Source organism: Acinetobacter sp. JADD-222 (assembly GCF_049310645.1).
The window spans coordinates 230,686-346,028 of the sequence record NZ_JBMOWI010000001.1 but is presented as its reverse complement, the minus strand read 5'-3'; the positions used below and the strand labels follow the sequence as shown (position 1 = coordinate 346,028).

Below are 115,343 nucleotides of genomic sequence, written 5' to 3'. Positions count from 1 at the left end.
ATAATAGAAAGGGTAGTGACCCATTCATTAAGATCTTTAATATTGGCTTCACAAAAGCTTAACCGTTCACGAGAGAGTTCGGTTTGATTGTGAAAAATGTCCGACAGCGCATTATTCATCATCACTTATTATATAACTCAAAAAGTTGTAGCCCCAAAAAGCGGTGTTTTATTCTTTTCGCCCGCAATTTCCCTGACGAGTTTAGGAACCAAATACCCCGGTAGGTTCGCTAACACGTCACGATAGATATCATCTATCTTGGATGATTCTAAATCAAAATGTTGTGCACCTTTTACTTTATCTAAAACATGTAAGTAATAAGGCATAACGCGAGCTTCAAATAAACGATAACTTAAATCAATTAACGTCTGTGCAGAGTCATTGACACCTTTCAGCAATACTGCCTGATTTAGTACAGTAATGTGATGGTCGGATAACTGCAACAATTTTGAACAAGTAAAGTCATCGAGTTCAGAAGCATGGTTTGAGTGTACCACCAGAACTATACGCAGCCTACTGTTTTTTAATAAAGAAATTAGCTCTTCGTCGATCCGGTTTGGAATAACAATTGGGACTCGTGAGTGAATTCTCAGAATCTCGATTTGTTTGAGAGATGATAGGCGTTCTAACCAAAGTGCTAATTTACGGTTAGAAAGCGTAAGCGGGTCACCACCACTTAAAATGATCTCGTTAATGTTCGGGTTTGCTTCAATATAGTTTTTAATATTTAGCCAATCTTCATTTTTTGGCAAATTTTCTTGATAGGGGAAATGGCGACGGAAGCAATAACGGCAATGTACGGCACAGGCACCAGTCAAGGTTAATAAAAAACGTGATTTATATTTATGCAATACACCCGGTAACTGATTTGCTGCTTCTTCGCCTAATGGGTCAGTAACAAACTCAGGATGTTCTTCGAGTTCTAGATGATGAGGTAATACTTGTAGCAAAAGCGGGTCAAGCGGGTTTTTAGCGTTCATTTTTCCGACGAACGCACGAGGAACACGCAATTTAAACTTTTCAGAAGCCAGAATCGCACCCGATAATAGCTGTTCTGAGGATAACTCGAGTAGGCTTAGCAATTCCGAAGGATCAGTAATAAGGTCACTCAGTTGAGATTGCCAGTTTTGCTCTTGGTATAAATAGTTTATCATTTGACACGATTAAGATAATGCAACAACGCATTATATCGCATAGTTGACTTGTTAAGTTTGGAGTGTGCCTTTCATGGCCTATTATTCTACAAATGATTTCAAAGCAGGCCTTAAGGTTATGCTTGATGGTAACCCATGTTCAATCATGGAAAACGAATATGTAAAACCAGGTAAAGGTCAAGCGTTCAACCGTGTAAAATTACGTAACCTTAAAACCGGTAAAGTATTAGAAAAAACTTTCAAATCAGGTGACTCTTTAGAAGCAGCTGACATCGTTGAAGTTGAAATGGAATACCTATACAACGATGGTGAAATGTGGAACTTCATGGATCCTGTATCTTTTGAGCAAATCGCGGCAGACAAAATTGCAATGGGCGATGCTGCTAAATGGTTAAAAGACGATTCAAATGAAAAATGTACAATTATGTTGTTCAACGGCGTACCTTTAACAGTAAGCCCACCGAACTTCGTTGTATTGAAAATTGTTGAAACTGATCCGGGCGTACGTGGTGATACATCTGGCGGTGGCGGTAAACCAGCTAAGCTTGAAACAGGTGCGGTTGTTCGTGTTCCGTTATTTGTTCAGCAAGAAGAAAGCGTTCGTGTAGATACTCGTACTGGCGATTATTTAGAGCGTGCATAATAGTTAAAAAATACACTATTATCGAAGGGATGATGTAAATCATCCCTTTTTTTATGCGAAAGTATAAGAGGAAAAAAGAAAAAGGAGGAGTAGAGTCACAGGGATTAAGAGAAACAGTACATAACAATATAAAAATGCTGTAGTTATTTATTGAGAGGTTAAGAATGGACACAATGCAAGCGAAATCTACGCTTCCCTCCAAGCTGGTCTGGAGCCTAGTGGCAATAATAGGTGCAATTTCTTTTGGGATGCTGGCACTCAGTCGTGGTGAACATGTCAATGCGGTTTGGCTTGTACTGGCTGCAGCATGTGTATATAGCATCGCATATCGATTTTATAGTCTATTTATTGCAACTAAAGTATTTGAATTAAACCCAAGACGTTTAACCCCAGCACATCGCTTGGCCGATGGTCTGGATTATGTTCCCACCAATAAATACGTGCTTTTCGGTCACCACTTTGCTGCAATTGCAGGAGCGGGGCCATTAGTCGGACCAATTTTGGCTGCACAAATGGGCTTTTTACCAGGAACGATCTGGTTATTGGTCGGTGTGGTTTTGGCGGGTGCGGTACAAGACTTTTTAGTTTTATTTATTTCAACACGTCGAGACGGTCGCTCACTTGGTGAAATGGCAAAACAAGAACTCGGTTCTTTTGCCGGTATTGTGGTCATGCTTGGTGCGCTTGGGGTAATGATTATTATCCTTGCTGTACTGGCATTAGTTGTGGTGAAAGCACTTGCCCATAGTCCATGGGGTGTTTTCAGTATTGCAGCGACGATTCCAATTGCATTGTTTATGGGCGTTTACATGCGTTTTATTCGCCCGGGACGTATTGCTGAAGTTTCTATTATCGGCTTCGTTTTAATGATGCTTGCCATTGTTTATGGTGGACAGGTTGCAGCAGATCCTTACTGGGGTGAATTTTTCACCTTAACAGGAACACAGCTTACATGGTGCTTAATCATTTATGGATTTATCGCATCAGTTTTACCAGTCTGGTTATTGTTAGCACCACGTGATTATCTATCAACATTCCTTAAAATTGGTGTCATTCTTGGCTTAGCCGTTGGTATTGTGATTGCATTACCTGAACTAAAAATGCCAGCAGTGACTCATTTTATTGACGGTACTGGTCCTGTATTCTCAGGTAGTTTATTTCCATTCCTATTTATTACTATTGCCTGTGGTGCCATTTCTGGTTTCCATGCGCTTGTATCAAGTGGTACAACACCAAAACTCGTTGATAATGAAGCTGACATTCGTGTGATTGGTTATGGCGGCATGCTCATGGAATCTTTCGTCGGTATTATGGCGATGATCTGTGCAACTGTCTTAGACCCGGGTGTGTACTTTGCGATTAATGCTCCTGCGGCTGTGCTTGGTACAACTGTAGAATCTGCGGCAGAAGCTGTGCGTAATTTAGGCTTTGTTGTTACGCCTGAAATGCTAACCGTATTGGCTCAGGAAGTAGGTGAAAGCTCGATTCTTTCACGTACAGGTGGTGCACCTACCTTTGCGATTGGTATGGCACATATCATTTCGGAAATTTTTAACAGCCGCCAAATGATGGCATTCTGGTATCACTTTGCGATTTTATTCGAAGCATTATTCATTTTAACTGCTGTCGATGCGGGTACTCGTGCTTGTCGTTTCATGGTACAAGACACGGTTGGTATTGTTATTCCTGCGGTTAAATCTTCAAGCTCATTCTTTGGTAATTTGCTAGGTACTGCTGTTGCGGTAGGTGGATGGGGCTTCTTCGTCTATCAAGGTGTGATTGATCCGTTAGGTGGTGTCAATTCACTCTGGCCTTTATTTGGTGTGGGTAACCAGATGTTGGCTTCAATGGCACTCATTTTGGGTACAGTTATTCTGTTTAAAATGAAAAAAGAAAAATATGTATGGGTAACGATTTTCCCAACAATTTTCTTGTTCATTACCTGTATGACTGCGGGCTGGCAAAAGATTTTCCACGAAAATCCAAAGATTGGTTTCTTAGCGCAATCGAATAGATTTTCAGATGCGATTGCGCGTGGCGAAATTCTTAAACCAGCAAAAACACTTGAAGAAATGCAGACGATTGTGATGTCAAATCAAATCAACGCTGCGCTTTGTGGCTTCTTCATGATCGTTGCGATTGTGATGGTAATTGCTGCAATTGGTATTGTGCGCCGTGCGTTAGCAAGCCCGACACCAACTGCTCATGAAGCACCAGCTGTATATGCTGATCCGAAAGTGGTCACCCCACGAGGAGAGTAATGATGAATTTTAAATTTGCAAAAAATGGAACTGTCATTATTGCGAAAATCATCAAAATGACAGTGCTCTCGCAAAAAGAGCTATTACTTTCTCCAAAGAACTGGTCGCGCATTGCAACCTTGTGGCAGCGTTTGCAGCAAAGCTTTCGACTGATGGTTGGGGTTCCAGATTATCAAACTTATCTGGAGCACATGAAAGCTCATCATCCTGATTTAACCCCAATGGATGCGACGACTTTCTACCGTCATTGTGTTGATTCGAGATATCCATCGGCAGGTGGTAATTTAAAGAAATGCCCTTGTTAAGTTGAGATTAATAGTCAGCTAAAGAAACGGTATGTGGTTAAACCATGTACCGTTTTTCTTTTTTGGAAAATGAAAAAGAGTTTGCTTAAAGTCTGCTCATTTGTATTTTTTTCGATGGCAAATCACTTGTTTTGCTTTTGAAAAATGAATATGATGCTTTCCATTCTAGGTGTATAGCTCAGTTGGTTAGAGCGCTACGTTGACATCGTAGAGGTCTCCAGTTCGAGTCTGGATATACCTACCAAGATTATGAATTAGTATGAAGTAATATTACTTTATATTAAATAAAATCCCCAAAATTCAATGTTTTGGGGATTTTTTATTGCTGTTTATAACGATATAACACGCTATACATAACTGGTGAACTTGTATCACTGCATGTATCATTAATAAAAATCGAACTGATGATACAAAATAGATCAAAAGAACAAAAAAAAGGAGAACATATAGATGAAAAGAACAGAAATTAAAAAGAGACCACTCTCTGACACAACTTTAGCTAATCTAGAGCCTGAAAATGGTGATTACAGAGTCAAAGACAGTGGTAGTTTATATTTCTTTGTGAAAAAAGATGGAAGTAAATATTGGCAATATCGTTGTAAGGATGAGTTAGGTAAAGATGGATATAAGGGGTTGGGTAGTTATCGTAATGTTAGTGGGCAGTATGCTAGAAAAAAAGCTAAAGAATTAGAATTGAAGGAAGCAAATGGTGAGGTAGTTAGATTTAGTAAGTATCATAAAAAACATATTGATAGTAAAAAAAACTTAACATTTGAAGTTATTATTATTGATTGGCTTGATACCAAAAAAACTACTTGGAGTGAGAAAACTTTTACTAAAGCTAGAGATTCGATCCAAAAACATGTGATAAAGGAATTTGGTCATAGAGACTGCATATCAATTAAAAAGAAAGAATGGTTTGACTTCTTTCAAAGTTTGAGAACAGTTAATAAAATTAATAATCAAGTTGATAAGCTAATCTCATATTGTACAAATGCCTATGACTTAGCAATTGTAAAGGGACTAATTGACGATAATCCTTTAGTGAGAATTTCCAAACATATAGCTCATTATACTCAAGGAAATATGAGTCATGTTGAATTACATGAATTACCTGAACTTATTAATAAAGTAAGAAATTATCCAAGTAGAACAATGATAATAGGGATTGAACTAGCAATTTTATTAATTCCAAGACCAGGTGAATTACGTTGTGCTAGGTGGGAGCAATTCGATTTTAAGAAGAAATTATGGAATAGACCTGCTGAGGTTATGAAAGGGCGATTAGCACACACAATCCCTTTATCTAAGCAAGCTATTGTACTTTTAAAAGAATTAGAGACGTATAAAACTGAATCGCCATTTCTATTTCCTAGTAGAAGAACTTATTTAGAACCAGTCTCCGATGGTACATTTAATGCTGTATTAAATCGTTGTGGCTATAAAGGTAGACAAACAGTACATGGATTTAGGCATATAGCGAGTACAGCGCTTAATAACCAATTCAGTGACAAAGAACAGGTGATTGAGGCATGTTTAGCACATAAGAAAAAAGGTGTTAAAGCTGTATATGATAAAAGTAACCATCTCGAGGAAAGAAAGTTAGTTATGCAATGGTGGGCAGACTACATAGAGGGCATAGTATAAAATGAAATTACTATCATATTATAAAGATAAGGACTCGAATGAATTTGGATTAAGGGTCTTAAGTCTTAAAGATAGTGCAGAATTAGAAGATCAGATAAATGAGTTTGAACCACAAGTGTTAGTTGCAGAACTAGAATCTGAAAATTTACGAGTTATTAAATTAGCAGAAAAAAATTGGTATGGATTTGGATTGTACCAACCAAAGGATGAAATTATGGGTGATCTGGAAAATTTAAAAGATATACCAAAGGTTATTTGTCTAAGTAAAAATAGCGACTTACAATCCAAGTGGAAGGAGAATGGATGTTTAGTTTTTACTGATGACGAATATTATAAAGAATGCAAAAATATGCTATTTAACTCATTAGTATGAATTTGATTTTTTGGCAATAAAGTGCTATAATAAGATATATTATATATTAAGACCACATTTGTACAAAAGTTAAAAAAATATAACTTATAAATTAAAAAAAATATTTAAATTTTTTTTCATCCAACTATTTTGATGAATTTATTTTTTCATAATCCTAAAAATTATTTTATTTTCTGTTTTTTTTGAAAAATTATTTTTAAAATTTTTACGTAGTTTATTTTGCCTTTTTAATTTCTATTATATAAATGTTTTCTTAAATATTTTTTATTAAAAAATTAACAAAAGGAGAATTTATGCTAGAGAAAAATTTTGAAATCGATATGCTTGAGGTGAATTTATATGTAGATCATGATGCAGAAAAACTTTCAGATGGAACTTATATTTATTCAAAAAATTATTTAAAAAATTTGAATGAATTAAAAAATATTTCAGATAATGATGTTGTGCTTAAAAATAAGCCAAAATGGTTAAGCTCTGAGGATGGAAAAAATATTAAAATCACATCATTAAGTAGTAGTTGTATTAATGTAAGTGGTAATATTTATAAGTGGTTGAAAAATGAGAATATTCTTGGTGAAAGAGACTTAATTAAATTGGTTTATGAGTTTGTACAAGTATTGCAAACTATGAATTTAGTTCATCCTACATCAGCACAAATTCAGAGAATTATTGAAGGTGATTATAGAGTTTATAAAGCTGATGTTAAAAGAGATTTGATATTTGAAAACAAGGATCGTTCATTAAGATACTTAGACCATATTCAACGTATTGGTTACTTTCCAAATAAGGCTAAAGAGAAATATCCAAATGGTGCATATTTTGGTAAAAAAAGTAAAACAAGATGGTCGATGTGCTATTACCATAAAGGGACTGAATTAAAAGACAAATTACAAAGATTTAGCACTGATCCTAAGCTGTTTGAATTAGCTGAAAGAATGATAAGAGCAGAGGCTAGTGTACATAATGATCAACTTAAAGAATGGCATTTATCATACGGATACCAGTGGGGAAACAAATCCTATGTAAATAATTTGTTTAAGGAAAAATTTTCAAAACTACGCTTACCTGATCAAGATAAAAGAGACAAAGTTCTTGATATTATAGATAAAAATGATAGAAAATTTTATACATTATTAATAGAGGGATGTTGTATAGAAGATTATTATAGTAGATCGTCAATACATAATAAAAGAATGAAATTTTATACAGAGTACGGGATAGATATTGATTTAATTAAGAAGTATAAAAATGTCTAAAAAATTCAATAATAAAAACAAACTAGAAAATAAGAATAATTCGACACATGCAGTAATAAAGGAAATGCATTTTATGAAAAATTTAGATATTGGGGAGAATAATAAAAATGAAAAAATTAAGACTAACAAAAAAAGAAGTATGCCATATTTTGTCTATAAAGAGTGATAAACTAGATAAGTTGATTAAAAGTGATATTTTATTTCCTAAGCCATATAAAGAGGGAAATAAAAGGCAGTCACCAGTATATTTTGACGCCGTTGCAATAGAAACATGGTGGAATCAAAAAATAAATTTTAATTAGATATAACATTTCAAAGCGATACTTTATGTATCGCTTTTTTTTGACTTTTTAAAAATTTGTAGACTGTTGAAATTCCACGTCTAATAGCTTTAGCAACGTCCTTTCTTGTTAACCAATCTAGTATTTAGTATCGTTATTCTTTTGTACTTGGCTATCTCTTATGACGTCAATTTTAGTTTTTAGATACCTAATGAGCTGTAAGTTTCATAATAGTCATACTATTTAATATCTGTCATAGAGCTAATAAGATGAATTTCAGGATGATAAGAACTTCTTTTCTAAGCATAGTTTAATGATATAAGATTATTTGTTGACCATAGTATTAGATATACTAAGCTAATATTTATACTATTAAGGTTCCTAATTAAAGTGATTAAATTAATTGCCTTATCTCTATTATTTTTTTCCTTTCAGGTAGTTGCTTTAACTCCTGAAGAGGCAAATATCAAGATGACTCAACAGAATAGCGAAATTGATAACTATTTGCTTGATATGTATAAAGTCCTTGATTATAAAAGAGATTCATTAAGGATTGATCGAAATTTTAATACTCTTCAAGCGAAGATTTCAAAAACTTCTGATAAAAGTGAGCTAACAAGACTATATTGCGTGGAATACCGTAAGCTTCAACAACAGAGTTTAGATACTAATAAGAAGTTCAATATAGCTACTTATAAGACAGATGAAATATATACTGAATCCTTGAATGAGCTAAAAAAACTAGCAGTAGCTTGCCAAAACAATAACATTACTAAGTTTCATACAGAAGCAAATGATAGATACTTGAAATTTGGTAAGTATCTGGTAGCAGGCTTCGATAAACGACAGGCAGAATATAATCAATATAATGCTACAAAAAACTTATTTGAAGATATGCAAATTATTAGAAAACGTATGCTGGAAGAAACTGATGCGGTGGCAGCTCAAGACATACTATGCATTGATTACTTAGGGAAAATGAATGAGTTAAATAATATGTCCTTAGTATGGAATAACTCTCCACTAGTACATCTGAGAACTCAGATAAAAGCTGGCACAGCTAAATTGAAAGTGGAGTGTCAAGAAAGAGGATATTAAAGAATTTCCTTGCTTGGACCAATACTTGCACTTTCATATGCACTACGTCTTTCTGCATATTTTTGTGCTCCTTTACCGCTTGAATCTTCTGGAATGTGAAAAAGGGTCATTGGCATATGCCTAACAGAATAGTCATGTCCAGATGTAGGATGTGTATGATAGGATTTAAGACATGTACTTTTTTGTGGGCATATAAAATGTGATTGATAAGAGGGCTCATGGATCTTCATAAATTCAATCCATTCATTCATGAAGTTATGCTCATTTGTAAATCTGCTATTAGGTTTAATGTAGATTAAAAGTGCTCCATTTGTAGCATTACCTTGACCTTTACTATATCTTGTCAAAAGCTGGGTAAGCCCACTATGAAGATATTCAAAATCTGTTTTAGTATTGTTATTAACAATCTTAGCTTCACCGATCCATAAAAAAGAATTTAATTGAACACTTAAGTCAGCATTTCCATTTTTATCGGAATCAACTTGTACATTGTAGTATCTCATTCTAAGAGCAACACCAATCATTGAACTAATTTGGGGCTCACTCAAGGAAAGGAATACTTCTGTATTATCTAAAAATGAGGAAAACACTTCATCTATATCGTTATAAAGTGTTCTAGTCCAATCTTCATAATCAGTAATAGAGTGTCTTAGAGCATGCATTTGGGCATTGATTGGTAAGTTATTGAGATTCAACTTTATCTCCCAATAACTCATCAGATGCTACAAAATAGGGTTGTACTAGATCAAAATACTCTTTTTTATTTATTTTTTTGCCATTTATGGGGTGAAGGAAATTATTATTAATTATACTTTTTGAAAAAGATTCTGCTGAGTAAGGTTCCCAGTCATCATTTAATTCATTGTGATAATGAAACTTTTGATTGAAGAAATTAACTTGCTCATTAACTAATAGATAAACAGCATTACTGAAGTTTTCTAAATCATCCTCAGTTGCTTTTGAAACTTTAAATAAGAAAGAGAATAAAAACTCTTGATCTTCTAAATTATCTAGAGTTTCAACATAACTAATAATATTAGATGAATATTTTTTAATATTATCGCTAGCTTTAAATTCTAGAAGAGCAAGAACGCTATCAACTCTCTGTATAAAATTCTTCATAATCTATGAGTTATCTAGAAGTTTTTTACAGCAATGTCTCAGATCATTAGCTTCCTGCATATTGTCTAATACAGCTACATAAATAGGGGTTAAGGCGGAGGCTTTATATTCTTTATAAGATAATGCTACAGTCACAGCACAATCTCTTTTTCCTGTATTATAGCGTTTTCTAATTCCATAATAATCTAGAATTTCACCTGTAGAACCTTTTGTAAAAAAGCTATCCTTTCGGACATCTGCTCTTTTTGAGGAAGTCTTACCTAAATGATTGAAAGTTCCGCCTGATGAGCAGAACGCATGTCCAAAAACAACTCCATCTGTTTCATTTTCCATATTTTCAATTGCATTTCTAAAATTTAACCTATTTAGATGAGCAAGACCTTTAATCTTTTTAATCTTATTTTCTAATTGATCTAAAGTTTTAGTAATCATTGATTTAGGAAATACGTATGCTAGGTCAAAGCCAATAACTAAAATTTTTAGCTTCTTGTCTAAAACAACAAAATCAAAAGCAGGAATTGTTACTTTTATTACTTTAATTAACTCCAATACTTCTTGATTTTCATCTAATGGATCTAGTTCGTTATTAAAAGAATCAATAACGTTAGCTGACTCTTCTTTACTACGAAAAACGTAAGAGCGTTGATCGTGATAAACAAAGATACTCATATCCTCATCAGGTTGGAATCGAGCAATGAAATCTTTTTCTACTTTATCTTCATCTTCGATTGAGTAATATTTGTCATCTATAGAGCAATTTGAAGTTAGTGTACTTAAAGATTTTTCCAAATCATTTAACTTCATATCATCAGGTAGCTTATAGATAGAAATAGCTTTATTGGCATATAGGCAGTGCTTAACTAACTCAGGCGTTAAAGCCTTTCGAAAGTTAGTAAGGATTGTTACTACATCACCTTTAGTAATTTGCTGAATTTTTTTTAAGAGTGAGTCATATCCATTTGAGGAAGAAATTCCATTCTGTTCAGCCAAATCATTTATAGGTGTAAAAGCATATTTTCTTTTACGTAAAAGGTTAACTTTTTTCAATAAATCTGCTCTGATCACTTCTAGATCAATAGATTCAACTTTAGAATTCATATTTCCCTCGGGGTTAAAGCAAAATTTATTGAGAATAAGAACTTAACTATTTGTAAAAGTTTGCAAGTTAAAGTTACATGTACTTATGCATCCATAATATTATCTGATGGCTTTTGATTTTCATAGATTTTATTAAAGTGATTTTTGAATTTTAAGATTATTAGCAATAGCTTCCTCTAGTGCTTTCTTTCTTCTGTAATCTAATTCACTTGATTTAATATTTCTTAGGTTGATTGTGATGCTCGGATATAGCTTTTTCAATTTTGGTTCTACATGCTCTAGGAGTTTTTGAGCTAAATTTTTATCTTCAATAAACTCACATTTACTTTTTTTAAGTTTACCGTTTAGACTGATATAGGCATGAGCTTTATCATCATCTTTAATACCATATTTGCCTTGTTCTAGCCCAAAACTAGGTGTCCAATCATCACGCATAGTTTTAGGTAGATCGCCGTGTTTCAAAAAAGCTTCAATGGTATAAAGTTTTCTTAATTCTTCGTCTTTCATCTTTACTCCATGATCATTAGACTGATTCAATGATGTAATCTACGCCTAGTACCATTTGTCCAGACCAATATTCTGCGGTTTCTTTTGCTTCTTCATATTCATCGAATTGCCCTTCAGAAATTGCTTCTTCTCTAGAGGAAGTTGTGACGATTTCTCCTTCATCACCAACAAAATAATTTCCTGATTCTAATAGCTTTACAATGTACCCCATGATTACTTCCTTAAAGTCTAGACTATGATTTTAAATTACAATACTTTAGAAGCTATCACCATCAAAAATTAAGATTTTTAGATTCATATAATTCAATATGATTGAATAAGGAAACACAATGAAGTTAAAAGATGCGTTTGACTATATACTTGATAAAAATAATGCTTTAAGTGATTTCAGTGCATACATGATAGGGGTGGCATATGAAGATAATGATTCTTTCTTATTCGTTAATCTCACCATAGATGATGAAGAAATAGATAATAATACGCTTTACTACCATGCTCATGTTACAAGTGGAAAAATTCGAAGTTCAGAGGGAGAAGAGGATTTTTACAGTGCAGAGAGCATTGAGGACTTGCTTGATCAATTGCCTCTGATTGCTTCTGATTTGAGTTATCATGTCTATAAGTTAGATGAGGATGTGTTAGGGCTAAGTAGTGAATATGCGTTAAAAGCACTATTTCCTAGGTTACATAACCCTGATGTATGTGATCTTCAAGAGTTCAAGAAAGAGGCGATTAAGCTCATTACCATGCTGAATAAGTAATAATAACTGATTTAGGACGTTTTATTTTGTATCACAGTATGTATCATGGAATAAATATTTTTCTATAAATTTAATAAAAACAATATTTTAAATAGAGTTTTGGTAGTGGATATACCTACCAAGATTTAAAGTCATATAACTCGAATAGCTTTACATGACTGAAAAAGCCCTAAATTATAATGGTTTAGGGCTTTTTTTATTGCTTTGTATAAACTTATAAAAACGATTGAGATATAGAAATAAATAAAAACTTATAGTTATAGACATCATTTCAATTGCTTAATTCAATGCTAGCGCTTAGTAATAAAGAACAAGTGGGAGAAGGGGCATAGAAAAAAGGATCATATTCTGAAGAGCATATAGATATGATGTAGTGGAGGGGCGGTGATTAGATTGAAAGACTTTTTTGTACGCCTTAATTTGTCGCTAATAATCACCTTATATGTATTTATATATTTCAATATAATTTATATTTACTTTGCTAGGTCTAGGTTTGCTCCCGAAAGTAAGATACCCAATCTTATTGACCTAGCTACTTTTTTGGGTTGCTGTGGGAGGCATTATGGGACTATTAGAATTAGCAAAGAGAAATTTAGATGAGTATATATCTATTATTGAGACTATTAATTTTTTAGCTATAACAAAAAACACTCCTGTTAAATATGTTGCACTTTTTTTGCTTAGCCAAAGATTTGAAACAGATATATCCACATATGAGGTGGATAAATATTATATAGTTCAATCGAATGATGAATATAATTGGGGTGTATTTAATCAAACTAATAATATTTTAAGAAAAATTGCAGAAATAGATGACCCATTAGATTTATATTATGAAATAAATAAGGAAAGTAATGTCCTTAATTATGATGAATTAGCTCAATATTATTGGAAAAGATCAGATTTATTCAATTATAAGTTAATGAACAGTCTTAGAATAGATTGGTTCTTTCGTTTAAAAGATATCCAAGATTTTGTTGGATATGGAAGTCATTCAATTGATGAATATAACAGATTAGAAATTTTTTCAGATGATGCAGTAAAAAATCTATTAAAAAGTTGTGTACCAAGTTATTTTAATAATAGTAATTATAAACATAATCTAATTGATGAGTTTGTAAATTCAATTCTTGATTTTTTTGATTGTGATTATGAAAGAGGTTATCAAATTGAAAAAGAGGAGTTAAAAGATTTTTTTCGTCAAAAAAATATAATTATTGAAAACTTTAATAATGATTTATTAGTAGAAGATTCAATTACTGAATTTTCAGATAGCTATCCAATTTATCATGAAATTTGCTTGAATGATCAAATGTATACTAATCTAGCTATGAGTGATAATTGGAATGATTTTTTGATTGATCATTCGGAGAATTTAATAAATAGTGAAAATAATATAAAAATTCAATTACCCAAACAAATAGAAATTCTTTCTAAAAATTATTATTTCACAGTTTTTGATGCTGCTTGTCTTATTTCTTTAAATGAACCTGATATCATTTATGATATTAATTATAATGATAATTTTATGTATAGTGAACATAAGCTTGCTGTAAAAGTGATTGAGAATGGGATTAAAGCTAAGAAATTAGAGACTGACGAAGAGGGAATGATTTTAAAATTGTCATTACAGAATTTCTTATTAGAGCAAAATATTTTAATTATTGGATTTAATGACAATTTACCTATTAAACATTCTACAGAAGCAGAACAACTAACAATCTCGAAGTTAAATTTACTTATAAAAAATTTAAATAATGAAATTGCAGGATTAAAAGAAATTATCAATGGGAAGGAGGTTGAAGTTAAACAGTTAATAAAAGATATTGAAAAAGAAAGGGAGATTTCTGTTGTATCTCGGTCTGACCAAAGTCATGCAGAAAATGAAATTCTCAAATTACAAAAGCGTGTCAAACAATTAGAGGCCGATCAAGTATTAGAGCGGACAGAATACAGTGAACTATTATCTTTAATTTTTGATGAATCAGCTACACAAAGATATGCGCCTGATTTAGTGCTTTCAATTAAGTTATGGGAATCAATTTATCTAAAAAATCCTAAAAATGATAGTCACAGTAATAAAGCTAATGGTTGGATTGCTATGAATACTGGTTATGACCTATCTAGACCGTCTGCTACAAAATTAAGAGAAATAACAACTCCTTTTGTCAATTGGTCAACGCATAGAGATAGAAATTATAAAAAATAATTTCATTATAAGCTATTGATTTATATATGCCCTGCCTACCTAAGGTAGGGTATTTTTTTACGCTACCTATCTTACCTGAGGTAATAACTAATTTGATTTTATTACTCCATCAAACCCAACTCTATGGAGTACAAATAATGAAACCAAACCAAGTTACCTACCATCAAGCTAGTGAACTATTAAGTATTAAGCATAATGCTTTGGGTCAGCCTATTTTAAATGATCCAATTTTCACTGAAGGGGATAAAGTGGTGGTAGATATTTCAAATCCTCATGCTTTACGACTTGCACTTTTAGACTATACAGAACAAGTAATTCACCTTAAGGCTCAGAACCAGTGTTTAGAGCGAACGATCGACACCATTACTCAAACTCCTGCAGGAGTGAAGTTTCAGCAAGCATGCAAGATCTTAAATATTAAAAGACAAGTATTAGCTAGCTGGCTGCGAAAAAATGGTTGGGATCGTCATCTTAATAATGTGCGTACTTCAACATATTATAGTCAGGCACGTGGATATTGTGAAACCAAATATGAAAAGGTTACTCGGGTTCGTCCTAACGGTGAACAGTATACTTTCACTATGATAGAGTTTTTTATTCTTCCTAAAGGGATGAAGATTTTGGCTAAATCCTTTGAAAAGTAAGCCTAAGATAAATAGCTTTAGGTTTGTTTGATAAAAAAGAGATATACTGATAAATAGTGGAGTTCTCTTAAAAGGAGATTCCACTAAGGATCAAATAATTAATATAAATATTAGAGTTATTATGCTTACTTTACCAATAAAGGTTCCTACAAAGCGATTAAGAAACCTTTTTTTAATAAGGATAGATGGTTTAGAAGAGTTAAATAATAGTGTATTTAATCCTTAAATTAAGTTTTTATATTATCTATTTAGACCCATTAAAAACTTATCAATTTTATCAAAGAGATAAACATTTGGATCTTCCCCTTTATCTTTTCCCTCTAACAGTTTAATTAGGTCTTCTTCAGATAAAGAAATAATAAGTTTTCCATGTTCCCTCATTGCACCATCAATAACTGTCTGAGCAGAAGAGGAGACTCCTTTTCGAGAAATTATAAAAGCACAATTCCTTAAAGCCATAGGGTATAAATAACGCTCAGTAGTAATAATTTCTCTTTGTGTGATTTTATCTGTATAGTTTTTAAACTCAAATACTACATATCTGCTTCTTAAAGTATGCGAAATAAATTGCCAAACTTCAGTTTGAGAGTCTTTTACACGGCATACAAGGTCTCTTCGTTGTAAACCATCCGTTGTTGAACTTTGTTCCTGCCAACCATTTAAATACTCAGAAAACAAATATTTTAATGCTTCAATACACCAGTCTTCAAACTTTGAAGCATGATTTCTACCTTCAGGAATCAAAGAAATTTGATCAATGATGTGTTTTGCTTCAATCAAATCTTTTTCTGTTTCAACGGATATTTTATAGGAAGGATCAAGTTCAAATAGATCAATTATTTTATTATGAATATCTGGAAAATCTTTAGCTAGACTAAGTATCTTATCTAAATCCCATATTTCTATATTTGGGTAGAGTTTATTATATCGTGCATGATCTAAATTAGTTGAGACAGCTAATATTCCACTTTGGAACTTATTAGAAAGTTCTAAAACTCTTTGAAGTCGTTTAAGGGCCTCATCGATCACACTCATAGAGGGTTTTGATAAAGGACGATAAGCTTTTATTTCAACAACATGTAAGTCATCAAGTTCACCAAAAATAATATCAGCGGAATAATTATCTGCTAGCTTTTTATACTGACTTACATTTTTATATTTAAGTTTTATCAATAAATCTTTCATTAAGTCTTCGAACAAGAAGCCACGTTCTACTTGTTGTCTATAGTTCTTAGCATCATTTATATTATTCATATTTTAGTTCCCCAAATAAGCTTATCATTAAATTATCTTCAAGTATTTCAAAAGGTAATGCCAAATATTCCAATAGCACATGAGGTTTTGCCTGTCCATCGTGAGGTGCATTTATTCTATTCTCATTTCTAACTCCTGAAATTTTATTAGATTTATAAAAATCTATCAGAATGTAATATTTCTAGATATTAAACTTATGACCTTATCTAAGGAAAGTAATTTAAATTCTATCCCCCAAAAACCCACCTTTATAAACCCTTCTTAAACAATAACTATCTCATTATTTATCCTTACTTTTTAATGATCTAATTTAAAGCAAATGTCATTTTGTGTGCTTGACTGCTAAAGGGCAGAGCACTATCCTTTGCCTGCTGGCCACATTGCCAGTCGGTTTTAGCAGACCGTTCCGAAAAGCATTAAAAGTTAATTCTTTTAGTGACGAACCCTCGTGCCCCCTCTACGGTGGAACGGGAGGGGGACACCTTCGGGTGTGCTGGGTTTTTTCGGCCAGTCTGCTAACCCCCTTTCGTTCTGCCACCATAATTCTATAAATGTCTGGCAGAACTCCCAATAAAAAGGAGTTGGCTTTGCATATTCATAATTTCTTGGCAGCCTTTGCCAAAAGCTATAACGACACAACTTAAAAATTTAAAGCAGCTTGATGACCTTTAGGGTTTTCAGGCTTTAAGTCATTACGGCTCAAAAAACTTGCATCAACAATAAAACTTGAGATGTGCCAAGCACAGTCTTACGGCTTTGCTATGCCTTTTTTTCTCCCAAAAAGTATCTCGTTTAGAAACAACAAGAATTTATAACGGTAAAAATATGCCAAATTTAGTTCTCTCAACACGTGCGATCCAAATCATTAATACATCGATTCATTTGTTTCACCATCACGGATTTCACACAGTGGGCATCGACCGAATCGTGAAAGAGTCTCACACTCCAAAAGCAACTTTTTATAACTACTTTCATTCTAAAGAGCGATTTATTGAAATCTGTTTGATCGTGCAAAAAGAACGCTTAAAAGAAAAAGTAGTCTCAATTGTTGAGTACGATCAAAGTACAAACGTTAAGGATAAACTTAAGAAACTTTATTTCTTACATAGTGATGTAGAAGGGCCGTACTATTTATTATTTAAAGCAATTTTTGAAACGAAACTCACCTACCCAAAAGCCTATATCATCGCAGTGAGATATAGAACGTGGCTCATCAATGAAATTTATAGCCAGCTTAGAGCACTTAAAAACGATGCAACTTTTCAGGATGCCAAATTATTTTTATATATGATCGAAGGCGCAATTATTCAGCTTTTAAGCTCGGATGCGGCAATCGAACGGGAAAGGGTGCTGGATTGTTTTTTGGCGGGGTTGGTTTAATGCAACTTTTATTTATCAAAAAAATAACTTGTTTATTAAACATGACTCATATAATAAATGGGAACACAACAAGCATCTCTATAGCTTGATCTAGGAGGTCGTTATTTGAAGTTATTTATTATTATATTCATAGTCATTTTTTCTAGTATTGGGCTCATTTGTTTAATCGCACTACTCAGAAATTTAAAAAATTATTCACCATCTGGTGAGCATGATCATTCACCTGCTTCAACACATCATTTTCACGATAATAGCCCGAGTCATCATCATAGCTCTAGTTATTCAAATGACTGTTCATCATCATCTTCAGATTCAGGCGGATGTGATGGCGGCGGTGGCGGGGGAGATTAAAAAAAGCCCTTTTATGCAAAGGGCTTTTGATGATTTAAGGTAAATCGAACCAGATAAATTGACTGTCTTCAGTTGCCTGAATTGTCGCTTTATCTTCAAAAACTAAAGCATCGCCTGCTTTAACTTCTTGATCGCCAATGCGAACTACACCTGAAATCACGTGCACATAGTTCACTTTTTTAACCGTATCAACAGTTAACTCATGTCCTTTTTCCAATACGGCAGATTTTACTTCTGCATTTTGGCGAATATGCATTGGTGCATTTGCATCAGGACCTGCAATTAAATGCCATTTGTTTGGATCTTTACGCGGGTCAAGATTAATTTGCTGGTAATTTGGCTCTGCATCTCTTTCATCAGGAATAATCCAGATTTGTAGTAAATGTACAGGCGTGTCAGTGTTGTTGATTTCACTGTGGGCAACACCTGTGCCGGCACTCATGAGTTGCCATTCACCTGCTTTAATCTGGCCTTCATTTCCCATCGTATCACGGTGTGAAATTGCACCATCTAGCACACAAGTTAAGATTTCCATGTTGTCATGGGAGTGCGTACCAAAACCATTATGCGCATCAATCTGGTCGTCATTAATTACACGTAGAGCGCTTACACCCATATATTTAGGGTCGTACCAGCTACCAAATGAAAAGCTATGATAAGACTCTAACCAGCCTGCTTTTACATGACCTCGATCTTCACTACGATGTAGATAAGCATTCATGATCTAATCTCCCAAATTTTTATTTATCTCTTGAGAAATATAGTAATGTTCTATGTGGGGCTGAAAAATAGGTTAACTGCAACATGTCGTTGCATAATTGATATGGTCGTATAGCTTTATATTTATAGATGTATATTGACCCATAAAAAAACCTGCCTTGAAGGCAGGTTTTATTCAAATGATGGTTGATCTTAATTTGCTAGATCAAGGTCATCATATTCATTCAACGTCTTACCTTGCTGAATATGCTTTTGATAATGTTGAGCACGGAGTATGTCTAATTCTGAACTTGATACGCCATCTCTCCAATAGCCAGCAATACGCACGTCATTTTTATTAAACTGTTTGTCTTCTAGAAAAAACTGGCGTAAAGCTCTGGCTTCTTTGCGTTCGCAAGCCGCCCAAATCGTAATATTGTCATAAGTTTTTAGTGCAAATGCTGCTTTTAAAAGAAGACCTTTTTGTGGCGTGTGATGTTCTTTATGGAACGAATGAATTTTGACGTGGTCATGACGGGGTAATTGACTAGCAATATCTTTTTCAAAACTTTCAATAAAAATATCCGCACTTACGCCATTTTCCCATTCATTCAGTATCGAATATAACGCGGGTATAGCCGTATCGTCGGCAAACATGACCACATGTTTTTTATGTATGAAATTGGGAATGAAATGAGGGCGGGGGCCAATAAGCCCGATTTTTGTACCCACTTGGGCCGAATTAAGCCATTCCATTGCTGGGCTTAAATCTTCATGTTTAACAAAATCAATTTCGATTTGAGCGTTTACAGGATTGAACGAACGGACCGTATAGACGCGTGAGATGGGTTGACCCTCTGGTGGATTGCTCACAATTAACCGAATTACCAAATTGGGAGCTTGCCAAAGCTCTGGCTGTAATGTGTTGATTTTTCCTTGAATTCTTACAATGGACGGATACGGCGTATGGATCGAGACGATAGTCATCTCAAGCTGTTCCATATCTTGTAAATGGTCTTTTTCTTTTAGTAACTCGCCATATTCTTGTTTCGATTTTTCTGCAATTTTTGTCATACATATAACCCAAGCTTCATGATTACTATAGAGCGTAATAATTGATATAGATGTAGTCTCTCTATTCATTACGATAACCAAGTTAGCTCTAAATGTAAATAATAATCATTATTAATTGTGGTTTTTAGTTCATAAATATAGCCCTCTAAATGATTAGGCCTAAGGTTAAAAATTATCTTATTGTTTTGATATTTATTATTTTTTATAAAGTGCTTTTAAAGGAGGAAAATAGATATTTCTCACAATATTAATTGTAAATGATTATCATTTGTATTATTGTGCTGGGATATCTATTATTCGAACAAACAGCGATAAAGACGACATTTTCATAACTTTGTTTTGAATACTAGGTTGGGTGGTATTGCATAAAGAATAGGGTGAGGACCAAGATAAATGCTAAAAGATTTGAGTCAAAATTTAGGGCAAATGAATGATAAAAATAACAACGTAGAAAATTTCTTAAAGCGAATTTATGAAAATATTTTTGAGCAAAATTCCAATCGAACAGCACTTATTTTTGAAGACCGTAGCATTAGTTATGCTGAGGTAGGGACTCAGGTCGACAAAGTTATGTATGCGCTAAAAAAGCAAGATTTGGCGACAGGGTCTGTGGTTGCAATTTGCCTGAGAAAAAGTCCTGAGCATATTTATACAGCCTTGGCATGTGCGCTCACAGGCATCATTTGGTTACCTGTAGATATGGATTCACCGCCGTCGAGACTGAACTATTTATTGACGAATAGTCGGGCAGATGTTGTGGTGAGTGACTCATCCATTGCTGGTGTTCAAAACCTAAATATTAATGAAATTTTATCGGCTACAACTGAGTATGAACCGAGCTTTAATGCCGAAATCAACCGTCTTCCGGCGTATTATTTATATACTTCGGGAAGTACAGGAACTCCGAAATGTGTGGTCCTAAATAATCAAGCCACAGAAAACACGCTACAACAAACAATCTCGGAATGGAGAATTACTGCGGACGATGTGATTATGGCGGTAACACCGTTTCATCATGATATGTCGGTATTTGATGTTTTTGCTTCAATGGCAGTGGGTGCAACTTTGGTGGTTCCATCCTTTGAGCAAAGTAAAAATGCTGTTGTCTGGGCCAATTTAGTAGATCGTTACAAGGTTACGCTTTGGAGCAGTGTGCCTGCCATTGTCGATATGTTGTTCAGTGTAGCTCAAAAAGAACAACTACAGTCTTTGCGTTTAATTGCCCAAGGCGGCGACTATATCAAACCTTCACTTATAGCAAAGTTAAGAGAACAATTGCCTAACGCTCGTTTATTTTCATTAGGTGGGCCTACCGAGACCACAATTTGGAGTATATGGCATGAAATAAATGAGCAAGATCAGGAAATTATTCCGTATGGAAAAGCTTTAGAAAATAACCGTTATTATATTTTGGATGAAAATCTAAAACCTTGCCAAATGGGCGAGGTCGGTACGATGTATATGACCGGCCTGAATTTATCAAATGGTTATTTACTTGATGGGGAGATTTATTATAAAGATTTCGTTGAAATTCAAGTGAGTGAAAATGAAACTCAAACTGCTTTTCGCATGAGTGATCAAGGATATTTTAGGGAAGATGGAAATATTATTTTTGCTGGACGTGAGGAAGGTTATTTAAAAATAAAAGGCGTGAGAATCTCTGCGGCCGAGGTTGAAAATGCTTTAACGAAGAACCCGTATATTCATAACTGTGTGATAGTAAGTTGTGTACATCCAACGACTGAAACTCAAGAGTTAGTCGCCGTTTATACTCTAGAAAATAAATATAAAACTACTCGCTTAAATAGCCCCGAATTAAAGAACTTTTTAAAAGTGCATTTGCCAAGTTCTCATATTCCTTCGAAATATTTGGCCGTCGAAACCATACCTTTGACCCGAAATGGAAAAATTGATCGTAAAGCTGTGCAAGAAATCGCTCAGGGGAAAATTTATGTATCTTCTACGTTGTCTACAAATTCCACTAAAACACAGTCATCAGTCGCTGGGGTGGGAGATTCGGTGTTATCGGTTTTCCGTGAATGCATCGCTGACAGCCAAGCTGAAAGAATGGATATTTTTTATAGAAGTGAAATATTAGCGATAGGAATTCGTCCGAAACAACTTATGAGTATTGCGCAGAAACTTTCTCAGAAGCTTAATACACAAATTGATTTTTATACACTCATTAGCTGTAAAACAATTCAGGATGTGGTGAATAAAGTAGAGCAGCAAATAAAATAGAAAAATTGAAATGTGCTTAAAAGCAGAGTTGAGTTGTTTGCTTTTAAGCACATGGTTGGTTTTAGGGCAACTAGATTTGAGCTAAGGTTGCCTTAATTTTTTCACAGATACTTTGCACTGTTGCTGTCGGGAAGCGGTGGGCTTGATACGTAATAATCATGCTTAACTGATGTTGTCCATCAATCACATTTTCCATAATTTCAAAATGTAATCCGAACATCGATTCATCACGTTCCGGCAAGACCTGACGATAAGGAAGATCTTGTCCCTGAGGCGTTTTGAGCGCGCCGTTTAAAGCGTTATTTGAATGGATATGAATAAACACATCAAATAACAGTCCTTCAGCTGCACTCATCCCTAATGCATTTTGAATATGGTTGATTGGAATATCTGCATAGGCCATCGAGGTATTAATCATTGTGCTGATATTGTGGAGCAATGATTGGAATGAATCTGAATCGCTAAATTGTGTGCGATGCGCCACCATGGTCGTAAAGTAACCCACCGTATCAAAAAACTCAGGATCAGTTCGTCCAGAAGCAGAAGTACCAATCACAATATCTTTTAAATCGCCTTGTTGCTGTAACGCATTGGCGATTGCAGTATAGAGAACCGCAAAAATAGAAGAGCCGTGTTGTCTCGAAAATGCGAGGAGCTTGTCATGCATTTCCGGTGCAAATTTAAGTTCGAGCCATTGGACTGGAGGTTTTTCCTTTTCAGCATTTAATTCATTTTCTGAAACAGGGAGACTTAGACCTTTGGTTGCTCCTGTTAGCAGGTTAGTCCAATAATTTAGATGGTCTTGGTTGATCCCTTGCTTTTGCTGGAGTAAAGAAAAATCAAGAATAGATTGGGCAGGTGCCTTCCAATTTGGTGCTTGAGCATTTGAGCGAGCAAGATAAGCATGCGCAAGGTCAGCCATAATGGTATTTAAAGACCATTCATCAATCACCATGTGATGAACTAAGAACGATAGAGTTTGGCGACCTTTGGCATTTCGAATTAAACGAATTCTTAATGGAAGTTCACGAGTTAAATCAAATTTATATGAAGCTTCACTTGCAAGCGTTGCATCGTGACTTTCGGCACTGTTCCAAAACCATTTGAATTGTTGAAGTTCAGATGTAGGAACCACCTGTTGATAGGTTTGACCATTGGCGCTATTAAAAATTGTGCGTAAACCTGCATGGCGCTCAACAATATCTGTAAATGCTTGAAAGAAAATATCTTCATTAATTTCTTCAAGGAATTCTACGGCAAATGGCAAGTTATAAATTGGGCTAAAATCGAACGCAGAATAAGCTTGCCATAGGAAATCTTGAGCTAAAGTAAGCGGGGCTTTATTTACACTTTGTAAGGTGGATTTTTCAGTTTTTGCAGATTTAACAAAAGCATATTGTGCTAAATCAGCAGCAGATGGAGATTTAAAGAAATCATTAAATTGAATCTCAATTCCATGTTTATTAAGTAGATTTCCAATAATTCGTGTTGCTAAGAGTGAATGGCCGCCAAAATCAAAAAAGTCATCATGTTGGCTCATTTCTGGTTCAGCGAGCGTATTTCGGAACTCTTCTAAAATAATTTCTGAAACATAAGTTTGGTTATGTTGTTCTGGCACTTTTGCGAAACTTGTATCTAGATGATGTGAGATATCAATTTCAGTCAGTACCAATGGCATATTATTGGGTGAATATTGTTGATATCTATTTTGTATGGCCTGAATGAAATCTGACTTTTGATAGCTTTCATCAAGAATAGGATGGAGCGCTAAAATAAGAAAATAGTCTTGTTCAGTTTCTACGAGACTTGTAAAAAAAGGTGGATGAAATTCTGCATTCCATGATTGCGCTTTTAAGGTAGCTACCTGCTCAAATACTTGTTCTGTATTGCTCTTTTTAAACTCTAGGCAAGCTGAATGGTCATCAAATGGATATTTGTATAAATCGCCTTCGTCACTAAATGTATAACGGACATTTAAGCCAGGTGTAGTTTTAATAATGTCTTGAATTGCTTTAATCAGCAGTTGAATATCTAAACCTTGATTAACTTTCCACAGATTAAAACGTCGATTAACTTGTTCAGGCTGCTGTAATTGCAACATCCAGATATGTTCTTCGTAATCAGTAACCGAAAGGAGAGAGGGCGATTTGGAAAATTGTTCCAACATAAATGAATCCTGGTTTATCAAATGGCTATTTTCATCAATTTTTATTTCGCAAATTTTTTACATTAGATTAAATTTCATATAATTCATAATGTTATAGATTTGCTTGTTTACAAAAATTGACCTTTTTCTAATGAGTTGATGTCCACATGAACTGTACTGATGTAACAGTAGGGTTACATTTTACCTTTAAACATACTATAATTGATTCTCATTTACATCAAGATTATTATTTGCAGGAAGATGGTGCCAATTGAGAATGACGAATTTTTAAAATAGAAAATAAATAATAAGTAATTGATTAATATTTATTTAATTCGAAATTGGTTCGGCAAAAATAATTTAAAGATGAAAAAAACGATCCTCAGAATAGGGCTGTGATTTTGCCTATTCAAAAGGAACTGATTCTGTTGTCTCGATAAAATTGAGGAATTTTCATGAGAATATTCAATCATGAAAGGTTAATAAGCCCATCAAATATTGAACAGATTTTCCCTCGCTTTAGTTTGATGGGACTAAATTTGCGATTTGCATCGGCTTTATTACGCTCAAGTGGGGCACGCCACTGATGCGATTTGGCTTATTCTGTATTTTTATCATTTTATGTATTTGTTCGTTATTGCTCGGGGCTGAGCCAATACAGTGGTCTAACTTATTTTCTTTTTCTCATGAGAGTTGGCTCACTCTTACAGCCAGCCGTATCCCTCGTTTAATCACTATTGTGCTTACCGGTATCGGGTTGGCGGTATGTGGTGTCATCTTGCAGCATATTGTGCGTAACAAGTTTGTTGAACCAGAAACTTCGGGCGGTTTAGATGCTGCCAAGCTAGGAATTTTAGTGTCGTTAACTTTAGTTCCGGTAACCAGCACGTTGAGTAAAATGATATTTGCGATCATTTTTTGTTTTATTGCCAGCTTAATTTATATCGCAATTATCCGCCGGATCCGTTTTAGAAATACGGTTTTAGTACCGGTTATTGGTTTGATGTACGGCAGTGTACTGAGTGCCTTAGCTGAGTTTTATGCCTATCGCTTTAATATTTTACAAAGTATGCAAGGGTGGCTTTTAGGAGATTTTTCAAAAATTGTCCAAGGCCACTATGAAGTTATTTACATTATTTTTCCGATAGTTGTCCTGACTTATCTTTTTGCACACCGCTTTACCGTGATTGGTATGGGTGAAGAGATGGCTTCTAGCTTGGGACTTAGTTATGCAGCTATAGCCGCCATTGGTTTAATACTGGTTGCCATTACAGTTTCAACCACAGTAATTACTGTTGGTGCCATTCCTTTTGTCGGGCTCGTGGTCCCCAATTTGGTCGCACTGAAATACGGAGAAAACTTAGCTAAAACCTTGCCCATTGTGGCTTTGGGTGGGGCATCACTATTACTGGTTTGCGACATTCTTGGTCGCTCGATTATTTACCCATTTGAAGTGCCAATTGGACTTACCGCAGGTGGTGTGGGGGGAATTATTTTCCTCATCCTCATTTTGAGGGAATTCAGATAATGCGTATTACAAAGCTATGGACGATTTATCTAATTGTCATCTGCCTAGCAATAAGTTTTTTATTTTTAAACTCAGGGTTAGATTTTGATTACGTCATTCCTAATCGACTTCTGCGTCTTGCCACGATTGTGATAGCCGGTATTTGTGTTGCTTTTTCCTCGATTGTTTTTCAAACACTGGTCGGTAATCGTATTTTGACCCCTTCCATTATGGGCTATGAAGCGATTTATCTCTTATGGCAAGTTTTGTTGTTGTTTTTTTGGGGAACGCATGGATTAAGCCAGTTAGGGGTAAATGGTAATTTCTTTATCTCAATCGTTTTAATGCTGCTTTATTCGTGGGTAATCCATAAGTGGTTATTGCCATATGGCAGAAATGATGTGTTTCTCCTGTTGCTTTTAGGTTTAGTCCTTACGATGGTCGTCGGGACGGTTACTCAATTTATTCAACTCAAAATTAATCCTGGTGAATTTTCTGTTTTCCAAGGCCTTAGCTATGCTTCGTTTAATCGCTCTCAACCAGAAACTTTATTTTATGCCAGTGTAGCCGTAGTCATTGTTCTATTCCTCGGTAGAAAAGCACTCCCTGTTTTGGATGTTCTGGTTTTAGGGCGTGAGCAAGCCATTTCATTAGGCATTCATCATCACCGTTATGTCAGTTTCTATTTAGCTCTAATCGCTATTTTGGTTGCGGTATCTACCAGTCTCATTGGCCCGACAGTATTTATGGGCGTATTCATTGCCAACATTACTTATGCACTAGCAAGAAGTTATAAGCATAAATTAACGCTGCCCATGGGCTGTGCCATCACGATTGCCATATTTATTGCTGCTCAAATTTTAGTTGAGCACGTTTTTAATTACAAAACGACCGTCAGCATTTTGGTCAATCTGGTATGTGGCATTTATTTCCTTGCGCTGACGGTTCGTACCCGAGGTGTTGCATGATTCATGTCAAGAATATCAATAAGTCATATGGAAATAAGCCAGTACTGACTGACGTAAATGTTGAATTTCCTACAGGTCAGGTGACATCACTCATTGGTCCAAATGGAGCTGGAAAATCGACTTTGCTCATGATGATGGCACGTTTAATTGAGCCAGATAAAGGCGAGATTTTTCTTAATCATCAAAATATTGCGGATATTAAAACCGCTGTTTACGCCAAGCATGTCGCGACTTTACGTCAAGCACCCGGCTTTAATTTGCGCTTAACCGTAGAAGAGCTGGTTTCATTTGGACGCTTTCCCTATAGCCGTGGTGTTTTAACCGAGCAAGATCGTCAGGTGGTTGATGAGGCGATTGAGTTTCTTTCTTTAGAGCCGCTGCGCAAATCTTACATCGATGAAATTAGTGGTGGCCAAAGGCAAATGGCCTTTTTGGCGATGACGATCGCACAGCAAACAGACGTACTTTTATTAGACGAACCCTTAAATAACCTTGATATGAAACATGCCGTTCAAATTATGCGCGCACTCAGGCGCTTATGCGATGAACAAGGGCGCACTGTGATTTTAGTCATTCATGACATCAATTTTGCCACGAATTATTCGGATCATATTGTCGCGCTGAAGAACGGCAAGCTTCATTTCAGTGGGTTAACCGAACAAGTGATTACAGAGGCGCAATTAAATGATCTGTACGAGCTTGATTTTGAAATTACATACAGTGAGCGTGGCTGTATGTGTAATTACTTCAACTCATCTGGAGCTTGAATACATATGAACTGGAAGAAAAAGTATGGGGGAGTCGCCCTCATCATAGCGGCAGCTGTCACTCTACAAGCATGTGATCAAAAAGTTGCAGATACCACTCAAGCTTCTCAGAAGCTCGCAGAACCGATTACGGTAAAACATGCGCTTGGAACTACGGTGATAGATCATCTACCGCAACGCGTTGCGGTACTTGATATGAATGAAGCTGACTTTCTAGATCAACTCAATGTCCCGATTATGGGAATGCCAAAAGATTATGTTCCACACTTTTTGGAAAAATATAAAAAAGATGCGCAAATTCAGGATTTGGGTGCAATTGTACAGCCCAATATGGAACGGATATATGCATTAAAGCCAGACCTGATTTTGATGACGCCATTACACGTTAATCAGTATCAGGAACTGTCCAAAATTGCCCCGACCATTCATTACGATATTAATTTCAACAATAGCGAGAGTAATCATATTGGTCTGGTTAAAGACCATATGATGACCTTGGGAAAAATATTTAATAAAGAAGATTTAGCCCGCCAGAAAGTTTCTGAACTTGATCAACAGGTGAAGCAAGTACAAGCCGTAACGGCCAATCGCCCAGAAAGAGCGTTAGTCGTTCTTCATAACAATGGGGCATTTAGTAATTTTGGTATTCAGTCACGCTATGGCTTTATTTTTAATGCTTTTGGAGTAAAGCCTGCAAGTGGTGTGATGGATACAAGTCTACATGGACAACCAATTTCGAGTGAATTCATCAAAAAAGCGGACCCAGATATTCTCTATATCGTGGACCGAACTGCTGTGATGGAACATCGCTCAAAAATTAATGCCGCCAGTGTTGAAAATCCATTATTACGTCAAACCAAAGCGTGGAAAAACGGTCGTGTCATTTTTGTCGATGCCGATGCGTGGTACACCACGGCTGCAAGCCCAACCTCGCTCAAAATAGTGATGGAAGATGTAAAAAAAGGCTACCAATAAATTTTTGGGCACATCACTTAATCAAATTTTACAGCATAAATTTTCACTATTTTGCTTTGTATTTTAAGCAGATAGTTAATAAAAAATGAATCACAACATTAAAGGTCTTTCAATGAACAACGTTAGCGATAACCGTAATTTTAAAAGTGGGAATGATCAAAGAATTAATCACCGTTCTTTTGTATTAAATGGTATTGCATCTGCACAAATGGCCCTTCGATTAGGCTATGCATTAGGCACGGTATTTGTTCTATGTGCATCAAATACCTATGCTGCTGTTATTGATAATTCAACAAAAACTTTACAACAACAACAAGCTGCTCAAACAAATGTAGCAGCTTTACCAGCAATTACTGTAAAAGCTGAACAAGACGATACTTATGCAGGTGGACAAGTTGCAACATCAAGCAATGTTGGATTTCTCGGTAGTAAAAAATTTCTAGATACGCCATTTAATACGATTAGTTATACCGATAAATATATCGAAGATAAACAGGCAAAAGATATTACAGAAGTGATTGCAGCAACTGATCCATCGATATATACCAACGGTGCAAGTGGTGGTTGGAGTGAAAACTATTATATTCGTGGATATGCTTCGAGCACGAATGATATGTCAATGAACGGACTTTTTGGTATCACACCGTTTTATCGAACTTCTCCGGAAATGTTTAGCCGTGTTGAGGTGTTGAAAGGTCCTTCCGCTTTGTTAAATGGGATGCCGCCAGCAGGATCGGTGGGTGGAACGGTAAATCTGGTGACCAAATATGCGGCTGATGAACCGTTTGCACGATTGACCACAACTTATATGTCGGATGCCCAGTTTGGTGGACATGTCGATGTTGGGAGAAGATTTGGTGAAAATAAAGAATTCGGCGTTCGTATCAATGGGATGTATCGAGATGGTGATGCAGCAGTTAATGATCAGTCGAAAGAAAGTCGTTTATTTTCGCTTGGCTTAGATTGGCAAGGTGAAAAAGCACGTGTTTTTGTTGATGCTTACGATGCCTTAGATCATGTTGATGGTGTAACACGTGGTGTTAACGTCTCTACTGCAGTTGGAATTCCGAAACCACCGAAAGCGGATACCTTACTTAGTCCGGATTGGGGCTCTGTTGAAACCAAAGATAAAGGTGCCATGATTCGTGGCGAATATGATTTTTCTGATCAGTTAATGGCATATGCGGCTTATGGACAAAGTACAACCCAATATAAATATAATGGGGCAAGTGCAGGAACGATTACGAGTAGCACTGGAACACTGAGTTCAACACTTGGACAACTTGCTTTTGACGTCGATAAAAAATCAGCAGATGCTGGTTTTAAAGGTAAGTTTGAGACGGGGCCTGTGAAACATCAATGGGTCGCCAATGCAACCTACTATAATCATGCACAAGATGATTATGGTTATAGAATTATCCCAGGTTTTAGTAAGCCTGTTATTACGAATATTTATGATCCAAATCCAAATTGGGGGCCTAAACCGGAGTTTACACCGCCGTTTCTATTTCATTCGACACTCTCTACCTCTAGCTTTGGTTTAGCCGATACATTGTCGTTTGCTCAAGATAAAGTACAGTTGACTTTAGGACTTCGTCATCAGAATGTAAAAGCAACAAGTTCTGTTAATACATTACCTGAAAATGCTAAATCAGCAACCACGCCTGGTGTCGCCTTACTGATTAAAGCGAATGATAAAATTTCTGTTTATGCAAACTATATTGAAGGTTTGACAAAGGGTGATCAGGCGCCTGCAAATGCATCAAATCCAGGGGAAATATTTCCTCCTCAAAAAACCAAACAACAGGAACTTGGTTTGAAGGTTGATTTGGGGACATTTGCTCATACATTGAGTGCATTTGAAATTACCAAACCAAATAGTTATTTAGATCCTTCAAAGCTTGTGAATAACTTATCTACTTTTGTTTCGGATGGAGAACAACGAAATCGTGGTGTTGAATGGTCATTCTTTGGTTCACCGATTGAACATGTGCGTTTAATGGGTGGCTTTACCTATCTTGATCCTGAACTTACCAAGACTAAGAGTGGAGTAAACGATGGTCATACAGCAGTTGCTGTGCCAAAAAATCAGGCTAAGCTTGGAGCAGAGTGGGATACTCAAGTAGCACAAGGGACTTTAACCTTATCAGGAAATATCAATGCAGTTTCCAAGCAATATATTAATGCAGAAAATACCTTGTCCGTACCTGGGCGTACGCTCTTAGATGTTGGCGCACGCTATAGCACGAAAGTCGAGAACCACCCAGTGACTTTCCGTGCCAATATCTACAACTTAACCAACAAAGCGTATTGGGCACAGCCACAATTGACGAATTTGGCTTTAGGCGCACCAAGAACGTATATGCTATCTGTATCATATGACTTTTAATTTGTTGTAATCTTCAACCGAATAAAAAAACCCGCAATCGCGGGTTTTTTTATAATATTCATATTTTATTTTGGTAAACCATAGTGCTGGAAAGAAGACTGTTTAGGAATTCGATAAGCATTACGCCCCAGTAATTGATTAATAATCACTGAGTTTCGGGTTGCTCCGATTCCTAAGTCAGGAGAACCTACACCTTGCTGAAAAATCTCGGCATTTTGAATGAAAATTCGACCTTGTCCCTGATCACAACGTAAAGCGGTAAAGTCTTCTTGAACAATACAATCATTTTTATCATCAACAGCTAAAATAGAACCCTTCATATTTTGGAACCATTCAGGCCAATCATGAACATAGCCTGTAGCTGCGACAAGGGCATCAGTTTCTAATTCGCAACGTTGATCGAGTTGGGTGTGCAAACAGGTTAAACGCAGAGAACCCGATTCAAGTTCTTCAACCGATTCAACCTCACAGCTTGTGTATAAGCTTAAACCGGATTTCTCACCTGCCACTGAACGCTCATAAAGCACATCATATATATCGCCAATGGTTGAGAAGCTAATCCCTTTATAGATCAGGCCCTGACTAGCAGCAATATCGCGGCGTTTATCTCTAGGCAGGCTTTGGAAATATTGCATATATGCAGGGGTAAAGCACTCTTGTCCAAGTTTAGAATATTCCATCGGGTGAAAGCCGGCAGAACGTGTGATCCAACGAATAGATGCACCTGCTTTTACTTGTTCTGGTGTAAGTGAATTAAATAAAGCAAGCACACATTCTGCTGCACTCTGGCCTGAGCCAATAACCGTGACTTGTTTACATTGTTTGAGTTGTTCCTGAATTTTCGCAAACTCCGCAGAATGTTTTACTAAAGGGTGTTTGCATGTTTCAAGCCACGTAGGAATTCGAGGTTTAGTCCCAATACCAATCGCCAGATTTTGGCTTATATATTTTTGTTTTTCGCCCGAAGCTGATTCACTTTCTATAATAAATTTATCGAGCTTGGCGTCATATTCCACATGACTTACGTTTTCTCCAAATCGACAATCAGGTAATTGTTTTGAAGCCCAACGGCAATAATGGTCGTATTCACGGCGTGGAATTAAAAAACTATCGTAATAATAAAACTGATGTAAGCGATCATGTTGATGTAAATAATTAATATAGCCTAATGGATGGCAGGGATTGGCCATAGTAACCAAGTCGGCAAAGAAAGGGACTTGTAATGTCGTGCCTTGCAATAGCAGCCCTTCATGCCATCGAAATTCTGGTTTGCGTTCTAAAAATACACTTTTGATTTCGGGATGATGAGACAAAAGAGCAGCTAAACCTAAGTTGAATGGCCCAATACCAATTCCGGTAATATCTATTTTTTTCATGTTTATACTTTATCTGTTTCCAAAGTTATGAAAGTTAAAAATACGAATTAATGTGGTGTTAGTAGTTTCTCTACATCAGCAATATTGCGACATTGAATAAGTTGAACAGGTGAGAGCTGAATCGCGTATGTTTCATTGATACGTTTTGAAACGACCTTTAAATGATGTGGACGCAGCCCGAGATGAGTAAAATGAGTTGAGTTGTCCACTTCCTTATTTGGCGTGTGACCTATCACTTCTAAATAAATATCAAGTAGTTGATTTTGCTGTTTAGCATTATTTTCAAGTGGTATAGATGAATGATTGGACTCATTATTCTTAAAATATGGTCGTTTATTTTGAAGCTCACTTAAAAAATTACTGAGATCAAAACTGAATATTTCTGAGTCAATAATTTGCTTGATTGCCAGTTGTAGCGCATCCAAGAAATCGTCAATCATGTGGGGAGGAAATGCTTCTTGGGCATAATCAATATCGAAAATCAAAGCGCCGTCATTTCTTGTGCTAAAGCGAATATCAATTGCAACTTGAGGTGTTTGAGTAAGGCCATCTAGTTGCTGAATAGGATGAGATTCAGATAATACAGGCCATGACAAACCATTTGTAATTACAATCGGTAATACTGGAGCAGTGCCAACTTTTTCAAATAATAGTCGAGCGAGATCAACGCCTGAAAATGAAAGATGCTGTAAACCCTCTAAAACTTCAGTTTGCAAACGGTTTGCTTGTTCAGCAAATTGATCTGAAGTTTTCCACTCAACAGCAATAAACGTAGAACTATTGGAAAATGGTCCGGCATAGAGGGGAAGTGTAGGAACAGCAACACATAGAGATTTGTCAGTGTTCCAATGAGATAGCCCTTCCAAAATAATCGCCATGATGACTGAGTTTTTAAACAGTGAATGTTTCGCTCCAATTTTAGACAACTGTTTAAATTGATCTTTTTCTATAATTAGACTGTTACGTTGGTAAAGTGAAGTCGGTAAATGTTGTAAGGGTGTTTTCCAAGGAAGTGTTGGAATAGACGATAATTTAGAAAATTTTCTTTCCCAGTAAGCCATATCTGTCTGATGAACAGACAAGCTATTTTCCACTTCATTTTCTTCTATTTGTGTTTGGATATCATGTTGTTGTCCGTCGAATAGCTCTAACATAAGTGAAGCTATAGATCGGCCATCTAAAATTAATGCATCAAAGCGGACAAAAATCGTTAGTAGATTATTTTTTAATAAAAAAACCGTGATATTCCAAGGCGGCTGATTTAAATCAAATAGCTCATGCGTATAACTATTTTTATAGGACTCGATGTGGTGAGATGTACGTTCAGGTTCCCATGTAGTTAGGTCTATTTCTTTTAAATTGACACTCACTTGATCGCTTACATATTGTATTAACCTATTTTTATCAATATAGGTTCGTAAGCTGTCATGCCGCCGTACCATTTCTGTCAATCGCTGTTTTAATAAAACAATATCCATTTCGCCGTGATACTGCCTAAACTCTTGCATGGCAACACCACCTAAAGGAAGGGCTTGAGTTCGGCCTAATAGGTAGGCTTGCTGTAACGCGTTTAATGATTTTTGAGACGTACGATCTGATGAGGTATTTTGGGCTGGGCTTATAATTTGTGTATTAAGTTGTTCAGGGTGCGCTGCAAGATTTTTAAGTAAATGAATGAAAGATTTAAATAAATTCGTGATCCATTCTTTGGGTAGAGCATCTAAACGGATGTCCCAGTTAACTAAAATACCGTCATCTACATGAGCAACTTGTGCATCAAGTGCAACTTGTGGCCCTTGTGAAATGACCCAATTCATTGAGCCAAAAACACGGCGGACACGTTCGGAAAGTAAATTATCATTTTCTAAGTCAAGTGCTGCTGTAAATACCACAGGAGCAATCTGTGCACTACCATGATAACGAGACAGGTCACGTAGAACATTCACACCCGAATAATGTGAATGCTCTAATAACTCAAGCATTTGATTTGCTATTTGTTTGCAGAATGCGGCTAAGGTTGTTGTCCCTTTCATATCGACATCAAGGATGACTAAATTAGCAAAATCGCCAATAGTGCCTTCGACATTTTTTAAAACCGGCTCACGCCAAAAAGTAGGAATATTTAATCGGAAGCTGTGATCTTTGGTTGCATGACCAAGCGTATAGGCAAATAAACCTAATATCAGGTTGGTCACGGTAATGTGTTGTTCTCTAGCAAGTTGTTGTAATGTTTTTCGTTCTTTTGGCGATAACCAAATACTTAAACGATCACTTTTTGCTGTTTTGAATTCTTGATGAATGAAAGGTAGAGACGGAGCAGGGCTAATATGAGGCAGACGTTGTTTCCACCATAAGCGGTCTCGTTGGTTTAATTTTTTTAGGTCAGGGTCTGTCCGTATTTTTTGATACCAGTCAAAAAAATTAGGCGGACGGGAGAATGATATTTCTGGGTCTTCATAAAACAAAGAAAGATCTTCCATCAAGTTCAAAAAACTGGACGGATCTATAGCAATCATGTCCGTATCTATATGAAAACGAAAAATATTATTTTTAAGAACACTTACAGAAAATCTTGCAGTCTGGCCCTGACTTAAATCAAGTTTTTGATGGGTCCATTGCTCACGTTTCTGCATGAGCATTTGCTCAATTTGATGATCGCTAAGGTTTGAAAAATCATCGACTTCTAATATCTGTTGAGCCTTCTCAGACATGATGTTTGCGATGCCATCGGCGCTCAAACTTAATCTCAAAATAGTGTGTTCTTTATAAAGTCGTTGAAGTGCTAAATGTAATTTTTGTAGATCAATAAATTGACCGTCAAATTCTGCATAGAGGTGGGCAGCAACCCCACCTAAAGTTGCGTTGCCAGAGCGACCAAACCAGCAGGCCGCTTGCATCGAAGTTAATTCACACATTGAACGATAACTCGGTTGACAAATTAATCTTGTTTCAGCATCATACAAACAAATGAAAATGATTACCAGTTGCATTTGTTAATCATTTCCAATTTTGCTGTGAATATATAGCTTGTCCGTCTTAAGAGTTTTCTTTTGTCGGTATTCAAATTAAATATTTATGCCGAGAAGTAAGAAAATTTACGAAGAATCAATAGCTTGATAACCATTAAATTAAATTGAATATTTAGAATGTCATGAAAAATCAGTTGATTGAGTTTGTTCGCTGGTCTCCCGAGAGAGCGCAACACTATCGAAATAAAGGTTATTGGAGTGACCAACCTTTGACGCGCATTTTAACGGTAGGGGTTCAATCGCATCCGCATTCGCCAGCAATTATTTGTGGTGAGCGTCAGTTGAGTTATATCGAGCTGGACCGGCTATCAACAAATTTAGCTACTCGACTAGCTGAAAAAGGCTTGGGCAAGGGTGATACTGCTTTAGTACAACTTCCCAATGTTGCGGAGTTTTATATTGTCTTTTTTGCCTTGCTTAAAGCAGGCGTGGTTGTGCTCAATGCGCTATATAGCCATCGCCAATATGAACTAAATGCCTTTATTAAACAGATTAAACCTAAGCTTTTAATTGGTTCGCGTCAGCATGAAGTCTTTAGCAATAATCAATTTATTGACTCACTTCATGAAGTAAATTTAAGTCCTGAAATTATTTTGATGCTCAATCATCAAGCTACCGATTTCGGACTATTAGACTGGATTGAAACACCAGCAAAGACCTTAGTCGATTTTTCATCTACACCTGCTGATGAAGTTGCTTTCTTTCAGTTGTCAGGTGGAAGTACGGGAACACCAAAACTTATTCCACGCACGCATAATGACTATGACTATAGTGTGCGGGCCAGTGCCGAGATTTGCGGTTTAAACTCAAATACCCGGTTATTGTGCGCTCTACCAGCTCCTCATAACTTTATGTTGAGTTCACCTGGTGCATTAGGTGTTTTACATGCAGGTGGATGTGTTGTGATGGCACCAAATCCTGAACCGCTCAATTGCTTCTCTATTATTCAAAGACATCAAATCAATATGGCATCTTTAGTGCCGAGTGCTGTCATTATGTGGCTAGAAAAAGCCGCGCAATATAAAGATCAAATCCAGTCTTTAGAGTTGCTTCAAGTGGGGGGAGCAAGTTTCCCTGAATCTTTAGCCCGTCAAGTTCCTGAAATCCTCAATTGTAAATTACAACAAGTATTTGGAATGGCCGAAGGCTTGGTCAATTACACCAGACTCGATGACTCCGACGAGCAAATCTTTACGACCCAAGGGCGTCCTATCAGTTCTGATGATGAAATCAAAATTGTGGATGAACAGTATAAAGAAGTTCCGGAAGGTGAAATAGGAATGCTTGCGACTCGTGGTCCTTATACCTTCTGTGGTTATTACCAAAGCCCTGAACATAATTCACAGGTCTTTGATGAGGACAACTATTACTATTCAGGCGATCTCGTGCAGCGTACTTCGGATGGTAATTTACGTGTAGTAGGAAGAATTAAAGACCAGATTAACCGTGGTGGTGAAAAGATTGCTTCGGAAGAAATAGAAAAACTTATTCTTCTACATCCGGAAGTTATGCACGCAGCTTTGGTCGCAATTGTTGATGAACAATTTGGTGAAAAGAGTTGTGCCTTTATTGTTTCTCGAAATCCTGAACTTAAAGCTGTTGTGCTCAGACGCCATCTCATGGAGTTAGGCATTGCACAATACAAACTTCCAGACCAGATCAAATTAATCGAAAGTTTGCCACTGACCGCAGTCGGTAAGGTGGACAAAAAACAACTTCGCAGCATTTTAAATACATCTACAACATCTTAATAAATATTGAGCAGCATATGGCTATTTCAAAAATTTCTACTTATCTCATGCCCGAAAGAGAGAGTTATCCAAATAATAAAACAGACTGGCAGTTAGATCCTTCTCGAGCAGTTTTATTAATTCATGATATGCAGCGCTACTTTTTAAATTTTTACGATGCTGAAAGTGAATTAATTAAAACGGTTGTTAATCATTTAGTTCAACTAAGAACTTGGGCACATCAGAACAATGTTCCTGTTGTCTATACAGCACAGCCTTATGAACAGCCAGCGGCAGATCGAGCATTACTGAATGCGATGTGGGGACCGGGTTTGCCAGCCTCAACAATCGATCAGCAAAAAATTATTGATCAACTTTCTCCTGCTGAACATGACATTGTTTTAACGAAATGGCGTTATAGCGCGTTTAAACGTTCGGATTTGCTTGAAAGAATGCAAAACTGGAATCGTGATCAGCTCATTATTGGCGGTGTCTATGCCCATATCGGTTGTATGGTTACGGCAATTGAAGCTTTTATGAGTGACATACAACCCTTTCTTGTTGGAGATGCAGTTGCCGATTTTTCAGAAGAAGAACACCGCTTAGCTTTGAAATATGTATCTTCACGTTGCGGTCAAGTCGTGGATACCGAATCTGTAGTGGGACAGGTGGCAACAGGCATTACACGACCTTGGCTAGAGCAAAAGGTCCAGCAGCTTATTGAAGAAGATGAATTAGATCCAGAAGAAAACCTGATTCTTTATGGATTGGACTCATTACGAATTATGCAGTTTTCTTCGGAACTCAAAGCACAGGGAATCAATATTAGTTTTGAAGAATTAGGACGCACACCCACTTTATCAAATTGGTGGTCATTGGTTGATGCACGGCAAAGGATTGCAGGGTAGAGGGTTGCCATCATAAGGCATACGACAAATCCTGGTCGCTAAATTTATACATAAAATTTATATCTTTGATAGCGACTCCTTAGACGACTTGTAATCGTCATATTAACGGAGCAAAAAATGATTTTATCGCCTGCTGATCAAGAGAGAATAGAGACATTCTGGAATTACTGTTTAAAACATCAATACTTCAATATTGGATATCCTGAATCTGCAGATTTTGATTATTCCGCTTTATTCCGTTTTTTCAAATTCTCTATTAATAATTGTGGTGATTGGAAAGACTATAGCAATTACGCATTGAATTCTTTTGATTTTGAAAAAGATGTGATGGCGTATTTTGCTGAAATTTTTCAAATTCCCTTTGAAGAAAGCTGGGGATACGTAACCAATGGTGGCACAGAAGGTAATATGTTTGGCTGCTATCTGGCGCGTGAGCTATTTCCTGATTCCACATTATATTACTCAAAAGATACGCATTATTCGGTGGGAAAAATCGCCAAATTATTGCAGATGAAATCTTGTGTGATCGAATCATTGGATAATGGTGAAATCGACTATGATGATTTAATCCGTAAAATAAAAACCAATAAAGAAAGTCATCCCATTATTTTTGCAAATATTGGTACGACCATGACCGGCGCAATTGATGATATTGAAATAATTCAAGAGCGCTTAGCGCAAATCGGAATCATGCGCCGAGATTATTATATTCATGCCGATGCTGCCTTGAGTGGCATGATTTTACCTTTTGTTGATCATCCTCAAGCGTTTTCCTTTGCTCATGGCATCGACTCGATCTGTGTGTCTGGTCATAAAATGATTGGTTCACCGATTCCGTGTGGCATTGTTGTGGCCAAACGCCAAAATGTAGAGCGTATATCGGTAGATGTTGACTATATCTCTACACGTGATCAAACCATTAGTGGTTCTCGCAATGGCCATACTGTCTTGTTGATGTGGGCGGCAATACGTAGCCAAACCAATTTACAAAGACGGCAGAGAATTCAACATTGTCTAAAAATGGCCCAGTACGCAGTTGATCGCTTTCAAGCAGTGGGCATTCCTGCTTGGCGGAATCCGAATTCAATCACTGTGGTATTTCCGTGTCCTTCAGAGCACATCTGGAAAAAGCATTATCTGGCAACCTCTGGAAATATGGCTCATTTAATTACTACGGCACATCACCGAGATACACGTCAGATTGATAACTTAATTGATGACGTTATTTTTGATCTACAAGGTGCCTCTAAACGTACAGTTGGTTTTTAGTCATATCAACCAGAATGATTTAGACAAATCCATATTAATTTTTACAGTCTAGAAAATGATCTAAAAATATTTTGATAGGGTGGTTAGGAATTTTTTGATGCAATTAAAGTTTTTAAAAAAATACTTTTTATATGATTTTCTTATTCATGCTTTTTTAAAGCCGAAAATAGCAATTCTTGCCGGTCAATTGAAGCGAGATTTTATTTTAAGTACCGCTTTTTCTATGAATATAAAGAGAGATAAGCATGTCTGATTTAAAGTTATCTCATCTGATGACAGACTCTTCCTTGGCACCTGCACTCAAGCCAGCATTTCCTAAATTATTTGCAGGAACGCTTGCTGCCGTATTTTCAGGTTTAGCTATTTTAACTGCCCTGTGGGGCATGATTCAGTTGATTGGTTATTTATCTTCTTATTGGGTGATCTTTTCAGCGGTTTTTTGGATAGTTGGGGCAGCATTGGCAGCACTAGCTTCATGGTTAGTGCATGATGCAGAGGCTGGATTTTCGGCACGATTACGTCGTCAAATTGCTCATCATTTAATTCGGTTACCGACCACAACCCTATCAAAACAGGGTGACCAAAGCTTAAAACGATTGGTTTCCGACGATATCGCAACCTTACACCATATGGTGGCGCATTTACCGTCGGAAATTGCGATTTTTGCTGTAATCCCTTTAGTTTCTATTGTTTTATTAGTTGTGTTGGTTGGCCCGATGGCCCTTTGGGTATTATTACCTGGTGCAATAGCTTCACTCTATTATTTAATTATTGTTCCCCATGTATCAAAACGGGATGGCGCTGCGCGTATGCAGGTCATGTTAGATATTATTGGTTCTGCTGATGACTATGCGCGCGGCATTCGTGATAACCGAATATATGGGCAACAATCTGGCGCTTTAACAGCCTATACTCAAGCAGCACAAAATTTCACTCAAAATATGGTGTCTTGGGTGAGTAAAGTGGCAACACTTGCTGCTGTTGCCACTGCATTACTACAAGCTGTTGCAACCTTTGCCATAGCCTATTTTGTAGCTTATCAATACGACAGCATGACCTTGGCTGCAACACTTTTCTTTAGTTTGGCCATCGTGACACCTTCACTACGTTTAGGGCATGGTCTTGATTATGTCGCTGCTGGGCGAGCTGCAGCTAGTCGTTTATCTGCATTCTTAAAAGAGCCAGTACTCTCATCGGGCAATCTACAACAGATTGAGCAAGATGTAACACTTGAAATAGTGAATGCAAGCTTTGCAATTGAAAATCAAAAAGTATTGGATCGATTAAGTTATTCATTTCCAAAAAATTCAATGACTGCAATTACAGGGCCAAGTGGAGTTGGAAAAACAACCTTACTGCGAGCACTTGCTGGGTTCGCTGTATTGCAAGAAGGTGTCGTTCAATTAGCAAAAACAGATATTTTGCAATTACATGAAAAACTAAGACATGAAAAGGTTTTGTTTATTCCACAAGGTGGAGATGTATTACCGACCACAGTAAGAGAAAACTTGTCCTTATCTGCCGTTAATGCAAATGATGAACAACTTGAGCAGGCATTACTCAAGGCCCAATTAAAAGTAGATTTAAATGCAGATGCAACTTTACTTTCAGGCGGTGAAAAACAGCGCCTAGGAATAGCGCGTGCGTTTTTATCTTCAGCTCCTATTATTTTATTAGACGAGCCAACGAGCGCACTCGACCAGACCAATGCGACAAAAATAATATTGGAATTAAGCGACTTAGCTAAAAACCAGAATAAAACTATCGTCATGGTCACTCATGATCTTGTCTTAGCTGCTCATGCCGACAGCAGGTTAGTGCTTAACGGCCCAACTGACTCAGGGAAATCTTTATGAATACTGCTGCTAAATTAAATAAAGATCAGATTTTTTCGATGCTTCCTCGTGCAGCAAAACAAAAATTAATTATTGTTGGTATCGGATGGATCATTGTTGCAGCAATTGAAGCAATCGCATATACAGTATTGGCATTTGCAATTGTCAATCAATGGTCACCAAGCTGGGTTCTCATCAGTGCAATTGTAGCAATATTAGTGACAGTTATAGTCACTCGTGCTGGCTTCCTCACGGGTGTGCGTTTAGCAGGGGACCTATTTGCTGAGTTAGGCAAATCTTTAGCTCGTGCTAAGCTCTCTTGGTTTACCAATGAACAGCGTGCTCAGATTAAGACGATTGCTGGACAGGGAATTCCTGGGTTTATGAGTATTCCTGCTCATCAATTGCAAACCTTTTTACATGCGCCTTTTATGCCTTTGTTTCTCACAATAGGAATAGGCATGCTTGCCGGAGCAGGCGTAGCATTTGTCGCTTTAGGCTTACTTTTACTCTCTTTATTTGCTCAATTCCTAGCACAACGTGCACTCATGCATATTGATAAAAAACGTAATACTGCCGATTTAGCTGCTTCACAAGCAACGTTGGAATTGGTTGATCATGTTGAGTTATTACGCACAGCCGCGGGACCAGAACGTGCGGTCCAAAGGCTAGAACATCGTTGGGAAGAGCAAGAAGAGACATTAGTACGGATCAACCGTGCTGCTGCATTTGCAAGTTTTGTTGCAACCTTGGCAAGTGTTTTACCCATTGCAGGGATGGCAACATATCTGGTGATCGTTGGAGTCAATCATGCTGCTTTGGTATTGGCATTACTCGTCTTAATTGGACGTTCAGCAGCGCCGTTAGGTGAACTTGCTACCGCAGGGTTGCATATCAATGATTTGTTTGCCGCACTGCGCAATTTTAATCAGATCACCCATCCACCTGAGTTGCCTGAGCCATTATACCCTCAAATTCCTACTGGCCATCATATTTCGATACAAGACGTTAGCTATGCGCCAGCAATTGAAAATATATCTCTCGACATCGCATCGGGGAGCAGAGTATGGGTTACCGGACCAAGCGGTAGTGGTAAGAGTACTTTACTTGAATTGCTTACAAGGTTTGATGATCCACAAAGAGGAAAAATTACCCTGGGTGGCATAGCTCTTAATCAAATGAAATATGAAGATTTTGTCTCGAATATCGCTTATGTCACGCAAGAACCTATTTTGTTCACAGGTACACTCGCTGAAAATATCCGTTTAGGAAAATCTGATGTAACTGATGATGAGATAGAAAAGGCTGCAAGAGATGCCGCACTAGGGGCAATAATTGACCGCAGTTCAGAAGGAATTAATCAATCGGTGGGTAAACAAGGCACCGCATTGTCCGGTGGTGAACGTCAGCGGGTCGCAATTGCGCGAGCATTACTCAAAAATGCGCCAATTTTAATACTTGATGAAGCAACCTCTGCTTTGGATGAAGAGACTGAGCAGGAAATTGTTGCAACGATACGTGCTCTTTCTTCTACGGTTATTTTTGTGACACATCGTGACTCAGCTATTTGGCAACCGACTCAAACTATCAATTTAGCTTCAACTTCTGTTTAAAAAAATAGCGCAGAAATCTGATTTAAGCATTTTTTATAAAAGAAAAATGCTTAATATTTGGAGAATTCTTAAGTGAATAAACATCAATATAATATGTTCTGTTTACCGCCTGCGGGGAGTAGTGCGAGTATTTATCATCCATGGAAAAAGCAGATCTCTGACAATATTCGTATTATTCCTATTGAATATTCGGGTCATGGTATAAAAATAAATGAACCATTAATTGATGATCCTGATCTATTGGCTATGCAAATTGCCAATGAAATACAAGCTTATTCAGACACACCGTTTATTTTATTTGGACATAGTGTAGGAGGTGGCTTGATTTGGAAAGTACTCAATTATTTGAATGAAAAACCCATAATTGATCAGTTGAGATTAATCGTTATAAGTAGCCGACCTGAGCATTACTATATTCAACATATGCGGTACAAGCATGAGCTAACTGATGAAAAAATTATTGATGAATTAAAACGATACAATAATTTTCCTGATGAAATTGTAAATAATCAGGATGCACTCACATTCTTTCTCAAAATCATTCGTAACGACTTCTATCTTAGCGATCAATTACTAAGGGAGAACATACACAAGACTGAGGTTCCGATTGTTGCATTTTATGGCAAACAGGACCCTGATATTCCTAACAAAAGAATGATGGATGCATGGCAACAACACACAGAAAAGTGGTTAGGAAGTATTGAGTTTGAAGGGGACCATTTCTACTTTCTCAATCCCGAGACTCGAGTAAAGATGCTTGAAAACATTGCTGCCATCGTTGAAACATTGACCGTGAATATTGAATAAAGTGCAGGCTATGAATACGGAGAAGCCAGTAAATAGAGGGGCTAATTCATGTCTGGATGAAATAAATATTCAATATGAAAAGCTAACAGCTTTCGGGCTAGATATACATAAAGTCCAGCTCAGTGAAATCAAAGAAATACCTCAGCTTGATCATATCTATCAGGAGCTGAATATATTTCTTCCACCGAATATAAAAAGCTCACGCTTCATTCGTCAATTAGAGTTCTTGACGGGACGCTTAGCAGCAAAATATGCATTACAAAGCCTCAATTTACAACATTTTATTGTCTATCAAGGTAGACATGGGGAACCGCTATGGCCCGAAGGAGTGATAGGTGGGATTAGCCATGTTGGATCAAAAAAATCATGTCATGCCATCGCATATGCTAGAAATACCACGGTTCAAGAAAAAATATTTGGGATCGATATAGAGTCTCAAAAACATCATATTTTTTTTCAAAAGAAAGATGAATTTTATGATGTTTTTCTAAATAAAAACGAACAAGCAGAAATTGAAAAGCTGCAAAAAAAACAAGCATATTTATATTTGGTAATATTCTCTGCTAAAGAAAGTATCATTAAAGCAATTTATTTAAAATATAAGCAAATTATTGATTTTAAAAATATAAATTTTAAACAATTAGATGGCGAGTTTCTTTATTTTTACCTTAGTCAAGAAAGTTCAATCGAGATAAATCTAGAGATTAAAGTTCAATTTTTTTTTACAAATAACGAGATAATTACAATTTCTTGCATTGAAAACTAATTTTATTATTGATAATAATAATCATTTGCATTAATGTGTGTTTCAGTATTTTTATACTCCTATATTTAAAAAGAAGTACTACAGAATTTGCTTGAAAAAAAATCAATGTGAGAGGTGATATACAGATGATGCAGACTCAAATATCAGTAGAGCAAAATTTAGATCATATCGGTCAAAAGAAATTTTCATGTTTCTCTACGAAAAATTATTATCTCGAAGTGAACGAATTCGTTAAAACGCTAAATACACCTGCAGCAAATACCGCACTATTTAATGATGAGATTGCAAAATGTTTTGAAGAAATTAAAAAGCAAGGCCATCAAAATCCAGTTTTAATTGGTGCTATACCTTTTGATATTACAAAGAAAAGTAGCTTAAATTTTTATGCTGATCATAAAAAAATAACACAAGCATCTTCTACGATTAACTCATTAAAAAAACGTAATAACATTGAGGTAATTAATAAATCATTACTCATTCAACGCCAAAAATTTGAAGGTACAGTACAGTTAGCTTTAGATGCTTTTGAAAAAAAGAAGGTAGAAAAAGTTGTTCTTTCTCAGGCTGTTGAATATGAGTTTAACCATCATCAAGAGCCAGAAAATTTATTGGCTGCTTTATTAAAACAAAATCCAAATGCTTATAATTTTGTGATTCCAGTAGAACATAATAATTATATTCTAGGCGCAAGCCCAGAACTGCTTTTATCAAAACAAGGTCGTATTGTAACCAGTAATCCTTTGGCCGGTTCTAGGCCCAAATCACCGATTTCTGAAAAAAATTTCGTCAGCCAACAAGAATTAAATCATTCTGAGAAAGACCAACATGAACATCGAATTGTGGTTGAAAATATTATTAGAAATTTAGCCACTCATTGTGTAGAGCTTAAGGTTTCTGAATTTCCAGATATTTTAGAAACATCAACAATGCTGCATTTATCATCAGAATTCCAAGGTATGCTCAAACAACAGGCACCGAATGCATTAAACCTTGCATTAGAATTACATCCAACACCAGCGGTTTGTGGTTCACCAACTCATGTTGCTAAGCAGTTTATTTTAGATCATGAAGGTTATGACCGACATTATTACACGGGGTTAGTAGGCTGGATGGATGCCGAGGGTAATGGAGAATGGGTAGTGACGATTCGATGTGGTCTACTCAGTGAAAATAAAATGCGCTTATATGCTGGTGCGGGGATTGTGGAAGGATCAGATGCTGAAGCTGAATGGTTAGAAACAGAAGCTAAAATGCAAACCATGTTGAATATTCTAAATACAAAAATTGCTGTGTAATTAGTAAACCTAGGCTGGTTTTATTTTTATAATCAAAACAATAACTAAGTATTCTAGTGAGATATAGTAAAAATTTAATAAAAAAGCCTGCGTAAAGCAGGCTTTCTTTTTAGATGGATTACTCAAGGAATTTAACAGTTACGCCTGAACGTACTTTATTACCTAAATCATTAGCATCCCAGTTCGTTAAACGGATACAACCGTGAGAAGCTGTTTTAGAAATTAAAGACGGGTTTGGTGTCCCGTGAATACCAAAAGATTTTTTACTTAAACCAATCCAGATATTACCTACAGGTGCATTTGGACCAGGTGGTAAAGAAAGAGGTTTCAAGTTTTTACCTTGAATAAAGTTTGATGGTGAGTAGCTATACCAAGGATTACGAGCCACACCAACTACCTTGTAAGTACCGGTCGGAGAAGGCGTATCAGTACTGCCAATTGTTGCAGGAAATGACGCAATCATTTGGTTACGGCTATTGAAGAGATACAATTGTTTTGCACCTTTATGCGCAATAATCAAATGAATGTCTTCTGGTAAATCATTGCGTACGTTTGGAACAATGATTTTTTCACCCGCTTTTTTGAATGTTGCTGTTGGATTGATTGTTTTTAAGAAAGCTTCATCGATATGAAACTTTTCGCCCAACATTTCGCTAACACGAGTGTAATACAAACCTTTCATTTTAGCCTGTAAAGCATAATCAGAAGGAATTGATTGTGCATATGGGCCTTTTAAATCAGCATCAGTAATGGTGTATTCAATAAATGAAGGTTTTGTTTGCTTAGCAACTAATGCATCCCAAGTTTCTTTAGTCAGTTCACCAGTAGGTGATAAACCATTCATTTGCTGGAATGAAGAGATTGCTTTTAAAGTGTTTTTGCCACTCATACCGTCAATTGCACCTGGTGATGCATGTGCATTATTTAGCATGACGTGAGCACGAGCGTAAACTGGAAACTGGCCTTTACCAATATTTTCATACCATTCAGCCGAATTTAAGCTATCTAATGTCCAAGAAACTGCTGGAGCTGAAGTCTTTGCAGTTGTTGTGGTCGTTTTAGCTACGGCTACCGGTGCTGAAGCGGCAATACCTGAATCAGCATTTTGGTCTTCAGTTTTTTGCAAATTTTGTAATGTTGTTGACGCTCGATTTAAGTCACTTTGTTCTTGAGCGGTAATTTGTGTCGAAGCTTGAGCTTTTACAGTTGAAGCTGCATCTACTGCTAAAGGATCAATCGGATCTTCTACAGGAGCTGATACCTTTTTAGGGTTCAGGGGTTGCTCAGTTGTTGAAGCAGCAAAAGCAACATTAGCAATAATACAACTTAAACTCATAGCGAGTAATGAGCGAACAAACATGTAATTCAACCTTAAGAATTTTCATATAAGCAATAGGGGCATGATCTAATCTAAAATTGCATAAAATTACCAATAACTCATCTCTATGAGCCCAAGATTGGCAATTTAGTGGTTAAAAGAATATCAATAGACCCGATGTAACATGTTGCAAGTATTGCAGAAAACCTTGCTGCTTGCAGTAGACTTTTGTGTAAATATGCATTTTTTAGTAGATTGACGAGTTTTTTGTGTGAAATTGAAATTATAAAAATCTTTATGTTTTTGATATGATGCTGCCACATAAAGAATATAGAGATTGGTAATGACGACTTTGAAAAATGATCGTTTCCTACGAGCTTTGTTACGCGAACCTGTAGATACCACACCGGTATGGATGATGCGTCAAGCAGGACGTTATTTGCCTGAATATCGTGAAACACGTTCAAAAGCAGGCGACTTTCTATCTCTATGTAAAAATACAGAATTTGCTTGTGAAGTGACTTTGCAGCCTTTACGCCGTTACGATTTAGACGCAGCAATTTTATTTTCAGATATTTTAACAATTCCTGATGCATTAGGCTTAGGGCTTTATTTTGAAACGGGTGAAGGCCCTAAGTTTCAAAAAACTGTTCGTACTGAACAAGATGTCGCGAATTTACCCAAGCTAAATGCAAAGTCAGACCTTGATTATGTGATGAATGCAGTAAGCACAATTCGCTCTGCTTTAGGTGGCCAAGTTCCACTGATTGGTTTTTCTGGTAGTCCTTGGACATTAGCAACGTATATGGTTGAAGGTGGTTCAAGTAAAGAGTTCCGTTTTACCAAGCAGATGATGTACGCGCAACCAGAAATTTTGCATGCTTTACTTGATCATCTAGCAGATTCAGTTACTGACTATTTAAATGCTCAAATTGATGCAGGTGCTCAGGCTATCCAGATCTTTGATAGCTGGGGTGGGGCATTAGCACATCGTGAATATGTCGAATTCTCTTTAAACTACATGAATAAAATCATTGCTGGTTTGCAACGTGAGAAAGATGGTCGCCGTATTCCTGTTATTGTTTTCACTAAAGGTGGCGGTCAATGGTTAGAGCCAATGATTACGACTGGTGCAGATGCATTAGGTTTAGATTGGACTACTCCACTTAATACAGCTCGTAATATTGTGTCGGGACGTGTAGCGCTACAAGGTAATCTTGACCCTGCTGTTTTATATGGCTCGGCTGCTTCAATTGAAAAAGCTGTAAAAGCAATGTTAGACGATGCTTATGCAAACGGTGAAAAAACAGGTTACGTTGCTAACTTAGGCCACGGTATTACCCAGTGGGTAGACCCTGCGCAACCAAAAATCTTTGTAGATACAGTACATGAGTATAGTGCTAAATATCTAGGATAGTTTTTTGTGCGCCATCTGATTTTACCCATTCATTTTATCGGCAAGGCTGTTTCGGCAGCCTTGTTTGGTATTCTACTTTTAATTGCTTTTGCTTTAACAGCACCGATGGGAAGCCATGAATATATGGGTTTTTATCGTTATGATTATTTACTCATCTATGCAGTGCTGATTCAGATCTGTCTTTTATATTTAAAACTTGAATCATGGGCAGAAGCTAAAGTTATTGCTTTATTTCATGTCATGGCGATGGTCATGGAAATATTTTTAACGCATCCTGCGATTGCATCATGGCAATATCCTCAGCCTGCGGTATTTAAAATTTTAACTGTGCCTTTATTTGCAGGCTTTATGTATTCGGCTGTAGGTAGTTTTTTTGCGCGATCACTCCGATTATTTAAGGTTTCTTTTGAAAAACTTCCAAGTTTTGGAACGATGCTTTTACTCGCATTTTTCTCATATATAAACTTTATGAGTAAATTTTTTGTACCTGATATTCGCTATATTTTATTTGCGATCAGTATTTTTATTTTTTGGAAGACCAAACTTTATTTTCAGCTAAATGAATATAAATTTAAAATCCCGATGTTACCTGTATTGTTGACCCTCGCTTTTCTAATCTGGATTGCTGAAAATATTAGTACTTTTTATAAAATCTGGCTCTATCCAAGTCAGGTAGATGCTTGGCATATGGTAGGTTGGGGTAAACTGGGGTCATGGTATTTATTATTACTTTTAAGTTTGGTTCTCGTGCTTAAAATATTAGGTCATCGAGATAATCAAGGTAACTGGAATCTAAGGTAAATTTTTTCGTTAGCACTTTTCATCATATTATTTATTTTTTAATTGCTAAATCACAGCCTTCTCGCTATCTTTAATATCGTGTAATAAGAATTACACATAACAATACATAAGAAACAATCAATAATGATTTTGGAGATATACATCTATGTTAAAAAAATTAGCTTTAGCTGCTTTGTTAGCAGCTGGTTCAAGTGTTGCTATGGCTGATAACGATGTAGGTTGTGGTGTGGGTACGCAAGTATGGGCTGGCCAAAAAGGAGTGGTGCCTAAAATTCTTGCTGCAACAACAAATGGTATTTTTACTAACCAATTACTAGGGATTACTTTTGGTACTTTAGGCTGCCGTCAAGGCGGAACAGTAACTGCGCAAGTGGTTACATTCACAAATGAAAATGCTGAAGCTTTAGCACGTGATATGGCAGTAGGCCAAGGTGAAAGCCTGAACGTACTTGCTGAGTTAATGCAAATCAAACCTCAAGACAAAGATCGTTTCTTTAAAGTTTCAAAAGCAAACTTTGGTGAAATCTATTCTGCAAATAATCAAAATACGCTTCAAGTTTTAGCATCATTACAAACAGTAATGGCTAAAGATGACGTTTTAAAAGCTTACGTATAAGTTTGAAACTGAAAACCCTGTCGTATGGCAGGGTTTTTCTTATATTTAATGATAAAAATTGATGAGCTTAATGAAGTCAGTTGTTTTAGTTTTTGCCTCTCTGGCAGTGAATATTGCTTATTCAGCAGATATAAATCCATCTATTCAAAAATATTGGTCAATTGCAGAACAACAAAATCTAGATCAAGACATTACATGGCAAAGGCTGATGTATGCCAATAAAAATCAGAAAAGTGAGGTTACTTATTCTGGCTATTTCTTATCAGAAAATGGAAAAAATAACTTAAAAGAAGAACTAAAAGCTGACATTTCAGCATTATTTGTGCCTGCTCAAGATAATCAGTCTATTCGTTGTAAGTTTCCGGCACGTAGTCAATGGCTCATGCAAAAAGTCGGCATTCAAGAAAATGAATTGCCTCAAGTAAAGTGTACCGAATTTGAAAACTGGATTGGGCAGATTAAGCCTCATAAAGCGACCTTAATTTATGCGACCGATTTTATGGGCAATCCTAGCTCAATGTTTGGTCATACGTTATTGCGTTTGGACCCAAAAGATCAACAGCAGTTAAACCTTGTCTCTTACGCCGTAAACTATGCAGCAACTGTGGCAGGCAACGACAACTGGTCATATGCATGGAAAGGTTTAACGGGGCAGTATCCAGGCGAATATTCATTGATGCCTTATTATCGTAAGGTAAAAGAGTATGGTGATTTTGAAAGCCGCGATTTGTGGGAATATGAGTTAAATCTATCACCTGAAGAAACTCGGTTTTTAGTAAGCCATATTTGGGAAATGCAACATGTGAGCTTTCCTTATTATTTTGTGAGTGATAACTGTGCCTATCGATTGTTGGGGTTAGTGGATTTAGTAAAACCTGAATCTAACTTGCAAGAGAAATTCACCTATGCATCGATTCCAATGGAAACCATTAAATCGATGCAGCAGCAGGGGCTCACCAAAGCTCCTGTATATCGACCTGCTTTAGAAACCCAATTATTGGCCCAAGCTCATCAGCATGGCGCCTCACTGGCGAAGGTGGCTCATCAAATTGCGATGCTGCCTATACAGCAGTCTTCTCAGATTTTAAAATCATTTACTGAGCAGGATCAGGCTAAAATCCTCGAGATGGCTTACGATGATTTATATCTACAGTTTATTGGTCGTAAAGTTGAAGAAAGCATTGCTCAGCCGCAGTTACGTCAGCTTTTAGCACTCAGAAGTCAGATTGATTTAGATAAGCAACGTCAAGAACCAAAAAGACCAACAAAGGAGCCGACTCAAGGCCATAACGCACGTAATCTTTCATTAAAAGCTGGTGAGGTTCAAGGCGATAAGTTTATCGAACTTGGTCATCGCCAAGCCTATCATGATTTAATAGATCCTCAAGGAGGCTATCGTGCAGGTACTCAATTACTATTTTTAAATGGTAATGCACAGTGGCGAGATGACCATTTAAAACTAGAACGTCTTGATCTGTTAGAAGTGAACTCTTATAACCCGATTCAACCATTTAAAACACCACTGAGTTGGGGTTTTAACTTAGGTTGGCGTCAAGAAGCTATTCATGATGGAAGCTTTAGTGAAGACAAACAACACGGCGTAGCAAGCTTTAATGCTCAGGTCGGTTACAGTCTTGCAGACTATGGGCGAAAGCATATTTGCTATGGACAAGTACAGACCTACGTACAAACAGGTTCAAATCTAGATAAAGGGTGGCGCGTAGGTATGGGGCCAACTTTAGGTTGTATCAATCAATGGTTTGAGCGTTTCAACTCTGTGGTGCAAATTGAATTGCCATATTGGAAAGATCAAAACCAATGGAATTTGAGAGTAAATACTCAGTGGCAATATGTGATTAATCGCAATAATGCTGTTCGATTGAATTGGGACTATGAGCAACAAAACCATCAAGACTGGATGAAATCAAGTCTAGGATATGTTTGGTTCTTTTAAAGAATAAATGTATAAAAAAAGAGAAATGAGTTTATTCATTTCTCTTTTTTTGTTTTTAAACAAGACGATTATTTCTTTATTGCATTTAATACTGCATACGCTGCCTTAATGCGTTCTTCATTTGGAATACGTTTATTGGTTAACATGACTAAACCAATATTTTCTTTTGGAATAAACACCACATAAGATCCAAAGCCATTTGTTGAGCCAGTTTTGTGGAACATCTTAACTGAAGGTTCTTTGGAAATGGCAGTCACTTTATTAGGCTTCATCACGATTTGCTCTGAATTACTGTCTAATAAAGTTTGTAAAGGTGCTGGATAAGAAAATTCTTCCCAACCCAATGCTTGATACATCGTACCGACTTGATAGAAACCTTGATGTGTTTCACTAATTGCACGTTGAATATCTTTCGGATATTTCTGTGGGTTGAGGTTGGCATTAATAAAAGTCAGCATATCTGGTAGTGTCGATTTAACGCCGTATGCAGGGGCATCTAGCGGGCCAGGGTTAACTCGGATCGGCTGATTTTCTTGGTTATAGCCATATGCATAATTTTGCATTTGAGTTTTGGGTACATTTACATAGCTATTTTTTAAATGGAGAGGTGGAAAAATTGTTTTTTCTAAGACTTGGTCAAAAGGTTTATTCATAGACAAAGCCACAACTTTTCCAAATAAGCCAATACTTGGATTTGAATATTGTCTGTATTCACCGATTGCGTTTTTAGTTTTCCAATCTTTGAAAAAAGTTAAAACTTGTTGGTCTGTTTGAACTTCATCTGGAAATTGTAAGGCGAGATTGCCACTTGTATACGTCGCAAGTTGAAGAAGATTAACTTGGTCAATCGGTGTATTTTTTAGTTCTTTCCAATATTTTCCGGGTGTGTCATCAAAAGAGATTTTTCCTTTTGCTTTTGCATATCCACCAGCTGTAGCGGTAAATAATTTACTGACCGAACCTAGTTCAAAAATGGTACTGCTATTTACGGCTTTTTTATCCTGAACGGATTGTAGGCCATAATATATTTCATATTTTTTATTATTTTGAATGACCCCCACGGCCATACCAGGCACATCATATTTATCTAATAAAGGCTTAAAATTTTGATCTACCAGTTTTTTAACTTCTTGTTCTTTTGGTGTATTACCCGCATAAATTGAGGTACTAAAAATAAAAAGAGGCGGTAAAAGTAAGCAAGAAATTTTTTTAAATCGCATGATGAACTCATAAATTATTTAAAAAGAAAGATGCGTACTTTTATAACAAAAATCACTTAATTTAATTGTTATGTTTTATAGATTAAGTGCTTTAACTAGATATAAAAAAGCCCAACGTCGTCGGGCTCTTATTTTTGCATTAAAACCAGATTAATAACTTTCTGGTACTGCGCTTAAAAATTCACGGCGTGCTTCTTTATCGGTTTTAAAATCGCCGACAAATGAAACTGTACGAGTTGTAGATTCTTGTTTACCTACACCACGCATCATCATACACATATGTGCTGAATCGATAACTACAGCAACACCACGAGCGCCAGTCACTTCAGCAACGGCTTCTGCGATTTGTTGAGTCAGATTTTCCTGAATTTGCAAACGGCGAGCAAACATCTCAGTAATACGTGCAAATTTAGATAAACCGAGAACTTTGCCTTCCGGTAAATAGGCTACATGAACACGGCCGTAGAATGGGAGGAGATGATGTTCGCAAAGCGAATAGAATTCAATATTCTTCACCAATACCATTTCATGGTTATCTGATGGGAAAACAGCATTATTGGTGACTTCTTCTAAAGTTTTACTATAGCCAGAAGTTAAATATGAAAAAGCTTTAGCCGCACGCACAGGCGTATCTTTAAGGCCGGGACGATCAAGATCTTCACCGACGGCAGTCAGGATATTTGCGTACGATTGCTGCATTGACATAAGACGTATAAGTTTACTCTATTAGACAAGCTCGGCATTGTATCAGAAACATGACCTGATGTTCATAACTCCTCGCACTATATTTATTCTGGTTTTACGTGTGTTTAATAAAAGATGAATAAATTTCATGTTTTTTATCGTTAATAGTCAAGAGTTTGAACGTCAAATGTGTATTTAATGTTGATAGGTTCTAAATGATCGCCTAATGGCATCATATTTGCACAGATGCAGTGTTATAGAGCATAAGGATAAAACATGTCAGAACGTCCAATCACCTTCTTTTTCCGTGGTAGCCAGCAGCAAGTTGAAAATGTAACACCCACAATGACAGTTTTACAATTTCTGCGAGAGTATATCCAAACTGGTAAGACCAGGCAGACCGCCACAAAAGAGGGCTGTGCTGAGGGCGATTGTGGTGCATGTACGGTAGTGATTGGTGAGCTGGTCAATGACAACCTGCAATTACGCAGTGTGAATGCTTGCATTCAGTTTTTACCCACTTTAGATGGTAAGGCTTTATTTACAGTAGAAGATCTTTGTACATTATTGCCTAAAAAGGATGGGGCACTTCATCCGGTTCAACAGGCGATGGTCGATATGCATGGTTCACAATGCGGGTTTTGTACTCCCGGTTTTATCATGTCTTTATGGGCAATGTATGAAAATGAGCAACACTGTCCAAGCAAAGATCAAGTCAGTAATTATCTTTCTGGAAATTTGTGTCGTTGTACAGGCTATCGCCCTATTTTTGATGCAGCACAAAAAGCATATGACTATCCACGTATTTTATTAAAACGTCAAAAAGTAATTGAAGTATTAAAAGAGATCAAAGCATTACCTGCATTGCATTTAAATGATCATGGTCAGCAATTTTTTGCACCAAAGACTTTGCAGGATTTTGCCGCTTTACGGTTACAGTTGCCGCAGGCACGTATTGTTGCTGGTAGCACAGATGTTGGTTTGTGGGTCACAAAGCAAGGCCGTAATTTAGGAGATATGCTTTATATCGGTCAGGTTGAAGAACTCAAAAAAATTGTAGTCACAGATCATGCTTTAACGATTGGGGCAAATGTAAGTTTGAGTGATGCACTCATCAAAATTTCAGATGTTTATCCTGACTTTCAAGAATTACAGCGCCGTTTTGCTTCCATGCCTATTAAAAATGCAGGAACACTAGGTGGAAATATTGCTAATGGTTCGCCTATTGGTGACTCAATGCCAGCATTAATTACGCTAGGTACACGATTGATTTTGCGAGCAGGTGAACAGACTCGTGAAATTGCTTTGGAAGACTTTTATATAGATTATCAAAAAACAGCATTACAACTTGGTGAGTTTGTTGAGGCGATTGTTATTCCGCTTCGTGAAGGGCAGACGAGTTTTAAATTTGCCAGCTATAAAATTGCCAAACGTTTTGAGCAAGATATTTCTGCGGTATGTGCAGCCATTTCATGCGATTTAGATAATGATGATGTCGCTCACAATGTAAGAATTGCTTTTGGTGGTATGGCAGCTATTCCTAAACGTGCAAAATATGCAGAAGCCATATTGGAAGGTCAGCAACTTACAGCAGAATTGATCGTTCTGGCACAAGAGGCCTTGTCAAAAGACTATCAGCCTTTAGATGATGGACGTGCTAGCTCGGCATATCGTTTACACGTCGCGAAAAACTGTTTACAGCGTTTTTATGTAGAAAAAATCCTGTCTCAAACGATCACTTGTGTGAATGACTTGATCGCTATGATGGAGATCTAAAATGAATCAAACCATTGACTTAAATATTTCTAAAAAATCAGCTAAAGCAGGCGACTCGATTGCACACGAAAGTGCACATTTACATGTGACTGGGCAGGCAACTTATATTGATGATTTACCCGAGCTTGAAAATACCATGCATTTGGCAGTTGGATTTTCAAATTGTGCCAAAGGCAAAATCAGTAAGTTTGATTTGGATGCCGTACGTCAGGCTGAAGGTGTTTATGCAGTTTTTTCGGCAAAGGATATTGAGGTTGAAAATAATTGGGGGCCAATTGTTAAAGATGACCCAATTTTTGCAGAAGAGCAGGTCGAATTTTATGGACAAGCCTTATTTGTGGTCGTGGCCGAGAGTTATCAACAAGCCCGTCAGGCAATTCGCTTAGCAAAAATTGAGTATATGCCCGAAACTCCAATTTTAACGATTCAAGATGCAATTAAAAAAGAATCGTGGGTGTTGCCGCCTGTTGAATTTAGCCATGGTGAAGTTGAACAGGCATTTCAAAACGCAGCTCATCAACTTTCAGGTGCTATTGAGCTGGGTGGGCAAGAGCATTTTTATCTTGAAGGGCAAATTTCCTATGCGATTCCACAAGAAAATCAGAGTTTAAAAGTCTATTGCTCGACACAACATCCAACCGAAATGCAGTTACTGATTTGTCATGCATTAGGCATGAATATGCATCAGGTGAGTGTGGAAAGTCGCCGTATGGGTGGCGGTTTTGGTGGTAAAGAGTCACAGTCAGCCCAGTGGGCATGCATTGCCTCTTTGGCAGCACAAAAAACGGGCCGTCCGTGTAAATTACGCTTAGATCGTGATGATGACATGAGTGCTACAGGCAAACGTCATGGTTTTGCTTATGAGTGGTCTGTGGCTTTTGATGACACTGGTATTTTGCAAGGCCTAAAGGTACAACTGGCTTCAAATTGTGGTTTTTCGGCTGATCTTTCTGGGCCAGTAAATGAACGTGCGATTTGCCATATTGGCAACGCTTATTATTTAAATGCAGTTGAGCTACGTAACTTACGTTGTAAAACCAATACTGTTTCTAATACCGCATACCGTGGTTTTGGTGGACCGCAAGGCATGTTTGTCATCGAAAATATTATTGATGACATTGCTCGTTATTTAGGTTGTGACCCTGTTGAAATTCGTCAACGTAATTTCTTTGCCGAACAGCCCGGTGCTGGACGTGACCGTATGCACTATGGGGCGGAAGTCCGTGATAATGTTGCGCCAAAATTGGTAGCTGAATTATTGCAGACTAGCGATTATGCGAAACGCAAACAGGCTATTCAGGCCTTTAATCAGAACAATGACATCATTAAGCGTGGTATTGCGTTAACCCCATTAATGTTTGGTATTTCGTTTAACGCCGTGCATTACAATCAGGCAGGTGCACTGGTCTATGTCTACATGGATGGCACTGTCGCGATTACGCACGGTGGTACAGAAATGGGACAAGGGCTATATACCAAAGTACGGCAGGTCGCTGCACATGAGTTGGGTTTACCCATCGATAGCGTTCGTTTAATTGCAACCGATACTTCTCGTGTACCAAATACTTCGGCAACTGCAGCATCAAGTGGCGCAGATCTAAACGGTAAAGCTGTTCAAAATGCCTGTATTAAAATTCGTGAGCGTCTGGCTAAACTTGCAGCCGAAATAAGTCAAAGTGAAGCTGAACAAGTCCAGTTTGAAGATAGTATGGTTTCAACAGCGAATGGTCATTCATGGACTTTTCCTGATTTGGTTCAACGGGCATATATGGCACGTGTACAACTATGGGACAGCGGTTTTTATAAAACGCCAGAAATTCACTATGATCAGGTCAACCATTTAGGGCGTCCATTTTTCTATTATGCCTATGGTGCAGCGGTTAGTGAGGTCGCAATAGATACGCTAACTGGGGAAATGAAAGTATTACGTGCCGACATTTTGCATGATGTCGGGCAGTCAATTAACCCTGCAATTGATATTGGACAAATTGAAGGTGGTTTTGTTCAAGGGATGGGATGGCTTACGACAGAAGAGCTGTATTGGCAGCCGCATGGACCACACGCAGGGCGTTTGTTTACCCATGCACCTTCAACTTACAAAATCCCGACCAGTGTAGATATTCCTCATATTTTTAATGTTAAATTGTTTAATAATCAAAATCAGGCAGACACCATTTACCGCTCCAAAGCTGTAGGTGAACCGCCATTTATGTTGGCATTATCTGTTTTCTCTGCAATTCGTCAGGCGGTACAGGCGGCTATTCCCGAAAAAACTCCGCTCGTACTCAATGCTCCAGCAACTGCCGAAGAAATTTTACGTGCAATTGCGATTGGACGGGGACAAGCTTTGGCTGCTCGCCCACAGGCTAAAATGTAGAAGATTATGCAACATTTACAATGGTGGACTGATTTTGTAGCGTGGCAAGTCGATGCTCTACCTATGGTATTGGTCACAGTAGTCCGCGCTGATGGTTCTACACCGCGAGAGGTTGGTGCAACTATGTTGTTGCGGTTTAATTTGCAACAGCAATGGCAGCAGTCAGATACGATCGGCGGTGGGCATTTAGAGTTTCAGGCGATTGATATTGCTAAAGCAATGTTAAAAGAAACGGAAACTAGTATGAGGCGTATTGAACGCTTTAACCTCAGTGCTCGGTTAGGGCAGTGTTGTGGCGGAGTAATGTGGTTATTGTTTGAAAAAATATCACCCGCTACGGTCACATCGGATTTATCCGTGAGTTTGCAAGCATGCCGAGTTGGAAAGCGTATATCGCGTACCGTCTCACATCAATATGCATCCACTTGGCAGACTATGGATATAGAACAACAACCAAGTTTCGAGTTTCATCCTACCAATAGTGAAGAATGGCAATTTGGCCAGCAGATTCAACCATATGCTATGCAAGTTCTGATTTGTGGTGCGGGGCATGTGGGTGAAGCAATTGTCCGTTGTTTATTACCTATTGGTGTTCGGGTGAAATGGATTGATCCACGTGATGATATTTTCCCATCCGATTTACTGCAACAGGTGCAATGCTTAACGACTGATACCTTAGAAGCCGAGATCGAGCATTTTGACCGTTCAGGCGCAATTTTAATATTAACTCATGATCATCAATTGGATTTGCAATTGTGCTTTACAGCCTTAAAACCTACGGCAAAACCATTTGCTTATGTTGGGATGATTGGCTCAAAAAGTAAAAGGGCTGTTTTTGAAAAGCGTATGCAAATACGTGGCTATACTCAGGAAACATTACAACGTTTGGTTTGCCCGATCGGGATAGAAGGGATTTCATCGAAACAACCTGCAATGATCGCCATTGCAGTAGTTGCTCAATTATTACAGGTATTTGATGTAAAAAAATGATCCCAAAGGATCATTTTTTTTGTTCGAACTTAGGATTTTTTTCTGCACGTTTAAGCAGTACGAGAACGGCACCTGTACCACCTTGATTTTCAGGGGCACTTACAAAGGCTAAAACATCACGATGCTGACGTAACCATCCGTTGACATAGGTTTTTAAGACTGCTTCTGGGCCTTTACCATGCACAATTTTGATGACATTTTGATTTTCATCTTTTGCCATCTGGATAATTTGTAAAACTGCGTCACGTGCTTGCTCAATCGTGCAGCCGTGTAAATCTACAGCTTCAAACCAACGCATCTTGCCTGCTTTTAAATCTTCAAAAACTTTATGTTGAAGAGTCGCAATGCGATAGCTTAGTGTTGCTTGGCTTGCGACCGGATTTAAAGCAGCTTGCGTATCTGATAACTCGGCATGTTCGGTATCACGACCACCTTCGGCAGCTGCACGTTTCGCTAGCGTTTGTGCGTCGACTTTTCTGGCACGAGGTGTTTTTACATCGGCATTATTGCTATTGTTGATGCGTTTTACACCTGCAACAGCCTGTTGAAACAGATGGGTATCTTCCAATTCTTCAGACTCAGCCTGAGATTTTTTAGTCTCAGGCTGATTTGTGATTTTGCTTGAATGAGGATTGGAGATTTGCTTTTTAAATTGCTTCAATAACTTCTGTTGCTCTTTAGAAAGCGATGAATCTTTATTACTCATATATCTTCATTAAACCGTTTGAGGTTGTCCAAAAAGGGCAGTAAAAGCTTGATCTGGACGAGGTTGTTTCATAAAACTTTCGCCCACCAAGAAGCTGTGAATATCATGCTCTTGCATCATATGTACATCATCTGGTGTAGCAATACCGCTTTCAGTAATTAATAAACGTGAGGCCGGAAGTAATTTTTTCAAACGGATAGACGTATTTAAATCCACATCAAACGTTTTTAAATTACGGTTATTCACACCTAATAAACATTGCTCAGAAAGCTTTAAAGCGCGTTCCATTTCTTCTTCGTCATGAACTTCAACTAATACATCGAGTTGATGTTCAAACGCAGTTTTTGACATTTCTTCGAGTTGCTGGTCAGATAAACAAGCAACAATTAATAAAATACAGTCAGCATGTAAAGCGCGAGCTTCAACTACATTATATGGATCGATCAGAAAGTCTTTACGTAAAGCAGGTAAGGCACAATGATTGCGAGCAATCGCAATATTTTCATCTGCTCCCTGAAAGAAATCAACATCAGTTAAAACAGACAAACACGCAGCTCCAGCTTTTTCATATTGCTGGGCAATTTCAGCAGGATTAAAGTCTGCGCGAATAATTCCTTTTGATGGAGACGCTTTTTTAATTTCAGCAATCACACCCGGAAGTTTATGTTTTAAAGCATTTGCAAAGCCACGTACTGGAGTCGCAGCTTTTGCTAGTTCTTCAAGATCTTGCAAATTACGTTGTTTTAAACGCGCAGCAAGTTCCTCATGTTTACGGTCAACAATTTTACCTAAAATGGTATTTTGAATATTAATCATGAGAAATCCTTAATCTGCCTGAGATTGCTTTAATGTTTTGGTAAATTCAGCCAAAACACTCATTTTTTCTAAAGCCTGTCCGCCATAGATAATATCTTGAGCGAATGTAACAGCCTGAGCATAAGTTTTGGTAATGCCCGCAACATAGATGCCTGCGCCTGCATTAAGCGCAATCATGTTTGCTGCTTTTTCACCAATATCGGATTTATTTTTGCTTAAAGCATCTTTAATTAACTTTAGACTTGCTGTTGCATCAGCGACAACCAAACCACTTAATGTTTGCGACTCAATTCCCACATCTTCAGGATTAAGGGTCCATTCCGTAATTTCACCGTCTTTAAGCTCAGCAATAGCAGTAGGAGCGGCAAGGCTGATTTCATCAAGACCATCTTTTGAATGAACCACCATGACATGTTCGGCACCAAGTTGTTTCATCACTTCGGCAATTGGGCGACAAAGTTCATCTGAAAACACACCAATGACAAAGCGTTTTACCCCAGCTGGATTGGTCAGTGGGCCAAGTAAATTAAAAATACTTCGAATGCCAAGTTCACGACGTGGGCCAGCAGCATATTTCATGGCTTTGTGATGGTTTGGTGCAAACAAGAAACCTACACCCATTTCACGGATACAGCGCTCGGTTTGTTGCATATCTAAATCAAGATGAATACCTGCTTGTTCAAGTAGGTCTGATGAACCTGATTTACTTGAAACGCCACGGTTACCATGTTTTGCAATGGTTGCGCCTGCTGCTGCAATGACAAAGCTTGACGCTGTAGAGACGTTAAATAAATTTTGGCCATCACCACCAGTACCCACAATATCAACTAAATGTTTGATATCACTAACATCGATCTTGATCGCAAATTCTCGCATGACACGTGCAGCAGCTGTCATTTCGTCAATGCTTTCACCTTTCATGCGTAGGCCCATCATCAAAGCACCAATTTGTGCTTCGGTTGCCTCACCTTGCATGATGCTGCGCATAATTTCTTCCATTTGAGGCTGAGTCAAATGAATGTTCTTGGTAATGTGGTTGAGCGCCTGTTGGATATTCATAGTCATGATTTACAGCATTAATGATTAAAATTTTTAGGTGAAGTTGATCAAGAGTGGGATGTTCAGCTTGTTGCGTTCCATGTTTCACTAGCTACGGGGAGCTATGTTAGCAGAAAATAACCAAAGATTTTTGTTGTTCGATACGAGTTTTAAAAAATTTGCTGGTTTATTACTTTAGTTTGATTAATAAACAGAATTTATTCATTGAAAAAGGTTTTAGTTTGTTGTGAGTTTTTATGATAAATAATTAAACATTTGGTATATCTTAAACATAAATATATCTAGGAAAAATGCGTATAAATCAGTCAAATAAAAGTAGATATAGTAGGGCGATCTTTATTTTGTCTATTAATAAATATGTATTTAAATAACTTGAAATATGTAGGAGCTTTAAAAAATAAGCGCTCATTTATTTTTGTATTTGTTGCACTGTTTCATCCACTGGAAAGCTATGCGCAAGAAGCTATAGAGCAACCACAAAAGCAAGCTAAAACAGATAAAGTAGTCCGTGTTGCTGTGACAGGGTCTCGGATTTCAAAAGCACAAAAAGATGGCCCGACGAGTGTGACCGTCATTACCGCAGCCGATATTGAAAAACAAGGGTTTAGTAATGCATTTGATGCGCTTAATAACCTGACGCAGAACACGGGTTTTGTACAAGGCGCCGATTATGGAAATACTTTTACGCCTGCGGCTAATGCTATTAGTTTACGGGGCTTAGGACCGAATCATACTTTGACTTTGATTAATGGGCATCGGGTTGCAGACTATCCTGTACCGTACGACGGTTCTGTCAATTTCGTAAATTTAGCCAATATTCCAACTGCTATTATTGACCGTATTGAAATATTAAACGGTGGCGCTTCTGCAATTTATGGTTCAGATGCAATTGCAGGTGTGGTGAATATTATTCTGAAAAAGAAAACAGACGGTACTCAATTTAATATTAAGGCAGGCGGAACAAAAGAAGGTGGTGAAAACTTACGTTTACAACTGAGTGGTAGTAAAACTTTAGACAAGCTCAGCCTTGTTTATGGGGTTGAACTCAGTGGCCGTGAACCGATTTGGGCAGCCGATCGAGATTTTATGTCGAGCCGAACTCGTTTGGGAGAAAAACCAGATACGGTTGTAGGTCGTAAAAATGCCAATACTGGAAAATATCTTTCCATTGGTGGGTGTCAGGCCTTTAATGGTTTATTCAAAGGTTCAGTCAGTAATATAGGACAAGCTGGTGCAGACAATTGTGCTAGTGGTTTGGCACGACCAACCTATTGGACGGTCCAAACCCAAAACCGCAGTCAAAATGGTTATCTCGGTTTAGACTATGAGTTAAATGATAAAACTCAATTGTTTGCCGATTTTTTAATTGGCGCCAATCAAATTGAAAACAATACGCGTGGTCCGACATGGACATCTTTAGGTGGATCAAGTGGTTATTTCCTCAATCAAGATTCGGGAAATTATGAAATTTGGAATCGTCGTTTTGCACCTGAAGAATTAGGTGGGGTAGAGCGCGTAAATAAAAAGTGGAAAGAACTTTCTTCGAACTTAAACTTCGGAATTCGAGGCGATATTGGAGAAACGAGCTGGAGTTATGAAGCAGCCTATAATGGTTCCATTTATACCAGTCAGCTACGCCGCCAAGGCTTATTACGTTCGAGTGTTGATGAATATTTCTTAGGTCAGCAACTTGGCACAGATGCAGATGGTATTCCTATTTATTCACCTCGTTTAGATCGTTTAAGTCGACCACTGACAGCAAACGAATTTGAGAGTATTTCGGGCACAACAAAAGAAAAAGATAAGTCATGGGCACAAAGTTTGACCTTAAGCGCGAATGGTGACGTATTTAAGTTACCTGCAGGAACTGCCAAACTTGCGGCTGTGGCTGAAATTGGACGTCAAGGTTTTTCGATTAAGCCGGATCAGGCACTTGAAAATGGTGAGTTTTATAATGCGAGTTCTAGTGGCGAATATAGTGGCACTCGTACACGCCAAGCACTTGGTGCAGAATTATTCTTGCCTTTAGCGAAACCATTAAATTTAACCTTGTCTGGACGTTATGACCGTTATGCTTTGTCAGATAACAGCATTGATAAGCTAACTTTCGGTTCAGGCCTTGAGTTTAGGCCACATCCGACTTTATTGGTGCGCGGTAACTATGCAACTAGTTTTCGTGCACCAGATATGAACTATCTGTTCTTAAATAAGCAAAAAGGTTATTTCGCAAGTACGACTGACTATTTACGTTGTAGCCAAACGGGACAACCTTTAGATAAATGTAGCTTTAAAGATTACTCGCCTGGGGCAAACTATACTTTAACCGGAAACAAAGAATTGAAACCTGAAGAGGGTAAATCTTATGGTGCAGGTTTTGTTTGGTCGCCAACCAATAAATTTGATATTAGCGTCGATTACTGGGATATCAAAATTGATAATCTTGTGACCAATCTAAGTGAAGATAAAATTCTACGATTAGAAGCAGATTGTCGTTTAGGCAATCAAGATATTAACTCTGCGGCTTGTATTGATGCATTGGCACGTGTAGAGCGTAACCCTGCAAATGCAGTTGTCGATCCAAATGTGATTAAGAATATTAATATTGTTCCGATTAATGCTGCATCAGACCATACCCGCGGGATTGATTTCACTAGCAGATGGCGCTGGAAAACAGACAGCTTTGGTAACTTTCTCTGGACGGTAAATTATAGCCGTGTACTAGAACATGAATATCAACAATCAAAAGATGGCGAGAAAGATGATTACCTAAAAGATTTAACTATTCAGGATTGGCGTGACCGTTTTAATACCAGTCTCAGCTGGAGCTTTGGTGATTGGGCATCAACAGTATTAGTTAATCGTTATGGCAAAATTCCAAACGGCGACCAGACTGCCTATCTAAGCCCAACGTATTTAGTGAACTGGAGCGGTACTTATCAAATCTCTCCAAAAGCGTCTGCTTCAATCATTATTAATAACCTGTTTGACAAAGTGAAACGAGATGATATGGGTGGTTGGCCGTATTATCCGGTAGGATCATATTCACCATTTGGCCGTCAAGGTTGGTTGGAGTTTAACTATAAATTCTAAGAATGATGTATGGATGCAGCGAAGTGGTACAGCATTTGCTGCATCTTTTTATTTAAAACTACAGAGGATAAAACCCCTTATGCTGGTCAAGCCTTCATTTAAAAAAAGATTGCTACTTACAACATTATTATCTTTATCTGCGACACAGATTTTTGCATCGAATAACAGTGAACAAATCCCGATTGGTAAATTACCTGAATGGGTTGTACCCGAATCTTATGATTTAGATTTTAAGATTGATCCCGCACAAAAAGGCTATACCGGTAAAACCACTATTCATTTAAAGCTGGCTCAAGCTACAGATCACATCTGGATTCATGGTAAATCTTTGACGGTGAAAGATGTGAGTATCACATCGGCTGAGGGTGCTAAAACCAAAGCAAAATATGAGCAAGCCTCCGAGGTTGATGGGGTTAGTAAAATTAAATTTGCCAAGACTTTGCCAGCAGGACAGTATCAACTCGTTCTAGATTTTAATGCGGCGTACGACCAGCAGCTCGACGGTATTTATAAAATCGAGTTTGAGGGTAAACCTTATGTGATGACTCAAATGGAAGCAATTAGTGCACGCCAGTCATTCCCATCATTTGATGAGCCACGTTTTAAAACGCCGTTTAATATTCGTTTGACGATTCCAAGCAAATATTCAGGGTTTGCCAATACCCAACAAACATCTGAGCAAGCAGAGAAGTCAGGTTGGAAAACACTCAGTTTTGCACAGACCAAACCACTACCAACGTATTTACTTGCATTGGCTGTTGGACCGTGGCAATTACAAAAAGGACCTGATATTGGAGCAACTTCATGGCGTAAGCAGCCTATCCAGTTACGTGGTATTGCACCCGATGCTAAAGCTGAAAAAATGCAGCATGCTTTATCTGAAACGCCAGCCATTTTAAAAACTTTAGAAGATTATTTTGCCTTTGGTTATCCATTTGACAAGCTAGATTTACTAGCAGCACCAGACTTTGCCGCTGGTGCAATGGAAAACCCAGGGCTAATTACTTTTAGAGATTACTTGATGTTGCTAGATAAGGACTCGCCAGTCTCTTTTGTACAGAATTCATTTAATGTCAATGCACATGAGCTGGCGCATCAATGGTTTGGTGATGTCGTCACGATGCCGTGGTGGGATGATTTATGGCTAAATGAATCTTTTGCGACATGGATGCAAAGTAAAATCACTCAAAAATTACATCCCGAATTTAATGCTGACCTAGAACGTATTGCAGATACTGCCGATGCGATGAAAAGTGATAGTTTGGTGAGTGTACGCCGTATTCGCCAGCCTATTTTAAGCAATGCCGATATTCAAACTGCTTTTGATGGCATCACTTACCAAAAAGGTGCGGCTGTTTTAAATATGTTTGAAAGCTATTTGGGCGAAGAAAAATTCAAACAAGGTGTGCGCAATTATATTAATAAGCACCAATATGGTAATGCGACAGCCAATGATTTAATTAGCGTTTTAGCAGAGCAGTCTGGACAAGGTGAGCGTTTTGCCAGAGCGATGAAAAGTTTCCTTGATCAACCAGGTGTGCCTTTAGTTAACACCGCATTACAGCAAGAAGGCAATAAAGTCTTTTTAAATGTGAAGCAAAGCCGTTACTTACCTGTGGGTTCAAAAGGTGATGCAAGAAGCCTGTGGGGTGTACCATTATGTGTACGTTATGAAGTTCCAAATGCAACCAGTAAGGTCCAGTGTGAATTGGTAGATCAAGCAGAAGCCAAGATTGAACTCAAAGGTGCTAGCCTTGGCAGTTGGTATATTCCAAATGCAGATGCGGCAGGATATTACCAATTTAGTTTGCCTCAAAAAGAGTTTACTCGTCTGACTGCTGCTACAGAAAAGCTTTCTAATACTGAACAGTTGGCCTACGCCTATGCGATTTCAGCGGCATTTAACCACGGTGATATTAATTTATTGGCTGTCGTAGATGCTGCGAAGAAATTTGCCAATTCAAATAGCCGACAAATTAGTACAGCGCTGTTTTCCCAGTTAAGTACGATTTATCGTCATGTATTGAAAACAGAAGCTGAACGTGAACATTTTAGAAAAGTCTTAGCTAATTTATATTTACCTAAATTAAATCAGTTGGGTTATGTCAGCAAAAAAGGTGAACCAGCTGAAGACAGTTTATGGCGTAGTGAGTTGGTTAGATTTCTTGCTTTAGATATTCAAATTTCAGAAGTTCGTACACAACTGTTAAAACAGTCAGATGCTCTCTTTGCTCAAAAGCAGCTTAACTTTGCTCAAGTAACACCTGAATTATTGCCAACTATTTTAGCTGTACGTGTACAAGAAAAAGGCCAACCTGCTTTTGATCGTTTATCTGGAGAGCTACAACGCGTGACTCAACCGACACAACGTCTTGCAATTCTTACAGCCCTAGGTTCAGCAAATCAAGAAGCAACACGCCAACAAGCACGTCAGTTGATTTTGAACCCTCGTGTTAAAGTCGGTGAAGTTCGTACCGTGGTCAACTCAATCAATAATTATGGAGATGAACAAGGTGGCTTATGGTCTTGGTTTAAAGTAAATCATGACGCCGTGTTTGATCGTTTAGGTAAATCTTCGGCTGGGCGTTTCCCTGCTATGTTTAGTGGGGGAGCTTGTACCCAACAACAAGCGGCACAGTTAAATGACTTTTTTGCACCACGAACTAAAGAATTGGTTGGGGTTGAAAGAGGATTGAAACAGACCAAAGAGCGTATTCAACTCTGCGAATCTTTAGTGGCTAAACAAGATGGATCACTTGTGCAACAATTAAAGTTGTAATTGTTCCAGCCATGAAAAAAGCCAACTGATCTTAGTTGGCTTTTTTATTCAGGTTACTTATCAAATCCAGTCATTTTTAAAATGACTTATTCGAAGCTGAATTATGCATAAATATCTAAAAAGTTTTTAAAGATTTGATGGCCATGCTGACTCAAAATTGATTCAGGATGGAACTGCACACCTTCGACAGGCAATGTCTTATGTTTAATACCCATAATTTCTTCCATTGAGCCATCTGCTTCGTTGGTCCAGCACGTTACTTCAAGGCAATCAGGCAGAGTTTGCTGATCAATCACCAATGAATGATAACGAGTTGCCGAGAATGGGCTAGGGAGATTACTGAAAATACCTTTATTGCTATGGTACATATCAGATAAACGTCCGTGCATCACTGTTTTGGCTCTTACAATTTTTCCGCCAAAAGCTTGCCCAATACTTTGATGCCCTAAACACACGCCAAGCAAAGGAATTTTTCCGGCAAAGTGATTAATTGCAGGAATTGAAATACCTGCTTCACTTGGAGAGCAAGGGCCAGGACCAATCACAAGATATTTTGGTTGCCATCGTTCAATATCCTCTAATGTAACTTGATCATTGCGAACTACTTTTACTTCCTGATTCAACTCGCCAAAGTATTGGACGATGTTGTAGGTAAAAGAGTCGTAATTGTCGATCATTAGAAGCATGATGAACTTAACCTCATGATAATTAATATATATTTAATAAGTGACTAGAGTTTTACTCAAAATGTTACTCACTTTTTAAAAAGTACCTTTATTTGATCAAATAAAAAGCCGCTTTCTAAGCGGCTAATGTACCAGAATTTCCTTGTCTTGTAATAACTTCATGCTTTTTTACTGGCAAAAGCATATTAATAATTATAAGTCCATGTGTTTCTTAAACTAAAAAGAGTCGTGCAAGTTGGTAGTTTAATTTGAAGATGTCTCTGTATTATTGGGCAAAAGTTGCCACACAAAATTTTCTTGATTCAGTGGAGTAAACCCTATTTTTTGATAGAGCCACGAAGCTGTACTGGTAAGTAACATAATTCTGCGAAGTTTAAGAGTTTCCAAGTGTTCTAAGCAGCATTCCATCAGCCATCGCCCTAAACCTAACTTTTGAAACTCATCGATGACAAAAACATCTTTTACATAAGCAAAGGTTGCATAGTCTGTAATGATACGAGCAAGACCAATTTGTTGGTTGTTCGGATCATATAATCCAAAGCATAAACTATGTTGTATAGCGGTTTGCATTGTTTCTAAATCAATCCCTTTTGCCCATTTTGAATGGTATAAAAAAGAATGAATCACCTCTATGTCGAGTTTAGAGGGATCTGTAGAAACAGTATAATTATCATCACGTGTAACTGCGAAATTGGATACCTGCATAGGGAAACCCTTTAATTCAAAGAAACATTGAATACGTTTAAAAATAGCATATTGCTTACAAAGTTCTCTTCAAAATTACTTCTTTATAGTTACGTTTATGTTTCCTAATTCCTAATAAAAATTGTTTGATGGCTAATAGTTATGGAGTTATCAATGAATAAGGATCTTTTACTTTATTAATTTAGAAAGAGAGTTAACTAAAATTAAGGCAGAATAAGCTTTTCTTAGAGATAAAAAATTATTCTGCCTTATTCACACAAGAAGATTAAATTTTACGTGTGTTATAAATCAGCCAATCTAAAACATCGCCAGACAAGTGTTCAGCTAGTCTTTCTTGAACAGTTTGATGGTAACCATTTAACCAGTCTTTCTCTGCATTCGTTAGCATATCAACAACGATACAATCTAAATGAATCGGGCAAAGGGTCAGCGTTTCAAACTCCAAAAATTCACCGTAAGTTTTTTCAAATCCAGAGTGAAGTTTGTTTGCAACCAGATTTTCAATGCGAATTCCATATTGTCCCTCATGGTATAAGCCCGGCTCGTTAGAAATAATCATTCCTTCACGCAACTTACTATAGGCATGTATAGGCGCGTAATAAGAAAGCACTTGCGGACCTTCATGAACGTTAAGTGCAAAGCCTACGCCGTGGCCTGTTCCATGTCGATAATCTAAACCATGTTGCCATAAAGTATTACGACAAATTGAATCGAGTAGCGGTGCAGCTAAACCTTCTGGATAAATCGTTTTTGCCAAAGCAATGTGACATTTTAAAACCAGAGTATAGTCATGTTTTTGTTGCCCTGTTGGCATGCCTACAGGAACAACACGAGTAATATCGGTTGTTCCATCTACATATTGCCCACCTGAGTCAATGAGTAATAGACCATCACCTTCAATAAATGAATAGTGCTCTTCAGTTGCACGGTAGTGGGGTAGAGCACCATTAGCATTAAAGCCAGCAATCGTTGAAAAACTCGGCCCTATAAATCCATCTTGCTGCGCACGGAAAGCTGTAATCTTTTCATCAATGGTGAGTTCTGAAATGCTTTCACCATGATGAAGCGTTTTTTCTAACCAGTGAAAAAAGTGGCAAAGCGCGACTCCATCTTTAACCATTGCATGACGGATATGAGCAATTTCGCTTTCATGTTTACGCGATTTAAAAAGTGTACTCGGGTTGATGTCATATACAACCCGAATATCTTTTGCGATGACTTGTTCATGAAAAATTGAGACTTTGGCTGGATCTAAAAGTACTGAGGCATCAGAAATATTCGATAAAAACTTAGCTGTATCTTCGTAGTTACGAATTTCAATACCATCGGCTGCCAAAGCTTGCTGAATGCTTACATCCACTTTTTCAGCATCAATAAAAAGAATACTTTGTTTTGCACTGATATATAAATGTGAAAGGAACACAGGGTTATATTCTACATCTTGCCCACGTGCATTTAGGACCCATGCAATATCGTCTAAAGATGAAATGAAATGACTCGCAATATTCTTGCTAGCTAATGTCTCACGAATAGCCTGAATTTTCTCTTTACGAGATAGGGCATTTAACCCTTCAGGCATGAGATGAATTTTCTTTGATGGAAGTTCTGGGCGGTTTAACCAAATTTCTCCGACTAAATCTTGCTGGGTTTCGAGTTTATAATTATTAACTCGTGCAGTATGTTCGAGTGCTTTAAATTGCTGAATTGATAAAGTATGCCCATTTACCACAATGACTGATTCTGGTTTTAGATTTTTCTCAATCCAAGCGAGATGTGTTGAAGATTCATCACTTGTTAATTTTTGAAGATCAAAGCCAGTTCCAACAAGTTGTTGCTCGGCTTGTACCCAATAGCGACCATCTGCCCAGAGGCCAGCAAAGTTTTGAGTCACGACGAGTGTACCAACCGAACCACTAAAACCGCTTAACCACTGCCTTGCTTTCCAGTAGTCTGGTAAATATTCTGACATATGCGGATCAGCACTCATCACAATCAAAGCATCAACATGTTGATTACGCATGAGTTCACGAAGTTTCTCAAGTTTTTCTGGAACAGTTAAAACGCTCATATAGTTTCCAACTCAGGTTGAACTTTACTGGTACTTTTGTTCATTAATCTATTGATAGGTTTCTTTAATAAAAATAACACGATTGCGCCAATCACTAACGCTAAAACACATCGCATAAATAAGGTAGGTAAATGATTAATGCCATCTGCCGATACATGCCCGCCAATTAAACCAGCGATAAGATTACCCAAAGCTGAACCTGTAAACCATAGCCCCATAATTTGACCACGTATAACATCAGGTGCAAGTTTAGTCATGGTTGATAGCCCAATTGGGCTTAAACACAGTTCTCCTATGGTAAGTAAAAATAAAGTTCCTACTAACCAAAATGGTGAAACTAGCCCGCCAGCAATTGCGAAACGACTAGCAAAAGACATAACAAGAAAGCCACCTGCTGCGAATAACAATGCAATAATAAATTTGCTGATATAGCTTGGGTCTTTATTTGATTTACCTAGTCTTGCCCAAAGCCATGCTGCAACTGGGGCAAAAATAATAATAAATAGGGCATTAATTGATTCAAACCATACAGTTGGAATCTCAAATCCAAAAAACATACGATCTGTATAGTCTTGTGCAAATAAAGTAAAAGTTGTGGGCTTTTGTTCAAAAGCTGACCAGAATAGGGCAGAGGCTGCTAATAAAACAAAACAAATAATAATTTTAAATTTGTCATGCTGCTCTAAATTCAGGAAAAGCAGTAAATATGCAAAATAAGCAATAATCCCAATACCAATCCCAACTGTTAAATAAGTTGCTACCTCGACCGGATTGATATGAATGACACCAAATAAGGTAAGAACAATAACGACTGCAACAGATAGTAAGAAGGAGAAAGCAATCTTTGGTGCATTTTTGTTTTGTACGACAGGTTTATTCCAGTTGTCATTTTCTTGACGTAACTCATTAAAAGTTTGTAGCTGAGGAACAGCCAATACACGAAAAATAAGTAATGCAACTAACATCCCAAGGCCACCGATTCCAAAACCTAAGTGCCAGTTATGATCACGTGCTAATAAGCCTGTTAGAAGAGGAGCAATAAAAGAACCTAAATTAATTCCCATATAAAAAATGGAGAAACCAGCATCTCGTCTACTATCTTGAGCTTTGTATAATGTTCCGACAATCACTGAAATACATGTTTTAAATAATCCGGTACCTAAAACAATCAATACTAAACCGAAATAAAAAAAGAATTGATCAAAAATAGTAGTGAGGGCAATAGATAAATGACCTAGTGCAATAATAATAGAACCATACCAGACCGATCGTGCCTGACCTAACCAGTTATCGGCAATCCAGCCACCAAAAACGGTCATTAAATACATAGATCCAGCGAATAACCCAACAATTGCGGCTGCAGTTGGACGGTCAAGACCTAAACCACCGTCATTAACCATTGCAATCATATAAAGAACGAGTAAAGGCCGAATACCATAATAAGAAAATCTTTCCCAAAGCTCTGTAAAAAATAAAGTTTTTAATGGTTTTGGATGGCCGAAAAAAGCTCTGTCATATTGTTCGAGTTCATGCTTCATTTCAAATCCTTTGAACATATTTGTAGTTTAGATAAAACAAAACTTTTAGTTTGTTTAATTATAAAAAAAAGTTATGTTTTATTTTTTAGATTTTTTAAAATGAAAAAGCAAGTTGGTCATGTATAAAAAAGGTATATAACAAATGGTAAAAAAATTAGAAAGTTGAAATTATCAGTCGAAAAGATTCCTCTTGCTGCACCAAAGCTGACCAGACCAGCCCAAGCGTAAAACTACGATAAGAAAAATTAAATTAACACTTTAAAACCTCAACCTTTCTATGGATGGGCAGTGAAGAGTGGTAATTGATGTTATTTAAAAAAATTGTGTAGAGTTACTTAGAAATCGTATTTATGTTCAAACTTTTTTGGCAAAGGCATATTGTAGATACCATGGTCTAATTTAGAAATTAACAGTTCCATCGGGAATAGATTATTATTTTTAAGCATTACAGTAAGAAAGTCAGATTTCTATATAAGAAAGTATTATGATCACAAATTACTGTTAGATATTGATGCGGTGATTCATATTAGCGCAACAATTTTGCACTAAATTAGGGCGATTGCGAGCTATTCTTGTATGCCATAATTTGAAAATGTCTGAATATGGTGCATTTAACTATGCAAACAGTATAATGGGTTCAAGACAAGGGGCCTAAATCATGGATAGTTATAAGCAATTCAATGTTTTAGGTAAGTCTTATAAAGTTGGTATGAGAATTGCTATATAAATACCAGCAACTAACACGCACTTAACAAGTGCAACAAAATTTCATTGGAGCAAAATGAGCATGGCGAACAAGGTCCTTCAACTCATACAAGAAAGTGGCGCAAAATGGGTCGATTTTCGCTTTACTGATACTAAGGGTAAAGAACAGCACGTAACTTACCCAGCTGATTCTATTGATGAAGATACTTTTGAAGACGGTAAAATGTTTGATGGTTCTTCGATCGCTGGTTGGAAAGGCATTGAAGCATCTGACATGATTTTACGTCCAGATGCGGAAACTGGTTTTATCGACCCGTTCTTTGCTGAACCAACTGTAGTTGTGACTTGTGACGTTATTGAACCTTCAACTGGTCAAGGTTATGAGCGTGACCCACGTTCGATTGCTCGCCGTGCAGAAGAATACTTAAAATCTACAGGTATCGGTGATACTGCATTCTTTGGTCCAGAACCAGAATTCTTTGTATTTGACGAAGTGAAGTGGGACATCGATATGTCTGGCGCTCGTCATACATTAATCGCTGAAGAAGCTGCTTGGTCTACGGGTAAAGACTACGAGTCTGGTAACTCTGGTCACCGTCCACGTGTTAAAGGCGGTTACTTCCCAGTTCCTCCAGTTGATTCTTCACAAGATATGCGTGCAGAAATGTGTGCAAAAATCGAAGACATCATGGGTCCAGGTCGTGTAGAAGTACATCACCACGAAGTTGCTTCTTGCCAGTTAGAAATTGGTGTGAGCTTCAATACTCTTGTTCGTAAAGCTGACGAAGTTCAACAGTTCAAATATGCTGTTTGGAACGTGGCACATCAATATGCAAAAACTGCAACCTTTATGCCTAAACCAATGGTAGGTGATAACGGTTCTGGTATGCACGTTCACATGTCTATCTCTAAAGATGGCAAGAACTTGTTTGCTGGTGATGAATATGCAGGCCTTTCAGAAATGGCGTTGTACTTCATCGGTGGTATCATCAAGCACGCTCGTGCATTGAATGCAATCACAAACCCATCTACAAACTCATACAAGCGTTTGGTTCCTCACTTCGAAGCACCAATTATGCTTGCTTACTCAGCGCGTAACCGTTCTGCTTCTATCCGTATTCCATACGTTTCTAGCCCTAAAGGTAAGCGTATCGAAGCTCGTTTCCCAGACCCAATGATGAACCCGTACTTAGGTTTCGCTGCATTGTTAATGGCTGGTATCGACGGTATCCAAAACAAGATCCATCCGGGCGAAGCTGCTGATAAGAACTTGTATGATCTTCCTCCAGAAGAAGAAGCAAAAATCCCAACAGTTGCTCATAGCTTAGATATGGCTCTTGAAGCACTTCAAGCAGATCACGAATTCTTGTTAAAAGGCGGCGTGTTCACTAAAGAAATGCTTGATGCATACATCGAACTTAAAACTGAAGATGTACGTCGTCTTAACACGACTACTCATCCAGTTGAATTCGATATGTACTACAGCTTGTAATACGTATTTCGTAAAAAAGCCTGCATATGCAGGCTTTTTTATTGCCTGGAATGTTGATTGAATTCTCTACGTTTTTTATCAAAAAATTGGAGTAAACTAAGTGCGAGTTTTCATGTGAGCAGATTATGCGTAAACGACAACCAGTACTTAAACAGGAAAAGGCTTTAAATCCTGAGTTGAAAACATGGTTGTATGCTTCTGGTTCTCTGACTCAACAATTAACTGAGCTCGGTGGCGGCCAGTTTAGTGTGAGGCCCTTTAAAGAACACTTTCAGCGTTTAACGTTTGTAGATAGCCAATGGATGAACATGTCTCATGCTCATACTTCATGGGTAAGGGAAACCTACTTATATGGCTGTGAAGCAGAGCCGTGGGTGAAAGCAAAAAGTATTTTTCCAATTCAAAGTTTACAAAAAAAAGCGCGTATATTTCAGCACATCGGTTCTAAACCGATTGGCTTTTTTCTATTTCAAAGAACAACTCCGCTTTGTGACCGTCGTGTCATTCGTTTGCCAGAAGGCTGGACGCGACAAAGTTGCTATACTTGGCATGGATGTAAATTTATCGTCCAAGAAACATTCTTACCGGCTTTTGAAGCTTTTTTAAATCAGCAGCACGACAAGGAATTACTATGACGACTGCAACAGGTACAACATGGCGTCAGCGTTTAGAAGCTTATTATTATCTATGTCGATTTGATAAGCCTGTTGGAACAGAACTGGTGTTTTGGCCAACCATGTGGGCACTTTGGATTGCAGCAGAGGGAATGCCACCTCTACATATTCTTTTGGCGATGGTATTCGGTACAATTTTTATGCGTGCCGCTGGCTGTGCGATTAATGATTTTGCTGATCGTAAAGTAGATGGACATGTAGAGCGTACAAAAACGCGCCCTTTGGCAACAGGGGTAATTAGTCCAAGAGAAGCGGTATATGTATTTTTAGCATTAGTATTTGCCAGTGCTTGTACGCTGTTCTTTTTACCTATCGCGACGTTCTACTGTGCATTAGGGGGCTTGGCGTTAGCATTTATATATCCTTTTATGAAACGTTATACCCATTTACCGCAAGTAGTGTTAGGTATGGCATTTTCTTGGGGGATTCCAATGTCATTTACTGCAATGGGTAAGCCTTTAGATATAACGTGTTGGCTAATTTATTTTGGTAATTTGGCATGGACAGTGGCTTTTGACACTCAATATGCAATTACAGATCGTGAATATGATTTAAAGATTGGCGTGAAATCTACAGCTATTCTTTTTGGCCGATATGACATCCAGATTATTGCTCTTTTACAAGCAACTAGTCTTGTTTTGATTGGTACTGCACTATATTTAGAAAATATTTTATTCCCCTGGGCAATTATTGCTTTAGTTGTAGTGGCCTTTGATTTTGTATATCAAACAGTTAAAACCAAAGACCGCAACCCTCAAGTTTGTTTTTGGGCATTTCGTCACAATCGTTGGGTGGGATTAATCATTTTTCTAGGAATATTTTTAAATTTCATATAGTAAAAATGACCGTGAGGTTGAAAAGTGTTCTATGCAGAGCACTTTTTTTATGTCTTAATATTTGTGCATAAAAATATGCGGAATAAATAACACATAAAAAGGATATTCTATGAAACGGTCAAAAATTGCTTTAGCTATAACATTATCAACTTCAGCACTATTTCTTACAGCGTGTAATGACGATGATGATGACTATATTGGTGTAAATCCTGATAAAACTTATGTTTCTGAAAAATCCTATTCTAAGGATACCTTAAGTGGTGCTTCATCTATAAAAGTGATGACATATAACATGGTGAATGTACAAGGGAAAACAGCTGAAGCAACTGCTTTGGTAATGTTCCCTAAAGTTGCTCAACCGAAAGATGGTTATCGCGTAGTGGTATGGGAGCACGGCACAGTAGGTGTAGGGGATAGTTGTGCACCAAGCAACAATACGATTAATCCACGTTTTAAAATTCTAGCGGATACTTTATTAGCTGCTGGTTATGTGATTGTGGCACCTGACTATGAAGGTTTAGGTACTAGAGGCATGCATCCATACCTTAATTTAGGAAGTGAGGCTAAATCTGCAATTGCAGCAGTTAAAGCTGCTAAAGATCATTACGGTAGTCAGTTAAATAGTTCATGGATGTCAATTGGGCAGTCTCAAGGAGGCCATGCTTCATTAGGAACAGCTGAATTTGCTAATAACGACACTAACTACAAAGGAGCTGTTGCAACAGCACCAGCTTCTAGCCTTGGCGATATTATTTCTAAAATTGCTCCGCAAGCAATTAGAGACATTCTTCAGAAAGAGCAGGCTGGTACCGCACCTGTTGGTACGGCTGTGGAAGTGTATGCCGAGCTACTTGCATATGCTGCATATACCACAGTGGGTATTACTGCTTATGAACCTAAATTTAATTATCGTGCAATCTTTCAACAACGTTCTCAAAGTATAGCTGAGTTTGCAGAAGGCACTACGGGTGAAAATGGAGTCTGTTTAACTGATTTGCATAATAAATTTGCAGATGATATTCGAGATTTTCTTGCGACTAATACTGGTAAAACAGTTCTAGATTATCCAGGCCTAGCTGGTAATTTCCAGGAGAATCCAACGGTACAAAAATTCTTGGTAGATAATCAACCTGCTACCAAAAAAATTAATTCACCAGTCATGATTGTTCAAGGTACTGCGGATATGGCTGTACCATATCCTGTTACTAATGCCTTACAAGAGGGACTTAAAAAAATGGGAACTGATGTGACATTTGTACCTGTTGTTGGAGCTGCCCATACTCAGGCGATTGTATGTAGAAATGCTGAAATTTATCAATTTGTTCAATCTAAGATGCCAGCTAAAACAAATATAGTGCTTGATCCATCAGTAATAGATGCTAGTAAGAATGTTGAATGTACTGGAATAGCACAATAATTTTTTGTATTTAAAATCTTCAAATTAAAAAGGTCCTGAAAAGGGCCTTTTTTGTTATATTGTTACACAGTTTGATTTGATACTATTTGAGTTTGAAGAACTTATGAGCCAGCAACCTGTTGAAAAAAAATCTGTTCCTTGGTTATTAATGGGATTAGGTTTACTTATTCCTTTTCTAATTATTGGAATACTTTTCTTGGCTGCAAAAAGCGATGCTAAGAATAAAAAACAATATGAACAACAGCGTTTAGAGATGGCAAAAAGAATAGCTGAGAAAGAAGCTGCAAATTCTGAATCGAAATAGCTTGTTAATGAATATCCTTTTGTAATTGGCGTACAGTAGGAATATTTGTGTAACGCTTTACAAGGTAGCCTGCTTCAGTAAGCATTTGATCACGAATACGGTCTTCTTCTACTTTTTCAAGATGGGTAGGGTCATCTAGTTCAATGATGGCCATGACTTCCATCTTGTCGTTGAGCACAACAAAGTCAGTAACTTTACGATTGAACTGACTACGAATTTTATAGTCATTACTGGTAATTAATGCGCTAAACGCCACTTGTGCTAACACATGATAATTTGGAAAACTTTGTTTTAAACGTATAAACATTTGAGTTTCAAAGTTTGTAATGACAGGGCGAGCAAAGAATTTTTGTTTTGGAAATAAATAAGGGCGTAAACAAACAAGAAGAAAAATACAGGTGCTTACGCAACCTAAAACAATAAAAAATAAGTGACTCGATTCGAACATGTGAAGGCATCATACAAATAAAAACCCACTCATGATGAGTGGGTTTTTAAGAATCTTGGCTCTCCCACCTGGGCTCGAACCAGGGACCTGCGGATTAACAGTCCGTCGCTCTACCGACTGAGCTATGGGAGAATCTGGAAAAGGATTTTAGGCAGGAAAGAGGGCTGGGTCAAGCCTTAATAACAGAATTAGAGTGAATATCTAATCGTTTGGTTTAAAAATACTCGAAACATTGATTTTATTCAAAATAATGAAAAATTATTAAATCATTAGAAAAGAAAAAACCCGCAATAAATGCGGGCTTTTAGAATCTTGGCTCTCCCACCTGGGCTCGAACCAGGGACCTGCGGATTAACAGTCCGTCGCTCTACCGACTGAGCTATGGGAGATTAGTAGATGGCTCTCCAACCTGGGCTCGAACCAGGGACCTGCGGATTAACAGTCCGTCGCTCTACCGACTGAGCTATTGGAGAATCTGATGCGCATTTTATGGATGAAATCTAAAAGCGTCAATAAGAATATTAAAGAAAATGAATCGTTTGCTTGATTAATATGCTTTTGCTGTATTAAAAATAAAAAAACCACCCCAAATAGGGTGGTTTTTCATAAAGAAATAAAATTATTTCTCTACACCAGCTGGTTGACCTGCAAGTTTTGCATTTGCATAGTCCCAGTTCACAAGGCTTTCTAGGAAAGTTGCGATGTATTTAGGACGTAAGTTACGGAAATCGATGTAGTAAGCATGTTCCCATACGTCAATTGTTAATACAGCAATTTGGCCATGTGCAAGTGGAGTGTCTGCATTAGAAGTTTTAGTAATAGATAATTTACCGTTTACTTCATCAGCAACTAACCAAGCCCAACCTGAACCGAATTGAGTTGTTGCAGCAGCAGTAAATTCTTCTGCAAACTTTTCGTAGCTACCAAAAGCTTCGTCAATTTTAGCAGCGATTGCGCCAGTAGGCTTACCACCACCATTTGGCTTCATGCTGTTCCAGTAGAAAGTGTGGTTCCAAACTTGAGCAGCATTGTTGAAAATACCAGCTTTAGATGCATCACCAGCAGTCGCTTTAATGATTTCTTCTAAAGTTTTACCTTCAAGGTCAGTCCCTTTGATTAAGTTGTTTAAGTTAACAACATAGGTATTGTGGTGTTTATCGTGATGGTATTCTAAAGTTTCTTTACTAATATGTGGCGCTAAATCATCATAGCCATATGGAAGTGCAGGTAAAGTAATGGTTGTCATGTTCCTATTCCTTGCATTTGCTGGGTTATACAATTAAGTGGCTCTATTGTAAATGATTCAGGTAACAATAGGGCATCGTTTTAAAGAACTATACACAATAAAGATCTAATTAATACGCATAACACAGATTGAAAAAAAGACTTAATTAAATCGGATTATTCAATTCAAAATATTCAGCTTCAATTGAAAACTGTTTTGAGATCGCTTGTGCCAAACGCTGAACTCCATAACGCTCAGTAGCATGGTGACCACAGGCGAAATAGTGAACCCCTAGCTCTTTTGCTTCATAAAAAGTTCGTTCACTGACTTCACCTGAAATGTAAGCATCACAATTTTGCAAAGCAGCTTTAGCAATAAAATCTTGAGCGCCGCCCGTACAGAAGCCTACTTTTTGAATGCTTTGCTTTTCTGCTGGCAAATGAATCACTTTAAAATCAAAACTGTTTTGAAGCTGTGCTTTAAACTCATCTACAGAAACTGCTTGCTCTAAATAACCAATATTACCAATCGGATGTTTCTCGGTTAAATCGAGTGGTTCTAAATTCTTCAAGTTTAGTTTTTCTGCAATCGCTACATTGTTGCCCAAAGTTTGGTGTGCATCTAAAGGTAGATGATAAGCGACTAATGAAATATTATTTTGAATGAGTTTTTTAATGCGGTTGCCTCGCATTCCAGTAATTGGATACGGTTCACCCTTCCAAAAATAACCATGATGTACGAGTAATAAATCTGCATTTTGAGCAATTGCTGCATCAATCGCATCTTCGGAAGCAGTAACCGCACAAACGATACGTTTTACTTCAGTTGAACCTTCAATTTGCAGGCCATTTGGTGCGTAATCTTTAAATTCTGCCGCTTTTAAGGTTTGGTCGCACCACTGAATAATTTCATGCAAATTTGCCATGATATTTCCTGAATTGAGTAGTAAATAATTGCTAAAGCTATAGAAACATATTTTGTTGTGTAACTAAAGCTAGACAAATCTTTTTTGACTTTTTTATGTATATCGACATATTTAATTTAAAATGCTTAACTGAAAACTCTTTTTGTTCAATATATTAATTTAATTAAAAACTTCTTTGCGTAGAGGATATGAACGTGCGCCGCACCTTTACATGGTTACCTTGGGTGTTACTTATTATTGTAATTGCCAGTTTTATTGCATGGCAAAAATACCATCAGCCGAAACCAACTGTTGCAGTTGATGGGGTGCAAATGCCTGCTGAGAAAGTTGAACCACTCGTTTATACTTCGCGAGCGGGCGGGGTGGTATCTTATAGCGCTGCAGTAAAAGTTGCAGCGCCAGCAGTTGTTAATATTTTTACGACCCAGAAAGTTAAACAAAATCATCCTTTATTAAGTGATCCGGTCTTCCGTGAGTTTTTTGGAAATCAGGTTCCAGAACAACAACAGCAAAATGAAAATAGCTTAGGCTCTGGGGTTATTGTACGAGCTGATGGTTATATTCTGACCAATAATCATGTGATTGCTCAAGCTGATCAGATAGTAGTTGCATTACATGACGGCCGTCGTGCAGAAGCAACCATTGTTGGAACAGACCCTGATACTGATTTAGCTGTAATTAAAATCGATTTAGATAAATTACCCGTATTGCCATTTAAGTTGAGTGGTAATGAAGTAGGTGATGTGGTCTTAGCAATTGGTAACCCATTTGGCGTAGGCCAAACGGTAACTCAAGGTATTATTTCTGCGACTGAACGCTCTGATTTAGGCATTAATACCTATGAAGACTTTATTCAAACAGATGCCGCAATTAACCCAGGTAACTCTGGTGGAGCATTAATTGATGTGGCTGGGAATTTAATCGGGGTAAATACTGCTATTTTCTCTCAGTCAGGTGGTTCTTTAGGAATTGGTTTTGCAATTCCCGCTAAAGTTTGCCAACAAGTTTTAAACTCAATTTTGAAAGATGGCCGTGTAGTCCGTGGATGGTTAGGGATTAGTTTAGTACCGCCTACACAAGAAGATGTATTAGCACCTAAACAGCAAATCGGTGTTGTGGTTGCAGATGTCTTGAAAAATGGTCCAGCTGCATCAGCAGGTATTAAGATTGGTGATAAAATTATTCAGGTGAATAATCAACAAATCACTTCAGCATCTCATTTGATTAATTATGTTGCATTACAAGCGCCTAACAGCGAAATTAATGTAATAGTCGAGCGAGATGGGAAGCAACAAAACTTTGTGGTGACAGTAGGGGAAAGAAAAAACCAAAATACTCAATCACAATTTATACCGCTGCCTAAACAGTAAAGATAAAAAAGCCTCGTAATGAGGCTTTTTTCTTGGTGTTAATTAAGTATGAGACAGTGCTTGATGCTGATGTTTGAACTCAGTTAAAGCATCAATACGGTACTGAATGAGCATTTCACCAATCTCAGCACCTTTAATGTTTTCAGGTAAATCCTGAACTTTAATAGAGCGAACGATTTGCATCGCATTTAACATGTACTGAGCTTGTGGATAAGGTCGGTCTTCTAAACCTAATCTTCCTTTAGCGTCACATTCACATGCTTGTACAAAAGCTTCCACTCTCTCAGGGCGACGTAGTACGTCTAGACGCTGTAATAGACGCCATACTGTTCCTGGTTTTAACGACATAATCTGATGACATTTTAGATGTTCTTTACACACTGATAATGCCAACTGTCGAGTTTGAGTTGGAACTTTTAAACGTTCACATAATTCGGTAACAGGTTTTACTCCACGTTCTTCATGCATGATATGGCGAGGAAGTTCATTAGCTGGAGTCAATGCTTTACCCAAATCATGTACTAAAACAGCAAATCGAACATCAAGTGAATAGTTTGATTTACAAGCTTGCTGTAACGACATTAAGGTATGTATGCCGCAGTCCACTTCTGGATGATATTCAGGGCGCTGTGGTATACCAAATAATGCGTCAATTTCAGGGAAAAGATGTTTCAACGCCCCACAGTCACGTAATGTTTGAAAATAAACATCCGCATGATCTTCTAAAAGTGCGCGAGAAGTCTCTTTCCATACACGTTCTGGTGTTAAGGCATCAAGCTCACCTGATTCGGCCATGGTTTGCATAAGCTGCATTGTCTCTGGTGCAATCTGAAAACCATATGAAGAATAACGAGCCGCAAAGCGTGCAACACGTAAAACACGTAAAGGATCTTCAGCAAAAGCTTCTGAAACATGACGCAAAGTTTTATTTTCTAAATCTGTTTGACCGCCATATGGGTCGTATAGTTTGCCATCTTGATCCATTGCAATGGCATTGATGGTTAAATCACGGCGGATTAAATCTTCTTCTAAACTTACTGTGGTATCGGTAAAAAATTGAAAGCCGTGGTAGCCTTTACCAGATTTTCTTTCAGTACGTGCAAGTGCATATTCTTCTTTCGTTTCGGGATGAAGAAACACAGGAAAATCTTTGCCTACAGGTTGAAAACCTTGGGCGAGCATGTGTTCCGGCGTTGCACCGACAACAACATAATCTTTTTCTTGATAGGGATGCCCAAGTAAAAAATCACGGACGGCACCGCCTACTAAATACACTTGCATGAAAAAACCTCTATTCTTCAAGCAATCATGCTACAGAATAGAGGTTTTCTCAAGTCATTAGAGATGCTTTTCGTAAAAAGCAGTTTCTAAATTACTTTTCTTGTTGTTGGATTTCAGCAACAGTTAAAGCAGTCATATTGATAAGACGACGAGTCGTTGCTGTCGGCGTTAAAATATGAACAGGTTTTGCTGCCCCAAGTAAAATTGGACCAATAGTAACGTTGTTACCAGAAGTCGCTTTCAACAAGTTAAACGAAATATTTGCTGCATCTAGGTTTGGCATAATGAGCAAGTTTGCCGAACCTTTGAAACGTGAGCCAGGGAATGCAAATTGACGAATGTTTTCGTCTAATGCTGCATCACCGTGCATTTCACCTTCAACTTCAAGCTCAGGAGCTTGCTCAGATAAAATACGATAAACTTCACGCATTTTTTGAGCACTAGAGTCAGTCTGGTCACTACCAAAACTTGAATGAGAAAGTAGAGCTACACGCGGAGTAATACCAAAACGACGTACTTCTTCAGCTGCTAAAATAGTCATTTCAGCAAGTTGTTCAGCAGTCGGGTTTGTATTTACGTACGTATCAGCAATAAACAAGTTACGATCTTCAAGCATCAATGCATTTAGCGTGAAGAAGTTGTTCATACCTTCTTTTAGACCGATGACATTGCGTACAAAGTCAAGGTGAATGTTATAGCTACTGTAAGTACCACATAACATACCGTCTGCTTTACCGAATTTAACCAGTAGAGATGCAATTAATGTTGAACGGCGACGTGCTTCACGTTGAGCATATTCAACAGTAATACCTTTGCGTTGCATTGTTTGATAGTAGTCTTTCCAAAACTCTTCATACATCGGGTTTTGTTCTTGATCTACAATCTCAATGTTTACGCCATGTTGTAAACGTAAGCCTAATTTTTTGATATTAGCTTCAATTACAGCAGTACGACCTACTAAAATTGGTTTAGCTAAATCTTCATCAACTGCGATTTGCACTGCACGTAATACGCGCTCATCTTCACCTTCAGCATATGCGATGCGTTTAGGATCAGTTTTTGCTTGAGCAAAAATCGGTTTCATCAAGAATGCAGAGTTATAAACAAACTCAGATAATTTTTGACGGTATGCAGAGAAATCTTCGATCGGACGAGTTGCAACACCTGAATCCATTGCAGCTTTAGCAACAGCAGGGGCAATTTCTAAAATTAAACGTTGATCAAGTGGACGTGGAATTAAGTAGTCACGGCCAAATGAAGCAGATTTTTCGCCATAAGTTGCTGCATCTGCTTCTACGTGTGCCATACGTGCAATTGCATGTACACATGCAATTTTCATGTCTTCATTAATCGTTGTTGCACCAACGTCAAGCGCACCACGGAAAATGTAAGGGAAACATAATGCGTTGTTTACTTGGTTTGGATAGTCAGAACGACCAGTTGCCATGATTACATCAGGACGTACTTCATGTGCATGTTCAGGTAAAATTTCTGGATCTGGGTTTGCCAAAGCAAAAATAATAGGGTTCTCAGCCATCTGTTTCACCATTTCTTTGGTGAGAATACCAGCAGCAGAAAGACCCAAGAACATATCAGCACCAGCCATTACTTCATGTAACTGAGTTGCTTTAATGTCTTGAACATAACGTTTTTTCGATTCATCCAAGCCTTCACGTGAAGTAGTGAGTAGACCGCGAGAATCGGCAACAATGATATTTTCTTTATTTACGCCTAAAGCACAAAGTAAATCTAAACAAGAAAGGGCAGCAGCACCTGCGCCTGAAGCTACAATTTTGATTTCATCAATTTTCTTATTTACAAGTTGCAATGCATTGAGCAAAGCTGAACCTACAATGATACTTGTACCGTGTTGATCGTCATGGAATACAGGAATTTTCATGCGTTCGCGAAGTTTCTTTTCGATATAGAAACATTCTGGCGCTTTAATATCTTCGAGGTTGATACCACCGAAAGTTGGCTCAAGAGAGGCAACAATATCTACAATTTTATCTGGATCGTTTTCTGCAATTTCGATGTCAAATACGTCAACACCAGCAAACTTCTTGAAAAGTACGCCTTTACCTTCCATTACAGGTTTAGACGCTAATGGTCCAATATTACCTAAACCAAGAACAGCTGTACCGTTACTGACTACGGCAACCAAGTTTCCGCGAGCTGTATATTTAGCAGCAGCAGATGGATCACGCTCAATCTCTAAACATGGCACAGCAACTCCTGGTGAGTAGGCTAGAGCCAAATCTCGTTGGTTGACAAGTTGCTTACTTGGGGTGACGCTGATTTTCCCTGGGTTTGGATATTCATGGTAATTTAAAGCGGCCTGTTTTAAAGATTGATCGTCCATCTGAGTCTCTATTTGATACAAAAAAGCAAACTAGTCAAATTGCTCATTTAGGGAGAGGCAACTCACTTCTTTAACTACGCTTTAATTTTTACCAATTAAGAGAATAGTAGACGAATTGCCAATAGCCCCGTGGTGAGCTAAATGCTAAAGAATATAACACTACTTCTTTATTTCTCACAGTCAAAAACGCTCATTTTTGGAAAAAGCAGCATAGGTAAAATAGATGATTGGAACAATTAAGAAATATGCGGATTTGTTTGTAGATAAGGAATAATCTGCTCGGCAGGAATAGGGCGACTAAAGAAATAGCCTTGTAAAAAATCACATTGCTGTTTTTGTAGATAGGTGACTTGTTCTTTTGTTTCTACACCCTCAGCAACCAGTTTAAGTCCCATGCTTTTACCCATCGCGATCATTGCATTTACAATTGCTTCTTGTTTGTGATCACCAATTTTCGAAATGAAAGCACGATCAATTTTTAATACGTCAATTGGGTACTCTGTAAGATAGGCTAAAGATGAATAACCCGTACCAAAGTCATCTAAGGCAATGGAGATATCTCGTTGTTTTATCGCATGTAATAGCGTTTTTACATTGGCAGTATTGTCTAAAAGGGCTGACTCTGTAATTTCAAGTTCGAGATCTGAACCTTGAATATTATATTTTTGCAAAACCTCATCTAAGTCGTTGAGTAATAAGCCTCGATGTATTTGTTGAGCGACAATATTTACAGAGACTTGAATATTGATATAACCAGCATTTTTCCACTCTTGGAGTTGCTTTCCAACTTTATCTAAAACAACTTTCCCAATATCTGAAATCAGGCTACTACGCTCAGCAAATGGTATGAACATATTTGGCAGGATTAATCCTTTTTCAGGATGCTGCCAACGAATGAGTGCTTCAAAACCAATAATTGATTGATCGTGTAGATTAATTTTGGGCTGGTAATAAATGACAAATTCATCATTTTGAATGGCTTTACGTAGCTCTTGCTCTAAATCGGCAGCTTTATATGAGTGATTTGTTTTATTGCAGTAATAGCAAATTGTATTACCACCTAAACGTTTTGCCTCGGAAAGCGCTTGCTCTGCATGATTGTTGAGATGATCAATTTGTCTGCCATGTTCAGGAAAACATGCAACACCGATAGATGCGGTAATAAAATATTCGTGATTATCAATGTGAAAAGGCGCATTGAGTGCTTGTAAAATGTTTTGGCAATATTGCTCAACATTTGGATGAATTGGCGAAATCTCATAAATGATTGCAAAATCATCACTATTTAAATAGGCGACTAAAATCGCATTGATATTGATTAAGCGTAATCTTTGTGCGAACTGTTTAAGTAACTCATCACCACTATCATTATTTAAAAATTCATTGAAAGCTCGGAAGCGGTCAATATTTACCCGTATTAATGCTAGATTTTTAATGTTATATGAAGGGTTTACAAGATATTGATGTAATTGATTGTAGTAGTAAAGACGATTAGGCAGATGGGTGAGGCTATCGTAGTTTTTTAAGTAAGATAGGTGCTGCTCTTGGCGCTTTTGCTCAGTGAGGTCGCGTGCAAATCCAATATAATTGGTAATTTGATTGAATTCATCTTTGACCACATTGATATGCAACCATAAATATACGCTTTTACCAGAACTAAACTTTTCGTCAAACTGACCCATATATTCTCCTGTCTCCAAGAGCTGTTGGGTTATTGATGTATGAAACTGTTGTTGTAATTCTTTTTGATTAATTGTAATGCTAAATAGTTCTTTACTCAGAAGCTCTGACTTGGAAAATCCGGTTAATTTTTCATAGTAGGGATTTACATCAATATAGTTTAGGTGCTCATCTAAAATAAATATTCCTTCCGCAGCTTGCTCGAGCACAATTGCAGATAGCCTTAGATGTTCTTGATCCTTTTTCTCTTGATGTATATCACGGGTCATTCCCACCATACGAAGCGCTTTTTGTGTCTTTGGATCTCTGGTGATGACACGGCCTACATCATGAATCCATCTCCAAGAACCATCTCGACGTAAAATTCGAAAGGTGATATTAAAATGATCTGTAACGCCTTCCAAATGTTGTTTTAAACGTTCATCAAAAAGTTTTTTATCGCTTGGGTGTATACGATCTAATATCGTGTTGAGATGAATAACGGCGGTTTGAGTTTGTTTTTGTTGATCGAAAAATGTAATTTCCAATCTTTGACTTTCAATATCCCAATCCCAAGGCCGAATACCCGCTGTTTCATGTGCAAAAGCTAAATTATAGTGATGGCTTTCGAGTTGCTCATTCATTTTAGTGAGGTCATAGGTACGTTCACGTACTTTTTGCTCAAGTAAATGGTTATTAAATTGGAGCTGGGCTTCAATATCTTTGGACTTATTCACTTCTTGTTGGAGTTGTACACATAATTCTTCAGCCCATTGGGTGTGCTGGTCTGAAATTTGAACGAGCTGTTTATTTTTTAATAATAATTGAGAGGTCTTTTGGTAATTACGTTGAGTTGCATATGCACAAAGCACAGTTGCGACAAAGGTGAGGTTATAGGCTAAATAAAAAGGTAACTGAGTAATTGGATTATGTGTGAATTGAGCAATTAGTAGAGGGACAGTGCTAGGAATAAATAATAGATAAAAATATCGGGGTTGTTGGGTTAAAAAAGTAAGGCCAATGATATGAGCCGAAGTAATAAATAAAGCAATTAAAATATGAGCATCTGGTAGTGCAATTAATTCAGGAGGTAGATAAAAATGAATAATTGTGACATTTATTCCAATTAAAATTCCTGAGAATAAACAAATACTTTGTAAGATACGATCAGCTTTTTTTGTAAAATCAATCGTGCGATAGTGAGTTAAGATGTTGGGAATAAATAATAAGCAGACAAGAGCGACGACGGTAAGGCCAATAGACCAGCTAAATATTGTTATTGTAGATGAAAAATAGTAAGAAAAAATACCATATGAAATGAGGCACAGTAATATCAGGCTAATTAAATACCAGCGGATATATTGAATTGAAAGTTTCAGCTGTTCAATTTTTGTTTGATGCTGTAGATATTCTTCCTGAAGCCCAGACATAAGATTTTTCTATCCTATTTTTTTACATATATACAGAAAGAATCTGATTTATCAGTGAAAAAGAATTTGAAATTTTATTCATACAATAAAAGTAAGTTAACTTTAAATAATGATTTAATCAATGTGCAGAGAACTTAGGTGGATAAAAATCGATAATTTAAAATAGACAAGGCAACAACAGGGGCAGTTTCTGTACGCAAAACTCGGTCACCAATGCACCAGTTCATAAATCCAGCTTGATTGGCTTGGGTAATTTCATTTTCACTTAGGCCACCTTCTGGGCCAATCAATAAGGCAAGTTCAGGCTGTATTCCCGCCAATACATCTTTTTGTTCTTTTTCTGGTGCTAAAACAAATTTAGATTGAGGAAGCTCAGAAGAACTTAACCATTCATGAAGAGAAATAGGCGCTAATACTTCTGGAACCAAGTTCAAGCCACATTGTTCACATGCTGCAATTGCAACAGCTTGCCAATGATCTAATTTTTTTTGATCGCGGTCGTATTTTAAGCGCATTTCACAACGCTCACTTGTTAGCAATTGAATCTGACTTACACCCAATTCAGTGGCTTTCTGAATGGCATAATCCATTCGATCGCCTTTACTCATGACTTGACCTAAAACAGCTTTAAAAGGGGCATCACGGTTTGCAGGGTTAAAATTCTCAATGGTGACAAACGCATTTTTTTTATTAATTTCTGTCAAAGTCGCGAGATATTCCCCACCTTGTCCATTAAATAGAGTCGCTTGTTCTTGTAGTTGTGCACGTAAAACACGCACCCAATGATGGAATACTGATTCTGTCAGTTGAATTGTTGAGCCAACTGTAAGTTCAGTTTCGATAAAAAAACGGTTCATTGGGTGCGCCTTACAAAATTAATTTAAACCAAGATCAACAACGAGTTGACGAGTTGGTTCGATTTGATTCATTGAATAGAAGTGTAAGCTTGGCGCACCACCTGCAATAAGGCGTTCACACAACTTAACAACAACTTCATGACCGAAAGCTTTAATACTTTCACTGTCATCACCATAGGCTTGTAATTGCTTACGGATCCAGCGAGGAATTTCAGCACCCGTACCGTCTGCAAAGCGAATTAAGTTGCTTGCATTGGTAATAGGCATGATTCCTGGAGCCACCGGAATGTTAATTCCAGCTTGCTCTAAACGCTCTATAAAATAAAAGTAAGAATCTGGATTAAAGAAGAATTGAGTAATTCCTGCATTGGCACCAGCTTGTACTTTTTCAATAAAACGTTGAATATCTGAATCAAGATTTTCAGCTTGAGGATGCATTTCTGGATAAGCTGCAACTTCAATATGAAAATGCTCACCTGAGTGCTCACGAATAAAACGTACTAAATCCTGTGCGTACGGAAGTTCCCCAAGTCCAACCTGACCAGAAGGTAAGTCACCGCGTAAAGCAACAATACGGTTAATGCCTTGAGCTTTATATAAATCCAGTAACTCAGCAATACGAGCTTTATCATCACCAATACAAGAAAGGTGAGGTGCAACTGGTGTACCTTTACCATTGAAATCATCAATAGCAGCAAGAGTACGTTCGCGAGTAGAACCACCAGCACCATAAGTAATCGAGAAAAACTCTGGATTTAATTGCTGTAATTCTTGGTGAACAATACGAAGTTTTTCAGCACCGGCATCAGTTTTTGGCGGAAAAAACTCAAAAGAAATAGGTGTACGTTTAGTCATGTCAAATCCTTGTAAACAGCGAAACATTTTTAGAAAAAAGGGCAGTCGGTTCACCGTCTGCCCTTATGTTCTTAGTATTTGTAAGCGTCAGATTTGAATGGCCCCTCAACAGCAACGCCTAAATAATCAGCTTGCTCTTGAGTTAACTGAGTAAGTACACCACCGAAACCTGCAACCATTGCAGCAGCAACTTCTTCGTCAAGTTTCTTAGGAAGAACTTCTACGCGAATTTTTGCAGCTTTTTCACTTGCAGGTAGGTCGGCAAATTTCTCTTGGAATAAGTGAATTTGACCTAAAACTTGGTTAGCAAAAGAACCGTCCATTACACGTGATGGGTGACCAGTTGCATTACCTAAGTTTACAAGGCGGCCTTCAGAAAGAAGGATAAGGTAATCGTTTTCGTCTTCTGAACGATAAACTTGGTGAACTTGTGGCTTAACTTCAACCCACTTGTAACCACGTAAATAAGCCGTGTCAATTTCTGTATCGAAGTGACCGATGTTACATACAACTGCACCAGCTTTTAAGCTGTCTAACATTGCTGCATCGCACACGTGGTAGTTACCAGTAGTGGTTACAACAAGGTCAGTATTTCCAAGTAAGTCGTGGTTAATATCTTCTTTTTTGCCTGTTTGTACGCCGTTTTTGTATGGAGATACAACTTCATAGCCGTCCATACATGCTTGCATTGCACAAATCGGGTCAACTTCGGTTACACGAACGATCATGCCTTCTTGGCGTAAAGATTGAGCAGAACCTTTACCTACGTCGCCATAACCGATCACAAGTGCGCGACGGCCAGATAAAAGCATGTCAGTTGCACGTTTGATTGCGTCATTTAATGAATGACGGCAACCATATTTGTTGTCGTTTTTAGACTTGGTAACTGAGTCGTTTACGTTGATCGCAGGAACTTTCAAAGAACCGTCTTTCCACATTTCGATAAGACGTTGAACACCTGTTGTGGTTTCTTCGGTAATACCGTGAATACGTTCTAAAAGCGCAGGGTATTTTTCATGAACAAGAGCAGTTAAATCACCGCCATCGTCCAAGATCATGTTGGCATCCCAAGGTTGGCCATTTACATTAATCTGTTGCTCTAAACACCATACATATTCTTCTTCAGTTTCACCTTTCCAAGCAAAAACTGGAATACCGCGAGCAGCAATTGCTGCAGCAGCATGGTCTTGAGTTGAGAAAATGTTACATGATGTCCAGCGTACTTCAGCACCTAATTCAACAAGCGTTTCAATAAGAACCGCTGTTTGAATAGTCATGTGAATACAACCAAGAATTTTTGCACCAGCAAGTGGTTTGGAAGCTGCATAGCGTTTACGTAAGCCGATCAAAGCTGGCATTTCTGCTTCAGCAAGTTTAATTTCTTTACGGCCGTAATCAGCAAGAGAGATGTCAGCAACTTTGTAATCTGTAAATGAAGCATTAACCGCGTTCATCAGGATCTCCTAGGAAAAAATAGTATTGATCATTCTGTTCGCGGATGCCGTTGTTGGTTAAAACGAGCGTTTAACCGATCGTCGAGCCTGGCAAATTGATCTTTAGTGCCGATCAATTGTCGCAGCATCCCTCGACTAGCGAAACATTGTACTTGGAAAAGCTTTTAGTGCCAATCCAGTTTTGTTTATTATCTGCGTAATTATCACTTTAGATTCTAATTATGGCATTAAATATTCCCGAGTCGTTGGCAAGCCTAGAGTCAAACTGTGGCGTTTTTGCAGTTTGGATGGTGCTTCAGCATCATGGAGTACAAATTGATGTGGTTGAGCTGATTAATGTTTGCCGACACGATGAAGGAGGCACCTATACTATTGCCTTAGCTGTTGCTTTAAAGAAACTAGGATTTGAAGTGTCATTTCATTCAGATGAGGATCCTAGCATTAGCCAAAGCGAACGAATGAGCTATAAAGAAGCAAAGGTATTAAAAATTCCAACTGGACCAGCACTAAGCTATCAAGATATTCAAGCTGCAATTGAAAATGGAAAAATGGTGATTGTCTACTACGATACTTTAGAAGGGGTTGGAAACCAGTCGCTCATTTATTCTATAGATCAAAATGAAATTTGCTTTTTTGATAGTTTTGAACCGATGTCAGCGGGAGTTTTTGAAAAGCAGCGTCAAGTAGAGGGGATTTGCCGTCAGGCTATTGTGATTGATGACCGTAATTTTCAGATGCATTCATCCAAATTGAATTAGATAAGAAGAGCCAGTAGAGTGCTGGCTCATATTGAAGTTATTTTTGTTGATATTCTTGAATTACTTCTAAAGCAGCACGAAAAGCTTCTTGTGTAGCAGGGGCGCCGCAATATGGCAGGCTGTGCAATAAAGTTTCTTGAATCTCTTCAACTGTACAACCATTGTTGAGTGCACCACGAACATGGCCTTTGAGTTCGGTTGGTGATTTAAGTGCCGTGAGCATTGCCAAAGTAATTAATGAACGATATTTACGAGGTAGCACACCTTCACGTTGCCAAGTCGATCCCCATGCATGTTCATTAATCCAGTCTTGTAAAGGCTGGGTAAAGGGTACGGTATTTTCTTGGGCGCGTTTTACAAAAGTTTCTCCCATCACTTCTGTGCGAACTTTTAATCCATTTTCGTAATCTTGCTTAGACATTAATTTCTCCTAAAAATAAAAGCGTCGATTGACGCTTTTATGGCTGTTTATTAATTAATGCGAATCAAGTGTGATTGCAATAGTGAATTAGTGGAGGCATCGGTCACTAAATTTGATGAGGGTTCGACAAAGGAAGATCTTTATTTAAATCTTCATCAAACACATCTGTAAGCATGCTATCGAATCGAATTGCGTTGTATTGCGATAATTGTTGAGCTTCGCTTTCAGAAATAAAGCCTTCTTTTATCGCTTGTGCAATATTCTCTTCGAAAGTAAGTCCTGTAAATTTGCCTTTAGATTCAGCTTTTTTAAACTTATCCCAAAGTGGTTCAAGCGTTCGCAGAATTTGGAAAGTATGCTCTAAACGCCCAGTTACATCATCGGCTTTGGTAGAATAAAATACGTGATGTTTAAGCTGTTCTCTGAAAGGGTGCTCTTGCATCATAAGTTCAGCGACTTGTTGTTTTAACTCATCATCTGGTTTTGAAATGATACGACCAAAAGGGAAACAGATCCATTTTACAAATGCTGCGGGAAGTTTAGCTGGGAAGTTTTCAAATAATCCCCAAAATGCTTCCTGAATATTCAAGAAAGCTTTTTGTAGCGCTAATTTTGCATGAAGTTGTTCGGCTTCAGTTTTTTGGCCAGCTTCATAAAATTTTAAAATCGCAGTAGAAATAAAGAGGTGCGCGTGAATATCTGCCAAGCGTCCTGATAACATTTCTTTGCGTTTTAAGTCGCCTGCAAGTAAACCAAGTGACATATCCGAAACAAGTGCGAAGTTGGCACTAAAACGGTTAATCGTCTTATAGTAACTTGCAGTGAATTGATCTACTGACTGAGGCGCATCGCTTGAGCCACCTGTCCAACCGTAGGCAAATGATCTAGCACCACGGTTAAAGGTATAGGCTAAATGTTTAAATAACAAATCATCGAATTTTTTGACTGAGTTATTTTTATCTTCAGATTGAAGGAGTTGTAACTCTTCAAATAGATAAGGATGACAACGCATTGAGCCCTGACCAAAAATCATCAATGAACGGGTCAAAATATTTGCACCTTCTACCGTAATAGCAATTGGAATTGCTTGATAGGTAAGGGCAAGGAAATTACGTGGTCCAAGTTGAATAGCACGTCCTCCAGCAATATCCATTCCGTGATTGACAACTTTACGCATCGTTTCAGTTGCATAATATTTTGCCATAGCAGTCATCACGGCAGGTGTTCCACCTTGGTTTAGGCCACATGTCACTAAATAACGGAATGCTTCAAGCATATAAGCATCGCTGGCAATTTCGCTGGTTGCTTCTTGTACGCCTTCAAATTTACCGACAGAAATATTAAATTGCTGGCGAATTTTCGCAAAAGCACCAACGGTTAAATAGCTCATTTCACCTGCGGCTGTGGCTAATGCTGGAAGGGAAATACCACGGCCCACACCTAAACATTCCATGAGCATACGCCAGCCTTTACCGGCATTTTCTTGGCCACCAATAATCCAGTCAATAGGAATAAAAACATCTTCTCCTTCTACGGTTCCATTCATAAATGGTGAACCAGGATAATGGCGTGCTCCTATTTTTACACCTGCATGACTTGCAGGAATTAAGGCACAAGTAATACCGTATTCTGTTTTGTTTTTATCTCCCAGTAGGCCTTCTGGATCATAAAGTTTAAAGGCTAGACCAACAACGGTGGCAATTGGCGCAAGCGTAATCCAGCGTTTAGAGAAATTCATGCGCAGACCAAGGACTTGAGCACCTTCATATTCACCGTAGCAAACAACGCCCGAATCTGGAATCGCGCCGGCATCTGAACCTGCTTCTGGGCTGGTTAAACCAAAGCATGGGATCTCTTCACCTTTAGCAAGGCCCGGTAAATACTGCTGTTTTTGTGCATCTGTACCGTAGTGCATGAGTAGCTCACCCGGTCCTAATGAGTTTGGAACCATACAACTCACAGCTGTGGTGAGTGAGCGGGAAGCAATTTTGCTCATAATACGGCTTTGAGCAAATGAGCTAAATTCTTTACCCCCAAATGACTTTGGAATAATGAGGCCTAAAAAACCTTTGTCTTTAATAAATTGCCAAACTTCTGGTGGCAGATCTTTTAAGTGATGATGAATCTCCCATTCATCTAGCATGCTACAAAGGAGCTCAACTTCATTGTCGATAAAACTTTGTTCTTCTGCTGACAGCGTTGGGTAGGGATATTTTTCAAATTGTGACCAATCGGGTGCCCCCATAAATAATTCTTTTTCCCACCAACTGGTACCTGCCTCTAAAGCCTCTTGTTCAGTCGTACTGATGCTCGGCATTGAGTTCGCTAATGTTTTATATGCAGGTTGAGTAATCAGATTAAAGCGTAATGGTGCAAATAAAATAATGATACTAAGGGCAATAAGGGGAGTACCTAAAAGGAGAGCCCATGGCGTTAATATGAGTGCAGTAAGTATGGCTACAGCAATCGTAATAACACTACCAATGGTTCTATTTAGATTAAAAAAGAAAATTGCCCATATTGCAAAAAGCTGAATGACAACGCTTAAAACAAAGAGTAGGAAAATCATACTTGCTCCTTGCTAGATAAGCCCTCAAGTTAGAAGTTACAAAAAGCGAGGAGAGATTTAAGGCTTAACTAGCTAATTTTTAATGCTGTTTAAATTTAATTTTTTATGTCGCAATTGATGTATATGCTAGAGCAGGGATATATCGTACTTTTAGGTATAAGATATTTTTAAGTGAAAGTGTAATGGGTTGTTTTATCGATTTGTCAAGAAATGTTATTGATTTTCTTATACAAATAAAAAGCCCTCTAACGTAGAGGGCTTTTATAGATATTTAATTTTTAAGCTTCGACAACTTGAACCGCGATTTTTTTAGCTGGATCTACTTTGCGACGAACTTCTGGTACTGGTTCACCGTGGTATTGACGATCAGCAAAGTAACTTGAACGAACCATTGGTGCAGACCAAATATTTCTAAAGCCAAGTTTACGGCCATGCTCTGCATAACGTTCGAACTCTTCTGGTGTTACAAAGCGGTCAATTGGCGCGTGTTGTTTAGAAGGTTGTAAGTATTGACCAATAGTCACATAGTCAACATCGTGAGCACGCAAGTCATCAAGCAAAGCAATAACTTCTTCTTCAGTTTCACCGATACCCACCATCAAACCGCATTTTGTTGGGATGTCAGGACAATATTCTTTAAACATTTTTAATAAGTTTAAAGAATGTTGATAGTCTGAACCTGGACGCATTGCTTTATATAGACGTGGCACAGTTTCGATGTTGTGGTTAAATACGTCTGGCGGACATTCAGTCATAATGCGCAAAGCAATATCCATACGTCCGCGGAAATCTGGTACTAAAATCTCAAGCAATGTATTTGGGCTTAGTGCACGAGCTTCTTTGATACAGTCCACAAAGTGTTGTGCACCGCCGTCAAGTAAGTCATCACGGTCAACCGAAGTAATTACCGCATATTTGAGCTTAAGATTAGCAATTGTCTCTGCCATATGACGAGGTTCATCTGCATCGAGTGCATTTGGACGGCCATGTGCTACATCACAGAAAGGGCAACGACGTGTACAAATATCACCCATGATCATGAATGTTGCTGTACCACCACCAAAACATTCTGGTAGGTTTGGACAAGCAGCTTCTTCACAAACGGTATGGAGTTTTTGAGCACGTAAAGTGGTTTTAATACGCTGAACTTCTTCTGGTGCCGTCATCTTGACACGAATCCAGTCAGGTTTACGCGGCACTTCAACCGTAGGTACAACTTTTACAGGAATTCTTGCGACTTTTTCTGCGCCACGAAGTTTTACACCCTGTTCAGGTTTACGGTGTTCTGACATATTTAACTTTTCCACTCGTTTATAGAGACATTGACATTGTATTATAGCGAACTTCTGCGGTTAATAGCGGAAAATAACTATTCATATAATAAATGTGGTTATTCAGAAATATAGGGTTGAGAAATACATAAATTCACCGCATATTAGCCATAATTTATTATAAAATATGGTCATTCAAGTGAGGAAGGAGCTTTCAATGCCACGTAAAAAAGAGGTCGTTAGTGGGAATTTCGTTAAATACGATGCGGTAGTTCTCGGTTCTGGACCTGCAGGTGAAGGCGCGGCAATGAAGCTTGCAAAAGCGGGTAAGCGTGTTGCAATTGTAGATGTGCGTGATCAACTGGGTGGTAACTGTGCACACGTTGGTACCATTCCAAGTAAAGCATTACGTCAAACAGTTTCTAGTATTATTCGCTATCAGCGTGATCCAATGTTTCAAAAAGTAGGTGAATGGAAACAGTTCACCATGAAACAGGTTTTGCGTAATGCACACAAAGTAATTCAACAACAGGTTGATACGCATACACGTTTTTACGATCGTAACAAAATCGGTGTATTCCACGGCCGTGCATATATTCAAGATAAAAATACAGTTTTAGTTTTTAGCCATGAAGGCATTAAAGAAACAATTATCTGTAAGCAAATCGTGATTGCTACAGGTAGTCGTCCTTATCATCCGCAAGGTTTAGACTTTGACCATCCTCGCGTATTTGATTCGGACAAAATCCTTGATCTTGATTATTCAATTCAAAAAATCATTATTTACGGCGCAGGTGTTATTGGCTGTGAATATGCCTCAATCTTTATTGGTCTAGATCATAAAGTTGACTTGATCAATACTCAGCAAAAACTATTAAGTTATCTAGATGATGAAATTGCTGATGCTTTGTCTTATCACTTACGTGAACAAGGTGTATTGATTCGTCACAATGAGCAAATGGATCATCTGGAAACGTTTGATGACCATGTTGTACTACATTTACAAAGTGGTAAAAAGATTAAAGCCGATGCAATTCTTTGGTGTAACGGTCGTTCAGGAAACACTGAAGGTTTAGGCCTTGAGAATGTTGGTTTAGTACCAAATAACCGTGGTCAACTTTCAGTAAATGATCAATACCAAACTGAAGTTGAAAATATTTATGCTGCTGGTGACGTGATTGGTTGGCCATCACTTGCTTCTGCTGCTTATGACCAAGGGCGCTGTGCTGGCGCAAACATGAGTGGTGAAGATGCGAAGCCAGTACGTGATATCCCAACAGGTATCTATACCATTCCAGAAATCTCATCAATTGGTAAAAATGAACAGGAACTAACGGAAGAGAAAATTCCGTATGAAGTAGGTCAAGCTTCTTTCCGTCATTTGGCTCGTGCGCAAATTACCGGTGATACAGTGGGTGAGTTAAAAATTCTTTTCCACCGCGACACTATGGAAATTTTAGGTATTCATTGTTTTGGTAATAACGCTGCCGAAATTATCCACATTGGGCAAGCAGTTATGCACAGCCCAAACAATACTCTGAAATATTTTGTTGAAACAACGTTTAACTATCCAACAATGGCAGAAGCATATCGTGTAGCTGCGCTTAATGGTATGAATCGTTTGTTTTGATTTTAAATAAGTTTTCCATAAAAAAGCCCGCAAACTTGCGGGCTTTTTTATTTTCATTAGACCATAGGTTTTTTATATTTTTATGACAATTTGCAGTATGCGTCTGGCTGTCTATATCTCTAGTGGGCACAAAATGCTTGATTGAAATATACAAATAAATCAGGAGTTTGTTTCCATAAAATGATTGAACAGGCCAGCAGAGTAATCACGAGCAAAGTCATAATTGTTTTCAAAAGTAAGGCATTATGCGTCATGAATAACAGCCTCCTCATTTACAAAGAAATGTACGATTACCCCTAATATACTCAAAGCTATTGAACATAGCCAAATCGCATTGTAATTACCTGTTAAGTCATGGTTAACACCGCCAAGCCAACCGCCAAAGAAAGAACCGACTTGATGGGTGAAAAACACAATACCACTTAACATTGAAAGGTATTTAACACCGAACATATTTGCGACAATGCCGTTGGTAAGTGGAACTGTAGAGAGCCATAAAAGTCCCATAATGACGCCAAAAGCATATACCGTATAAGTGCTTAGAGGTAATAGTAAAAAGGCGATGATTGCGATGCCGCGGCTACCGTAAAGTGCCATTAATAATTTAGGTTTTGAGAATCGATCTCCCAGCCAACCCGCCCCATAAGTTCCCACAATATTAAATAGTCCTACTAATGCCAGAAACACAGTTCCTGTAGCTGCATCAAAGCCATGATCGATTAAATAGCCCGGCAGATGAACGCCTAAAAAGACCACCTGAAACCCACAGACTAAAAAGCCTAAAGCTAACCACCAGAATGGCTTATGTTTTCTAGCAATATTCAGTACTTGTTTAAATGTGAGCTGTGGTTCAGCAATTGCTTTTGGCGTTTGATTGCTTGGTCCTTTTAGCATCCACGCTAGGGGAGTGATAAGCGCAATTAACAGCGCACTCACCATTAAAGCTGACGACCATCCTACCGTTTTAAGCAAGAGAAGGGTGGAAGGTAGCATAATAAACTGACCAAAAGAGCCTGCTGCACTGGCAATACCCATTGCCATACTTCTTTTTTCTGGAGGGGCAGCTCGGCCTACTGCACTCAGTAAAACCGTAAAAGAGGTTGCTGATAAAGCTAAACCAATAATAAGACCTAAGCTTAAATTCAAAATGAGTACACTCGAACTAAAAGCCATTAAAAGTAGGCCTAGGGTATAAAGTAAGCCACCAACAGCAACCACAACTTTACTGCCATATTTATCTGCAATTGCACCGGTAAAAGGCTGAACAGCTCCCCAGATCAGGTTCTGCATGGCTATCGCAAGACTAAAAACATGCTGTCCCCAGCCAAATTCATGGCTCATGGGTACAAGGTAGAGACCGAAACCATGACGGACACCTAATGAAAGGGCCAGAATAATTGCACTGCCAATCAGCATATAGATAAGGGATTGAGAAAATTGGTTGCCAGTTTTAGTCATGATTAATGGAAAATTATAATAATGATGATTTATTGTAGAAGATATATCGAAAAATATCGATATAGTTGGAGGGAATATATAAGAAGAATTAAAAAGTTCTTAAGGATCGTATTTTATGACAAGAAAATTAAAGAAGCAGACATCATTTTGATCTCTGCTTCTTGTAGAAATTAAGCTGCGGAATTACGTTCAAGTAATGCTTGTTCAAAAAGTACTTGTTCTTTTTCTTTATGTTCAGTCGTGAAGCGAATTAGAATTACGCTACAGCCTGCGACCATAACCAAACCACCTAAAATAAATAGACAAGTTTGAACATCTAGCAAACCTTTTAATAAGAAGCCAGCTGCAACAGCACCCGCATTGCCGCCTGCGCCAATAATGCCTGCAACACCACCTAAAGCATTACGATCAATAAATGGTACGAGAGCATATGTCGCGCCACAAGCCATATGAGTAAACAGGGCAAAAAACGTCATGGAAATAATTGCAAGAGCAACCACATTCATTTGAGAGAAAAGAATTAAGAATAAGCCTTCACCTAAAATCATGAGGACCAGTACTTTAGTACGGCCATCTAAACCTTTTTTGAGTGCAACTTTATCGGAAATAATACCGCCAAGTGCACGAGCAAAAAGTGCAAGAAGACCAAATATCCCCGCGGTTAATCCAGCAGTTTTTAAATCCATTTTGAACTGATCAACATAATACATTGCTGCAACGTTATGGATAAAAATTTCAATCCCGAAACATGCACCATAAGCCACAAATAAAATCCAGACACGGTAGTTACGAGCAGCTTGCATTAAAATAGCCATACCACCTTTTTTACCACTGCCAACTTCAATCCCTTGTGCGCGGACTTCTTTGAAGTTTCCTTGAGGACAGTCTTGGGTGAGTTTCCAATAAAGAATACCAACAATGACCATCATTACGCCTGGTACGATTAGTGCAACACGCCAACCCATAGTTTGTTCGACACCGAACATGACAATTGCACCAAGTAATAAAGGCATTAGAGCTTGGGTTGCACCGCCACCAGCATTACCCCAACCAGCTGCTGCCGCATTTGCTGTACCTACAACATTAGGTGCAAACATAACGCTTGTATGATATTGCGTAATAACAAAGCTTGCGCCAATTGCACCAATCAGTAAGCGGAAGAATAAAAAAGACTCATAACTGTTAGCAGCAGCAACCCCAAATACAGGAATACTGCCAAGCAAGAGAAGAGCTGTATAGGTAATCCTCGGTCCATATTTATCACAAAGCGGACCGACAGCGAGTCGTACTAAAATCGTAATTGCAACGGCGGCAATATTGATATTGGCAATTTGGTCTTTGGTTAAGCCGAACTCACCTTTAATAACAGGCATTAATGGTGCACAAGCAAACCATGCGAAGAAGCACACAAAGAATGCGAGCCATGTCATGTGGAAAGCGCGCATTGCAGGAGTAGAAAAGCTAAATAATTTTATTTCAGTTGCTTTTTTTGCATCTAGATTGATATTTGAAGACATACGCCGTCCCTCTGAACTGAACGAAATTTTAATTTGCATGGCAATTTATTGCCTATCTGCAGACCGATCAGAGCGGACATCGTTGGCCGTCTTGGTTTATTCATTGAATCATCGTTGACTCATCTTGCTATGAATAAAGCAAAGCTTGTGCCAAAAAATTAATTTTACTAAAAAGGAAAAATTACTTTCTAATTCTATTGAGTTAGTTTATTAAAAATAAAATTAATTAAAAAACAGAAATAAATCAGTAAATGGTCATAAGAGAGGAAGGCGGTAAATTTTTTCAATCGGCTTTATAAAAGTGCTCATTTTTTTAGCATTTTGATTTAAAAAGAAGCAAAATGTGGAAAAAAGAAAGCTATAAAAACATGCATAAGTTTTTATAGCTTTGGGTGACACAAAAATTAGAAGCGGTAACCGACACCAACATATGTAATGAGGGGGTCAATATCAATTTTGGTATTCGCTTTAATTAGTTCTTTACCTGTATTTTGGTCAGTCACATAGATTTTTGCTTCACTATTCATTTTGGAATATGAAACTGAACCAACAGCAAACCAGTTTGGGTTGAAGTCATACGATGCACCTAAAGTTACAATAGGGGCAAAAGTATCGGTCGCTTCTAGTTTAACGATAGGATTTGCTGATGATGTTTTGCGATCTAATGCTGCACCAGCTTTACCATCATGGATATTCTGGATCATGTGACCCGCTTGAATTAAATCGGCCTCAATACCGGGATTCATTTTTAAATCATTAAAGTATGCATACATCACGCCAGCTCCGATATAAGGACGGAACTTATTTACCCCTGACTTACCAAATTGATAATGTAGTTCAACGGCTGGTAACCATGCACGAGCAGTCGCAGCCTTACCCCCCTGAGAAAGATCAGTAATATGCAGGTCTTGTTTTAAAGGAATATCTCCACCCGCCTCGGAAATTCCATCTCCTATGATTCCTCCTATTAAAGATCCGTCTTTTAGAGGAGTCGCTTTTCCAGAAAGGGGAGCATAAATATTACCTTTTCCATTAATATCTACTTTAGGAGGAATACCACCTTTAATTTCTAAAGATAAATTGTCCGTAAAGTTGTAATTAAACATAAGACCAACAGTATCAACATCAGCAGCTTCTAAGCCAGAACCTTGTTGTTGCCATTGAGAAAGACCATTAACTTCTGCTGTACCTGCAAGTGATGAGGGAAGAGTGTCTGTAAACTTATCAAGAAGGCTAATAGTGCTATACCAGAATTTTCCTGAAGTTTTACTTTGGTCGATTGCATCTAAAACGGCTTTTGTAGATACATCTCCAACTTTAGATGTTGTACCTTCTGCAACGCTAGTATTGATATTGACAGGGTTTCCTGAGCCTTGAGGCATAGCATGGAGCCAACCAGCAGAGACAGAAAAACGTTTGAAGCCATCGCCATCTTTAAAACTAAAATATGGTGAAGCGGCATAAGTGAATGTTGGCAGAGCAAAAAAGGCAGCTGTCATACAAAATAATGACTTTTTCATCATAAAAGGACTCCATGTCCGACATTTGTTTACTGATTTTTATTGAGCCCACCATACCTTGTTTTATTGAATAGATTGTGTATTAAAAATTAATAATTGTAATTTTTTTGAAATATTTGTTTATATTTGGAAAGATTTATTAATAAAAAGTACATAATAAATAATAAAAGGCTACACAAAGTAGCCTTTTATTTAAGATTTTTAAATTATTGGTTGAAGCGAGATAAGTCTTCTTCAGGACGAGCAGTTAAGACTTCAATGCCTGTTTGGGTAACTAAAATAGTATGTTCATACTGAGCTGAAAGTTTATGGTCTTTCGTTACGACAGTCCATTTGTCACCTAACAATTTAGTTTGCCATACGCCAGCATTTACCATAGGTTCAATCGTAAAAGTCATACCTGCTTCCAGACGCATACCTGTACCAGCTTGACCATAATGGAGTACTTGAGGTTCATCATGGAAAACAGTTCCAATACCGTGACCACAATATTCGCGTACTACACTAAAACGTTCTGATTCGACATACTTTTGGATTGCGTGGCCGATATCACCTAAATATGAACCATCTCTAACAGTTGCCATTCCACGATACATCGCTTCTTGAGCAACTTTACATAGACGGTTGGCTAAAATAGAAGTTTCACCACCAACGACATACATCATGTTGGTATCGCCATGATAACCATCTTTAATGACAGTAACGTCAATATTAAGGATGTCACCATTTTTTAAAATTTTATTTTCAGAGGGAATACCATGACAGACAACATGGTTAACCGAAGTACAAATAGAGTGTTGAAAAGCAGGGCGCCCAGGAGCTCCACCATAGCCTACACATGCAGGAATAGCATGCTGCACATTTTCAATGTGATTACGACAAATGGTATCAAGTTCAAGTGTACTCACACCTGCCTTAATATGGGGCTTGATCATCTCTAGAACTTCAGCCGCCAGTCGTCCTGCAATGCGCATTTTTTCAATTTCATCTGGAGTTTTGATTAATCGACGTGGAGCTGTATAAGTACTGTTCATGATCTCTAAAAACTTTTGGTAATTTACAAGTGTCTATGGTATAAATAGCCGCCCATTTTATCAAATGCTTTTCGTGAATATCTTTTACGAACAATTTTGATAGATGGAGTAAAAAATCCGCACATATATCGTCACATTACTCTGGGTGCCCGTAAAAAGGTGGAGAATGCGGATATATGGAGGCCTAACCCAACTTTTAAGGTAAAGAAAATGGCAGATTACAACGTAAGCATGCGCGACCTTCTTCAAGCAGGTGCGCACTTTGGTCACCAAACTCGTTTCTGGAACCCAAAAATGCGTCAATACATTTTTGGCGCGCGCAACAAAATTCACATCATCAACCTTGAGCACACTGTTCCTGCGTTAAATGATGCTTTGAACTTCGCTAACCAATTAGCAAGCAAAAAGAACAAAGTTTTGTTCGTTGGTACAAAACGTGCTGCTTCTAACATCATCCGTGAACAAGCTCAACGCGCTGGTCAACCATATGTAGATCACCGTTGGTTAGGTGGTATGTTGACGAACTGGAAAACACTTCGCCAATCTATCAACCGTTTAAAAGATCTTCAAACTCAATCTCAAGATGGTACTTTTGCTAAGCTTACTAAACGTGAAGCTTTAGAACGTGCTCGTGAGATGGAAAAACTTGAGCGCTCTTTAGGCGGCGTTAAAAACATGGGTGGTTTACCTGACGCATTATTTGTAATCGACGTTGATCACGAAGCGATTGCAATCAAAGAAGCTAAGAACTTAGGTATTCCTGTTATCGGTATCGTTGATACAAACTCTAACCCAGACAACGTTGATTACGTTATTCCTGGTAACGATGATGCGATCCGTGCAGTAACTTTATATGCTTCAGCTATGGCTGACGCAATTCTTGCTGGTAAAGAATACGCTCAATCTCAAGCGAACGCTCAAGCAAAAGGCGATGACGCTGCGAAAGACGCTTCTGAGGCTTAATGCGTTTTGACGCAGGCTTGTCATTTTTGCGACATGTAATGGTGGCAAATTAAGCGTCGAGAGTGCAAACGGCCCAGAGTTTCTTTGGGCCGTTTTTGTTGAAAAGATTTATTTTCTACCGATTTTAGGAGATCAACATGACTGCAATTACTGCAAGCATGGTAAAAGAATTACGTGACCGTACTGGTCTTGCAATGATGGAATGCAAAAAAGCATTAACAGAAGCGAACGGTGACATCGAGCTTGCTATTGATAACCTTCGTAAATCTGGTCAAGCTAAAGCTGCTAAAAAAGCTGGTAACATTGCTGCTGACGGTGCAATCACAATCGTTCAAGAAGGCAACAAAGCAATTTTAGTTGAAGTTAACTGTCAAACTGACTTCGTTGCTAAAGACGAAAACTTCTCTAACTTCTCTAAAGCTGTTGCTACTGCTGCTTTAGCTGCTGGTGAAACTGATGCTGCTAAAATCGCTGAATTAAAATTAGCAGACGGTCAATCAGTTGAAGAAGCTCGTATTGCACTTGTTCAAAAAATCGGTGAAAACATCCAAGTTCGTCGCGCGAAAATCGTTGAAGGCGAAAACTTGGCTATCTACAAACACGGTTTAAAAATCGGTGTTGTAGTTTCTTATACTGGTGATGCTGATACTGGTAAAGGTATTGCAATGCACGTTGCTGCATTCAACCCAGTAGCTGTAAATGCTGAAGCTGTTCCTGCTGACCTTATCGCTAAAGAAAAAGAAATTGCTGAAGCGAAAGCGTTAGAATCTGGTAAGCCAGCTAACATCGTTGAGAAAATGGTAACTGGTTCAGTTGATAAATACTTGAACGAAGTTGCTCTTGATCGTCAAATGTATGTAATCGACAACGACAAGAAAGTTGCTGATGTATTAAAAGCAACTGGTACTACTGTTGCTGAATTCGTACGTTTCGAAGTTGGTGAAGGTATCGAGAAGAAAGCAGAACTTAGCTTCGCTGAAGAAGTTGCTGCTGCTCAAGCTGCTGCGAAGTAATTCGTATCACAATAAAAAAAGCCCCATTGGGGCTTTTTTTATCTCAGTTAAAATAAGGGTATACAATGACAAATAAAAAAAATCTTAGTATTGCTGGTGTGATTATTTTATTGATTGCTGCGTATTTTGGTCTAGATTTATCCGGGCATAAGCAAAGTCAATCACCATCATCAACTATACCCGCAGCTCAGCGTAATGAAACTACATTTTTAAATAATGGGGTGGACACTGTAAAAGCTGCTTACGAGCAGAGACAAAGTAATGTTCAAGTGCAGGGAAGTGGTCGAGTCAAAGCAATTTTAAGAGATGATAATGATGGGTCAAGACACCAGAAATTCATTCTAGTATTAAAAAATGGTCTTTCAATTTTGGTTGCACATAATATCGATTTGGCACCTAAAATTTCTAATCTAAATAAAGGTGACATCGTTGAGTTTTATGGTGAATATGAGTACAACCCAAAAGGTGGTGTACTACACTGGACTCATCACGATCCACAAGGTCGTCATGAGGGTGGATGGCTTAAACATGACGGACAGATCTATCAATAAAGCTCACGTGAACGTTTAATCAGATTATTTTCATAGAGCAATTTTGTTCTATTCAGTTTGTTAAAACGTGCTATGGTTTTTTTATTGAATAGATGAGACGTATTTATGCAGCGGGAGCAAGCCGATTATCTGCATGTGCGAGAGTTGGGCGGTTTAGAGTTATTAAAAGCACATTATCACCAAACACAATTTTCAAAGCATACTCATGAAGGGTATTGTATTGGTGTGATTGAAGAGGGAGCACAGTCTTTTTTTAGGACGGGGCAGCTGCATGTAGCTCCTAAAGGCGACATTATTTTAGTCAATGCTGACGAGATTCATACTGGTTCATCAGCTGTTGAATCAGGGTGGCGTTATCGAGCGATCTATCCAACACCTGAAATGTTAGCAGAAGTTAGCCAAGATTTTTTTGAAAATCCACATGGCGCACCATGGTTTCCTCAAGCCGTGATTCGCGACCTAGGTTTGGCTCAACAGCTTTGCTTGCTTTTTGATTTATTAGAACAAAAAGATAATTTCCTACTCAAAGAAACGATGTATTTAACAACTTTAGCTTGTCTTATGAAGAGACATGGTAAATCAAATCATACTTTTTGTGAGTTACCAGAAGCATATTCAAAAATATTAAGAGTTAAAGAATTACTTGTAGAAATGCCTGAAACAAACTTTTCTTTACAAGATTTGGCTGACATGGTTGGCTTGAGCGCTTGGCATTTCTTAAGGCAATTTAAAAAATATGTAGGTCTGCCACCTCACGCTTGGCTTGTACAAGCACGTTTACAAAAAGCAAGACAGTTATTAAAACAGGGGGACCAAATTGCCATGGTGGCACAACAATGTGGTTTTTCTGACCAAAGCCATTTTAACCGTCACTTTAAAAAAGCAATGGGCGTCACACCCACTCAATATGTAGTAAGTTTGAACATATAAATAAATTAGTTTTAAAGCAATTTTATCCAATATAAGTCGGCACTCATCAAGCATGGTATAGAGATGTTTCTTATATTGGATTTTATATATGAATATTCAGCTTAATCAGCCAGTTGGGTTTTCAAAAAATAAGCCATCCTATTTATTTTTACGTGGTGCAATAGATATTTTGCCCTTGTCAATTTCTGTTATTCCGTGGGCAATCTTAGCGGGATCTATGGCAATTCATGCAGGATTATCTTTCTATAAGGCACTAGCAATGTCTGGACTTGTCTTTGCTGGAGCTGCTCAGTTGGTTAGCTTAAGCATGGCTATGGAAGGTGCATCTGTTTTTACAATTTATTTGACTATTTTCTTTTTAACGGCTCAACATTTTATTTATGCATTAACTTTAAGAAATGACATTTCTATTTTGTCCCTACCTAAACGATTGAGTTTAGGCTTTTTATTAACAGATGAATTGTTTGCGGTGAGTGCTCCATTTGAAAAAAGAAGTTCGGAATATCTGCTCGGAGCTGGACTGTGTTTTTATTTATTTTGGGTTGCTTTTAGTGTGGTGGGAATACTGCTGGCGAGAGTGATACCTGATCTTTTAAATTACCATTTGGATTTTTCGATCGTTGCTATTTTTATTGCCATGATTGTGCCGTTATGTAAAGGATTTCCGGTCATAGTTGGTGTGCTAATAACTTGTTTAAGTGGGTTTTTATTTAAATTTTATCAAATTGAGGGTGCGATTTTACTTTCAGGATTAATGGGAATGTTAATTGCTGTTTTAACTGAAAAAATAGGTAAGGAGCAATAATATGTCTTGGTTCGTGATTCTAGGCTTGGCAGCAATCGTCTTTTTTAATCGCTATTATTTTTTAGAACCTCAAGTAAAAATTAAACTGCCGCTTATTCTGAATAAGATGCTTAACTATTCTGCACCTTGTTTGTTAACTGCAATTTGTATTCCAGTTATTTTTTTCGATGGTGATCATTTAAGAGGCGTGATAAATAATCCTTATATTTATGCAGCAATCTTTTGTATTGTGATCGCTATGTACCTAAAAAAAGTTCTTTTAAGTGTGATAGCAAGTTTAGGATTTTTTTATTTTATAAATTTTCTAATAAATTACTAACATGCAAAAGCTGAATCGAAAGGATTCAGCTTTAAATTCATCTTTAAGCAAGAGCTTGTTTTTGTCTGCTTTTCCATTTAGGTAAAATTTTTGAGAGATAAGCATCCATACACCAAACTGGTCCAATCAGTAGGAATTGTAAATCTTTAAAGAACGAGGGCTTTTTGCCTTCGACTTTATGTCCGTAAAATTGTCCAACCCAAGCAATCACAAAAATAGCGATATAAAACCCGACTCCTACAGGTAGGGTATAAATGAGCCATGCCATAACAACAAGTAAAGCAGCCATTGCCACAGCAAGTACAAGATCTAAACGTGCATAAAATACTAAGGTCAACACAAGTAATAAAGCAGTAAGCAATGTGCTGAAATGTGCAATGATTCCAATAATAGAAAATAAAATGGCGGGAACGCAAAGCCAGTGAATTTGTTTATTGGTTGGATTTTGATGACTTTCGCTATATTCATCAAACCATTCAGTAATGGATTTCATTAGTAGCACACTCCTTGTTTTAACTTCGATTTATTTTTGTGAGTATATTTTAGCCTGTTCTTGAGGATCTCGACAAGAAACTAACACTATTCAACTATAGGGAGCGTTGTATTAAAAATACCTAAGAAAGGGCAAACGAAAAAATAATGTGACTGTGGTTGGAAAGGTGATCAATTCGTCCACAAGAATGGGGCAATTTTTCATAATATTTTTTCTGTGTTGCTAGATGATGAAATCATCTAAAAAAGCGTAATTTTGAGATTGATGGGAAAATTGTATGAAAAAGCTCTACTCATCTACTCTAAAAACGCCATAAATAGCCTTTATTTTGGAAAAATGGTACTAGGCTAGCGTAAATTTAAAAAAGACGCTCTAAACGCAAATTAGACGTAAAATTAACTGGTATTAAATAAACATAGTTTTTTGTTTAAAAAATATTCAAATTCAGAGCTGGATAAGGGTCAAAAAAAGAGGATTTTTTAACTTTACGTTAGGAATTATTTTGATAACTTAAAATATAAAAAAGCCGCAGAAAAAATTGCGGCTTTTTACATGAACTCGAGAGGCTATAGCTTATGAAGTTGGGCCATCAACACGCTCAATATTTACTTTAGCTGTTCCAGCATTGGTAATACCAAGACGTTTAGCTGCACCGTATGATAGGTCAAGTACACGGTTGCCATGGAAAGGACCACGGTCATTTACTTTTACAACTACACTTTTACCATTGTCTTTATTCGTTACTCGAATGTAACAGTTCAACGGTAGGCTACGGTGAGCAGCAGTTAAAGCATTCATGTCGAATGTTTCACCACTTGCAGTTTTACGACCATGGAATTGGCGGCCATACCAAGACGCCATACCAGTTTGGCTAAACTTACGAACAGTGTTTGAAGCTACTGTGTTAAGTTTTTCAATCACTGAAGGCTCATCTTCAGGGATTTCAATTTTTGCTGCGATCGCTTGACGACGGATTTGATCGCCAGAACGTTCAGTGATTGAAAGACTGTTAATGTTAGAAAAACGAGAATTAAAGTTTTGAGTATCTTTACTCAATACACGTGCTGCTAGATTAGGACCATCTACATCACTGTTTAATGATGATGACTGCACCATTTCAGCGTGCAGTGGGGTCATACTTAAACTAGCCGTCAGTGCAAGAACGTATTTCAGCGATAACTGCATTTGTATAAACTCCTGAGAACATGTACTTTTTTCTTTCAGCCATTGACTGAAATTTAAAGTGAACATGCCTTATTATTCACTTTTGCAATTGCTATATTGGGGTGGATAATATTCATCGGTTACGGAGAGTGTCTAGTCTTTAACGAGAAATCTTTACAAAAAGGGCAAAAACTTACAGTTTTAGGTTAAAAAATAATCAATAATGTAACAAGTTATTAAAAATGTATGTATTGCGATCTATTTAACAAAAATATTTATTGACTTTTACATAAAATATAAAAAAGCTAGCCTATCGGCTAGCTACTTCGGTGCCTAATAACCATACAGCAGTAGCGTACATACGACTCTTGTTATAAGTCGTAATCACTTGAAAATTCGGGTAAGTTAAATAGTAAATTGGTCCATTATAGTCTTGTAATTGAATAACATTCACCATATCGAGATCATCAATTTTAACTAAAGGATTCAATGGAGAAATACCGAGTGTCTTTAATGCACCATATGGGAAAGGTTGCGTTAAATCTTTGGCAATAATACTTTCTGGGTTTGACCCAGTGTAACGAGCCATAAACCCGATCGGTTGGTCGCGTTGCCAACCTTGTTTTGCTAAGTAGTTTGCAATTGATCCAATAGCATCTTCTGCTGAGTTTCTTAAGTCGATATGTCCATTACAGTCATAATCCACCCCATATTTACTAATATTGCTTGGCATAAATTGTGGATAGCCAATCGCACCTGCATAGGAACCAACAATACTATTTGTTGGGTAGCCTTCTTTATAAGTCCATGCAATAAGAGCAGCTAGCTCATCACCAAAATATTCAGCACGGCGAGGGTAGCCAAAAGCAAGGGTAGCTAGAGCATCACGTGTAATAAAAGAACCTTTATTTGCGCCATAACCTGTTTCAACGCCCAAAATACCTAAAATGACAGCTTGAGATACGCCATATTGTTGTTCTGCACGATTTAACGCATCTGCATATTGATTTTTAAAACGGACACCACGTTGAATTGTGCCTTCAACCAAGAACATAGAGCGATAATCATACCAAGGCTTACTTTCACCCGGACGAGTCATAATATTTAGAATGTTTGGTAAATTTTTTGCGCCACTCATGGCTGCATCGACTTGATCGCTACTTAAGCCATAAGCATTCATCGTTTTTTGTTTAAAATTCAAATAATCAGGATGTGTTGCAAAATCGTTGGCCTGAGCGAAATGACTTGTACTGATTAAGCCAGTACACAAAGCGAGCATTTTTAAAGTTTTATTTAAGTGTTGAGACAACATATCGTTTTAAAATTCCAGATTATCGATGTGTATGAATGGACATGACTAAACCAAAGGTGGCCATTAAAGTAATAATAGCTGTTCCGCCATAACTCATAAAAGGTAAAGGAACACCTACTACAGGTAAAATACCACTGACCATTCCCGCATTTACAAATACATAAACAAAAAAAGACAAACCAAAGGCACCAGCAACTAAACGTCCATAGTTATGGAAGCTTTGTAAACCGATCTGGAATGTTCTAAAAATAATGGCAAAATAAAGGATTACTAAAATAAGTACACCGATGAGCCCAAATTCTTCGGAATACGCAGCAATAATAAAGTCAGTATGTCCTTCGGGTAAAAAGTGTAAGTGAGATTGAGTACCTTCAAGGAACCCTTTACCTGAAAAACCACCAGAACCAATTGCAGTTTTAGATTGAATAATATTCCAACCTGTACCGAGCGCGTCTGCTTCTGGATCAAGTAAAGTTAAAACCCTTTGGCGCTGATAGTCGTGTAAAAGAAATTCCCACGCAATTGGAATTACAATTGCTGCACATGCGGCAGCTGCACCAATCATTCGCCACGATAGTCCACTTAAAAATAAGACAAATATACCGCTTGCTAATACTAAAAGTGATGTCCCTAAATCAGGTTGTTCTGCAATCAGTAAAAAGGGAATACCAATTAACATTAAAGATAAAATAACTTGTGAAAAACTAGGGGGAAGAGGTTTTCGTGCTAAAAACCATGCAATCATCATCGGCATGCCGATTTTCATGAACTCACTGGGTTGGACACTTCCGAAACCCGGAATATCAATCCAGCGCTGAGCACCCATTCGGACTTCACCGAATACCATAACTGCCACAAGCGAAAATAGGCCGAACAAATAAAAGTAGGGAGAAAACGCTTGATAGACCTTAGGCGGAATTTGGGCTAGACCAAACATTACTAAAAAGCCAATACCAAAACTCATGGCTTGTTTACTGACCAGCCCTACATCCTGCGCCGAAGCACTATATAGTACAGTTAAACCTAATAGCGCATTTAACAGCAAAAATAGACATAACCACGGGTCAATGTGGAGTTGTTGCCATCTTGATGGTTGCATAGCGGTGCTAAGACCATCTCGAGGAGCTTGGCGTAAAAACTTATATTGTGGGCTAGGAGACATGCGGCGTTAACTAGGTCAATCAGTGCTTGGCGCATGCTAACATAAACCTGATTAATGGCAATGTATATCAATATTTTGCAATAAAAAAACCTAGCTCTCGCTAGGTTTCCGATAGGCTATTTCTTATTAGTTAAAGAATAGACTTTCGTGATATTCAGCCATCGCTTTTAGTTCAGTGCGATTTAAGCTAGGGATGAGTTTGTCGATCGCAATATGAACTGCTTTTGTTACAGCTGCCGCACCAATATCAGCTGCTTTACGCTTAATCATGCCAAGGTCTAATGTCTTATTAAAATCAGACATAAAATGTTTAACCATAGCGTCTCCAAACTGTTTATACAGTTCAGCCAATGCAGCTTTATTGATATCGTTACCTGCTTTAAGCTCAGTGAAGTTATGCTGAAGATTAGTGACTAAACTAGGATCTAGAGTTACACCTACTTTATATTGACCTTGTGGATCTTTAAATAAGCTTTTTTCAGAGAACTCTACTGACTGTTTAACAACATCGTTTGGCGCTTTGCTTAACAATTGTTTTAAAAGAACAGCGACTGTTGATTTGACATAGCCTGCGAGTTTTTCGGCAGTATCGCGCTTTTCACTTGCAGGGAAGTGCTGAACTAACTGAATTAAGACATTATCAATAATCTCTTCATTAAGTTGTAAAGCAATCTTATCGCGAAGTGGATATAAAGGCTCACTAGAATTTTTGTTCGCAATTCCAGTTTGTATATCGTTCAATAAGCCTTCAGAAGGGGTAAAACCAAAAAACGGCATGGTGTATCCTCAAATTATTCGTTTTATTGTCGTGCCAATCGAATCGGTTTTGGCATCCATGAAAGATCCGATACTCGGCAAGGGTTAATATCAAGTCCGCCGCGACGAGTATAAGTTGCATAAACCATCAGCTTTTCAGGCTGCAAATTTTGCCAAATATCAGCAAAAATTTGCTCGACACACTGTTCGTGAAAGCCGTTATGCTGACGGTACGAGATAATATAAGCTAAAACACTACGATAACAAGGTTTTTTGCCCTTAAAACGGATAAAAACTGTACCCCAATCCGGTTGTCCCGTGACTGGGCAGTTACTTCTTAAAAGATGAGAATACAGTTCAATTTCGACTTCTTCATCAGACACATCTCGTTTTAAAAGAGTTGCATCTGGATGTTGCTCTAAACGCTCTGGATCTAAGTCATCAATACAAATGCCTTGAGGCTTAGAAATCTCTAAATCATCTACTTGAAATAACGTTAACTCAACTTTTGCACCTGCCGCAGCAGATAGATCTTTTTCAACCGTTTCAATAAACGACTGTTTAGAGTCAAACTGAGTGAAGTTAAGGCTATTGAAGTAAAGTTTTAATGACTTTGATTCAATCAAATTTGGTGAAGAAGCTGGCAGTGTAATTCTGCCAATAGCAACTTGCGGGATAGCATTAGCGTTTAACCATGAAATTTCAAAAACATGCCACCAATCTTTACCTTGTGTAATACCTTCAATATGCGAATAGGCTTCACGAGACTGAGCACGAGCAATTGGAAATAAAACATCAGGTTGATAGTTAGTTGGATATTGAGTTTCTTTACCCAATAAAGATTGTTCGACACTCATTCACGCATTCCTGAACCACGAGCAAGTAAATAGTACGCAATTCCGTAAAGTACAGCACAGCATAATGTCACAATGATTAAAGAGAACGTAACGTTCACATCACTATGACCTAAAATGCCGAAACGGAAAGCGTTAACCATATACACAATAGGATTAATTAAAGAAAGTTTTTGCCAAAAAGGGCCAAGCGCACTAATGGCATAGAACACACCACCTAAATAGGTTAAAGGCGTAAGGACAAAGGTTGGAATAATAGAAATATCATCAAATGATTTTGCATAAACTGCATTAATAAAACCACCTAATGAGAAAAGAACCGATGTAATTAAGACTGTATATATAGTTACGAACCAGTTATGTATAAAAAGGTCTGTAAAGAACATGCTCATTGTTGTCACAATTGCTCCGACCAATACACCACGGCAAATACCACCAATGACATAGCCCCACAAAATAATATGTAGTGGCACAGGACTCATAATCAGTTCTTCAATGCTCTTTTGGAATTTCACACTAAAGAAACTTGAAGATACGTTAGCATAACTGTTGGTAATAACCGCCATCATGATGAGGCCGGGTACGATAAACTGCATATAGCTCACGCCGCCCATTTGTCCAATGCGCGAACCAACCAAATTACCAAAAATGACAAAGTACAAACTCATCGTGATCGCTGGTGGTAACAAGGTTTGTGGCCAAATACGTAGAAATCGACGTACTTCTTTACGAACTAGAGTCCAGAGGGCAATTTGCAGTTGGCTAAAATTCATTTTGCCTCTCCTTCAAGATTTTTCTCAACCATTTTGACGAATAGCTCTTCTAGACGGTTCGATTTGTTTCGCATACTACGAACACGAATACCTTGTGATTCTAAAAGTTGGAATAAGTCATTTAATGTATGTGCTTTATCCATCGTCACTTCTAAAGTGCTGCTATCAATTAAGTTGAACTTCACACCAATAATATTTAACTGGAGTGGGGCAATGGGTTCTGCCAAATCAAAAATAAAAGACTCTTCACTCAGCTGGTTTAAGAAACTTTTCATGCTTGTGTCTTCTTTAATGACACCGCGGTCAATGATAGCAATTTGACGACACAACATTTCTGCTTCTTCGAGATAATGTGTAGTCAAAATAATAGAAGTACCGCTTTCGTTCATTTCGGTTAGAAAATCCCACATAGAGCGGCGTAATTCAATATCAACACCC

Annotated in this window: 97 protein-coding genes and 4 tRNA genes (2 of these 101 only partly in view); 51 read left to right on the top strand and 50 right to left on the bottom strand. The window is 37.7% G+C overall.

Annotation, left to right across the window (positions count from 1 at the left end; all coding sequences use genetic code 11):
• Window positions 1-122, bottom strand: partial view of a hypothetical protein gene (locus ACO6UW_RS01595; protein WP_057062854.1) — the start only. 1,624 nt of this gene lie to the left of the window's left edge; 122 of the gene's 1,746 nt are visible here — the first part of the coding sequence; its start codon is at window positions 120-122; its stop codon lies beyond the left edge, outside the window.
• A gap of 15 nt (window positions 123-137) precedes the next feature.
• A complete protein-coding gene (epmB, locus tag ACO6UW_RS01590; RefSeq protein ID WP_032055300.1) occupies window positions 138-1,154 on the bottom strand; it encodes an EF-P beta-lysylation protein EpmB in 1,017 nt (338 codons plus the stop codon).
• Window positions 1,155-1,227: 73 nt separating this feature from the next.
• Between epmB and efp the strand changes: the two genes are divergently transcribed.
• From efp to ACO6UW_RS01545, 9 genes are all read left to right on the top strand, one after another.
• Complete coding sequence (gene efp, locus ACO6UW_RS01585) at window positions 1,228-1,797, top strand: elongation factor P (RefSeq protein WP_002118666.1); 570 nt, start codon at window positions 1,228-1,230, stop codon at window positions 1,795-1,797.
• A 164-nt stretch (window positions 1,798-1,961) separates the two neighbouring features.
• On the top strand, window positions 1,962-4,058 hold the full coding sequence (locus tag ACO6UW_RS01580; protein ID WP_057062856.1) for a carbon starvation CstA family protein: 2,097 nt from the start codon (window positions 1,962-1,964) through the stop codon (window positions 4,056-4,058).
• The gene (locus tag ACO6UW_RS01575; RefSeq protein ID WP_000980869.1) at window positions 4,058-4,363 is read left to right on the top strand and encodes a YbdD/YjiX family protein; all 306 of its coding nucleotides are present in this window, start codon (window positions 4,058-4,060) and stop codon (window positions 4,361-4,363) included. The genes ACO6UW_RS01580 and ACO6UW_RS01575 overlap by 1 nt, the downstream gene beginning before the upstream one ends.
• A 167-nt stretch (window positions 4,364-4,530) precedes the next feature.
• Window positions 4,531-4,607, top strand: a tRNA-Val gene (locus tag ACO6UW_RS01570).
• 206 nt (window positions 4,608-4,813) lie between these two features.
• Window positions 4,814-6,010, top strand: coding sequence for a tyrosine-type recombinase/integrase (locus tag ACO6UW_RS01565; protein WP_057062857.1), 1,197 nt, complete (start codon window positions 4,814-4,816; stop codon window positions 6,008-6,010).
• A 1-nt stretch (window position 6,011) separates the two neighbouring features.
• On the top strand, window positions 6,012-6,383 hold the full coding sequence (locus ACO6UW_RS01560; RefSeq protein ID WP_057062858.1) for a hypothetical protein: 372 nt from the start codon (window positions 6,012-6,014) through the stop codon (window positions 6,381-6,383).
• Window positions 6,384-6,676: 293 nt separating this feature from the next.
• A complete protein-coding gene (locus tag ACO6UW_RS01555; RefSeq protein ID WP_057062124.1) occupies window positions 6,677-7,639 on the top strand; it encodes a phage/plasmid replication protein, II/X family in 963 nt (320 codons plus the stop codon).
• Window positions 7,640-7,746: 107 nt separating this feature from the next.
• Window positions 7,747-7,941 carry a helix-turn-helix transcriptional regulator gene (locus tag ACO6UW_RS01550; RefSeq protein WP_171252602.1) on the top strand — a complete coding sequence of 65 codons (195 nt, stop codon included), beginning with the start codon at window positions 7,747-7,749 and terminating at the stop codon, window positions 7,939-7,941.
• Window positions 7,942-8,310: 369 nt separating this feature from the next.
• On the top strand, window positions 8,311-9,018 hold the full coding sequence (locus ACO6UW_RS01545) for a hypothetical protein (RefSeq protein WP_057062125.1): 708 nt from the start codon (window positions 8,311-8,313) through the stop codon (window positions 9,016-9,018).
• On the opposite strand, the gene ACO6UW_RS01540 is transcribed toward ACO6UW_RS01545, so the two are convergent.
• The 5 genes from ACO6UW_RS01540 to ACO6UW_RS01520 form a co-directional block, all read right to left on the bottom strand.
• A complete protein-coding gene (locus ACO6UW_RS01540; protein ID WP_065388229.1) occupies window positions 9,015-9,713 on the bottom strand; it encodes a hypothetical protein in 699 nt (232 codons plus the stop codon). The two genes, ACO6UW_RS01545 and ACO6UW_RS01540, sit on opposite strands and share 4 nt — an antisense overlap.
• Window positions 9,700-10,140 (bottom strand): hypothetical protein, encoded by a 441-nt coding sequence (locus ACO6UW_RS01535; RefSeq protein ID WP_057061839.1) that lies wholly within the window; start codon window positions 10,138-10,140, stop codon window positions 9,700-9,702. The genes ACO6UW_RS01540 and ACO6UW_RS01535 overlap by 14 nt, the downstream gene beginning before the upstream one ends.
• A gap of 3 nt (window positions 10,141-10,143) precedes the next feature.
• Window positions 10,144-11,238 carry a hypothetical protein gene (locus tag ACO6UW_RS01530; RefSeq protein ID WP_065388228.1) on the bottom strand — a complete coding sequence of 365 codons (1,095 nt, stop codon included), beginning with the start codon at window positions 11,236-11,238 and terminating at the stop codon, window positions 10,144-10,146.
• A 132-nt stretch (window positions 11,239-11,370) separates the two neighbouring features.
• Window positions 11,371-11,745: a hypothetical protein gene (locus ACO6UW_RS01525; protein ID WP_057061841.1), complete on the bottom strand. Its 375-nt coding sequence runs from the start codon at window positions 11,743-11,745 to the stop codon at window positions 11,371-11,373.
• Window positions 11,746-11,761: 16 nt separating this feature from the next.
• Window positions 11,762-11,956: a hypothetical protein gene (locus ACO6UW_RS01520; protein ID WP_057061842.1), complete on the bottom strand. Its 195-nt coding sequence runs from the start codon at window positions 11,954-11,956 to the stop codon at window positions 11,762-11,764.
• A gap of 118 nt (window positions 11,957-12,074) precedes the next feature.
• Here ACO6UW_RS01520 and ACO6UW_RS01515 point away from each other — a divergent pair, with 118 nt between their 5' ends.
• From ACO6UW_RS01515 to ACO6UW_RS01505, 3 genes are all read left to right on the top strand, one after another.
• Window positions 12,075-12,506, top strand: a complete 432-nt coding sequence (locus ACO6UW_RS01515; RefSeq protein ID WP_057061843.1) for a hypothetical protein — start codon at window positions 12,075-12,077, stop codon at window positions 12,504-12,506.
• Window positions 12,507-13,068: 562 nt separating this feature from the next.
• On the top strand, window positions 13,069-14,715 hold the full coding sequence (locus tag ACO6UW_RS01510) for a hypothetical protein (protein WP_057061844.1): 1,647 nt from the start codon (window positions 13,069-13,071) through the stop codon (window positions 14,713-14,715).
• Between the two features lie 137 nt (window positions 14,716-14,852).
• A complete protein-coding gene (locus tag ACO6UW_RS01505) occupies window positions 14,853-15,359 on the top strand; it encodes a phage antirepressor KilAC domain-containing protein (RefSeq protein WP_057061845.1) in 507 nt (168 codons plus the stop codon).
• A 240-nt stretch (window positions 15,360-15,599) separates the two neighbouring features.
• On the opposite strand, the gene ACO6UW_RS01500 is transcribed toward ACO6UW_RS01505, so the two are convergent.
• A complete protein-coding gene (locus ACO6UW_RS01500) occupies window positions 15,600-16,613 on the bottom strand; it encodes a restriction endonuclease (RefSeq protein ID WP_057062081.1) in 1,014 nt (337 codons plus the stop codon).
• 825 nt (window positions 16,614-17,438) lie between these two features.
• Here ACO6UW_RS01500 and ACO6UW_RS01495 point away from each other — a divergent pair.
• Both ACO6UW_RS01495 and ACO6UW_RS01490 read left to right on the top strand, forming a co-directional pair.
• On the top strand, window positions 17,439-17,993 hold the full coding sequence (locus ACO6UW_RS01495; protein ID WP_057062080.1) for a TetR/AcrR family transcriptional regulator: 555 nt from the start codon (window positions 17,439-17,441) through the stop codon (window positions 17,991-17,993).
• 105 nt (window positions 17,994-18,098) lie between these two features.
• Window positions 18,099-18,344: a hypothetical protein gene (locus tag ACO6UW_RS01490; RefSeq protein ID WP_081037798.1), complete on the top strand. Its 246-nt coding sequence runs from the start codon at window positions 18,099-18,101 to the stop codon at window positions 18,342-18,344.
• Between the two features lie 34 nt (window positions 18,345-18,378).
• Here the strand turns inward: ACO6UW_RS01490 and ACO6UW_RS01485 are convergent, their stop codons facing one another.
• Together ACO6UW_RS01485 and ACO6UW_RS01480 are read right to left on the bottom strand one after the other, a co-directional pair.
• Window positions 18,379-19,065 (bottom strand): pirin family protein, encoded by a 687-nt coding sequence (locus tag ACO6UW_RS01485; RefSeq protein WP_057062078.1) that lies wholly within the window; start codon window positions 19,063-19,065, stop codon window positions 18,379-18,381.
• A 191-nt stretch (window positions 19,066-19,256) separates the two neighbouring features.
• Entirely contained in the window at window positions 19,257-20,117 is an 861-nt protein-coding gene (locus tag ACO6UW_RS01480; protein ID WP_057062077.1) for a siderophore-interacting protein, read from the bottom strand.
• Between the two features lie 393 nt (window positions 20,118-20,510).
• Between ACO6UW_RS01480 and ACO6UW_RS01475 the strand changes: the two genes are divergently transcribed.
• Complete coding sequence (locus ACO6UW_RS01475; RefSeq protein WP_348891820.1) at window positions 20,511-22,358, top strand: AMP-binding protein; 1,848 nt, start codon at window positions 20,511-20,513, stop codon at window positions 22,356-22,358.
• Between the two features lie 70 nt (window positions 22,359-22,428).
• Here ACO6UW_RS01475 and basB read toward each other — a convergent pair whose 3' ends face one another.
• On the bottom strand, window positions 22,429-24,459 hold the full coding sequence (basB, locus tag ACO6UW_RS01470) for an acinetobactin non-ribosomal peptide synthetase subunit BasB (RefSeq protein WP_348891824.1): 2,031 nt from the start codon (window positions 24,457-24,459) through the stop codon (window positions 22,429-22,431).
• Window positions 24,460-25,090: 631 nt separating this feature from the next.
• On the opposite strand from basB, the gene bauD reads away from it, so the two are divergent.
• The 5 genes from bauD (at window position 25,091) to bauA (ending at window position 31,110) form a co-directional block, all read left to right on the top strand.
• The gene (gene bauD / locus ACO6UW_RS01465; protein WP_057062074.1) at window positions 25,091-26,032 is read left to right on the top strand and encodes a ferric acinetobactin ABC transporter permease subunit BauD; all 942 of its coding nucleotides are present in this window, start codon (window positions 25,091-25,093) and stop codon (window positions 26,030-26,032) included.
• The gene (gene bauC, locus ACO6UW_RS01460; protein ID WP_002118596.1) at window positions 26,032-26,979 is read left to right on the top strand and encodes a ferric acinetobactin ABC transporter permease subunit BauC; all 948 of its coding nucleotides are present in this window, start codon (window positions 26,032-26,034) and stop codon (window positions 26,977-26,979) included. The genes bauD and bauC overlap by 1 nt, the downstream gene beginning before the upstream one ends.
• Window positions 26,976-27,746, top strand: coding sequence for a ferric acinetobactin ABC transporter ATP-binding protein BauE (gene bauE, locus ACO6UW_RS01455; protein WP_032004524.1), 771 nt, complete (start codon window positions 26,976-26,978; stop codon window positions 27,744-27,746). The genes bauC and bauE overlap by 4 nt, the downstream gene beginning before the upstream one ends.
• 6 nt (window positions 27,747-27,752) lie before the next feature.
• Window positions 27,753-28,721 carry a siderophore-binding periplasmic lipoprotein BauB gene (gene bauB / locus ACO6UW_RS01450; protein ID WP_057062073.1) on the top strand — a complete coding sequence of 323 codons (969 nt, stop codon included), beginning with the start codon at window positions 27,753-27,755 and terminating at the stop codon, window positions 28,719-28,721.
• A gap of 85 nt (window positions 28,722-28,806) precedes the next feature.
• Window positions 28,807-31,110, top strand: coding sequence for a TonB-dependent ferric acinetobactin receptor BauA (gene bauA, locus ACO6UW_RS01445; RefSeq protein ID WP_057062072.1), 2,304 nt, complete (start codon window positions 28,807-28,809; stop codon window positions 31,108-31,110).
• 65 nt (window positions 31,111-31,175) lie between these two features.
• Here the strand turns inward: bauA and basC are convergent, their stop codons facing one another.
• Entirely contained in the window at window positions 31,176-32,486 is a 1,311-nt protein-coding gene (gene basC / locus ACO6UW_RS01440) for a putative histamine N-monooxygenase (RefSeq protein WP_021511016.1), read from the bottom strand.
• Window positions 32,487-32,533: 47 nt separating this feature from the next.
• Window positions 32,534-35,476, bottom strand: a complete 2,943-nt coding sequence (basD, locus tag ACO6UW_RS01435; RefSeq protein WP_057062071.1) for an acinetobactin non-ribosomal peptide synthetase subunit BasD — start codon at window positions 35,474-35,476, stop codon at window positions 32,534-32,536.
• A gap of 161 nt (window positions 35,477-35,637) precedes the next feature.
• Between basD and basE the strand changes: the two genes are divergently transcribed.
• The 8 genes from basE to basJ all read left to right on the top strand — a co-directional run bounded on the left by basE (window position 35,638) and on the right by basJ (window position 45,738).
• Complete coding sequence (gene basE, locus ACO6UW_RS01430) at window positions 35,638-37,266, top strand: (2,3-dihydroxybenzoyl)adenylate synthase BasE (RefSeq protein ID WP_057062070.1); 1,629 nt, start codon at window positions 35,638-35,640, stop codon at window positions 37,264-37,266.
• Window positions 37,267-37,283: 17 nt separating this feature from the next.
• On the top strand, window positions 37,284-38,153 hold the full coding sequence (basF, locus tag ACO6UW_RS01425) for an acinetobactin biosynthesis bifunctional isochorismatase/aryl carrier protein BasF (RefSeq protein ID WP_001018264.1): 870 nt from the start codon (window positions 37,284-37,286) through the stop codon (window positions 38,151-38,153).
• Window positions 38,154-38,270: 117 nt separating this feature from the next.
• Complete coding sequence (gene basG, locus ACO6UW_RS01420; RefSeq protein WP_032063040.1) at window positions 38,271-39,422, top strand: acinetobactin biosynthesis histidine decarboxylase BasG; 1,152 nt, start codon at window positions 38,271-38,273, stop codon at window positions 39,420-39,422.
• 245 nt (window positions 39,423-39,667) lie between these two features.
• Window positions 39,668-41,278 (top strand): acinetobactin export ABC transporter permease/ATP-binding subunit BarA, encoded by a 1,611-nt coding sequence (barA, locus tag ACO6UW_RS01415; protein ID WP_057062069.1) that lies wholly within the window; start codon window positions 39,668-39,670, stop codon window positions 41,276-41,278.
• Window positions 41,275-42,870 carry an acinetobactin export ABC transporter permease/ATP-binding subunit BarB gene (gene barB, locus ACO6UW_RS01410; RefSeq protein ID WP_057062068.1) on the top strand — a complete coding sequence of 532 codons (1,596 nt, stop codon included), beginning with the start codon at window positions 41,275-41,277 and terminating at the stop codon, window positions 42,868-42,870. Before barA ends, barB begins: the two co-directional genes overlap by 4 nt.
• Window positions 42,871-42,942: 72 nt before the next feature.
• On the top strand, window positions 42,943-43,677 hold the full coding sequence (gene basH, locus ACO6UW_RS01405) for an acinetobactin biosynthesis thioesterase BasH (RefSeq protein WP_057062067.1): 735 nt from the start codon (window positions 42,943-42,945) through the stop codon (window positions 43,675-43,677).
• Window positions 43,678-43,687: 10 nt separating this feature from the next.
• Window positions 43,688-44,443 carry a 4'-phosphopantetheinyl transferase family protein gene (locus ACO6UW_RS01400; protein WP_057062066.1) on the top strand — a complete coding sequence of 252 codons (756 nt, stop codon included), beginning with the start codon at window positions 43,688-43,690 and terminating at the stop codon, window positions 44,441-44,443.
• A 125-nt stretch (window positions 44,444-44,568) separates the two neighbouring features.
• Window positions 44,569-45,738 (top strand): acinetobactin biosynthesis isochorismate synthase BasJ, encoded by a 1,170-nt coding sequence (gene basJ, locus ACO6UW_RS01395; RefSeq protein ID WP_032005243.1) that lies wholly within the window; start codon window positions 44,569-44,571, stop codon window positions 45,736-45,738.
• 118 nt (window positions 45,739-45,856) lie between these two features.
• On the opposite strand, the gene ACO6UW_RS01390 is transcribed toward basJ, so the two are convergent.
• Complete coding sequence (locus ACO6UW_RS01390) at window positions 45,857-47,098, bottom strand: L,D-transpeptidase family protein (RefSeq protein ID WP_017398631.1); 1,242 nt, start codon at window positions 47,096-47,098, stop codon at window positions 45,857-45,859.
• Window positions 47,099-47,399: 301 nt separating this feature from the next.
• On the opposite strand from ACO6UW_RS01390, the gene hemE reads away from it, so the two are divergent.
• The 4 genes from hemE to ACO6UW_RS01370 all read left to right on the top strand — a co-directional run bounded on the left by hemE (window position 47,400) and on the right by ACO6UW_RS01370 (window position 51,844).
• Complete coding sequence (hemE, locus tag ACO6UW_RS01385) at window positions 47,400-48,473, top strand: uroporphyrinogen decarboxylase (RefSeq protein ID WP_002118698.1); 1,074 nt, start codon at window positions 47,400-47,402, stop codon at window positions 48,471-48,473.
• A 6-nt stretch (window positions 48,474-48,479) separates the two neighbouring features.
• Window positions 48,480-49,274, top strand: a complete 795-nt coding sequence (locus tag ACO6UW_RS01380) for a DUF817 family protein (RefSeq protein WP_057062065.1) — start codon at window positions 48,480-48,482, stop codon at window positions 49,272-49,274.
• Window positions 49,275-49,419: 145 nt separating this feature from the next.
• Window positions 49,420-49,890, top strand: a complete 471-nt coding sequence (locus ACO6UW_RS01375) for a DUF3015 family protein (RefSeq protein ID WP_002118800.1) — start codon at window positions 49,420-49,422, stop codon at window positions 49,888-49,890.
• 61 nt (window positions 49,891-49,951) lie between these two features.
• On the top strand, window positions 49,952-51,844 hold the full coding sequence (locus ACO6UW_RS01370) for a DUF4105 domain-containing protein (protein WP_025469795.1): 1,893 nt from the start codon (window positions 49,952-49,954) through the stop codon (window positions 51,842-51,844).
• Between the two features lie 68 nt (window positions 51,845-51,912).
• On the opposite strand, the gene ACO6UW_RS01365 is transcribed toward ACO6UW_RS01370, so the two are convergent.
• Together ACO6UW_RS01365 and folE are read right to left on the bottom strand one after the other, a co-directional pair.
• A complete protein-coding gene (locus ACO6UW_RS01365) occupies window positions 51,913-53,064 on the bottom strand; it encodes an extended-spectrum class C beta-lactamase ADC-18 (RefSeq protein ID WP_002118772.1) in 1,152 nt (383 codons plus the stop codon).
• A 150-nt stretch (window positions 53,065-53,214) separates the two neighbouring features.
• Entirely contained in the window at window positions 53,215-53,763 is a 549-nt protein-coding gene (folE, locus tag ACO6UW_RS01360) for a GTP cyclohydrolase I FolE (RefSeq protein ID WP_002118643.1), read from the bottom strand.
• Window positions 53,764-54,024: 261 nt separating this feature from the next.
• Here folE and xdhA point away from each other — a divergent pair, with 261 nt between their 5' ends.
• Genes xdhA through xdhC form a run of 3 tightly spaced genes read left to right on the top strand, consistent with a single transcriptional unit; the run spans window position 54,025 to window position 58,891 of the window.
• On the top strand, window positions 54,025-55,524 hold the full coding sequence (gene xdhA / locus ACO6UW_RS01355) for a xanthine dehydrogenase small subunit (RefSeq protein ID WP_057062064.1): 1,500 nt from the start codon (window positions 54,025-54,027) through the stop codon (window positions 55,522-55,524).
• Between the two features lies 1 nt (window position 55,525).
• A complete protein-coding gene (gene xdhB / locus ACO6UW_RS01350) occupies window positions 55,526-57,901 on the top strand; it encodes a xanthine dehydrogenase molybdopterin binding subunit (protein ID WP_002118520.1) in 2,376 nt (791 codons plus the stop codon).
• 6 nt (window positions 57,902-57,907) lie between these two features.
• Window positions 57,908-58,891: a xanthine dehydrogenase accessory protein XdhC gene (gene xdhC / locus ACO6UW_RS01345; RefSeq protein WP_057062063.1), complete on the top strand. Its 984-nt coding sequence runs from the start codon at window positions 57,908-57,910 to the stop codon at window positions 58,889-58,891.
• Between the two features lie 10 nt (window positions 58,892-58,901).
• Here the strand turns inward: xdhC and ACO6UW_RS01340 are convergent, their stop codons facing one another.
• The 3 genes from ACO6UW_RS01340 to trpD are packed head-to-tail and all read right to left on the bottom strand — an operon-like array spanning window position 58,902 to window position 61,472.
• Window positions 58,902-59,597 carry a Smr/MutS family protein gene (locus ACO6UW_RS01340; RefSeq protein ID WP_057062062.1) on the bottom strand — a complete coding sequence of 232 codons (696 nt, stop codon included), beginning with the start codon at window positions 59,595-59,597 and terminating at the stop codon, window positions 58,902-58,904.
• Between the two features lie 9 nt (window positions 59,598-59,606).
• Window positions 59,607-60,413 carry an indole-3-glycerol phosphate synthase TrpC gene (gene trpC, locus ACO6UW_RS01335; protein WP_057062061.1) on the bottom strand — a complete coding sequence of 269 codons (807 nt, stop codon included), beginning with the start codon at window positions 60,411-60,413 and terminating at the stop codon, window positions 59,607-59,609.
• Between the two features lie 9 nt (window positions 60,414-60,422).
• Complete coding sequence (trpD, locus tag ACO6UW_RS01330; RefSeq protein ID WP_002118605.1) at window positions 60,423-61,472, bottom strand: anthranilate phosphoribosyltransferase; 1,050 nt, start codon at window positions 61,470-61,472, stop codon at window positions 60,423-60,425.
• 357 nt (window positions 61,473-61,829) lie between these two features.
• On the opposite strand from trpD, the gene ACO6UW_RS01325 reads away from it, so the two are divergent.
• Window positions 61,830-64,562, top strand: a complete 2,733-nt coding sequence (locus ACO6UW_RS01325) for a TonB-dependent receptor plug domain-containing protein (RefSeq protein ID WP_057062060.1) — start codon at window positions 61,830-61,832, stop codon at window positions 64,560-64,562.
• Between the two features lie 13 nt (window positions 64,563-64,575).
• Entirely contained in the window at window positions 64,576-67,341 is a 2,766-nt protein-coding gene (locus ACO6UW_RS01320; RefSeq protein ID WP_081037795.1) for a M1 family metallopeptidase, read from the top strand.
• A 101-nt stretch (window positions 67,342-67,442) separates the two neighbouring features.
• On the opposite strand, the gene ACO6UW_RS01315 is transcribed toward ACO6UW_RS01320, so the two are convergent.
• From ACO6UW_RS01315 to ACO6UW_RS01300, 4 genes are all read right to left on the bottom strand, one after another.
• A complete protein-coding gene (locus tag ACO6UW_RS01315; RefSeq protein WP_032004562.1) occupies window positions 67,443-68,027 on the bottom strand; it encodes an anthranilate synthase component II in 585 nt (194 codons plus the stop codon).
• Between the two features lie 243 nt (window positions 68,028-68,270).
• Window positions 68,271-68,732: a GNAT family N-acetyltransferase gene (locus ACO6UW_RS01310; protein WP_032063036.1), complete on the bottom strand. Its 462-nt coding sequence runs from the start codon at window positions 68,730-68,732 to the stop codon at window positions 68,271-68,273.
• 265 nt (window positions 68,733-68,997) lie between these two features.
• Entirely contained in the window at window positions 68,998-70,800 is a 1,803-nt protein-coding gene (locus ACO6UW_RS01305; protein WP_032063035.1) for an aminopeptidase P family protein, read from the bottom strand.
• The gene (locus tag ACO6UW_RS01300) at window positions 70,797-72,356 is read right to left on the bottom strand and encodes a peptide MFS transporter (protein ID WP_081037794.1); all 1,560 of its coding nucleotides are present in this window, start codon (window positions 72,354-72,356) and stop codon (window positions 70,797-70,799) included. Before ACO6UW_RS01300 ends, ACO6UW_RS01305 begins: the two co-directional genes overlap by 4 nt.
• Window positions 72,357-73,119: 763 nt before the next feature.
• Between ACO6UW_RS01300 and glnA the strand changes: the two genes are divergently transcribed.
• The 5 genes from glnA to ACO6UW_RS01275 all read left to right on the top strand — a co-directional run bounded on the left by glnA (window position 73,120) and on the right by ACO6UW_RS01275 (window position 77,766).
• Window positions 73,120-74,535 (top strand): type I glutamate--ammonia ligase, encoded by a 1,416-nt coding sequence (gene glnA, locus ACO6UW_RS01295; RefSeq protein ID WP_002052696.1) that lies wholly within the window; start codon window positions 73,120-73,122, stop codon window positions 74,533-74,535.
• 125 nt (window positions 74,536-74,660) lie between these two features.
• The gene (locus tag ACO6UW_RS01290; protein WP_001231788.1) at window positions 74,661-75,170 is read left to right on the top strand and encodes a chorismate--pyruvate lyase family protein; all 510 of its coding nucleotides are present in this window, start codon (window positions 74,661-74,663) and stop codon (window positions 75,168-75,170) included.
• The gene (gene ubiA, locus ACO6UW_RS01285) at window positions 75,167-76,045 is read left to right on the top strand and encodes a 4-hydroxybenzoate octaprenyltransferase (protein ID WP_002119072.1); all 879 of its coding nucleotides are present in this window, start codon (window positions 75,167-75,169) and stop codon (window positions 76,043-76,045) included. Before ACO6UW_RS01290 ends, ubiA begins: the two co-directional genes overlap by 4 nt.
• Before the next feature lie 109 nt (window positions 76,046-76,154).
• Window positions 76,155-77,462, top strand: coding sequence for a lipase family protein (locus tag ACO6UW_RS01280; RefSeq protein WP_002119060.1), 1,308 nt, complete (start codon window positions 76,155-76,157; stop codon window positions 77,460-77,462).
• Between the two features lie 103 nt (window positions 77,463-77,565).
• Window positions 77,566-77,766, top strand: coding sequence for a hypothetical protein (locus ACO6UW_RS01275; RefSeq protein WP_000082753.1), 201 nt, complete (start codon window positions 77,566-77,568; stop codon window positions 77,764-77,766).
• A gap of 4 nt (window positions 77,767-77,770) precedes the next feature.
• Here ACO6UW_RS01275 and ACO6UW_RS01270 read toward each other — a convergent pair whose 3' ends face one another.
• The 6 genes from ACO6UW_RS01270 to ACO6UW_RS01245 form a co-directional block, all read right to left on the bottom strand.
• Window positions 77,771-78,214, bottom strand: a complete 444-nt coding sequence (locus tag ACO6UW_RS01270) for a DUF2726 domain-containing protein (protein WP_005068176.1) — start codon at window positions 78,212-78,214, stop codon at window positions 77,771-77,773.
• Window positions 78,215-78,270: 56 nt separating this feature from the next.
• Window positions 78,271-78,346: transfer RNA gene (locus ACO6UW_RS01265), tRNA-Asn, on the bottom strand.
• A gap of 181 nt (window positions 78,347-78,527) precedes the next feature.
• Window positions 78,528-78,603, bottom strand: a tRNA-Asn gene (locus ACO6UW_RS01260).
• An 8-nt stretch (window positions 78,604-78,611) separates the two neighbouring features.
• Window positions 78,612-78,687, bottom strand: a tRNA-Asn gene (locus ACO6UW_RS01255).
• A gap of 146 nt (window positions 78,688-78,833) precedes the next feature.
• Window positions 78,834-79,460, bottom strand: a complete 627-nt coding sequence (locus ACO6UW_RS01250) for a superoxide dismutase (protein ID WP_000208083.1) — start codon at window positions 79,458-79,460, stop codon at window positions 78,834-78,836.
• A 145-nt stretch (window positions 79,461-79,605) separates the two neighbouring features.
• On the bottom strand, window positions 79,606-80,364 hold the full coding sequence (locus tag ACO6UW_RS01245; RefSeq protein WP_057062057.1) for a Nif3-like dinuclear metal center hexameric protein: 759 nt from the start codon (window positions 80,362-80,364) through the stop codon (window positions 79,606-79,608).
• 194 nt (window positions 80,365-80,558) lie between these two features.
• Here ACO6UW_RS01245 and ACO6UW_RS01240 point away from each other — a divergent pair, with 194 nt between their 5' ends.
• Complete coding sequence (locus ACO6UW_RS01240) at window positions 80,559-81,734, top strand: S1C family serine protease (protein ID WP_057062056.1); 1,176 nt, start codon at window positions 80,559-80,561, stop codon at window positions 81,732-81,734.
• Window positions 81,735-81,776: 42 nt separating this feature from the next.
• Here the strand turns inward: ACO6UW_RS01240 and ACO6UW_RS01235 are convergent, their stop codons facing one another.
• From ACO6UW_RS01235 to ahcY, 6 genes are all read right to left on the bottom strand, one after another.
• Window positions 81,777-83,015, bottom strand: coding sequence for a multifunctional CCA addition/repair protein (locus ACO6UW_RS01235; protein ID WP_057062055.1), 1,239 nt, complete (start codon window positions 83,013-83,015; stop codon window positions 81,777-81,779).
• A 91-nt stretch (window positions 83,016-83,106) separates the two neighbouring features.
• Window positions 83,107-85,377 carry an NADP-dependent malic enzyme gene (locus ACO6UW_RS01230; RefSeq protein WP_057062054.1) on the bottom strand — a complete coding sequence of 757 codons (2,271 nt, stop codon included), beginning with the start codon at window positions 85,375-85,377 and terminating at the stop codon, window positions 83,107-83,109.
• A 236-nt stretch (window positions 85,378-85,613) separates the two neighbouring features.
• The gene (locus ACO6UW_RS01225) at window positions 85,614-88,466 is read right to left on the bottom strand and encodes a putative bifunctional diguanylate cyclase/phosphodiesterase (protein ID WP_057062053.1); all 2,853 of its coding nucleotides are present in this window, start codon (window positions 88,464-88,466) and stop codon (window positions 85,614-85,616) included.
• 134 nt (window positions 88,467-88,600) lie between these two features.
• The gene (locus ACO6UW_RS01220) at window positions 88,601-89,323 is read right to left on the bottom strand and encodes a 16S rRNA (uracil(1498)-N(3))-methyltransferase (protein ID WP_002118152.1); all 723 of its coding nucleotides are present in this window, start codon (window positions 89,321-89,323) and stop codon (window positions 88,601-88,603) included.
• A gap of 18 nt (window positions 89,324-89,341) precedes the next feature.
• Window positions 89,342-90,178 (bottom strand): methylenetetrahydrofolate reductase [NAD(P)H], encoded by an 837-nt coding sequence (metF, locus tag ACO6UW_RS01215; RefSeq protein WP_057062052.1) that lies wholly within the window; start codon window positions 90,176-90,178, stop codon window positions 89,342-89,344.
• Window positions 90,179-90,249: 71 nt separating this feature from the next.
• Complete coding sequence (gene ahcY, locus ACO6UW_RS01210) at window positions 90,250-91,632, bottom strand: adenosylhomocysteinase (protein WP_032055391.1); 1,383 nt, start codon at window positions 91,630-91,632, stop codon at window positions 90,250-90,252.
• A gap of 221 nt (window positions 91,633-91,853) precedes the next feature.
• Here ahcY and ACO6UW_RS01205 point away from each other — a divergent pair, with 221 nt between their 5' ends.
• Window positions 91,854-92,390, top strand: coding sequence for a cysteine peptidase family C39 domain-containing protein (locus tag ACO6UW_RS01205; protein WP_057062051.1), 537 nt, complete (start codon window positions 91,854-91,856; stop codon window positions 92,388-92,390).
• Window positions 92,391-92,427: 37 nt separating this feature from the next.
• Here ACO6UW_RS01205 and ACO6UW_RS01200 read toward each other — a convergent pair whose 3' ends face one another.
• The 3 genes from ACO6UW_RS01200 to lipA form a co-directional block, all read right to left on the bottom strand.
• On the bottom strand, window positions 92,428-92,811 hold the full coding sequence (locus ACO6UW_RS01200; protein ID WP_057062050.1) for a carboxymuconolactone decarboxylase family protein: 384 nt from the start codon (window positions 92,809-92,811) through the stop codon (window positions 92,428-92,430).
• A gap of 106 nt (window positions 92,812-92,917) precedes the next feature.
• Window positions 92,918-95,380: an acyl-CoA dehydrogenase gene (locus ACO6UW_RS01195; protein ID WP_057062049.1), complete on the bottom strand. Its 2,463-nt coding sequence runs from the start codon at window positions 95,378-95,380 to the stop codon at window positions 92,918-92,920.
• A gap of 278 nt (window positions 95,381-95,658) precedes the next feature.
• Window positions 95,659-96,672, bottom strand: a complete 1,014-nt coding sequence (lipA, locus tag ACO6UW_RS01190) for a lipoyl synthase (protein ID WP_002118167.1) — start codon at window positions 96,670-96,672, stop codon at window positions 95,659-95,661.
• Between the two features lie 196 nt (window positions 96,673-96,868).
• Between lipA and sthA the strand changes: the two genes are divergently transcribed.
• A complete protein-coding gene (gene sthA / locus ACO6UW_RS01185) occupies window positions 96,869-98,281 on the top strand; it encodes a Si-specific NAD(P)(+) transhydrogenase (RefSeq protein ID WP_002118117.1) in 1,413 nt (470 codons plus the stop codon).
• A gap of 243 nt (window positions 98,282-98,524) precedes the next feature.
• Here sthA and ACO6UW_RS01180 read toward each other — a convergent pair whose 3' ends face one another.
• The 4 genes from ACO6UW_RS01180 to map all read right to left on the bottom strand — a co-directional run bounded on the left by ACO6UW_RS01180 (window position 98,525) and on the right by map (window position 103,810).
• A complete protein-coding gene (locus tag ACO6UW_RS01180; RefSeq protein ID WP_057062048.1) occupies window positions 98,525-99,739 on the bottom strand; it encodes an MFS transporter in 1,215 nt (404 codons plus the stop codon).
• Between the two features lie 170 nt (window positions 99,740-99,909).
• Window positions 99,910-101,256 carry an MFS transporter gene (locus ACO6UW_RS01175; protein WP_057062047.1) on the bottom strand — a complete coding sequence of 449 codons (1,347 nt, stop codon included), beginning with the start codon at window positions 101,254-101,256 and terminating at the stop codon, window positions 99,910-99,912.
• Window positions 101,257-101,660: 404 nt separating this feature from the next.
• Window positions 101,661-102,779 carry an OmpW/AlkL family protein gene (locus tag ACO6UW_RS01170; RefSeq protein ID WP_032055410.1) on the bottom strand — a complete coding sequence of 373 codons (1,119 nt, stop codon included), beginning with the start codon at window positions 102,777-102,779 and terminating at the stop codon, window positions 101,661-101,663.
• A 203-nt stretch (window positions 102,780-102,982) separates the two neighbouring features.
• Entirely contained in the window at window positions 102,983-103,810 is an 828-nt protein-coding gene (gene map, locus ACO6UW_RS01165; RefSeq protein WP_002118165.1) for a type I methionyl aminopeptidase, read from the bottom strand.
• Window positions 103,811-104,020: 210 nt separating this feature from the next.
• Between map and rpsB the strand changes: the two genes are divergently transcribed.
• The 6 genes from rpsB to ACO6UW_RS01135 all read left to right on the top strand — a co-directional run bounded on the left by rpsB (window position 104,021) and on the right by ACO6UW_RS01135 (window position 108,391).
• On the top strand, window positions 104,021-104,773 hold the full coding sequence (gene rpsB, locus ACO6UW_RS01160) for a 30S ribosomal protein S2 (RefSeq protein WP_002118204.1): 753 nt from the start codon (window positions 104,021-104,023) through the stop codon (window positions 104,771-104,773).
• Between the two features lie 137 nt (window positions 104,774-104,910).
• Window positions 104,911-105,786, top strand: coding sequence for a translation elongation factor Ts (gene tsf, locus ACO6UW_RS01155; protein WP_002118238.1), 876 nt, complete (start codon window positions 104,911-104,913; stop codon window positions 105,784-105,786).
• Window positions 105,787-105,851: 65 nt separating this feature from the next.
• On the top strand, window positions 105,852-106,337 hold the full coding sequence (locus ACO6UW_RS01150; RefSeq protein ID WP_057062046.1) for a DUF3465 domain-containing protein: 486 nt from the start codon (window positions 105,852-105,854) through the stop codon (window positions 106,335-106,337).
• A 105-nt stretch (window positions 106,338-106,442) separates the two neighbouring features.
• On the top strand, window positions 106,443-107,267 hold the full coding sequence (locus tag ACO6UW_RS01145; RefSeq protein WP_057062045.1) for a helix-turn-helix transcriptional regulator: 825 nt from the start codon (window positions 106,443-106,445) through the stop codon (window positions 107,265-107,267).
• Window positions 107,268-107,355: 88 nt separating this feature from the next.
• Window positions 107,356-108,072, top strand: coding sequence for an AzlC family ABC transporter permease (locus ACO6UW_RS01140; RefSeq protein WP_057062044.1), 717 nt, complete (start codon window positions 107,356-107,358; stop codon window positions 108,070-108,072).
• Between the two features lies 1 nt (window position 108,073).
• Window positions 108,074-108,391 (top strand): AzlD domain-containing protein, encoded by a 318-nt coding sequence (locus tag ACO6UW_RS01135; protein WP_057062043.1) that lies wholly within the window; start codon window positions 108,074-108,076, stop codon window positions 108,389-108,391.
• Between the two features lie 43 nt (window positions 108,392-108,434).
• Here ACO6UW_RS01135 and ACO6UW_RS01130 read toward each other — a convergent pair whose 3' ends face one another.
• The 8 genes from ACO6UW_RS01130 to ACO6UW_RS01095 form a co-directional block, all read right to left on the bottom strand.
• Window positions 108,435-108,884 carry a DUF962 domain-containing protein gene (locus ACO6UW_RS01130; protein WP_002118194.1) on the bottom strand — a complete coding sequence of 150 codons (450 nt, stop codon included), beginning with the start codon at window positions 108,882-108,884 and terminating at the stop codon, window positions 108,435-108,437.
• A gap of 573 nt (window positions 108,885-109,457) precedes the next feature.
• Window positions 109,458-110,069, bottom strand: coding sequence for a septal ring lytic transglycosylase RlpA family protein (locus ACO6UW_RS01125; protein WP_057062042.1), 612 nt, complete (start codon window positions 110,067-110,069; stop codon window positions 109,458-109,460).
• Between the two features lie 289 nt (window positions 110,070-110,358).
• Window positions 110,359-111,360 (bottom strand): lytic murein transglycosylase B, encoded by a 1,002-nt coding sequence (gene mltB / locus ACO6UW_RS01120; protein WP_422405089.1) that lies wholly within the window; start codon window positions 111,358-111,360, stop codon window positions 110,359-110,361.
• A 19-nt stretch (window positions 111,361-111,379) separates the two neighbouring features.
• Window positions 111,380-112,522 (bottom strand): rod shape-determining protein RodA, encoded by a 1,143-nt coding sequence (gene rodA, locus ACO6UW_RS01115; RefSeq protein ID WP_017386541.1) that lies wholly within the window; start codon window positions 112,520-112,522, stop codon window positions 111,380-111,382.
• A gap of 126 nt (window positions 112,523-112,648) precedes the next feature.
• Window positions 112,649-113,299, bottom strand: a complete 651-nt coding sequence (locus ACO6UW_RS01110; protein WP_002118229.1) for a hypothetical protein — start codon at window positions 113,297-113,299, stop codon at window positions 112,649-112,651.
• 23 nt (window positions 113,300-113,322) lie between these two features.
• Window positions 113,323-114,135: an NADPH-dependent 7-cyano-7-deazaguanine reductase QueF gene (gene queF / locus ACO6UW_RS01105; protein WP_057062041.1), complete on the bottom strand. Its 813-nt coding sequence runs from the start codon at window positions 114,133-114,135 to the stop codon at window positions 113,323-113,325.
• Window positions 114,132-114,905, bottom strand: coding sequence for an ABC transporter permease (locus ACO6UW_RS01100; protein ID WP_002118099.1), 774 nt, complete (start codon window positions 114,903-114,905; stop codon window positions 114,132-114,134). Before ACO6UW_RS01100 ends, queF begins: the two co-directional genes overlap by 4 nt.
• Window positions 114,902-115,343 carry the 3' end of an ABC transporter ATP-binding protein gene (locus tag ACO6UW_RS01095; protein ID WP_057062040.1) on the bottom strand. 494 nt of this gene lie beyond the right edge of the window, so the window shows 442 of its 936 coding nt (coding positions 495-936); the start codon falls outside the window, past its right edge — the gene reads right to left on this strand; its stop codon occupies window positions 114,902-114,904. The genes ACO6UW_RS01100 and ACO6UW_RS01095 overlap by 4 nt, the downstream gene beginning before the upstream one ends.

What these genes read in the sequence shown, in the direction of transcription:
- epmB (WP_032055300.1), bottom strand. Translation starts at nt 1,154, where the DNA reads ATGATAAACTATTTATACCAAGAGCAAAACTGGCAATCTCAACTGAGT.
- efp (WP_002118666.1), top strand. Translation starts at nt 1,228, where the DNA reads ATGGCCTATTATTCTACAAATGATTTCAAAGCAGGCCTTAAGGTTATG.
- ACO6UW_RS01580 (WP_057062856.1), top strand. Translation starts at nt 1,962, where the DNA reads ATGGACACAATGCAAGCGAAATCTACGCTTCCCTCCAAGCTGGTCTGG.
- ACO6UW_RS01575 (WP_000980869.1), top strand. Translation starts at nt 4,058, where the DNA reads ATGATGAATTTTAAATTTGCAAAAAATGGAACTGTCATTATTGCGAAA.
- ACO6UW_RS01565 (WP_057062857.1), top strand. Translation starts at nt 4,814, where the DNA reads ATGAAAAGAACAGAAATTAAAAAGAGACCACTCTCTGACACAACTTTA.
- ACO6UW_RS01560 (WP_057062858.1), top strand. Translation starts at nt 6,012, where the DNA reads ATGAAATTACTATCATATTATAAAGATAAGGACTCGAATGAATTTGGA.
- ACO6UW_RS01555 (WP_057062124.1), top strand. Translation starts at nt 6,677, where the DNA reads ATGCTAGAGAAAAATTTTGAAATCGATATGCTTGAGGTGAATTTATAT.
- ACO6UW_RS01550 (WP_171252602.1), top strand. Translation starts at nt 7,747, where the DNA reads ATGAAAAAATTAAGACTAACAAAAAAAGAAGTATGCCATATTTTGTCT.
- ACO6UW_RS01535 (WP_057061839.1), bottom strand. Translation starts at nt 10,140, where the DNA reads ATGAAGAATTTTATACAGAGAGTTGATAGCGTTCTTGCTCTTCTAGAA.
- ACO6UW_RS01530 (WP_065388228.1), bottom strand. Translation starts at nt 11,238, where the DNA reads ATGAATTCTAAAGTTGAATCTATTGATCTAGAAGTGATCAGAGCAGAT.
- ACO6UW_RS01525 (WP_057061841.1), bottom strand. Translation starts at nt 11,745, where the DNA reads ATGAAAGACGAAGAATTAAGAAAACTTTATACCATTGAAGCTTTTTTG.
- ACO6UW_RS01520 (WP_057061842.1), bottom strand. Translation starts at nt 11,956, where the DNA reads ATGGGGTACATTGTAAAGCTATTAGAATCAGGAAATTATTTTGTTGGT.
- ACO6UW_RS01515 (WP_057061843.1), top strand. Translation starts at nt 12,075, where the DNA reads ATGAAGTTAAAAGATGCGTTTGACTATATACTTGATAAAAATAATGCT.
- ACO6UW_RS01510 (WP_057061844.1), top strand. Translation starts at nt 13,069, where the DNA reads ATGGGACTATTAGAATTAGCAAAGAGAAATTTAGATGAGTATATATCT.
- ACO6UW_RS01505 (WP_057061845.1), top strand. Translation starts at nt 14,853, where the DNA reads ATGAAACCAAACCAAGTTACCTACCATCAAGCTAGTGAACTATTAAGT.
- ACO6UW_RS01500 (WP_057062081.1), bottom strand. Translation starts at nt 16,613, where the DNA reads ATGAATAATATAAATGATGCTAAGAACTATAGACAACAAGTAGAACGT.
- ACO6UW_RS01495 (WP_057062080.1), top strand. Translation starts at nt 17,439, where the DNA reads ATGCCAAATTTAGTTCTCTCAACACGTGCGATCCAAATCATTAATACA.
- ACO6UW_RS01485 (WP_057062078.1), bottom strand. Translation starts at nt 19,065, where the DNA reads ATGAATGCTTATCTACATCGTAGTGAAGATCGAGGTCATGTAAAAGCA.
- ACO6UW_RS01480 (WP_057062077.1), bottom strand. Translation starts at nt 20,117, where the DNA reads ATGACAAAAATTGCAGAAAAATCGAAACAAGAATATGGCGAGTTACTA.
- ACO6UW_RS01475 (WP_348891820.1), top strand. Translation starts at nt 20,511, where the DNA reads ATGCTAAAAGATTTGAGTCAAAATTTAGGGCAAATGAATGATAAAAAT.
- basB (WP_348891824.1), bottom strand. Translation starts at nt 24,459, where the DNA reads ATGTTGCAATTACAGCAGCCTGAACAAGTTAATCGACGTTTTAATCTG.
- bauD (WP_057062074.1), top strand. Translation starts at nt 25,091, where the DNA reads ATGCGATTTGGCTTATTCTGTATTTTTATCATTTTATGTATTTGTTCG.
- bauC (WP_002118596.1), top strand. Translation starts at nt 26,032, where the DNA reads ATGCGTATTACAAAGCTATGGACGATTTATCTAATTGTCATCTGCCTA.
- bauE (WP_032004524.1), top strand. Translation starts at nt 26,976, where the DNA reads ATGATTCATGTCAAGAATATCAATAAGTCATATGGAAATAAGCCAGTA.
- bauB (WP_057062073.1), top strand. Translation starts at nt 27,753, where the DNA reads ATGAACTGGAAGAAAAAGTATGGGGGAGTCGCCCTCATCATAGCGGCA.
- bauA (WP_057062072.1), top strand. Translation starts at nt 28,807, where the DNA reads ATGAATCACAACATTAAAGGTCTTTCAATGAACAACGTTAGCGATAAC.
- basC (WP_021511016.1), bottom strand. Translation starts at nt 32,486, where the DNA reads ATGAAAAAAATAGATATTACCGGAATTGGTATTGGGCCATTCAACTTA.
- basD (WP_057062071.1), bottom strand. Translation starts at nt 35,476, where the DNA reads ATGCAACTGGTAATCATTTTCATTTGTTTGTATGATGCTGAAACAAGA.
- basE (WP_057062070.1), top strand. Translation starts at nt 35,638, where the DNA reads ATGAAAAATCAGTTGATTGAGTTTGTTCGCTGGTCTCCCGAGAGAGCG.
- basF (WP_001018264.1), top strand. Translation starts at nt 37,284, where the DNA reads ATGGCTATTTCAAAAATTTCTACTTATCTCATGCCCGAAAGAGAGAGT.
- basG (WP_032063040.1), top strand. Translation starts at nt 38,271, where the DNA reads ATGATTTTATCGCCTGCTGATCAAGAGAGAATAGAGACATTCTGGAAT.
- barA (WP_057062069.1), top strand. Translation starts at nt 39,668, where the DNA reads ATGTCTGATTTAAAGTTATCTCATCTGATGACAGACTCTTCCTTGGCA.
- barB (WP_057062068.1), top strand. Translation starts at nt 41,275, where the DNA reads ATGAATACTGCTGCTAAATTAAATAAAGATCAGATTTTTTCGATGCTT.
- ACO6UW_RS01400 (WP_057062066.1), top strand. Translation starts at nt 43,688, where the DNA reads ATGAATACGGAGAAGCCAGTAAATAGAGGGGCTAATTCATGTCTGGAT.
- basJ (WP_032005243.1), top strand. Translation starts at nt 44,569, where the DNA reads ATGATGCAGACTCAAATATCAGTAGAGCAAAATTTAGATCATATCGGT.
- ACO6UW_RS01390 (WP_017398631.1), bottom strand. Translation starts at nt 47,098, where the DNA reads ATGTTTGTTCGCTCATTACTCGCTATGAGTTTAAGTTGTATTATTGCT.
- hemE (WP_002118698.1), top strand. Translation starts at nt 47,400, where the DNA reads ATGACGACTTTGAAAAATGATCGTTTCCTACGAGCTTTGTTACGCGAA.
- ACO6UW_RS01375 (WP_002118800.1), top strand. Translation starts at nt 49,420, where the DNA reads ATGTTAAAAAAATTAGCTTTAGCTGCTTTGTTAGCAGCTGGTTCAAGT.
- ACO6UW_RS01370 (WP_025469795.1), top strand. Translation starts at nt 49,952, where the DNA reads ATGAGCTTAATGAAGTCAGTTGTTTTAGTTTTTGCCTCTCTGGCAGTG.
- ACO6UW_RS01365 (WP_002118772.1), bottom strand. Translation starts at nt 53,064, where the DNA reads ATGCGATTTAAAAAAATTTCTTGCTTACTTTTACCGCCTCTTTTTATT.
- folE (WP_002118643.1), bottom strand. Translation starts at nt 53,763, where the DNA reads ATGCAGCAATCGTACGCAAATATCCTGACTGCCGTCGGTGAAGATCTT.
- xdhA (WP_057062064.1), top strand. Translation starts at nt 54,025, where the DNA reads ATGTCAGAACGTCCAATCACCTTCTTTTTCCGTGGTAGCCAGCAGCAA.
- xdhB (WP_002118520.1), top strand. Translation starts at nt 55,526, where the DNA reads ATGAATCAAACCATTGACTTAAATATTTCTAAAAAATCAGCTAAAGCA.
- xdhC (WP_057062063.1), top strand. Translation starts at nt 57,908, where the DNA reads ATGCAACATTTACAATGGTGGACTGATTTTGTAGCGTGGCAAGTCGAT.
- ACO6UW_RS01340 (WP_057062062.1), bottom strand. Translation starts at nt 59,597, where the DNA reads ATGAGTAATAAAGATTCATCGCTTTCTAAAGAGCAACAGAAGTTATTG.
- trpC (WP_057062061.1), bottom strand. Translation starts at nt 60,413, where the DNA reads ATGATTAATATTCAAAATACCATTTTAGGTAAAATTGTTGACCGTAAA.
- trpD (WP_002118605.1), bottom strand. Translation starts at nt 61,472, where the DNA reads ATGAATATCCAACAGGCGCTCAACCACATTACCAAGAACATTCATTTG.
- ACO6UW_RS01325 (WP_057062060.1), top strand. Translation starts at nt 61,830, where the DNA reads ATGTATTTAAATAACTTGAAATATGTAGGAGCTTTAAAAAATAAGCGC.
- ACO6UW_RS01320 (WP_081037795.1), top strand. Translation starts at nt 64,576, where the DNA reads ATGCAGCGAAGTGGTACAGCATTTGCTGCATCTTTTTATTTAAAACTA.
- ACO6UW_RS01315 (WP_032004562.1), bottom strand. Translation starts at nt 68,027, where the DNA reads ATGCTTCTAATGATCGACAATTACGACTCTTTTACCTACAACATCGTC.
- ACO6UW_RS01310 (WP_032063036.1), bottom strand. Translation starts at nt 68,732, where the DNA reads ATGCAGGTATCCAATTTCGCAGTTACACGTGATGATAATTATACTGTT.
- ACO6UW_RS01305 (WP_032063035.1), bottom strand. Translation starts at nt 70,800, where the DNA reads ATGAGCGTTTTAACTGTTCCAGAAAAACTTGAGAAACTTCGTGAACTC.
- ACO6UW_RS01300 (WP_081037794.1), bottom strand. Translation starts at nt 72,356, where the DNA reads ATGTTCAAAGGATTTGAAATGAAGCATGAACTCGAACAATATGACAGA.
- glnA (WP_002052696.1), top strand. Translation starts at nt 73,120, where the DNA reads ATGAGCATGGCGAACAAGGTCCTTCAACTCATACAAGAAAGTGGCGCA.
- ACO6UW_RS01290 (WP_001231788.1), top strand. Translation starts at nt 74,661, where the DNA reads ATGCGTAAACGACAACCAGTACTTAAACAGGAAAAGGCTTTAAATCCT.
- ubiA (WP_002119072.1), top strand. Translation starts at nt 75,167, where the DNA reads ATGACGACTGCAACAGGTACAACATGGCGTCAGCGTTTAGAAGCTTAT.
- ACO6UW_RS01280 (WP_002119060.1), top strand. Translation starts at nt 76,155, where the DNA reads ATGAAACGGTCAAAAATTGCTTTAGCTATAACATTATCAACTTCAGCA.
- ACO6UW_RS01275 (WP_000082753.1), top strand. Translation starts at nt 77,566, where the DNA reads ATGAGCCAGCAACCTGTTGAAAAAAAATCTGTTCCTTGGTTATTAATG.
- ACO6UW_RS01270 (WP_005068176.1), bottom strand. Translation starts at nt 78,214, where the DNA reads ATGTTCGAATCGAGTCACTTATTTTTTATTGTTTTAGGTTGCGTAAGC.
- ACO6UW_RS01250 (WP_000208083.1), bottom strand. Translation starts at nt 79,460, where the DNA reads ATGACAACCATTACTTTACCTGCACTTCCATATGGCTATGATGATTTA.
- ACO6UW_RS01245 (WP_057062057.1), bottom strand. Translation starts at nt 80,364, where the DNA reads ATGGCAAATTTGCATGAAATTATTCAGTGGTGCGACCAAACCTTAAAA.
- ACO6UW_RS01235 (WP_057062055.1), bottom strand. Translation starts at nt 83,015, where the DNA reads ATGCAAGTGTATTTAGTAGGCGGTGCCGTCCGTGATTTTTTACTTGGG.
- ACO6UW_RS01230 (WP_057062054.1), bottom strand. Translation starts at nt 85,377, where the DNA reads ATGGACGATCAATCTTTAAAACAGGCCGCTTTAAATTACCATGAATAT.
- ACO6UW_RS01225 (WP_057062053.1), bottom strand. Translation starts at nt 88,466, where the DNA reads ATGTCTGGGCTTCAGGAAGAATATCTACAGCATCAAACAAAAATTGAA.
- ACO6UW_RS01220 (WP_002118152.1), bottom strand. Translation starts at nt 89,323, where the DNA reads ATGAACCGTTTTTTTATCGAAACTGAACTTACAGTTGGCTCAACAATT.
- metF (WP_057062052.1), bottom strand. Translation starts at nt 90,178, where the DNA reads ATGACTAAACGTACACCTATTTCTTTTGAGTTTTTTCCGCCAAAAACT.
- ahcY (WP_032055391.1), bottom strand. Translation starts at nt 91,632, where the DNA reads ATGAACGCGGTTAATGCTTCATTTACAGATTACAAAGTTGCTGACATC.
- ACO6UW_RS01205 (WP_057062051.1), top strand. Translation starts at nt 91,854, where the DNA reads ATGGCATTAAATATTCCCGAGTCGTTGGCAAGCCTAGAGTCAAACTGT.
- ACO6UW_RS01200 (WP_057062050.1), bottom strand. Translation starts at nt 92,811, where the DNA reads ATGTCTAAGCAAGATTACGAAAATGGATTAAAAGTTCGCACAGAAGTG.
- ACO6UW_RS01195 (WP_057062049.1), bottom strand. Translation starts at nt 95,380, where the DNA reads ATGATTTTCCTACTCTTTGTTTTAAGCGTTGTCATTCAGCTTTTTGCA.
- lipA (WP_002118167.1), bottom strand. Translation starts at nt 96,672, where the DNA reads ATGTCAGAACACCGTAAACCTGAACAGGGTGTAAAACTTCGTGGCGCA.
- sthA (WP_002118117.1), top strand. Translation starts at nt 96,869, where the DNA reads ATGCCACGTAAAAAAGAGGTCGTTAGTGGGAATTTCGTTAAATACGAT.
- ACO6UW_RS01180 (WP_057062048.1), bottom strand. Translation starts at nt 99,739, where the DNA reads ATGACTAAAACTGGCAACCAATTTTCTCAATCCCTTATCTATATGCTG.
- ACO6UW_RS01175 (WP_057062047.1), bottom strand. Translation starts at nt 101,256, where the DNA reads ATGTCTTCAAATATCAATCTAGATGCAAAAAAAGCAACTGAAATAAAA.
- ACO6UW_RS01170 (WP_032055410.1), bottom strand. Translation starts at nt 102,779, where the DNA reads ATGATGAAAAAGTCATTATTTTGTATGACAGCTGCCTTTTTTGCTCTG.
- map (WP_002118165.1), bottom strand. Translation starts at nt 103,810, where the DNA reads ATGAACAGTACTTATACAGCTCCACGTCGATTAATCAAAACTCCAGAT.
- rpsB (WP_002118204.1), top strand. Translation starts at nt 104,021, where the DNA reads ATGGCAGATTACAACGTAAGCATGCGCGACCTTCTTCAAGCAGGTGCG.
- tsf (WP_002118238.1), top strand. Translation starts at nt 104,911, where the DNA reads ATGACTGCAATTACTGCAAGCATGGTAAAAGAATTACGTGACCGTACT.
- ACO6UW_RS01150 (WP_057062046.1), top strand. Translation starts at nt 105,852, where the DNA reads ATGACAAATAAAAAAAATCTTAGTATTGCTGGTGTGATTATTTTATTG.
- ACO6UW_RS01145 (WP_057062045.1), top strand. Translation starts at nt 106,443, where the DNA reads ATGCAGCGGGAGCAAGCCGATTATCTGCATGTGCGAGAGTTGGGCGGT.
- ACO6UW_RS01140 (WP_057062044.1), top strand. Translation starts at nt 107,356, where the DNA reads ATGAATATTCAGCTTAATCAGCCAGTTGGGTTTTCAAAAAATAAGCCA.
- ACO6UW_RS01135 (WP_057062043.1), top strand. Translation starts at nt 108,074, where the DNA reads ATGTCTTGGTTCGTGATTCTAGGCTTGGCAGCAATCGTCTTTTTTAAT.
- ACO6UW_RS01130 (WP_002118194.1), bottom strand. Translation starts at nt 108,884, where the DNA reads ATGAAATCCATTACTGAATGGTTTGATGAATATAGCGAAAGTCATCAA.
- ACO6UW_RS01125 (WP_057062042.1), bottom strand. Translation starts at nt 110,069, where the DNA reads ATGCAGTTATCGCTGAAATACGTTCTTGCACTGACGGCTAGTTTAAGT.
- mltB (WP_422405089.1), bottom strand. Translation starts at nt 111,360, where the DNA reads ATGTTGTCTCAACACTTAAATAAAACTTTAAAAATGCTCGCTTTGTGT.
- rodA (WP_017386541.1), bottom strand. Translation starts at nt 112,522, where the DNA reads ATGTCTCCTAGCCCACAATATAAGTTTTTACGCCAAGCTCCTCGAGAT.
- ACO6UW_RS01110 (WP_002118229.1), bottom strand. Translation starts at nt 113,299, where the DNA reads ATGCCGTTTTTTGGTTTTACCCCTTCTGAAGGCTTATTGAACGATATA.
- queF (WP_057062041.1), bottom strand. Translation starts at nt 114,135, where the DNA reads ATGAGTGTCGAACAATCTTTATTGGGTAAAGAAACTCAATATCCAACT.
- ACO6UW_RS01100 (WP_002118099.1), bottom strand. Translation starts at nt 114,905, where the DNA reads ATGAATTTTAGCCAACTGCAAATTGCCCTCTGGACTCTAGTTCGTAAA.